This window comes from Undibacterium sp. WLHG33, assembly GCF_049544815.1.
Taxonomy (GTDB): domain Bacteria; phylum Pseudomonadota; class Gammaproteobacteria; order Burkholderiales; family Burkholderiaceae_D; genus Undibacterium.
Map to the genome: position 1 here is coordinate 2,417,697 of NZ_CP186697.1, position 115,343 is coordinate 2,533,039.

At 50.2% G+C, this 115,343-nt stretch carries 101 protein-coding genes, 1 tRNA gene and 1 pseudogene (2 of these 103 cut by a window edge); 53 read left to right on the forward strand and 50 right to left on the reverse strand.

The features are described from left to right. Together ACOTSW_RS11105 and ACOTSW_RS11110 are read right to left on the reverse strand one after the other, a co-directional pair. On the reverse strand, positions 1-91 hold the start of the coding sequence (locus ACOTSW_RS11105; RefSeq protein WP_423679155.1) for a YbdK family carboxylate-amine ligase. It extends 1,031 nt beyond the left edge of the window; 91 of the gene's 1,122 nt are visible here — the first part of the coding sequence; it begins with the start codon at positions 89-91; its stop codon lies beyond the left edge, outside the window. Position 92: 1 nt separating this feature from the next. Beyond that, positions 93-1,280: a cation:proton antiporter gene (locus ACOTSW_RS11110; RefSeq protein ID WP_423679156.1), complete on the reverse strand. Its 1,188-nt coding sequence runs from the start codon at positions 1,278-1,280 to the stop codon at positions 93-95. 557 nt (positions 1,281-1,837) lie between these two features. On the opposite strand from ACOTSW_RS11110, the gene ACOTSW_RS11115 reads away from it, so the two are divergent. The 3 genes from ACOTSW_RS11115 to ACOTSW_RS11125 all read left to right on the forward strand — a co-directional run bounded on the left by ACOTSW_RS11115 (position 1,838) and on the right by ACOTSW_RS11125 (position 4,008). Next, on the forward strand, positions 1,838-2,365 hold the full coding sequence (locus tag ACOTSW_RS11115; RefSeq protein ID WP_423679157.1) for a MarR family winged helix-turn-helix transcriptional regulator: 528 nt from the start codon (positions 1,838-1,840) through the stop codon (positions 2,363-2,365). Between the two features lie 177 nt (positions 2,366-2,542). Then, positions 2,543-3,064: a peptidoglycan-associated lipoprotein Pal gene (gene pal / locus ACOTSW_RS11120; protein WP_423679158.1), complete on the forward strand. Its 522-nt coding sequence runs from the start codon at positions 2,543-2,545 to the stop codon at positions 3,062-3,064. Between the two features lie 143 nt (positions 3,065-3,207). Continuing rightward, positions 3,208-4,008 (forward strand): serine hydrolase, encoded by an 801-nt coding sequence (locus ACOTSW_RS11125; RefSeq protein ID WP_423679159.1) that lies wholly within the window; start codon positions 3,208-3,210, stop codon positions 4,006-4,008. A gap of 260 nt (positions 4,009-4,268) precedes the next feature. On the opposite strand, the gene ACOTSW_RS11130 is transcribed toward ACOTSW_RS11125, so the two are convergent. From ACOTSW_RS11130 to ACOTSW_RS11145, 4 genes are all read right to left on the reverse strand, one after another. Next, a complete protein-coding gene (locus ACOTSW_RS11130) occupies positions 4,269-5,030 on the reverse strand; it encodes a substrate-binding periplasmic protein (protein WP_423679160.1) in 762 nt (253 codons plus the stop codon). A gap of 199 nt (positions 5,031-5,229) precedes the next feature. After that, positions 5,230-6,567 carry an aminotransferase class V-fold PLP-dependent enzyme gene (locus ACOTSW_RS11135; RefSeq protein ID WP_423679161.1) on the reverse strand — a complete coding sequence of 446 codons (1,338 nt, stop codon included), beginning with the start codon at positions 6,565-6,567 and terminating at the stop codon, positions 5,230-5,232. Next, a complete protein-coding gene (locus ACOTSW_RS11140) occupies positions 6,564-8,972 on the reverse strand; it encodes a TonB-dependent receptor plug domain-containing protein (RefSeq protein ID WP_423679162.1) in 2,409 nt (802 codons plus the stop codon). Before ACOTSW_RS11140 ends, ACOTSW_RS11135 begins: the two co-directional genes overlap by 4 nt. Positions 8,973-9,378: 406 nt before the next feature. Then, positions 9,379-9,455 (reverse strand) — tRNA-Arg (locus ACOTSW_RS11145). A 230-nt stretch (positions 9,456-9,685) separates the two neighbouring features. Between ACOTSW_RS11145 and ACOTSW_RS11150 the strand changes: the two genes are divergently transcribed. The 3 genes from ACOTSW_RS11150 to ACOTSW_RS11160 all read left to right on the forward strand — a co-directional run bounded on the left by ACOTSW_RS11150 (position 9,686) and on the right by ACOTSW_RS11160 (position 14,458). Further along, a complete protein-coding gene (locus ACOTSW_RS11150) occupies positions 9,686-10,225 on the forward strand; it encodes a c-type cytochrome (protein WP_423679163.1) in 540 nt (179 codons plus the stop codon). Between the two features lie 864 nt (positions 10,226-11,089). Beyond that, positions 11,090-14,164, forward strand: coding sequence for a TonB-dependent receptor (locus ACOTSW_RS11155; protein ID WP_423679164.1), 3,075 nt, complete (start codon positions 11,090-11,092; stop codon positions 14,162-14,164). Between the two features lie 105 nt (positions 14,165-14,269). Then, a complete protein-coding gene (locus tag ACOTSW_RS11160) occupies positions 14,270-14,458 on the forward strand; it encodes a hypothetical protein (protein WP_423679165.1) in 189 nt (62 codons plus the stop codon). A 3-nt stretch (positions 14,459-14,461) separates the two neighbouring features. Here ACOTSW_RS11160 and guaD read toward each other — a convergent pair whose 3' ends face one another. From guaD to xdhA, 3 genes are all read right to left on the reverse strand, one after another. After that, the gene (guaD, locus tag ACOTSW_RS11165; protein WP_423679166.1) at positions 14,462-15,766 is read right to left on the reverse strand and encodes a guanine deaminase; all 1,305 of its coding nucleotides are present in this window, start codon (positions 15,764-15,766) and stop codon (positions 14,462-14,464) included. 109 nt (positions 15,767-15,875) lie between these two features. Next, positions 15,876-18,191 (reverse strand): xanthine dehydrogenase molybdopterin binding subunit, encoded by a 2,316-nt coding sequence (gene xdhB, locus ACOTSW_RS11170; RefSeq protein WP_423679167.1) that lies wholly within the window; start codon positions 18,189-18,191, stop codon positions 15,876-15,878. After that, positions 18,188-19,681 (reverse strand): xanthine dehydrogenase small subunit, encoded by a 1,494-nt coding sequence (gene xdhA, locus ACOTSW_RS11175; RefSeq protein ID WP_423679168.1) that lies wholly within the window; start codon positions 19,679-19,681, stop codon positions 18,188-18,190. The genes xdhB and xdhA overlap by 4 nt, the downstream gene beginning before the upstream one ends. Before the next feature lie 475 nt (positions 19,682-20,156). On the opposite strand from xdhA, the gene ACOTSW_RS11180 reads away from it, so the two are divergent. Both ACOTSW_RS11180 and ACOTSW_RS11185 read left to right on the forward strand, forming a co-directional pair. Beyond that, a complete protein-coding gene (locus ACOTSW_RS11180; RefSeq protein WP_423679169.1) occupies positions 20,157-21,926 on the forward strand; it encodes a methyl-accepting chemotaxis protein in 1,770 nt (589 codons plus the stop codon). 101 nt (positions 21,927-22,027) lie between these two features. Further along, positions 22,028-22,372: an energy transducer TonB gene (locus ACOTSW_RS11185; RefSeq protein WP_423679170.1), complete on the forward strand. Its 345-nt coding sequence runs from the start codon at positions 22,028-22,030 to the stop codon at positions 22,370-22,372. A 90-nt stretch (positions 22,373-22,462) separates the two neighbouring features. On the opposite strand, the gene ACOTSW_RS11190 is transcribed toward ACOTSW_RS11185, so the two are convergent. From ACOTSW_RS11190 to ACOTSW_RS11200, 3 genes are all read right to left on the reverse strand, one after another. Next, a complete protein-coding gene (locus tag ACOTSW_RS11190; RefSeq protein WP_423679171.1) occupies positions 22,463-24,616 on the reverse strand; it encodes a M3 family metallopeptidase in 2,154 nt (717 codons plus the stop codon). A 138-nt stretch (positions 24,617-24,754) separates the two neighbouring features. Then, complete coding sequence (locus ACOTSW_RS11195) at positions 24,755-24,886, reverse strand: hypothetical protein (RefSeq protein ID WP_423679172.1); 132 nt, start codon at positions 24,884-24,886, stop codon at positions 24,755-24,757. A gap of 5 nt (positions 24,887-24,891) precedes the next feature. Continuing rightward, positions 24,892-26,103 carry an MFS transporter gene (locus ACOTSW_RS11200; RefSeq protein ID WP_423679173.1) on the reverse strand — a complete coding sequence of 404 codons (1,212 nt, stop codon included), beginning with the start codon at positions 26,101-26,103 and terminating at the stop codon, positions 24,892-24,894. 209 nt (positions 26,104-26,312) lie between these two features. Here ACOTSW_RS11200 and ACOTSW_RS11205 point away from each other — a divergent pair, with 209 nt between their 5' ends. The 4 genes from ACOTSW_RS11205 (at position 26,313) to ACOTSW_RS11220 (ending at position 30,556) form a co-directional block, all read left to right on the forward strand. Further along, positions 26,313-27,896, forward strand: coding sequence for an AlkA N-terminal domain-containing protein (locus ACOTSW_RS11205; RefSeq protein WP_423679174.1), 1,584 nt, complete (start codon positions 26,313-26,315; stop codon positions 27,894-27,896). Between the two features lie 9 nt (positions 27,897-27,905). Next, complete coding sequence (locus tag ACOTSW_RS11210; RefSeq protein WP_423679175.1) at positions 27,906-28,409, forward strand: methylated-DNA--[protein]-cysteine S-methyltransferase; 504 nt, start codon at positions 27,906-27,908, stop codon at positions 28,407-28,409. Positions 28,410-28,615: 206 nt separating this feature from the next. Then, positions 28,616-29,176, forward strand: a complete 561-nt coding sequence (locus ACOTSW_RS11215; RefSeq protein WP_423679176.1) for a phasin family protein — start codon at positions 28,616-28,618, stop codon at positions 29,174-29,176. A gap of 201 nt (positions 29,177-29,377) precedes the next feature. Continuing rightward, complete coding sequence (locus tag ACOTSW_RS11220; RefSeq protein WP_423679177.1) at positions 29,378-30,556, forward strand: acetyl-CoA C-acetyltransferase; 1,179 nt, start codon at positions 29,378-29,380, stop codon at positions 30,554-30,556. A gap of 94 nt (positions 30,557-30,650) precedes the next feature. Here the strand turns inward: ACOTSW_RS11220 and ACOTSW_RS11225 are convergent, their stop codons facing one another. Continuing rightward, on the reverse strand, positions 30,651-32,189 hold the full coding sequence (locus ACOTSW_RS11225) for a peptide MFS transporter (protein WP_423679178.1): 1,539 nt from the start codon (positions 32,187-32,189) through the stop codon (positions 30,651-30,653). A 337-nt stretch (positions 32,190-32,526) separates the two neighbouring features. Here ACOTSW_RS11225 and ACOTSW_RS11230 point away from each other — a divergent pair, with 337 nt between their 5' ends. From ACOTSW_RS11230 to ACOTSW_RS11250, 5 genes are all read left to right on the forward strand, one after another. After that, positions 32,527-35,016, forward strand: a complete 2,490-nt coding sequence (locus tag ACOTSW_RS11230; protein ID WP_423679179.1) for a prolyl oligopeptidase family serine peptidase — start codon at positions 32,527-32,529, stop codon at positions 35,014-35,016. 153 nt (positions 35,017-35,169) lie between these two features. Continuing rightward, positions 35,170-35,592: an ANTAR domain-containing response regulator gene (locus ACOTSW_RS11235; protein WP_423679180.1), complete on the forward strand. Its 423-nt coding sequence runs from the start codon at positions 35,170-35,172 to the stop codon at positions 35,590-35,592. Between the two features lie 123 nt (positions 35,593-35,715). Further along, on the forward strand, positions 35,716-37,092 hold the full coding sequence (locus tag ACOTSW_RS11240) for a sensor histidine kinase (RefSeq protein ID WP_423679181.1): 1,377 nt from the start codon (positions 35,716-35,718) through the stop codon (positions 37,090-37,092). Then, a complete protein-coding gene (locus ACOTSW_RS11245) occupies positions 37,089-37,844 on the forward strand; it encodes a LytR/AlgR family response regulator transcription factor (RefSeq protein ID WP_423679182.1) in 756 nt (251 codons plus the stop codon). Before ACOTSW_RS11240 ends, ACOTSW_RS11245 begins: the two co-directional genes overlap by 4 nt. An 89-nt stretch (positions 37,845-37,933) precedes the next feature. Further along, a complete protein-coding gene (locus ACOTSW_RS11250; RefSeq protein ID WP_423679183.1) occupies positions 37,934-38,800 on the forward strand; it encodes a DMT family transporter in 867 nt (288 codons plus the stop codon). Positions 38,801-38,989: 189 nt separating this feature from the next. On the opposite strand, the gene ACOTSW_RS11255 is transcribed toward ACOTSW_RS11250, so the two are convergent. After that, the gene (locus ACOTSW_RS11255; RefSeq protein ID WP_423679184.1) at positions 38,990-40,918 is read right to left on the reverse strand and encodes a CocE/NonD family hydrolase; all 1,929 of its coding nucleotides are present in this window, start codon (positions 40,916-40,918) and stop codon (positions 38,990-38,992) included. A 172-nt stretch (positions 40,919-41,090) separates the two neighbouring features. Next, positions 41,091-41,753: a GGDEF domain-containing protein gene (locus tag ACOTSW_RS11260; RefSeq protein ID WP_423679185.1), complete on the reverse strand. Its 663-nt coding sequence runs from the start codon at positions 41,751-41,753 to the stop codon at positions 41,091-41,093. A 304-nt stretch (positions 41,754-42,057) separates the two neighbouring features. On the opposite strand from ACOTSW_RS11260, the gene ACOTSW_RS11265 reads away from it, so the two are divergent. From ACOTSW_RS11265 to ACOTSW_RS11275, 3 genes are all read left to right on the forward strand, one after another. Further along, positions 42,058-42,894, forward strand: a complete 837-nt coding sequence (locus tag ACOTSW_RS11265; protein ID WP_423679186.1) for a 1-aminocyclopropane-1-carboxylate deaminase/D-cysteine desulfhydrase — start codon at positions 42,058-42,060, stop codon at positions 42,892-42,894. A 119-nt stretch (positions 42,895-43,013) separates the two neighbouring features. After that, positions 43,014-43,823 (forward strand): substrate-binding periplasmic protein, encoded by an 810-nt coding sequence (locus ACOTSW_RS11270; RefSeq protein ID WP_423679187.1) that lies wholly within the window; start codon positions 43,014-43,016, stop codon positions 43,821-43,823. Between the two features lie 257 nt (positions 43,824-44,080). After that, positions 44,081-46,378 (forward strand): DEAD/DEAH box helicase, encoded by a 2,298-nt coding sequence (locus ACOTSW_RS11275; protein WP_423679188.1) that lies wholly within the window; start codon positions 44,081-44,083, stop codon positions 46,376-46,378. 82 nt (positions 46,379-46,460) lie between these two features. Here ACOTSW_RS11275 and ACOTSW_RS11280 read toward each other — a convergent pair whose 3' ends face one another. Beyond that, complete coding sequence (locus ACOTSW_RS11280; RefSeq protein WP_423679189.1) at positions 46,461-47,402, reverse strand: peptidylprolyl isomerase; 942 nt, start codon at positions 47,400-47,402, stop codon at positions 46,461-46,463. A 309-nt stretch (positions 47,403-47,711) separates the two neighbouring features. Between ACOTSW_RS11280 and ACOTSW_RS11285 the strand changes: the two genes are divergently transcribed. Continuing rightward, a complete protein-coding gene (locus ACOTSW_RS11285; RefSeq protein WP_423679190.1) occupies positions 47,712-48,227 on the forward strand; it encodes a hypothetical protein in 516 nt (171 codons plus the stop codon). 120 nt (positions 48,228-48,347) lie between these two features. On the opposite strand, the gene ACOTSW_RS11290 is transcribed toward ACOTSW_RS11285, so the two are convergent. Both ACOTSW_RS11290 and ACOTSW_RS11295 read right to left on the reverse strand, forming a co-directional pair. Then, positions 48,348-49,253 (reverse strand): DNA ligase, encoded by a 906-nt coding sequence (locus ACOTSW_RS11290; RefSeq protein ID WP_423679191.1) that lies wholly within the window; start codon positions 49,251-49,253, stop codon positions 48,348-48,350. Between the two features lie 107 nt (positions 49,254-49,360). Next, positions 49,361-49,846, reverse strand: coding sequence for an arsinothricin resistance N-acetyltransferase ArsN1 family B (locus ACOTSW_RS11295; protein WP_423679192.1), 486 nt, complete (start codon positions 49,844-49,846; stop codon positions 49,361-49,363). Positions 49,847-50,228: 382 nt separating this feature from the next. Between ACOTSW_RS11295 and ACOTSW_RS11300 the strand changes: the two genes are divergently transcribed. Beyond that, positions 50,229-51,218 carry an LLM class flavin-dependent oxidoreductase gene (locus ACOTSW_RS11300; RefSeq protein ID WP_423679193.1) on the forward strand — a complete coding sequence of 330 codons (990 nt, stop codon included), beginning with the start codon at positions 50,229-50,231 and terminating at the stop codon, positions 51,216-51,218. Between the two features lie 96 nt (positions 51,219-51,314). On the opposite strand, the gene ACOTSW_RS11305 is transcribed toward ACOTSW_RS11300, so the two are convergent. The 6 genes from ACOTSW_RS11305 to ACOTSW_RS11330 all read right to left on the reverse strand — a co-directional run bounded on the left by ACOTSW_RS11305 (position 51,315) and on the right by ACOTSW_RS11330 (position 58,222). Then, entirely contained in the window at positions 51,315-54,563 is a 3,249-nt protein-coding gene (locus ACOTSW_RS11305; RefSeq protein ID WP_423679194.1) for an efflux RND transporter permease subunit, read from the reverse strand. A gap of 2 nt (positions 54,564-54,565) precedes the next feature. Further along, positions 54,566-55,768 (reverse strand): efflux RND transporter periplasmic adaptor subunit, encoded by a 1,203-nt coding sequence (locus tag ACOTSW_RS11310; protein WP_423679195.1) that lies wholly within the window; start codon positions 55,766-55,768, stop codon positions 54,566-54,568. Positions 55,769-56,048: 280 nt separating this feature from the next. Then, a complete protein-coding gene (locus ACOTSW_RS11315) occupies positions 56,049-56,528 on the reverse strand; it encodes a low molecular weight protein-tyrosine-phosphatase (protein WP_423679196.1) in 480 nt (159 codons plus the stop codon). Positions 56,529-56,765: 237 nt separating this feature from the next. Beyond that, on the reverse strand, positions 56,766-57,017 hold the full coding sequence (locus tag ACOTSW_RS11320) for a hypothetical protein (protein ID WP_423679197.1): 252 nt from the start codon (positions 57,015-57,017) through the stop codon (positions 56,766-56,768). Positions 57,018-57,044: 27 nt separating this feature from the next. Next, entirely contained in the window at positions 57,045-57,437 is a 393-nt protein-coding gene (locus ACOTSW_RS11325; RefSeq protein WP_423679198.1) for an MAPEG family protein, read from the reverse strand. A gap of 197 nt (positions 57,438-57,634) precedes the next feature. After that, positions 57,635-58,222, reverse strand: a complete 588-nt coding sequence (locus ACOTSW_RS11330) for a hypothetical protein (protein ID WP_423679199.1) — start codon at positions 58,220-58,222, stop codon at positions 57,635-57,637. Positions 58,223-58,322: 100 nt separating this feature from the next. On the opposite strand from ACOTSW_RS11330, the gene ACOTSW_RS11335 reads away from it, so the two are divergent. Further along, complete coding sequence (locus tag ACOTSW_RS11335) at positions 58,323-58,643, forward strand: hypothetical protein (protein WP_423679200.1); 321 nt, start codon at positions 58,323-58,325, stop codon at positions 58,641-58,643. Positions 58,644-58,814: 171 nt separating this feature from the next. Here ACOTSW_RS11335 and ACOTSW_RS11340 read toward each other — a convergent pair. After that, positions 58,815-58,907, reverse strand: a pseudogene (locus ACOTSW_RS11340) (IS5/IS1182 family transposase); the annotation flags it as partial. Positions 58,908-58,952: 45 nt separating this feature from the next. Between ACOTSW_RS11340 and ACOTSW_RS11345 the strand changes: the two are divergent. From ACOTSW_RS11345 to ACOTSW_RS11365, 5 genes are read left to right on the forward strand one after another with little or no spacing between them, the layout of a single operon-like run. Continuing rightward, positions 58,953-61,376: a hypothetical protein gene (locus ACOTSW_RS11345; RefSeq protein ID WP_423679201.1), complete on the forward strand. Its 2,424-nt coding sequence runs from the start codon at positions 58,953-58,955 to the stop codon at positions 61,374-61,376. 10 nt (positions 61,377-61,386) lie between these two features. Further along, positions 61,387-63,237, forward strand: coding sequence for a hypothetical protein (locus ACOTSW_RS11350; protein WP_423679202.1), 1,851 nt, complete (start codon positions 61,387-61,389; stop codon positions 63,235-63,237). 14 nt (positions 63,238-63,251) lie between these two features. Next, positions 63,252-65,186 (forward strand): ATP-binding protein, encoded by a 1,935-nt coding sequence (locus ACOTSW_RS11355; RefSeq protein ID WP_423679203.1) that lies wholly within the window; start codon positions 63,252-63,254, stop codon positions 65,184-65,186. Between the two features lie 53 nt (positions 65,187-65,239). Beyond that, entirely contained in the window at positions 65,240-65,854 is a 615-nt protein-coding gene (locus tag ACOTSW_RS11360; protein ID WP_423679204.1) for a DarT ssDNA thymidine ADP-ribosyltransferase family protein, read from the forward strand. A 10-nt stretch (positions 65,855-65,864) separates the two neighbouring features. Continuing rightward, positions 65,865-66,569: a DarT1-associated NADAR antitoxin family protein gene (locus ACOTSW_RS11365; protein WP_423679205.1), complete on the forward strand. Its 705-nt coding sequence runs from the start codon at positions 65,865-65,867 to the stop codon at positions 66,567-66,569. A gap of 100 nt (positions 66,570-66,669) precedes the next feature. Here ACOTSW_RS11365 and ACOTSW_RS11370 read toward each other — a convergent pair whose 3' ends face one another. The 4 genes from ACOTSW_RS11370 to ACOTSW_RS11385 all read right to left on the reverse strand — a co-directional run bounded on the left by ACOTSW_RS11370 (position 66,670) and on the right by ACOTSW_RS11385 (position 70,277). Next, a complete protein-coding gene (locus ACOTSW_RS11370) occupies positions 66,670-67,401 on the reverse strand; it encodes a hypothetical protein (RefSeq protein WP_423679206.1) in 732 nt (243 codons plus the stop codon). Between the two features lie 54 nt (positions 67,402-67,455). Continuing rightward, positions 67,456-68,361, reverse strand: coding sequence for a hypothetical protein (locus tag ACOTSW_RS11375; RefSeq protein ID WP_423679207.1), 906 nt, complete (start codon positions 68,359-68,361; stop codon positions 67,456-67,458). A 95-nt stretch (positions 68,362-68,456) separates the two neighbouring features. Further along, positions 68,457-68,984 (reverse strand): hypothetical protein, encoded by a 528-nt coding sequence (locus tag ACOTSW_RS11380; RefSeq protein ID WP_423679208.1) that lies wholly within the window; start codon positions 68,982-68,984, stop codon positions 68,457-68,459. Positions 68,985-69,278: 294 nt separating this feature from the next. Continuing rightward, positions 69,279-70,277 carry a helix-turn-helix transcriptional regulator gene (locus ACOTSW_RS11385; protein ID WP_423679209.1) on the reverse strand — a complete coding sequence of 333 codons (999 nt, stop codon included), beginning with the start codon at positions 70,275-70,277 and terminating at the stop codon, positions 69,279-69,281. Between the two features lie 302 nt (positions 70,278-70,579). Between ACOTSW_RS11385 and ACOTSW_RS11390 the strand changes: the two genes are divergently transcribed. Beyond that, a complete protein-coding gene (locus tag ACOTSW_RS11390) occupies positions 70,580-70,984 on the forward strand; it encodes a helix-turn-helix domain-containing protein (RefSeq protein WP_423679210.1) in 405 nt (134 codons plus the stop codon). A gap of 102 nt (positions 70,985-71,086) precedes the next feature. Here ACOTSW_RS11390 and ACOTSW_RS11395 read toward each other — a convergent pair whose 3' ends face one another. Next, positions 71,087-71,320, reverse strand: a complete 234-nt coding sequence (locus tag ACOTSW_RS11395; RefSeq protein WP_423679211.1) for a hypothetical protein — start codon at positions 71,318-71,320, stop codon at positions 71,087-71,089. 134 nt (positions 71,321-71,454) lie between these two features. Between ACOTSW_RS11395 and ACOTSW_RS11400 the strand changes: the two genes are divergently transcribed. After that, on the forward strand, positions 71,455-71,961 hold the full coding sequence (locus tag ACOTSW_RS11400) for an antirestriction protein ArdA (protein ID WP_423679212.1): 507 nt from the start codon (positions 71,455-71,457) through the stop codon (positions 71,959-71,961). A 43-nt stretch (positions 71,962-72,004) separates the two neighbouring features. On the opposite strand, the gene ACOTSW_RS11405 is transcribed toward ACOTSW_RS11400, so the two are convergent. Beyond that, complete coding sequence (locus ACOTSW_RS11405; protein ID WP_423679213.1) at positions 72,005-73,216, reverse strand: site-specific integrase; 1,212 nt, start codon at positions 73,214-73,216, stop codon at positions 72,005-72,007. 541 nt (positions 73,217-73,757) lie between these two features. On the opposite strand from ACOTSW_RS11405, the gene ACOTSW_RS11410 reads away from it, so the two are divergent. Continuing rightward, positions 73,758-75,452: a methyl-accepting chemotaxis protein gene (locus ACOTSW_RS11410; RefSeq protein ID WP_423679214.1), complete on the forward strand. Its 1,695-nt coding sequence runs from the start codon at positions 73,758-73,760 to the stop codon at positions 75,450-75,452. After that, on the forward strand, positions 75,449-76,843 hold the full coding sequence (locus tag ACOTSW_RS11415; protein ID WP_423679215.1) for a chemotaxis protein CheW: 1,395 nt from the start codon (positions 75,449-75,451) through the stop codon (positions 76,841-76,843). Before ACOTSW_RS11410 ends, ACOTSW_RS11415 begins: the two co-directional genes overlap by 4 nt. A gap of 277 nt (positions 76,844-77,120) precedes the next feature. On the opposite strand, the gene ACOTSW_RS11420 is transcribed toward ACOTSW_RS11415, so the two are convergent. The 6 genes from ACOTSW_RS11420 to kynB all read right to left on the reverse strand — a co-directional run bounded on the left by ACOTSW_RS11420 (position 77,121) and on the right by kynB (position 81,950). After that, complete coding sequence (locus tag ACOTSW_RS11420) at positions 77,121-77,729, reverse strand: fumarylacetoacetate hydrolase family protein (protein ID WP_423679216.1); 609 nt, start codon at positions 77,727-77,729, stop codon at positions 77,121-77,123. 118 nt (positions 77,730-77,847) lie between these two features. Next, complete coding sequence (locus ACOTSW_RS11425; protein ID WP_423679217.1) at positions 77,848-78,474, reverse strand: LysE family translocator; 627 nt, start codon at positions 78,472-78,474, stop codon at positions 77,848-77,850. 83 nt (positions 78,475-78,557) lie between these two features. Next, positions 78,558-78,794 carry a hypothetical protein gene (locus ACOTSW_RS11430; RefSeq protein ID WP_423679218.1) on the reverse strand — a complete coding sequence of 79 codons (237 nt, stop codon included), beginning with the start codon at positions 78,792-78,794 and terminating at the stop codon, positions 78,558-78,560. Between the two features lie 263 nt (positions 78,795-79,057). Continuing rightward, positions 79,058-79,912 carry a tryptophan 2,3-dioxygenase gene (gene kynA, locus ACOTSW_RS11435; RefSeq protein WP_423679219.1) on the reverse strand — a complete coding sequence of 285 codons (855 nt, stop codon included), beginning with the start codon at positions 79,910-79,912 and terminating at the stop codon, positions 79,058-79,060. An 88-nt stretch (positions 79,913-80,000) separates the two neighbouring features. Further along, complete coding sequence (gene kynU / locus ACOTSW_RS11440) at positions 80,001-81,251, reverse strand: kynureninase (protein ID WP_423679220.1); 1,251 nt, start codon at positions 81,249-81,251, stop codon at positions 80,001-80,003. Positions 81,252-81,323: 72 nt separating this feature from the next. Next, positions 81,324-81,950 (reverse strand): arylformamidase, encoded by a 627-nt coding sequence (kynB, locus tag ACOTSW_RS11445; protein ID WP_423682300.1) that lies wholly within the window; start codon positions 81,948-81,950, stop codon positions 81,324-81,326. Positions 81,951-82,156: 206 nt separating this feature from the next. Between kynB and ACOTSW_RS11450 the strand changes: the two genes are divergently transcribed. After that, on the forward strand, positions 82,157-82,630 hold the full coding sequence (locus tag ACOTSW_RS11450; protein WP_186896709.1) for an Lrp/AsnC family transcriptional regulator: 474 nt from the start codon (positions 82,157-82,159) through the stop codon (positions 82,628-82,630). Positions 82,631-82,741: 111 nt separating this feature from the next. Here ACOTSW_RS11450 and ACOTSW_RS11455 read toward each other — a convergent pair whose 3' ends face one another. Next, complete coding sequence (locus tag ACOTSW_RS11455; RefSeq protein ID WP_423679221.1) at positions 82,742-83,830, reverse strand: serine hydrolase domain-containing protein; 1,089 nt, start codon at positions 83,828-83,830, stop codon at positions 82,742-82,744. A gap of 102 nt (positions 83,831-83,932) precedes the next feature. On the opposite strand from ACOTSW_RS11455, the gene murJ reads away from it, so the two are divergent. Then, the gene (gene murJ / locus ACOTSW_RS11460; protein ID WP_423679222.1) at positions 83,933-85,486 is read left to right on the forward strand and encodes a murein biosynthesis integral membrane protein MurJ; all 1,554 of its coding nucleotides are present in this window, start codon (positions 83,933-83,935) and stop codon (positions 85,484-85,486) included. 64 nt (positions 85,487-85,550) lie between these two features. Here murJ and ACOTSW_RS11465 read toward each other — a convergent pair whose 3' ends face one another. The 3 genes from ACOTSW_RS11465 to argF all read right to left on the reverse strand — a co-directional run bounded on the left by ACOTSW_RS11465 (position 85,551) and on the right by argF (position 88,140). Further along, entirely contained in the window at positions 85,551-85,868 is a 318-nt protein-coding gene (locus tag ACOTSW_RS11465; protein ID WP_423679223.1) for a pyrimidine/purine nucleoside phosphorylase, read from the reverse strand. A 76-nt stretch (positions 85,869-85,944) separates the two neighbouring features. Continuing rightward, complete coding sequence (locus ACOTSW_RS11470) at positions 85,945-87,177, reverse strand: argininosuccinate synthase (RefSeq protein ID WP_423679224.1); 1,233 nt, start codon at positions 87,175-87,177, stop codon at positions 85,945-85,947. Between the two features lie 48 nt (positions 87,178-87,225). Further along, on the reverse strand, positions 87,226-88,140 hold the full coding sequence (argF, locus tag ACOTSW_RS11475; protein WP_423679225.1) for an ornithine carbamoyltransferase: 915 nt from the start codon (positions 88,138-88,140) through the stop codon (positions 87,226-87,228). A gap of 395 nt (positions 88,141-88,535) precedes the next feature. Between argF and ACOTSW_RS11480 the strand changes: the two genes are divergently transcribed. From ACOTSW_RS11480 to ACOTSW_RS11495, 4 genes are all read left to right on the forward strand, one after another. After that, complete coding sequence (locus ACOTSW_RS11480; protein ID WP_423679226.1) at positions 88,536-89,195, forward strand: SGNH/GDSL hydrolase family protein; 660 nt, start codon at positions 88,536-88,538, stop codon at positions 89,193-89,195. Positions 89,196-89,314: 119 nt separating this feature from the next. Next, on the forward strand, positions 89,315-89,971 hold the full coding sequence (locus ACOTSW_RS11485) for a hypothetical protein (protein ID WP_423679227.1): 657 nt from the start codon (positions 89,315-89,317) through the stop codon (positions 89,969-89,971). A gap of 20 nt (positions 89,972-89,991) precedes the next feature. Next, positions 89,992-91,389, forward strand: coding sequence for an MBOAT family O-acyltransferase (locus tag ACOTSW_RS11490; protein WP_423679228.1), 1,398 nt, complete (start codon positions 89,992-89,994; stop codon positions 91,387-91,389). A gap of 9 nt (positions 91,390-91,398) precedes the next feature. Beyond that, positions 91,399-92,544 carry an alginate O-acetyltransferase AlgX-related protein gene (locus tag ACOTSW_RS11495; RefSeq protein ID WP_423679229.1) on the forward strand — a complete coding sequence of 382 codons (1,146 nt, stop codon included), beginning with the start codon at positions 91,399-91,401 and terminating at the stop codon, positions 92,542-92,544. Between the two features lie 50 nt (positions 92,545-92,594). Here ACOTSW_RS11495 and rsgA read toward each other — a convergent pair whose 3' ends face one another. From rsgA to ACOTSW_RS11510, 3 genes are read right to left on the reverse strand one after another with little or no spacing between them, the layout of a single operon-like run. Continuing rightward, on the reverse strand, positions 92,595-93,500 hold the full coding sequence (rsgA, locus tag ACOTSW_RS11500; RefSeq protein WP_423679230.1) for a ribosome small subunit-dependent GTPase A: 906 nt from the start codon (positions 93,498-93,500) through the stop codon (positions 92,595-92,597). Further along, a complete protein-coding gene (locus ACOTSW_RS11505) occupies positions 93,500-93,850 on the reverse strand; it encodes a 4a-hydroxytetrahydrobiopterin dehydratase (RefSeq protein WP_423679231.1) in 351 nt (116 codons plus the stop codon). Before ACOTSW_RS11505 ends, rsgA begins: the two co-directional genes overlap by 1 nt. Positions 93,851-93,888: 38 nt before the next feature. After that, positions 93,889-95,157 carry a M48 family metallopeptidase gene (locus ACOTSW_RS11510; protein ID WP_423682301.1) on the reverse strand — a complete coding sequence of 423 codons (1,269 nt, stop codon included), beginning with the start codon at positions 95,155-95,157 and terminating at the stop codon, positions 93,889-93,891. Positions 95,158-95,197: 40 nt separating this feature from the next. Between ACOTSW_RS11510 and orn the strand changes: the two genes are divergently transcribed. Continuing rightward, entirely contained in the window at positions 95,198-95,782 is a 585-nt protein-coding gene (gene orn, locus ACOTSW_RS11515; protein ID WP_423679232.1) for an oligoribonuclease, read from the forward strand. A 251-nt stretch (positions 95,783-96,033) separates the two neighbouring features. On the opposite strand, the gene ACOTSW_RS11520 is transcribed toward orn, so the two are convergent. After that, complete coding sequence (locus tag ACOTSW_RS11520) at positions 96,034-96,390, reverse strand: FKBP-type peptidyl-prolyl cis-trans isomerase (RefSeq protein WP_423679233.1); 357 nt, start codon at positions 96,388-96,390, stop codon at positions 96,034-96,036. Positions 96,391-96,629: 239 nt separating this feature from the next. On the opposite strand from ACOTSW_RS11520, the gene ACOTSW_RS11525 reads away from it, so the two are divergent. Genes ACOTSW_RS11525 through ACOTSW_RS11550 form a run of 6 tightly spaced genes read left to right on the forward strand, consistent with a single transcriptional unit; the run spans position 96,630 to position 102,376 of the window. Continuing rightward, positions 96,630-97,604: a cytochrome D1 domain-containing protein gene (locus ACOTSW_RS11525; protein ID WP_212678795.1), complete on the forward strand. Its 975-nt coding sequence runs from the start codon at positions 96,630-96,632 to the stop codon at positions 97,602-97,604. Further along, positions 97,567-98,397, forward strand: coding sequence for a polysaccharide deacetylase family protein (locus ACOTSW_RS11530; RefSeq protein WP_423679234.1), 831 nt, complete (start codon positions 97,567-97,569; stop codon positions 98,395-98,397). The genes ACOTSW_RS11525 and ACOTSW_RS11530 overlap by 38 nt, the downstream gene beginning before the upstream one ends. Further along, complete coding sequence (locus ACOTSW_RS11535) at positions 98,397-99,389, forward strand: sterol desaturase family protein (protein WP_423679235.1); 993 nt, start codon at positions 98,397-98,399, stop codon at positions 99,387-99,389. The genes ACOTSW_RS11530 and ACOTSW_RS11535 overlap by 1 nt, the downstream gene beginning before the upstream one ends. Continuing rightward, positions 99,386-100,213 carry an EI24 domain-containing protein gene (locus ACOTSW_RS11540; protein WP_423679236.1) on the forward strand — a complete coding sequence of 276 codons (828 nt, stop codon included), beginning with the start codon at positions 99,386-99,388 and terminating at the stop codon, positions 100,211-100,213. The genes ACOTSW_RS11535 and ACOTSW_RS11540 overlap by 4 nt, the downstream gene beginning before the upstream one ends. A gap of 31 nt (positions 100,214-100,244) precedes the next feature. Next, entirely contained in the window at positions 100,245-101,048 is an 804-nt protein-coding gene (locus tag ACOTSW_RS11545) for a competence/damage-inducible protein A (protein ID WP_423679237.1), read from the forward strand. Beyond that, a complete protein-coding gene (locus tag ACOTSW_RS11550; protein ID WP_423679239.1) occupies positions 101,048-102,376 on the forward strand; it encodes a TAXI family TRAP transporter solute-binding subunit in 1,329 nt (442 codons plus the stop codon). The genes ACOTSW_RS11545 and ACOTSW_RS11550 overlap by 1 nt, the downstream gene beginning before the upstream one ends. A gap of 17 nt (positions 102,377-102,393) precedes the next feature. Here ACOTSW_RS11550 and ACOTSW_RS11555 read toward each other — a convergent pair whose 3' ends face one another. Then, the gene (locus ACOTSW_RS11555; RefSeq protein ID WP_423679240.1) at positions 102,394-103,503 is read right to left on the reverse strand and encodes a threonine aldolase family protein; all 1,110 of its coding nucleotides are present in this window, start codon (positions 103,501-103,503) and stop codon (positions 102,394-102,396) included. A 141-nt stretch (positions 103,504-103,644) separates the two neighbouring features. On the opposite strand from ACOTSW_RS11555, the gene ACOTSW_RS11560 reads away from it, so the two are divergent. The 4 genes from ACOTSW_RS11560 to ACOTSW_RS11575 all read left to right on the forward strand — a co-directional run bounded on the left by ACOTSW_RS11560 (position 103,645) and on the right by ACOTSW_RS11575 (position 108,252). Continuing rightward, positions 103,645-105,351, forward strand: a complete 1,707-nt coding sequence (locus tag ACOTSW_RS11560; RefSeq protein WP_423679241.1) for a M14 family zinc carboxypeptidase — start codon at positions 103,645-103,647, stop codon at positions 105,349-105,351. An 88-nt stretch (positions 105,352-105,439) separates the two neighbouring features. Next, the gene (locus ACOTSW_RS11565) at positions 105,440-105,655 is read left to right on the forward strand and encodes a hypothetical protein (RefSeq protein WP_423679242.1); all 216 of its coding nucleotides are present in this window, start codon (positions 105,440-105,442) and stop codon (positions 105,653-105,655) included. Between the two features lie 425 nt (positions 105,656-106,080). Next, the gene (locus ACOTSW_RS11570) at positions 106,081-107,433 is read left to right on the forward strand and encodes a GGDEF domain-containing protein (RefSeq protein ID WP_423679243.1); all 1,353 of its coding nucleotides are present in this window, start codon (positions 106,081-106,083) and stop codon (positions 107,431-107,433) included. 6 nt (positions 107,434-107,439) lie between these two features. Continuing rightward, the gene (locus tag ACOTSW_RS11575; protein ID WP_423679244.1) at positions 107,440-108,252 is read left to right on the forward strand and encodes an SAM-dependent methyltransferase; all 813 of its coding nucleotides are present in this window, start codon (positions 107,440-107,442) and stop codon (positions 108,250-108,252) included. 160 nt (positions 108,253-108,412) lie between these two features. Here the strand turns inward: ACOTSW_RS11575 and ACOTSW_RS11580 are convergent, their stop codons facing one another. From ACOTSW_RS11580 to hutC, 4 genes are all read right to left on the reverse strand, one after another. Beyond that, positions 108,413-108,631, reverse strand: a complete 219-nt coding sequence (locus ACOTSW_RS11580) for a DUF3820 family protein (RefSeq protein ID WP_423682302.1) — start codon at positions 108,629-108,631, stop codon at positions 108,413-108,415. Between the two features lie 19 nt (positions 108,632-108,650). Beyond that, the gene (locus ACOTSW_RS11585; protein ID WP_423679245.1) at positions 108,651-109,328 is read right to left on the reverse strand and encodes a DUF2242 domain-containing protein; all 678 of its coding nucleotides are present in this window, start codon (positions 109,326-109,328) and stop codon (positions 108,651-108,653) included. 33 nt (positions 109,329-109,361) lie between these two features. Next, positions 109,362-109,559: a hypothetical protein gene (locus ACOTSW_RS11590; RefSeq protein WP_186883234.1), complete on the reverse strand. Its 198-nt coding sequence runs from the start codon at positions 109,557-109,559 to the stop codon at positions 109,362-109,364. A 148-nt stretch (positions 109,560-109,707) separates the two neighbouring features. Then, positions 109,708-110,418 (reverse strand): histidine utilization repressor, encoded by a 711-nt coding sequence (gene hutC, locus ACOTSW_RS11595; protein WP_423679246.1) that lies wholly within the window; start codon positions 110,416-110,418, stop codon positions 109,708-109,710. A 172-nt stretch (positions 110,419-110,590) separates the two neighbouring features. On the opposite strand from hutC, the gene hutU reads away from it, so the two are divergent. The 4 genes from hutU to hutI form a co-directional block, all read left to right on the forward strand. Then, on the forward strand, positions 110,591-112,294 hold the full coding sequence (hutU, locus tag ACOTSW_RS11600; protein ID WP_423679247.1) for a urocanate hydratase: 1,704 nt from the start codon (positions 110,591-110,593) through the stop codon (positions 112,292-112,294). A gap of 126 nt (positions 112,295-112,420) precedes the next feature. Continuing rightward, a complete protein-coding gene (gene hutH, locus ACOTSW_RS11605; RefSeq protein WP_423679248.1) occupies positions 112,421-113,974 on the forward strand; it encodes a histidine ammonia-lyase in 1,554 nt (517 codons plus the stop codon). A gap of 3 nt (positions 113,975-113,977) precedes the next feature. Continuing rightward, positions 113,978-114,610 (forward strand): HutD family protein, encoded by a 633-nt coding sequence (locus tag ACOTSW_RS11610; RefSeq protein WP_423679249.1) that lies wholly within the window; start codon positions 113,978-113,980, stop codon positions 114,608-114,610. Then, a protein-coding gene (gene hutI / locus ACOTSW_RS11615) for an imidazolonepropionase (RefSeq protein WP_423679250.1) crosses the window boundary here: on the forward strand, positions 114,610-115,343 show its 5' portion. 481 nt of this gene lie beyond the right edge of the window; the window shows 734 of its 1,215 coding nt (coding positions 1-734); the start codon lies at positions 114,610-114,612; the stop codon falls past the right edge of the window. The genes ACOTSW_RS11610 and hutI overlap by 1 nt, the downstream gene beginning before the upstream one ends.

The window sequence follows — 115,343 nt, forward strand, 5'->3', positions numbered from 1 at the left end:
TTAAATCAAAACTCGATAAGCTGATTAATTGCAACTCGAGTTCCACACCGACCGACAAGGCTTCTGAATCGTTGAATATTTCTAATGGCATGTTATTTCTCCGAATGTTCAGGGGTTTCTTGCGCCCAGATCAGTGCGCGTTGTGTTAACAGCGGGCCGATAATTTCCAGCAGTAAGGTCATCGCGGCCAAAGCTGTCAATTCATCGACCAAAGCGATACCCAGATAGCGTGTTTGTTCCAGCATCAGAATGACAAAAACCGAAATGGGTGACAGCGCCAGACCCGTCAGTAGCCCTTTGCGACAGGTGATTCCGCTGACGCGGGCAAACGCCGTACTAATGACGGCTTTTGTCAGCAGACGGGCGCAAACCAGCAGAATACCCAGACCAGCACCAGCCCAGACGCGTGACCATTCCAGTGTTGATGCTGCATAAAAAAACAGCATGACTGTCAGCATATCTCCCAGTGCGCCGAAATTGCGCTGCGCCTGATTCAACGTCACGCGCCGGTGACGCGCCATTAAGCCAAAACTCAGCGTGGCCAGGATAGGTGAGAGTTTTGCGACATGGGTCAGTGCCACCAATGCGATGACGGCAAAGGCAAATGCGATCGTTGCGTCGCGTGCCAGACTGCCAAGCTCACGCAACACCAGCGGCAGTAAAATGCCAAACGCTGCGCCCAACAAAGCGGATAAAACTAATACCTGAAGGCTGCCGGTGATCGCTTGCAAGATACTGCCGGAACTCTGGAATATCCAGAAGGCCACAACTACCTTGAAAGTAAATACGGCGAGCACACAATTAATGGCGGTCAAATGCAATATCCTCTCTGTCACCTGACCCGCGCTGCGCTGTTCGTTGATGACGCGCAGAATCCCGGCGGGAGAGGTGGACATCGCCAGGGCAGCAAGCAATAGTGCGGTGAAGTTAGTGCTCCCGTACCATTGTGCGATGGCAAACACGACGATAAAGCTCAAGCCTGATTCGAGTAGGCCGGTGATGCCTATCCACGGATTGGTACGCATCCAGCGTAAATTAATCCGGTAGCCAAATTCAAACAGAATCAAGCCGAAGGCAACATTGGCCATCAGCAGCAGGGAGCTGTTATCCGGCAGCGTTAAGATGCCCCATTGCACATTCGCCAGAGCGAAACCGCACACACCGTAACTGCTGATGCGGGGTAAGCCAGTCCAGCGATACAGAAATTCCCCGGCCAGCCACGTCAGGGCAATTGCTAAAGGCCACATGAGTTCGGGGGGCATAAAATTGATGTCGGGCATGCTTCCGCCTTTCTTAGGTTTTATGTTGATCGCATCACATCGTTGAACAAATGTTCGGGTATGGATGCAGAGAAAGTTGCCGTGTTTCCAGCAACAAGATGTAGGCGGATCAGCTTGTCGCTGAAGCCGCAGATGTTCCGCGTCTGTTGACCCGAACCGAACCTGGTACGGTACAGATTTGTATCGGATTTCCAGCCAGTGTTACAGCTGCAGTTGCTGTGGTTTAATCCGTTAAACAGAGATGCTCAGACGGGTACTACTGAATTTAACCTTAATGGATAGCAACAGATTGCAATATGGTCTGATGCGCGTTGCACTGACTACCTCGTCGCCAGGGGGACAGCGACGCCGGAACAGACGTCATCTGTCTTTTCAAACGCCTGTGCGACATGATGGATTCGATACGCTCACTGCCAGACACATGTTGTGTGAGAACGAAAAAATACCCAAATACACACAAACGCAGACGAACAGACACAAAATCCTGAAATACATTCGTGCAAATTATATTTGCGTAAATGTATATATGATACACTTTAAATCGTTGGAGGTTCTTGATGACAAAAAAAGCCATGTCAAAAAAGGCAACAGTTTTAGTGGTAGAGGAGAGCGATAGCGATGCGCAGGCGCGTCTTGAAATATTAAAAAAAATGCGCATCGTGATTCGTGCTGCTCAACAGCATTCCTTATGGATAGAAAAGCAATGTGGTGTGAATGGCGCGCAGTTATGGCTGATGCAGGAGCTGCATGAAGCACCTGATTCGCGCGTAGGAGATCTGGCAAAAAAGCTGGCGATTCATCAAACCACGGCGAGCAATTTGCTCGACGGTCTGGAGAAGCGTGGCTATGTGAGCAAGATGCGCGATCCGAAAGATCAGCGGGTAGTCAGAGTCAGTCTGACGGAAGAAGGAATGAATGTATTTATACGTTCGCCCAGACCGGCACGCGGCTTATTGCCGGAAGCATTGCGGCAGCTGGATGCCGAAAAAATCCGGGAACTGAACAGCGGGCTGCAGGGTTTGCTCGACAGCATTGATGCCCTGGATGAAGGATTTGCATTATTGCCGCTGCCTTTTACGATGTAGCGGCGCAAAAAAGAACGCTGGAAAGCCGAATTTTGCTTTCTGTGATCGCCTCCCCTGTAGGGAGGATTTTTTTAGCTTTTTGAAAAATTTGTTAAGCATGGCGCCGGAAAATCAGGGGATGCCGGAGAACATGCTCATTACCCAAAAGCCCCGAATTTACTTCCGAAGGAGATTCAAATGCGCGTTCTTACCCTGGCAAGCAGTTTTACCATCGCGACTGCATTACTTGCCGGTTGCAGCACATCACCGAAAGTGGCAGAAAAACCGGCGGAAGCGCCGGCAACACCTGTGGTGCAAGACAATCGTGCGGTCGCGACAGTCACGGCACCTGTGATTGATCCCTTAGATGATCCAAAAAATATCTTGTCCAAGCGCAGCGTTTATTTTGATTTTGATGCGTATGTTGTGAAACCTGAGTATGCGAATATTGTCTCCGCGCATTCAACTTATATCCGCGACAGCAAAAGCCGCAAAGTCCTGATTCAAGGTAATACCGACGAGCGCGGTGGCAGCGAATACAATCTCGCACTGGGTCAGAAACGTGCGGAAGCCTTGCGTAAGGCGATGGTGATTTTGGGTACACCGGACAGCCAGATTGAAGCGGTGTCATACGGTAAAGAAAAACCTAAGGCCACTGGCCACGACGAAGCATCCTGGGCAGAAAATCGCCGTGATGACATCGTGTACACCAGCCGCTAATTCATCACCGTCCGTGTTTCTAACGGGTCCTCACTGCACTTGCGGCAGTGGGGACTTTGATCTTTAAGAAGGTGTGTTCATCGTGTGCGGTAAGAGTGAGCGTTAAGAGTTAGCTACACGTCGCACACAGCAGCAAATATAAAATGATGCGACTACGATATCTGGTGTGGATTTTCTTTTTTTGTGCAAGCAGCGCTCACGCGAAGTCATTTGATTCAGAACATATTCTGGTGGTCGATGATGCCAGTGGAAAAGTGATACTGGAAAAAAATGCGAATAACATCACACCCATCGCGTCACTTACCAAGTTGCTGACGGCGATGCTGGTGATAGACAGCCATGCCGCCATGGATGAAAAAATCACAGTGGAAGAAGCCGATGTTGATAAGCTCAAGCACAGCTCCTCACGCTTGCCTGTTGGCAGCACGTTAACCCGCGGTGAAATGCTGCAAATTGCATTGATGTCGTCAGAAAACCGGGCGGCTTCTGCGCTGGCTCGTCATTATCCGGGTGGCTACGCGGCGTTTATGGCCGCCGCTGCGGCCAAGGTGAAAGCGCTTGGTATGACGCAGACGGTGATCGTCGAGCCGACCGGTTTGTCGCCGCAAAACGTGTCCACCGCCGCAGATCTAATGAAACTGGCGAAGGCGGCATCTCAATACAAACTGATCCGCGAAGCGACCTCGGATGAGGCTGAGCAACTGCATGTCAGGCGCAGGGATATCGAATTTCATAATACCAACAGCCTGGTCGGCAAAAATGGCTGGAAGATTTTGCTGTCCAAAACCGGATTTACGAATGAGGCGGGCAATTGCCTGATCATGCAGATGCTCATCGCTAAAAAGAAGGCAACGATGGTCATACTGAAGGCCAGAGCCAGATCGACCAGGTTGAGAGATATCGTCAATATTCGTCGCCTGCTGGAAGCCCGCTTTGATGACTGAGCACCGTCTGAATGCAATCTTTGCCTGATTCTGGGCTGAGGGGGCAGGAGCAGCCAGCCCGTTACGATGGCATCGCCGGGTCGATTTACCGGTGATTTGGCCTGAAATATACTGGGGGGAGTATATGTGGAAGCCCTTTAAATATCAGGACATTCGGGATGCTTTAAGAAAAAATGGGGGGAGTATATAAAAATACGACCTGATACAACGCGCCCTCAGGTCGCTTATGTCGTCAGTCTGCTGCTTGGGCAGCGGTGATGTCAGCGCAGGTATTTGTGCCGCAGTTTTTCAAATAAACCTGACTGCTGTACTTTTTCAAAGGCTTTGCGGATTTTTTTGACCAGATCAGGATCGCTGTTTTTGCTCATCGCCAGATAATACTGATTATTGCCATCAATCAGCATCACTGGTTCAAGTTCGTCCATCGCACGATTCTGCGATTTCATTAAAAACGCGGCGCTCCAGTTCTGGAAGATCGCCAGATCAACCCGGCCCAGCAGGAATTTCTTCATATTGGATTCATCTGTCGGCGCGTAATCGACCACGTGCTCAGAAAGCTGACTTTTACGCAGGAACTCTTTTGTGGACGCCATTTCCCGCACCAGCCCGGTTTTATAGGCACCGGCATCACTCAGCGTCTTGATCCGTATGTCTGTGCGCGACTTGAGTTTGTACAGATAAATCTGACGGTTGCTGAGCGCTCCTATCCATTCAAACTGCGCATCACGTTCGGGCGTGCGGGTGATGGAAAAAATCAGGGTATTCGGTTGTTGCAGAGCACGCTGGTAAGCGCGTGCCCACGGTATCAACTCTATCGGTGCCGACAGTCCGGCCTCCTGTAACACTGCCTGCACAATTTCCGTGGAATAACCGGTGACGTTGCCACGCTCTTCATAATTCAGCGGCGGTAAATTTTCAGTGACGACTGACAGCTGACTCGCGCTGACGACTGCAGGTAGCAGACTGCATCCGCACAGCAGAAACAAACAAGCGTGTAAAAAAGAAAAAGTTAAACGAGGCATGTCCTGATTCTAACACCGGCTTATCGCCGAGATTTCGTATCACTGGCTTATTGACAATGTTTAACCTGCAGTACCGGGTCAGCGTCTGGCTGCTCTGATGTACAACGGCGGGCAGTGCGCCCGGACGCAGACCGGGTACAGTCGGGAATCATTGGTGCGTCATCGCATTTTGCCGGGGGGAAATACGATGACGCGTTCTTTATGCGGCGGTGATTTGCTGCATCGCCTTGAGCAAAGCGTCGATATGCGATTCGGGCGTCTGAATTCCGGGTGTGACTCTGAGGCAGCTGCCGGATGCAAGACCATCGCGCGGAACGACAAAAATGCCATGTTGTAAAGCCAGCGTCTTCGCCAGCGCCGCATTCTCTTTCGTGCTGCGTTTTCCTTTCAGACGGAATGAAGTGATGGCGCTGCTGAGTCGCGCATCGGACGATGCCAGCACATCAAGCCCACTGATCTGGCGCGCGCCCTCGACCCAGCGATTGCGCAAATACTGCAGCCGTGCCTGTTTGTTAGCCACGCCAATCGCCGCGTGCACATCGAGCGCTTTCGGCAGACTCAGATAAGCTGCGAAATTCAGTGTACCGGTGTGCACCCGTGTGCTGATGTCATCACCGTCGGGTTCACCCAGATAAGGGGCGATATCGCGCACACGGCCGCGCTTGATATACACCGCGCCGACTCCGACCGGCGCTCCTATCCATTTGTGCAGATTAATGCCGACAAAATCTGCCTGCAAATCAGGGATGCGCATGTCGAGCTGCCCGAAGCCGTGAGCGGTATCGACGATGACATCGATGCCGCGTTCACGCGCCAGCCTTGCGATATGGGCGACCGGTAAGACCATACCGTTGCGGTGATTGACGTGTGTGAGCAGCATCAGTTTAAGACGCGGATTCTGGTCCATCGCCGCCACAAAGGCTGCGATCACGGCGTCGTAACTGAATGGTTCGGGCATATTGATCGCCACAACATTGACGCCACGGCGTTGCTTTAGCCAGCGCATGGTGGTGATCATATTGTCGTAATCGATATCAGCGTACAGCACGCTGTCACCCGCATTCAGGCGCTGATAACCTGCGATCAATACCTGTAAGGCTTCTGTTGCGCCGCGCGTCAATACGATTTCATCGTGATGGACACCGAGCGCATCTGCAGTTCGTTTGCGCGCGCTCTCGAACTCCGCCGGAAATCGCACCCGGCCGTACCAGGCGTTGCCACGGTTAACCATCGCCAGTTGCTGCTGATAATCCGCCAGCACAGACTTCGACATCGAACCCCAGTAGGCGTTGTCGAGCAATACGACTTCATCCGTGATGTCGTATTGTGCTGCAATCGCGTTCCAGTAGGCGTTGTCGCGCGCCAGCGCCGCCGGTGTTATGCCGGCAGGGACGAGCGGCATGGCTGGCAACGCCGCTGACGTCTGGTTTGCGCCACTGACATTCGCTGAAGCCAGCGGCAAGGCGCCGAGCAGCGCCCCCGTGCGTAACAAGTGGCGGCGCCTGGCGTCTATGTTGTTGATGCGTTCACGGCTCAAAATTTCACCTTGTATTCAACGTAAAGGCTGCGGCCATCGGTGTCATAAGGCGCGTTGCGTGAGTAGATCAGGCCACGGCTGGCCTGGAAGGTAGCTTCGTCAGGGTATTTGTTGAGCAGATTATCGATACCGGCGCGTATCGATTGCTTTTGACTGAGCTTGTAACTGAGGGCGACATCGAGAAACTGAATGCCACCAAAACGCTGGAAAATATCGCCGGTTGCATTGCCGGAATTATCGGTCCATGCGCCGTAATAACGGACGCGTGCCAGTGCATCCCAGTTGCCGCTCTCATAGTTACCGCTGATCGTCGCTTTATGGCGTGGCAGACGTTCTTCGAATACCTTACGTTGTGCTGCATTAGTCGCAACGCTGGATTTCCCGCTGTCAACGGTGGTGGTATTGTAGTTATACGCCAGTGTCAGATTGAGTTTGCCGCTACCCAGCTTGCTCAGATGACTACCGACAATATCAATACCGCGTGTCGTGGTGTCGAAGTCATTCGTGAAATAACTGACTGAAGTGTAACGCAGCGGATTCGCGATACCCGCTGGTACGGCAAATGAAGCTGAGGTACTGAAGCGGTCCGTGACCTTAATGTTGTACACATCCACAGAGCCGGAAAAGCCCAGCGCATTTTTCCATGTCAGGCCGAGCGACAGGTTTTGTGATTTTTCGGGTTTCAATGGCTGCGCGCCGAGCAGAATCGCGAGCGGATCATTATTCGCCAGACGTCCGCTGGTGAACAGCAAGAGCGTCTTGGTATCCAGACCCTGGCTGGTACTGTTGGTATTCGATTGCCCCGGCGTCGGTGCGCGGAAACCGGTGGAATACGAACCACGCAAGGCCATATCCGGATTCAATGCATAGCGCGCCGACAACTTGCCGTTGACGGTATTGCCGAATTCTGAAAAATGCTCGTAACGCACTGCCGCACCCAGATTCAGCGCCTTGCTGACGGGCGCTTCGACGTCAAGGTAGGCGGCATAACTGTCCTGACCCCAGCTGCCTGCCTGCCTGTCGCTGAAACCCGGTGCGCCGTTAGAATTTGCATCCAGCCCTACCGCAGCGCCGGGGCCGACGGTATAAGAAGCGACCTCACCTGCTTTGACGCCGTAGGTTTCATTTCTGAGTTCCGCGCCAAACGCGATATTGACTGGTTGCGCCATGGATGCGACTGGTAACTCATAGTTGACGTTCGCATTCAGAATTTTTTCTTCCTGCGACAGACGTCCGAGGTAAAACGCCGTCGGGCTGGCCGGTCCCATCGACGCATTGATGGAATTCGCCAGCTTATAGTCGATGCGGTTGCGACCATAAGAGGCGCTGACATCCCAATTCATGCGTTCACTTGCCTGCCCGCGTATGCCAGCGACGAACTGCATATCATCCTGTTCATTGGAATAGCTGGGGCTGAAGCCAACCGGATACAAACGACGTAAATCCCAGCCGGGGAACACGCTGCTGGTTTTGTATGCACCAGTGCTGGTGTCCGGATTGCGCCAGTTAAAATCAGAAGTGCCGTCACCGCTGCTGTATAAGCCGTAGCTGTACAGCGCTATCGTGTCGCTGAGATTCATGCTGGCATTAAAGCCGACACGTTTGTTGTCGAGTTCCGGCTGGCCCCAGCGTTGTACCGGATTCGGTACATTCAGTTCCGGATGCGCTGCCTGAAACGCAATCGCATCTGCCCGCTGGCGGGTGCGTGAGGTTGGATCAGACTTCGCCAGCGCGCCGAAGATGGTCGCTTTTCCGGCGTCGCCAAAGGTAAAGCCCGTTTTCAGATTTACTTCATTGGTTTTCCCATCGCCTTCGGAATATTGCGAATGGCGAACCGAGATTTCTGTACCCGGCGTATCGTCAAGAATAATGTTGATCACACCGGCAATCGCGTCCGAGCCATATTGTGCAGAAGCACCATCGCGCAGAACTTCTATGCGTTTGATCGCGCTGACAGGAATTTGCGCCAGATCTGCGGCCTGCGCCCCGCGTGAACCGAGCAGTGCACTGCGATGGAAGCGTTTGCCGTTGATCAGTACCAGCGTCTGATCCGGCGACAAGCCTCGCAAAGTGGCTGGACGCACGAACACCTGCCCATCCGCCATCGGCAGACGCTGTACCACATACGATGGCACCAGTTGTGCCAGCACGTTATTCAGATCCGATGAATCGACGGAGCGGATATCTTCCCGGTTAAACACATCGACTGGTGCCATCGTATCAAACTGGGTGCGGTTGCTGCCGCGCGTGCCGGTGACGATCACTGCCTGCGCGGCTGCATCTTCATTACCGGCGGTGGATGGTGTGATCAGATTATTTTGCGCTTGTGTCTGCGGGATCAACAATGCGTTCAGGCTACACAGTAATGCCACGGCTTGCGCGATGCGGGTACGGGATAAAATCATTGGGTGCGTTCTCTGAGTTGAATAAGTCTGTCAGGCAACTCCGCGTGCTTCACAAAAGTCATGAGCCAGTTGCAGCATGTACCGCGAAGTTAATTTTACTCATATTAAAAGCATGTAACTCATGCGAATGATCTGAGGCAGTCAGATACTAAGAAGAGAATGTTTCTCTGGCGTGACACGAGTGACTTGTGTTTTCTGTGAATATGACTGATAGACAACTCTGCCACAGGATGTTCGGGCTTGAACATAAGACGTAGCTAAGCTTGTTGCACATTACCTGTATGGCAGCAGTCCCGCAGAAAGACGGGTACAGACAGTGAGGTGCAGTGACATGAGATGGTTTCCAGTTCTTTCCGGAACCACGGTGTTTGCTGATCAGCGCAGGAAATTAGAAAGAAAGGAAGTGTGGTGCGCCAGACACGAATCGAACGTGCGACCCCAGCCTTCGGAGGGCTGTACTCTATCCAACTGAGCTACTGGCGCGGTGAGAATATTGCAAGGCCCGCATTTTAACCTAATTTCCACCGTTTCTTGTAAATCACTTCGCGCTTTTTGTCGCAGATGATCTGCAGATTCGCTGATACTGATCATAGAAACATCGCTTTTCGTTCCAAACCCTTATCTTTCGCTCTATAATCAAAAACTTTGATACCAGCCACTTCCAGTCGCTGGCGGGCAACCGGAACCACCATTTCATTTGCAACGAGGAAACCATGAGTGACGCGCACGACGAACACGAATCAGCGATTAAGACACCAAAGCAACTTATCGTTGCAATTCTCGCTGGATTTCTGGTCCCTATTATCGCTATTGTTTTATTGGTTCAGTATGTCGCCAATGATAAAAAAGTAGGCGCAGGCTCATCAGCGCAGACCCCCGAAGCGATTGCTGCCCGGATTCAGCCAGTGGCTGATCAGGGTTTTACCTTCAAAGATAACAGCGGCCCTAAGCAATTGCAGTCGGGCGAAGCTGTCTACAAAATGGTCTGCTCAGCATGTCATGACTCTGGTGCAGCCGGCGCGCCAAAATTTGGTGATGCCGCCGCCTGGGCACCACGCATTGCCCAGGGTTACGATACTGTATTGACTCACGCCCTGGGCGGTTTGCGCGCAATGCCTGCGAAAGGCGGCAATCCGGATTTGGATGACGTTGAAGTTGCCCGCGCCGTCGTGCATCTGGCAAACGCTGGCGGTGCTAAATTTAAAGAGCCCGAAGTCAAAGCTGCAGCAGAGGCAGAGGCGTCTGCTAAATAAACTGATGCTTTATTCTTTCACAGCGGGGTGACGTTGCCCGATGTAAAAAAGCCCTCGTTTTTACGAGGGCTTTTTTATTGCGCCTTCTATGGCCGGAGATCAGAAAAAGATTGCTATTCCTATATGTCAGTACAGTTATGGTGTTCAGATATGAACTTCAACTTTGCTCTCGGCTGATTAAATAAATTTATCGCAACAGTCTGAAAATATTACTGTCCCGCTTGAAGTATCAATTTTCCTCAAAATGTGGCAAAAAAATTTTTTGCCACATTTTGGTGCAATTGGGTTGGAAAAATAAAGTTCCGAGGTTTTCTTTCATTTCAAAACAAACTTTTCCCAAAGTGAGTACAAATCAGACTATTTGCTAATTTTCATAACTAGACATGCATTATTCAGTCATCTGCGATTATTTGATAAATAAAATGCAGATTCAACAAAAAACGACAATCGATCAAATCATTTATATTGCTTTGCACAAAAAAGAAGCGTGCCTGTGACAGAGGTTTCTTTACTGAAAAATCGATGTTGTTTTTTTGCGAAGGCAAAGAAAGCATGATTGACACTAAGTATCACCAGATGTTTCTATGGCAGATAATATTTTTTTGACAGAATTATTTACATAAATTAGTTCAATCCAATGGACTAATTTACAAAGAAAAAAAGCACTGCAATGTGTAAAAAAATCTGCAAAAAATATTTATCGGGGTGTTGGTTATTGTGTATCAGAACAAGATAAAGCCATGTTTTATTCAGCATTGATGTGGCTGTTAATTGGAATTGATATACAAAAATGACAAGCGTCAGAAAATGGTTTTTTCAACGTTTGCTGATGCTTATTGTTGAATTGGATACTTAGGAACTCACATGTCTAAAAAAAATCTTGTATTTAAAAAGACACTGGTCGCACGCGCATTGACGCTGGCGTTCGGTGTCGGTGTTGCCTCCTTTGGCTTTACACCAGAAGTAATGGCGCAGTCTAATGCTGCCGGTACTGTCTACGGTACCGTTGCAACTGGCACTGCTACGAGTGTGGTATTGAAAAATACAGATACCAACTTAACCCGTACTGTGACTATTGATGCGAATGGTAAGTACCAGGCTACGGCTTTGCCAGCGGGTCATTACAAAGCAACTTTAATGAAAGACTCCACAGTTCTGTCTACTGCTGAGTTTGATGTGCTGGCAGGTCAGGGTGTGGAGCCAGCGTTTACTTCTGCATCAACTGCAGCAGCAGGTGTTCAATCTGTTGAAGTTTCTGCACGCCGCAGCCGTATCGACGTATCCAGTGCAACAAATGGCGCAACATTTACTGCGAAAGAATTGGCTAAATTGCCAGTCGCGCAAAGCGTTGACGGCATTATTCAATTGGCACCAAATACGACTCGCGCAGATAGCCGTTATGCTGGTGGCGCAAGTTTCGGTGGTGGTGGTGCATCTGAAAATGCTTACTACATCAACGGTTTCCCGGTAACAAACCCATTGACGCAGTTGGGTGCCTCTGAATTGCCATTCGGCGCGATTGGTCAGGCACAAATTCTGACCGGTGGCTTCGGTGCGGAGTTCGGCCGCTCTGTTGGTGGTGTAGTGAATATCACGACAAAAAGTGGTACGAATAACTGGGAAGCTGGCGCAAGTGTGAGCATCACACCTGACGCTTTGCGTTCAAACTATGTCGATATCTACTATCCAAAGACAGGTGCGTCATCTAATGCATCTACCGATGGAACTTTGTATCGCCGCAGACAAGACAATACTGCAGAGACTAAGCGTTATGGCGCGTATGTCGGTGGTCCGATCATTCAAGATAAATTGTTCATGTTTTTGGCTGCTGAGTCGACAAAAACAGACTACAACACAGTGGCTGCCACGACTGCCAGTACATCTGCTCTGAAGGATGGTTATCTGACTCAAAAAGATGTCACTACCCGTTATCTGGGTAAATTTGACTGGAACATTTCTGACGATCATCGTCTGGAACTGACTTTGATTGGCGACAAGCCTACCAGTGATCAGCAGTTGTCTGGATACAATTATGCTACCGGTCAGCGCGTTGGTCCTGTCGTCAGCTCAGCGCATTACACGAACGTTCCTACTTATGCCCCATCGACAGGTGCTGATACTCAAATCCTGAAATACACCGGTAATCTGACAGAAAATCTGACTCTGACAGCACTGTATGGTGAGAGTTTGACGAAGAACATCAATACCTATGACGGTTACGATGTGAATCAGAAGCTGTATCAGGTCGTTGCTGCCGTGTCTGCCCGTGCTCCTGGCATTACTTATAACAATCCTCAGCCGCTGACAGGCAACATTTTGCCACCAGGTGCGCAAGATAAAGTTAAGTCGACACGTCTGGATCTGGAGTACAAATTAGGTAGCCACACAATTCGTGCTGGTCTTGACGATAACAAATTGTCTTCTATCAATGCGGGTGATTTCCGAGCCGGTGGCGGTATTTATCAGTATCTGAAAACAGCAACTCCAAACTCAGCCATCAGTATGTCTGGCGTAAGAAGAAAAACCGCTGATTACGGTGGTTTAGGCGTCGGTGGTTACTATGGTCGTGAGCGTATTTTTACTGACGTAACGAATGCGTATTCCGACCAATCGGCACAATACATCGAAGATCGTTACCAAGTGACTAAAGACGTGTTGGTCACATTCGGTGTACGTAACGAGCAGTTTAAAAACAAAAACGGTGATCAGCAAACTTTCTTGGAAATGAAGAACCAGTTCGCTCCACGTCTGGCTGCAGCATGGGACGTTAATGGTGATTCATCGATGAAAGTATTCGGTAGTGCCGGTCGCTACATGTTGCAGATTCCAACACACTTAGCTGTGCGTGGCGCTAGCCGTTCAACATTTACTGATCAGTACTTCACTTACACCGGTGTTGATCCACAAGGTGTGCCGATCGGACGCGTCAATATGACAACTCCAGTATCGACTAATAATGAATACGGTCAGGCTAAGGACGTCAACACGGTATCCGCTTTGGATATGAAACCAACGTATCAAGATGAAATTACGCTCGGTTTCGAAAAAGCGTATTCTCCATCGATGAACTTCGGTGCTAAGTTCACGTATCGTCAGTTGAAATCTACAATTGATGACTTCTGTGATCAACGTCCGTTTGATAAATGGTTAGCGAAACACCCAGAAGTTAACGCTGATAACTGGGGTGGCTTCGGTTGTGCTTCGTTCAATCCAGGTATTGGTAATACTTTCTTAGTTGATTTTGCTGGTACTCAGAAAAACTACACCAAGGTATTTTTGAGTAAAGAAGATCTGGGCTTTGATTCTGCTGAACGTAAGTACACAGCAATTGACCTGTTTATCGAGCATCCATATCGCAATGGCTGGTACGGTAAAGTGAACTACACCTGGTCTCGCAGCAAAGGTAATACTGAAGGTCAAACTAAGTCTGATAATGCTCAAACAGACGTGGCAGCAACGTCTACATGGGATACAGCTGAGTTGATGCAGTATTCAAACGGCTTGTTACCAAATGATCGTACTCACCAAATCAAGGCTTATGGTTTCTATGATTTGACACCAGAATGGACTGTTGGTGGTAATTTCCTGGCAGCTTCCGGACGTCCGAAGAACTGCTTTGGTAATCATCCGAATCTGGGTGATTCCCCAGACTATGGTTCAGTCTATTTCTACTGTGATGGTAAACCAGCACCACGCGGTACAAATGGTAATCTGCCATGGGATGTTCGTTTCGACGTGAACCTCGCATACAAACCTGCAGCAGTCAAAGGTTTGGCGTTGAAAGTGGACGTATTCAACCTGTTTAACAAACAGACTATTCAGACTATCGATGAAACATACAACGTTGGTACACAAGTATCCGGAACGTATGGTCGCGTCATCAGCTACACAGCACCTCGTAGCGTAAGATTGACAGCTGAGTACAATCACAAATTCTGATTTTGATGATTGCAGTGATGGACTTTATGTATTTACAAAGAAGTCTTAGCTGAGAAATGAAATTGCCCCGGTCTATGCCGGGGCTTTTTTTTTGAAGGAACAGAAATGATTGTCGCGAATAATTCAGATCAGAACGATGGAAAAAAATTTTTGGTGAACGCAGAGAGAGGACGAGAAAGTATGCGGAAAGCTCAATCAATGCCGATTTATGCACATGAATTACAGTTGAATAAGGCTGCTTTCGGTCGTAACAGAAAATACGTGCCAGACTGCAGAAGCTTGGTTAAAGAGTAACGTTTATTGTGCTGGGCTGACGATTTTCCCATTTGCATAAGTCGCTGCAATACTGCGGTCGTCTCCCAATAACGCCAGTGCAAACAGCAATTCTTCCAAAGAATTGCAATTACTGGTACGGCGTTTCAGGAGTGGTGTGGCTTGCGGGTCGAGTACGTTAAAGTCTGCTTCGGCACCGGCCACGAAATTGCCGATACAAGTTTCGAGTTGCATGCTGCGTGCGCCGCCTAAGGTGGCGAGATAAAACATCCTTGTCGCTGACAGATAGGTGCCGCCCATACGTGCCACTTTGTATGCGGCATTCATTGTTTGCAGCATAGAAAACGAGGTGCCGCCGCCGACGTCGGTGGCTAGCGAGAGCGGCACGTTCTGGGCATCTGCCTGTTGGAAATCAAATATGCCACTGCCCAGAAACAGATTGGATGTCGGGCACAAGGCGACCGCGGATCGGGTGGCAGCCATACGCGCGCGGTCTTCATCGTTGAGCCAGATACAGTGGGCAAACATCGCACGTTCCCGCATCAGCCCGTAGCGATCATAAATATCGAGATAACTGCGTGCTTCTGGAAACAGTGAGCGCGCCCATGCACATTCATCCTGATTTTCTGCCACGTGTGTCTGAATAAAGGTATCTGGGTAGGCATGCGCTAACTCACCGGCGAGTTGCATTTGCACTGGGCTGGAAGTTGGTGCAAAACGTGGTGTGATTGCATACAGCTGGCGGCCATGCTTATGCCATTTTTTGATCAGGGTTTCGCTGTCGCGGATACCGCCTTCTGCGGTGTCGCGTAAAAACTCGGGGCAGTTTCTGTCCATTAACACTTTCCCCGCAACCATGCGCAAATTGCGTTTGGCGCTCGCTTCAAAAAAAGCATCGACTGATTCCGGATGTACGGTGCAATACACCATCGCGGTGGTAGTGCCGCAACGCACTAATTCATCCAGAAAAAAGTTGGCTACTTCTCTAGCGTGCAGAGGGTTTTCAAACTGCCTTTCCGCTGGAAACGTATATTGCTCCAGCCAGGGCAACAGCCCTGGTGCCGGTGATGCAATGATGTCGGTTTGCGGATAATGAATATGCGTATCGATGAACCCGGGAGTAATGATTTTGCCGGGAAAGTGTTCAATAACGACATCGGCAGGCAGCGTCGGTTTTAGTTGCTGATAGTCTCCCGCAGCCTGTACCCGGCCATCATTGACGATCAGCAGGCCATCTTGATGCCAATGTGTTCCGTCCGGATTATGCAGAGGGTCATCGGTAAAGTGCAGCAAGCTCGCACGGTAGGCTTGTATTTTATGAATAGTCATCTGTTTCTGTCGGACAGAGATTTGATGCGGCTCGCAGGGTTAATTTGCCCGAAATGCCGCATCAATATTGGGTGATTGTTTGAAAAAATGTACTCTAGATGCGCGTATCTTAATCGCGAATCACATTCACTGCGCGCAGAATTGCCTCACTGGTTGCAGGCGCAGTTAAGGGGGGATGACGCTGATGGTCCGCAACGCTGGCAATCGCATCGCGTATCGCAAAGAATACGGAAAACGGCAATAACAGCGGCGGTTCACCAACGGCTTTTGATCTGTGTATGCTGTCAGCGACGTTCTTATTCTTAAACAGGCTGATGCGGAAATCTTCCGGGCAATCTGATATTGCCGGTATCTTATACGTCGATGGTGCATGCGTGGTTAATTTGCCGCTGGCATTCCAAACCAGCTCTTCCGTTGTCAGCCAGCCCATGCCTTGTATGAATGCGCCTTCTACCTGACCTTTGTCGATCGCCGGATTGAGTGAATTACCCGCATCGTATAACACATCGGCACGTAGTAATTTCCATTCGCCCGTCAGGGTATCGACGACCACTTCAGACACCGCCGCACCGTAGGAGTAATATGAAAACGGATTACCCTTCATCGATTTGCCGTCCCAATGTAAATCCGGCGTCGCGTAAAAGCCGTCAGACCATAATTGCACCCGCGCCAGATAGGCTTTTTGTACCAGTTCAGAAAACAAAACCGTGTTGCCGCCTGAACTGATGTTGCCATCTGAGAAGCTCACTTCGCTGGCAACGCCGCCCAAGGTGGTTACCGCAAATGTGGCGAGCCGATCGCGTATCTGGCGTGCAGCAGCCTGCGCCGCCTTGCCGTTCAGATCGGTGCCGGTTGATGCTGCTGTGGCAGATGTATTGGCGACCTTCGTGGTGTCGGTTGCTGTGACTTTGACGGCGCTCAGCGGCACACCCATTTCGTGCGCCACCACCTGTGCGACTTTGGTATTGAGTCCCTGGCCCATTTCTGTGCCGCCATGATTGACCAGCACAGAACCATCCAGATACACATGTACTAGGGCACCAGCCTGATTCAGATGCGTCACGTTGAAGGCGATACCGAATTTGTGTGGCGTCAGTGCCAACCCTTTTTTCAGTACCGGGCTGGTCGCGTTGAATTTGGCGAGCTCAGCCCGGCGCGCCCGATAGCTGCTGCTTTGCTCTAATTCAGCAACCAGCTCGTGTATCACGTTATCGACGACTTTCTGACCATAGTGAGTAACGTTCCTGCCCTCGCCGTCGTTGCGTCCGTAAAAATTCAGTCGCCGTACATCCAGCGCATCTTTACCAAGACGGAGGGCGATATCGTCGATGATATGTTCTATCAGTATCGCCCCTTGCGGGCCGCCAAAGCCACGAAATGCGGTGTTTGATTGCGTATTTGTTTTGCAGCACATGGCGCGGATATCGACATCGGACAGAAAGTAAGCGTTATCCAGATGACAGACCGCACGGGTAGCGACAGGCCCGGACAGATCGGCGGAAAAGCCGGCGCGTGACAGCATTTGTACCTTGACGCCGAGAATCAGCCCTTCGTCGTTGTACCCGGCTTCATAGTCGTAATGAAATTCGTGGCGTTTTCCTGTGACCAGCATATCGTCGTCGCGATCCGCACGGAGCTTGACCGGTCGTTGCAGTCTGAACGCGCACAGAGCAGCAACACCAGCCCATAACGCTGATTGCGATTCTTTACCGCCGAAGCCACCGCCCATACGTCTGCATTCGACTTGCACACTGTGCGACGGAATGGCTAGCGCATGTGCGACGACGTGCTGCATTTCACTCGGATGCTGAGTCGAGCAGGCAACGTACATGCCATTCGCTTCTAAAGGAATCGCATAGGCGATCTGACCCTCAAGATAAAACTGTTCCTGGCCGCCGACTTGCCATTCGCCGCTAATGCGATTTGGCGCATTAGCGATGGCATGCTGTGCATCGCCACGCGTCAGAGACATCGGTGGCAGCACATATGATTGTTGATCGTGCGCGGCGCGTGGATGCAAGATAGCAGGTAGTGTTTCGTAATCGATTTTTGCTAGCCTAGCAGCGCGGCGCGCCAGTTCATGGCTGCGGGCGACCACGGCGAACAGCGGTTGGCCGACATACTCGACGACACCATCCGCCAGTATCGGGTCATCTTTGATGATGGGGCCGCATTGGTTACTGCCGGGGAAATCACGCGCCGTGAACACAGCTATTACGCCCTGCGCCTGACGCACGGCATCCAGATCCATATGGCGTACCAGTGCATGCGCTTGCGTTGATAAGCCGAGTGCTGCATGCAGTGTGCCTTGCGTTTCCGGAATGTCGTCGGTGTAATTTGCCCTGCCACTGACGTGCAATAATGCGGATTCATGCGGATGTGATTTGCCTACTTCTGCCCACTGTGTTTCGTTTTGCCTGATCATATGGACTCCTCTGCTGAGCTTGTGCCTTCTGCGGCAAACGGATTGAGCGAGGCTGCTGGCAGCGGGCTGTCTGCCCGGGTTTCCAGCCAGAAGCGGCGCAACAGATTTTGTGCGGTCTGCAGGCGATACTCTGACGATGCCCGCATGTCACTGAGCGGTGCGTAATCATCGGATAACGCTAGCATCGCCGCTTGCAATGTCGCTTCATTCCAGACTTGTTGTTCCAGCGCGGCTTCGGCATGCGTTGCCCGTTTCGGCGTTGCCGCCATTCCGCCGAAGGCGATTCTGACTTCTGACAAAATCCCGTTTTGCAACTGTGCTGAAAAGGCGGCACAAACGGCTGAAATATCCTGATCAAAACGTTTCGCCAGTTTATAAGTACGAAAAATTTTTCCGCTGCGTGGTAAAGGAATCCGTATCGCAGCGACAATCTCGTGTGGACCTAAATCTTTATGCTGATAACCGAGATAGAAATCTTCGAGAGCCAGCTCACGTTCGCCATCAGCGCTTTTCAGGACGATGCGACTACCAAGCGCAATCAGCCACGGCATAGAGTCGCCGATCGGTGAACCATTGGCGACATTGCCACCCAGTGTTCCCGCGTGGCGTATCGGTAACGACGCGAAACGCTGCCACAACTCGCTTAATTCCTGCGGATAATATTCACACAATGCGCGATAGGCCTCGTCCAGCGTGACTGCGGCACCGATCTCCAGAACATCATTTTTCTCAGTTACCGAGCGCAACTCTTCAACGTGTCCTAGATAAATAATATCGCCCAGTTCACGGAATTGTTTGGTGATCCACAAGCCAATATCTGTGCCGCCTGCGAGCAGACATGCTTGCGGATGGGCGGCCCGCAAGCGGACTAATTCCGATATTGTTCGCGGCGCAAAAAAGTGTTGACCCTGATAAATATATTCCAGTGTTTCACTGCGAACCAAGCTCGCCAGTATGGCTGCCAACCCGGCCTGATCGAAATCCTGACGCGGGAGTTCTTCCATGCGATGCGCGGCGTCAATGATGGGGCGGTAACCGGTACAACGGCACAGATTACCGGAAAGGGCGATATCGATCTGTTTGCGTTGCAGTGGAGCGGACTCCGGGCTTCTTTGCAAATACAGGTCCCACAGGGACATCACAAAGCCCGGCGTGCAAAAGCCGCATTGTGATGCGTGGCATTCGACCATCGCCTGTTGCACCGGATGTAAAGATTCTCCATCACCCAGGTCTTCCACCGTGAAAATAGCCTTGCCATCGAGCGTAGGCATGAGCTGCAGACAGGCATTCACGGATTTCATTTCGACTTTGCCATCCCGCAACTCGCCGGTGACAACGGTGCAGGCACCGCAATCACCTTCGGCACAGCCTTCTTTGGTGCCGGTGCAATGCAGGTCTTCGCGCAGATGCTGGAGCAGTGTACGGGTAGGTGGCACATGATCTGCCTCGCGAATTTGCCCCTGAAAAAAATAACGTATCAGCCCAGACATGAGAATCCTGTGTAGAAGTGTTGTGAAATTGCACGCAGCAGTCGAGAGTGCTGTGTACCGTGAAGGTTAGCATTCAGATAAATTAAATTTATATCGAAATGATGATGCTGACTATCAACAGCAGAATTTATGCCAGCGAATCGGGGAAAAACAGGGGAATAGCAAAGAAAGTTCAGGCCAGGGGGGATCTCACAAAAGCATAATTAGTTTGCACAAAAACAGGGCAGTCAGGATTAGTTGCCAAGTGATAAATGTCAATGATTTATTTCGCACTCGTTACCAGAAGTCAGTCTAAAAAAAGTGTAAAAAAATGTTTCCATCTGGAAAAATTGCAGTATATTTCCTACCTGATTGTTACAAAGTGCAAGTTGATTCTGAACAAAACCAGGACTTGCAATCAGGGGACAGGCACATAAGTTGCTGAAATTTTCGGCGCTTTTGAATGTTTTAATTCTTTTTCAAAGTAGTGGCGTAAATGAATCTATCAAAAATGACTGTTGGTAAACGCCTGGGGCTGGGATTTGCTCTGGTTTTAATATTTTTGATCGCACTGACGATCGTTGGTGTTTTCCGGATGTCGCAAATTCAGGGGCGTCTTGAAAAAATCGTCAACGTCAGTAACGTCGAAACCCGTCTGGCGCTCGATATGCGGGCAATTGTCTATGATCGTATGGTCGCCTTGCGTAACCTGACCTTGCTCAATGACGAAGCGGATATGGAAAAGGATCTGAAAAATATCGCTGAACAATCCAAAAAATATGCGGAGGCGAGTGACAAACTGATCAAGTTGGCACAATCGGCCGATACGGTTTCGGGCGAAAAGAAAGCCTTGTTCGACAAACTGAAAGAACGCGAAACAGCTGCTGCTTCCTTACCAGAAAAAGCCAAGGCGCTTGGTCTTGCGAATGATCAGGAAATGGCAACCATCACGCTGATTAAAAAACTGCGTCCGGTACAGCAAGCCTGGCTTGATACCCTCGATGAACTGGTTGTATTGGAAGATAAACTGAATTCTGAAGTCGCCAGTGAAGCGAATTCTGCTTTTAAATCAGCGACCAGCCTGATGTTGATTCTGGGTCTGATGGCGTTAGCGGGTGGCGTTGCCGCGGCATTTTTTATCAGCCGTAGTCTGACCAGACAACTCGGTGGCGAACCGGATTATGCGGCGCAGATTGCAGGTCAGATTGCTGCGGGTGAACTGAGTGCACCGATAGAGGTAAGAAAAGGTGATCAGTCCAGTCTGATATTTGAAATGAAAAACATGCGTGACAGTCTGGTCAATATCGTGGCGCAAGTGCGCTCCGGCACCGACACGATCGCCACGGCCTCCAGTGAGATCGCTACTGGTAACCTGGATCTGTCTTCCCGCACTGAGCAACAGGCGAGTTCACTGGAAAAAACGACGTCATCCATGCGTGAACTGACGACTACCGTGAAGCAGAACGCTGATAACGCCCGCGAAGCGAATCAGCTGGCAGCTTCTGCTTCGGAAGTGGCGCGTCAGGGTGGCGAGGTGGTCGCCCAAGTGGTCGAGACTATGGGGGATATTAACGCTTCCTCGAACAAGATTGTGGACATCATCAGCGTGATCGATGGCATTGCATTCCAGACGAATATTCTGGCGCTGAATGCTGCAGTCGAGGCTGCACGTGCTGGTGAGCAAGGACGTGGTTTTGCGGTTGTGGCCGCTGAAGTCCGCAATCTGGCGCAACGCAGTGCCGCTGCTGCAAAAGAAATCAAAACGCTGATTGATAATTCCGTTGAAAAAGTTGAAATCGGCGCGCGCTTGGTGGGGCAGGCCGGCGTGACAATCGATCAGGTTGTCACCAGCGTTAAACATGTGACAGAAATCATGACGGAAATTACCGCGGCAAGTCAGGAACAGAGTGCCGGTATTGAGCGTGTGAATCATGCGATTATCGAAATGGACAGCGTGACACAGCAAAATGCAGCCTTAGTCGAACAGGCAGCCGCTGCTGCACAAAGTCTGCAGGATCAGGCGGCAGAACTGGCGAATGTGGTGAGTGTATTCAAACTCGACAAAAATGAAGGCTTATTATCATTTCAGTCTGCACCACAGAAACCCGCAGCACCTGTTGTCAAGCGCATAGAACCGGCAATGAGAGCGGCGAAATCCAAAGCGAAAGTCAGCCCGGTGAAGTCATTACCGACGGCAAAACCTGCGCCGAAGAAGTCTGCAACCGCCGCGTCTGCTGCCAGCGATGATGGCTGGGAAGAATTCTGATAAGTCAGCAAACTCAGCAGCAAACTCAGCCGCAGAATCAGCAGTAATAAGACATAAGCACCCCATTTTTATATTGATCAGAAATGAAAAGAAATACCATGATGAAATCCTCACGTTCTTTCCTTATTTCAGCCATGTTGTGTGTGGCTGCGTCTTCGGCAATGGCTGCTGAAACAGCGCCTGTTATGGATAACAAGTCCTGCGATCCGCCAAAGTATCCGAAAGCTGCTTTGATGAATGAAGAGAGCGGCACGGTCACCATGGGGTTTCTGGTGTCTGTGGACGGCAAAGTTGTGGATTCGAAAGTTGAAAAATCCAGCGGCTCCCGCAGTCTGGATAAAGCCGCATTGGGTGCGTTAAGCCAGTGTAAATTCAAACCCGGCACTAAAGACGGTAAGCCTGAACAGGCATGGGTGAAAACAGATTTTGTCTGGAAGCTGGAATAAGTTCAGCGAGAAACTGAAAAAAGGGGAAGACATAAGTCTTCCTCTTTTTTATTGTCAGGCAAGACCCGCAGATCCCGCCACCGATCTCACTTATTTCAAGCCGCGACGTAACAGCAGCGGATCAATTTTAGGATCCCGTCCACGGAAGTTGCGGAACGACTCCATAGGATCGATACTCCCCCCGCGTGACAGCAATTGCTGACGGAACCAGTCGCCATTTTTCCGCGTCAGGCCGCCATTTTCCTTAAACCATTCAACGGTATCTGCATCTAGTACTTCACTCCACAGATAGGCGTAGTAGCCCGCCGAGTAACCGCCGCCGAATATGTGGGAAAAATATGTGGAACGATAACGTGGTGGCACCGGTGCAAAATCAACGCCGGCTTCTTGCAAAGCTGCTTTTTCAAATGCAATCGCGTCGCTTGGTATTTGTGCCGGTGTCAGCTGATGCCAGCGCTGATCAAGTAAAGATGCCGCCAGATATTCGGTGGTCGCAAAGCCTTGATTGAACTTGTTGCTGGCGCTGATTTTATCAATCAGTGCCTGTGGAATCACTTCTCCGGTTTTGTAATGCTTGGCGTAGTTTTTCAGGACTTCAGGCCAGGTTGCCCACATCTCATTGACTTGTGAAGGATACTCAACAAAATCACGTGGCACATTGGTGCCGGAGAAGCGTGGGTAGTGTACTTGTGAAAACAGTCCGTGCAGTGCATGTCCAAACTCATGGAACGCCGTTTTCACCTCATCCGCAGTCAGTAAGGTGGGTTCGCCTTGTGGTGGTTGCGGGATATTCAGGTGATTCGCAATCACAGGTTTTTTGTTGAACAGCCTTGACTGATCAACGTATGAATTCATCCATGCACCGCCACGTTTGCTGTCGCGGGCGTACATATCGGCAATAAACAAAGCCATCGATTTACCGTCGGCATCAAATACTTCGAAAACCCGTACGCTGGGGTGATAGACAGGCAAATCTTTACGTTCTTTAAAACTGATGCCGTACAACTGATGCGCGGCAAAGAACACGCCGTTTTGCAATACGCTGTCGAGTTCAAAATACGGGCGTAACTGGGTATCGTCAAACGCATATTTTGCGGTACGCAATTGCTCTGTGTAGTAAGCCCAGTCCCATGCCGCCAGCTTAAAGTTGCCGTGATTTGCATCGATGATTTTTTGCAATTCAGCCGCTTCATTTTTCGCATTGGCGACTGCTGCCGGTGCCAGCTCGCTCAGCATTTTATTAACGGCTGTGGTGGTCTTTGCGGTTTCATCTTCGAGGCCGTAGGCAGCGTAATTCGGATAGCCCAGCAATTGCGCTCGCTCTGCACGCAGACGGGCTAATTGCAGCGCTGTATCGCGGTTATCGAAATCACCACCGTGGCTGCCACGATTGACCGAGGCTTCATGTAAACGCTGACGCACAGCACGGTCTTCGAGGCTGGCCAGATAAGGTTGCCCGGAGGTATTCATTAATGGAATCAGATATTTCCCATCCAGGCCTTTGGCTTTTGCCGCTGCGGCTGCGGTGTTGATTTCACCTTCAGACAAGCCTTTTAACTGCTCTTTATGTTCGACGATGATTGCCGACGCATTGGTTTCTTTTAATACGTTCTGGCTGAATTTCGTGCCTAACGATGCCAGTTGGGCATTGATCGCTTTGAGTTTGGCTTTATCGCTGTCGGATAACTTAGCGCCAGCCCGCACGAAATCGGTGTAGTAGCGATCCAGCAGGCGATTGGATTCGGCGTCTAGTTTCAGTTTGTCGCGCTGACTGATGATGGCGTTGATGCGTTTAAACAGTTTCGCATTCATCAGAATCACGTCCTGATGAGCGGACAATTTCGGTGCCAGATCGGTGGACAGTGCTTCCAGTGTCGGGTTGGTGTTGGTGGCGATCTGATTGAAAAAGATCGTGCTGACGCGGTTCAGCGTCTGCCCGGCGCGTTCCAGTGCGACCACCGTATTCTCAAAAGTCGGTTTGGCAGCATTGTTGGCAATCGCATTGATTTCGGCCAGGTGCAAACGCATGCCTTCTGCAAATGCTGGCGCATAGTGTTCGTTTCTGATCTGATCGAAGGCAGGATATTCATAAGCCAGAGTGCTGGCTTTCAGCAGAGGATTGGCTGCAAGCGCTTTATTCATAAGGGGTTTGCTGGTCGGTGCTGAAGTGACGGAATTATCTGCGGCAACGCTGGATTGTATTGCCAGCGCAGAACACAGCAGCATGAGCATGGATTTGTTCATGGGAATCAGATCTGAAAAATAGGAGTTGAAAAGAATAGCATCAGACTCCGTACGCAGAAAATAATTCCTTAACATTATCTAAACCGATCAGCAGAAGCGATCAGCAGTGCCGATCAGCTCAAGCAAATAGTCAAGGAGTCAGCAAAGCACAAAACGATTGGCGAGATCAAGCACAAACCCCGGCTGCAGATAAGCCAGAAACGCCACTGCCAACACGAGTAGCAGCAACAGGAGCAGAGACAGTTTCAACAATGTCTGGCGCAGTTTCATTATCGTTATGCCGTTGCCGTCTGACGTTCAACCGGGCTTTCATTCACTGGCAGGTTGATCAGTGCCGCAAATATACCGAGTGCCAGCGTAATGCCCCAGACGAGGTTGTAATTGCCCATCATCGTATAGATGTAGCCACCGAGCCAGACTCCCATAAAACTGCCGACCTGATGCGAGAAAAAGACAAAGCCGGACAACATAGAAAGATATTTCAATCCGAAGATGCTGGCGATCACGCCATTGGTCAGCGGTACTGTCGATAACCATAGCAAGCCCATGCCGGCGGCGAATATGTATACCGAGTAGGACGACAGTGGCGCAAGCAGAAACAGGCTGATCACGATTGTGCGCGACAGATAGATCGATGACAGCAGGTAGCGTTTCTGGAACATGCCACCGAGCTTGCCGGCGTAATAGGAACCGAAAATATTGAACAAGCCTATGAGGGCAAGCGCCGACACAGCCACGTTAGGGTCGAGTATGCCTTTGTCCTTCAGATAGGCTGGCATATGCACGCCGATGAAAACCACCTGAAAACCGCAGACAAAATAACCTGCGACTAAAAACAAGAATGGCTTATGAGAGAACGCTTCGTGGATGGCCTCTTTGATACTTTGCTGCGGGCCATGACTGTGATCAATCGCTGGTTCGCGCAGTTTCCACGCCATCGGCAGCATGACGGCGATCAGTAAGCCAGCCAGCAGATAAAACGCAGTCTGCCAGCCGCTGTGAGTAATGAGTTGCTGCTCAACCGGCATCATCACAAACTGACCAAACGAACTCGCTGCGGATGAAATGCCGAATGCCCATGAACGCTTATGCGCGGGTGCCGTGCGCCCGATTATGCTGCTGACAGCACCAAAAGCGGTACAGGCGAGCGCCCCTCCTAATAAAACACCGGAACCGATGACAAACAGCAACGGATGACTCACCGTTGCCATCCACAACAAACCCGCCGCATACATCAGTGCGCCGAAGATCACGACGCGGGCTGTGCCAAATTTGTCGACTGCCATACCGGCGAATGGCCCGAATAAACCCCACAACAGATTCTGGATTGCCATCGCCATCGAATAGGTTTCGCGGGTCCAGCCGTGCGCTTGTGAAATGGGCTGTAACCAGAAACCAAAGCCATGACGCACGCCCATGGCTAGCGTCAGTACAAAGCCGCTGGCGATGAGGACGGTTTTCAGATCGGGAGATTGCTTGACAGTCATGGCTTATGCTTTCTGCACATATATTTATAAGGTGAACGCGCTAGTGTAGTGGAAACGCCGAAAGTATGTGGACTGCCGGTTTTACCATGACGCCTGCGCTGAGCATGGCGCGGGGTCAGCCGGTACTGTGATTATCCGGCTTCCCGGTCAATAATACACATGTCCGGAAATGGCCAGATCCGGTACTGATCAACGCGTATAAAGGGCACATGCGTACCGATAACGACATCACGATGAATACAACAGAGATCCCGCACGGCAGGCTGACGCACGAGGCACATCAGTACTATCGTGCGCTCGCCGCAAAAGACAGCCGCTTTGACGGCGTCTTTTTTACCGGCGTAAAAACAACAGGAATATATTGCCGCCCGGTTTGCGCGGTCAGAACACCGCGTGAAAGTTCCTGCGAGTTTTTTTCGACCGCGGCAGCAGCAGAAGCGGCGGGCTATCGACCGTGTCTGCGTTGTCGTCCCGAGCTGGCTCCGTATGCGATACAACAGAATCTCGCGCATGCGATCTGGAAAAAAATTGCTGACGGCGCTTTGAATGCAATGAGTGTCGAAGTTTTCTCGCAACAGATAGGTTTGTCGTCCCGCCAGCTCAGGCGCGTGTTATTGCAGGAATTCGGTGCCAGCCCGGTCGAACTCGCGCAAACCCAGCGGTTGTTATTTGCCAAAAAATTGCTGCAGGAAACCAGCCTGTCTATGACAGAAATCGCGTTTGCCGCTGGTTTTGGCAGCGTCCGTCGTTTCAATGCGCTGTTTTTGCAGCGTTATCAGATGGCACCCGGCTCGGTGCGACGTACGGCAGATGGGCGTGGCGAAACTATTTCTTTGCGCCTCGCGTATCGTCCGCCGTATGCGTGGGATGCAGTCATCAGCTATTTACGTGGACGTGCGATGCCAGGGCTGGAAGCCGTGATTCAGGAAGGTCAGGACGGTGATCAGGCCGCCTATGTGCGCAGCGTGCGCATACAGGGTATCTCAGGCTGGTTGAAAGTCAGTCATTTACCGCAGAAAAACCAGTTATTGCTGCAACTCGCGCCGCAACTGACGCCGGTATTGATGACGGTGCTGGCACGTGTACGGCAGCAATTCGATCTGGAAGCGAATCCCGCATTTATTCAAAGCCACTTGCAGCAAGATGCTTTGCTGGCTGCGCAGATTCAGGCAACACCGGGTTTGCGTGTGCCGGGTGCTTTTGACAGCTTTGAACTGGCGATCCGTGCGGTGCTGGGGCAACAGGTCAGCGTCGCTGGCGCAACCACCGTTGCTGGCCGTCTGGTGCAGCGCTTTGGTGATCCGGTGGAAACGCCGTTGGCGACGATTACGCGTCATTTTCCGACACCTGAAACGATTATCGGGCTGCCCGTCAATGAATTGGCAGGCATAGGAATTCCAGCAACGCGTGCCCAAACCTTGCAGAATGTCGCCCGCTTTGCACTGGAGGGCGGTTTTGAACGCTTGCCGGATAGCACTCAGGCGACGATGCTGGACAACATGAAAAGCGTACGCGGTATCGGTGAATGGACGGCACAATATATCGCAATGCGTGCGCTGCGTTTTCCCGATGCTTTTCCTGCCGGTGATCTCGGTTTGCAAAAGGCAGCGGCACAATTATCAGGACAGGTAGTGTCGGCTCCACAGACGCGCTGGACAGAGAAACAGTTGCTGTTGCAGGCACAAGCGTGGTCACCCTGGCGCGCCTATGCTGCGATGCTGCTGTGGCAGTCGCTTAACACGGCGGACAGCCTTAGTGAGCGCAATGCAGCAAGCAAAGCGACAGAAAAATAAGGTGTAGCGATGAAATATACAGAATTCAACAGCCCGCTCGGCGTGCTTTGTCTGGCCGCGAGTGACACGGGATTGAGCGGCGTTTACTTTGAACAGCACCGCCATTTCAAAGGCATACAGGGATGGCAAGCCGCACCGGAGCATCCGGCGTTACAACTGGCGACACAACAACTGCACGAATACTTTGCCGGTCAGCGTCAGCATTTCGACCTTCCGCTCGACATATCGTCGGGCACGCCGTTTCAGCAAAGCGTATGGCGGGCATTGCAGCAGATACCTTTCGGGCAGACGTGCAGTTATGGTGACCTTGCCGCCAGTATCGGCAAGTCTTCGGCGGTCAGGGCGGTTGGCGCAGCCAACGGACGCAATCCCTTGTCAATCATTGTTCCTTGTCACCGGGTGATCGCAACGAACGGTGCGCTGACTGGCTATGCCGGTGGCTTAAAAAATAAGCAGGCCTTGCTGCAATTTGAGGCAGGTCTGCCGCTGTATTCAAGTCCGCTATCTATATGAGCTTTAGCCGGAAAAAGTCTGGAAAGCCGCATGGATACTGGATATTCCATTTTTAGGATGATATGATTTACATCATTTTGTTGCATTGCACAAAAAAAGCTTGACGTAGGAATTCTGGGGTGTAGAATCGAACTTGTTGCGGTGCACCATTTAAAGAATTTGTGGAAGGCGCTGCCGATTATTAATCCCCTTTGACGGAGAATGCCATGTCTACATCACCAGAACAATTTATTGCTGCAACTAAAGCCAATCTCGAAGCACAGTTTGCTTCTCTGACTGCACTGAACAAAAAAGCGTTTGAAGGTCTGGAGCAATTGTTTGCCCTGAACGTCAATGCTGCAAAAGCCAGTATCGAAGAAGGTACTGCGACTGCCAAGCAATTGCTGAGCGCCAAAGATCCACAGGAATTTTTCACGCTGACTAGCGCACAGGCACAGCCAACCGCAGAAAAAGCACTGGCTTATGGTCGTCACCTGGCCAGCATTACTTCTGCGACTCAGCAAGAGTTCACGAAAGCAGTCGAAGCACATATTGCTGAAACAAACACTAAAGTCATTTCCCTGATCGACGAAGTGACTAAAAACGCACCAGCCGGTTCAGAACAAGCGGTGACTGCATTGAAATCGATGGTTGGTAACATCAACGCAGGTTACGAGCAATTGTCTAAAACAACAAAGCAGGCAGTCGAAACGCTGGAAGAAAATCTGGCAAAAGCGACACAACAGTTCACACAAGCTGCCGAAAAAGTAACGCCAAAGAAAAAATAAGTAACACGAGGATAAGTTCGGAATGAACTTCGCCTGAATCAAAAAGCTCCCTTTCAACGGGAGCTTTTTTTTGCACAAAATTTACGCAGAAAGCAGATCGCAAGATAAGCTGATGTGAGCCGGATGCTGCCGGATGCTGCCGGATCAGCCGGTATAGGCATTTTTGTCTGATATACCATTTTTAAAAACAGGAGATATAACATGCAAGACGTCGTCATTGTTGCTGCTGGCCGTACAGCAGTTGGTAAATTCGGTGGTTCCCTGGCTAAAATCCCGGCCGCCGAATTGGGTGCGATTGTGATTAAAGGCCTGCTCGCCAAAACGGGTCTGAGCGGCGACCAGATCAGCGAAGTTCTGCTAGGTCAGGTGCTGACCGCCGGTGTAGGGCAGAATGCAGCACGTCAGGCCGTCATCAAAGCGGGTTTGCCTGTGATGGTGCCGGCGATGACGATCAATAAAGTTTGCGGCAGCGGTTTGAAAGCAACGCATTTGGCGGCGCAGGCGATTAAAGTTGGTGATGCTGACATTATCATCGCTGGCGGTCAGGAAAATATGAGTGCTTCGCCACACGTGCTGAATGGCTCGCGTGATGGTTTCCGTATGGGCGATACGAAACTGGTTGACACCATGATCGTGGACGGTTTGTGGGATGTCTATAACCAATACCACATGGGTATTACCGCTGAAAACGTCGCGAAGAAATACACTATCAGTCGTGAAGAGCAGGACGTATTCGCGCTTGCCTCACAAAACAAAGCGGAAGCGGCACAAAAAGCCGGCAAGTTCAAAGATGAAATCATACCGGTCGAAATCGTGTCGAAAAAAGGCACGGTCGTCTTTGATACCGACGAATTCATCAAACATGGCGCAACCCTGGAATCCTTGTCAGCATTGCGCCCGGCCTTCGACAAAAACGGTACCGTCACCGCAGGTAATGCATCCGGCCTGAACGATGGTGCTGCCGCAGTGATCATGATGTCGGCAAAGAAAGCAGAAGAGCTGGGATTACCGGTGCTGGCGCGAATCAAAGCATATTCGTCGGCAGGTGTTGACCCGACTATCATGGGTATGGGCCCCGTGCCTGCAGCGCAACTGTGCCTGAAAAAAGCCGGCTGGACACATGCCGATCTTGATTTAATGGAGATCAACGAAGCATTTGCTGCGCAGGCCATAGGCGTGAATAAAGAAATGGGCTGGGACACCAGCAAGATCAACGTCAATGGCGGTGCGATTGCGATTGGCCATCCTATCGGGGCCTCTGGTTGCCGTATTCTGGTCAGCCTGATTCATGAAATGATACGCCGCGATGCTAAAAAAGGTCTGGCGAGTTTGTGTATCGGTGGCGGTATGGGCGTGGCTCTGGCGATCGAACGTTCTTAATAAATCTGAGGCAGAATCCCGCTAGGATTTGTCGGAAATAGTTAAAAAAATCCCCGCTTTTGGCGGGGATTTTTGTTGGGTCGGATATTCCTGATTAGTGGATACCGTGCATTTTCTTTGCCATCCATTTATTCATCAGCATCAGAACAACGCCGGCAGAAATCGGGATGATGGTGAAGATCAGGAAGAAAGTCGACATCGAATACGTGTTCGAAATTTCGTCAATATAACTACCCGTCAGACCAGCCAGTTTATTCGCAATGGCGGTATTCAGGAACCACAAACCGAACATCAGACCAAGCAAACGCGGAGGTGCGAGCTTACTGATGTAAGACAAGCCGACCGGAGACAGGCAAAGCTCACCCATGGTATGGAAGAAGTACGCCAGAATCAGATAAACCATGCTGATCGAGGCAGTCTTCGCACCGGCCGGAATAGTGGACGAGCCATAGGCCAGCGCCGCAAATCCGATACCAAGCAGAACCAGACCCGTACCGAATTTAACCGGGCCGCTAGGATCCCAGTATTTGTCCCACATTTTGGAAAACATCGGTGCCAGAATCACCAGGAAAAACGAGTTCAGCACACCAAACCAGGTCGCTGGAACGCTGGACTGATCCAGCGCAAATTCACGTTGCAGCATCCACAGGACTAATGCCCAGATCGTGCCCAGACAGACGACTAACAACAGATTAGATACCAAATAATTCTTAGCGGTACCGGCGAACAGCTTCACCAGCAACCAGCTGAGAATCATGGTCGGAATCACCGTCATCAGGCTGTTGATAATTTTAAAGGTAGTACCTGCGGTTCCCACCAGATTACGGTCGGTGTAATCGGCCGCGAAGATCGTCATTGAACCACCGGCCTGTTCAAATGCAAACCAGAAGAAAATCGTGAAGAAAGAGAAAACGGCAATTGCTTTAATGCGGTCAGCGACGATGTTAGCAGCTGGTTCTTCGACGACGACTTCAACAGTATTGGTCGCGGCTTTCTGATCTTTCGATAAACCGATGTTGCCGAAAATGCCTTGTCCCAGATAAAACTGGATCGCGCCTAACAGCATGAATATACCGGCGAGTCCAAAACCATAAGACCAGGAGATTTTTTCGCCAATATAACCGCACAGCAAAATACCGAAAAACGCCCCGGAATTGACGCCCATATAAAACAGGGTATAGCCGGAATCGCGCAAGTGTTCGTTATCTTTGGTGTACAACTGACCGACAATCGCAGAAATATTCGGCTTGAACATCCCGGTACCGGCAACGATCAGTGACAGACCAACGTAGAACATAGCTGGCGTATCAAACAGTAATGACGCATGACCGGCGGCGATGATGAATCCGCCGAGTACGACAGCACGACGGCTGCCGAGGAATTTATCGGCAATATAGCCACCGATGATTGGTGTCAGATAGACGAGACCGGTGTACCAGCCATACAGATTGGCGGCGTCTGCGCGGGTCCAGCCCCAACCGCCTTTGGCCGTTTCTGTGACCAGAAACAAGACCAGCAATGCGCGCATGCCATAATAAGAAAATCGTTCCCACATTTCTGTGAAAAACAAAACAAATAAGCTATCGGGGTGTCCCAAGATAGTGTTCGCCCCGGGATTTTGAATTTTGTCCAAATTGCTCTCCGTTGTTGGTTTTAATTGGATGCTGATTCACCAGCAAATATATTTTCAAAGCTTATGCCAGAATGATTTGAATTGAATCAATTCGGCGCGTAGCTTACCACGATGAAAAACTCATATAGAAAGACATATTGTGCGTCGCAGCAAATGTTGTGCCATCGCATGTAAATGAGGATGGACAAGGCTTTCGTCGCATCATGCAGGGACGTTCCGGGATCGCTTGTTTTCCGTATCACAGGTTTGCCTGGTAACGATTTTGTGCGATCCTGATGCGAACTTGGGTAAAACTGCTCGTTTTGGTGCAGTGTTTAATTGAATAATGAATATCATCATGCTTCTGTCTTCTCAACGCTTTATCCCTTCGCTGCTGGTCGCTGTCGCAGCACTGTTGTTCGCTCCCCATGTCAGCGCGGTCACAACGACGACCAACGGGCATGGTACCGAGGGGAGTTACCGTTTACCTCCGCCGGAATTACAGGCCATTGTTGACGCACCGCGCGGGCCGGTTTTTAAACTCGGACCACAGCGTAAAACTGCATTGCTGGTCAGTTTGCCAGGCTTACCTAGCATTGCCGAAGTCGCGCAGCCGGAACTCAGGCTGGCAGGCTTGCGTATTAATCCGCGCACCCGTGCTGCGAGTCATTTTGATTTCGGTAACAGCCTGAGTCTGCTCGATGTTGCGAGCGGCAAAATCCGTGAAGTCAGCGGCTTACCGGCAAAGCCACGGATCGCTGACACTCTCTGGTCACCGGATGAAAAATGGTTGGCGTTCAGTCGCTGGACCGATGACGGCGTGGAACTATGGCTGCTGGATGTGAAGAAAGCACATGCACAAAGACTGATTGATGAGAAGCTGAACGCCGTCGCCAGTGCCGGATTTGCGTGGAGTAATGGCTCTGAACAATTGCTGGTACGTTTGCTGCCACTTCGTCAGAAGCCGGCACCAAACCTCATGCAAAAACCATTGGGACCGAATACACTGGAGAGCAAAGGCGGTAAGCTGACGCAGAACCGTACTTATCCTGACATGCTGAAAACACCGGCAGACGCCGATATGCTGGACTGGCAACTGCAAACACAACTGGCATTTGTCAGTGTCAGTGGCGACGTGCGCCGCATAGGCCCGGTCATGACGCTGACCAAAGCGCAGGCGTCGCCCGACGGTAATCTGATTCTGACCACACAATTACGTCGCCCTTATTCAACGATGCTGCCAGTAGATCGTTTTCCGCAGCTGATCGAATTGTGGGATGAGAATGGCAGGAAAGTAAAAACCATCGCAGAACGTCCTATGCGGGAGCGCCTGCCGACCGGGAATGATGCGGTACAGGCCGGGCCGCGTGATTTTGCCTGGCGCAACGACAAACCCGCGACCTTATACTGGCTGGAAGCACAGGCTGGCGGTGATCCAGATGCGCCAGTTAAAGTGCATGATGTTCTGATGCAGCAGGCGGCACCGTTTGACGCGCCGCCACAAAAACTGATGGATCTGGCGTGGCGCTTTAATAATATTCAATGGGGTAATGACGGGCTGGCGCTGGTGACAGAAAGCTGGTGGAAAACCCGTGATACCCGCATCTGGCGCATACGTCCCGGCGTCGCCGACAGCAAACCGGAACTCTTGTTTGCCCGTAAATCAGAAGACCAGTACGCCCATCCGGGGCAGCCAGTGATGACGCAAAATCAGTACGGTCGCGCGGTGCTGAGGCTGGCACCGGACGGCAAGTCGATTTTCCTGATTGGCAATGGTGCCAGTTCTGAAGGTGACCGTCCGTTTCTGGACCGGTTTGATCTCAACAGCAAGCAAGCGGTGCGCATGTTCCGTTCGCATGCACCGTATTACGAAGAAGTGCTTGGCTTGTTGAATGACAAAGGCACCAGCATCGTCACCAGCCGCGAATCGAACGAGGAAAGGCCAAATTATTTCGTGCGTGATCTGGCACATAATGACGCAGCGCGGGCGCTGACGCAGTTCCCGCATCCATTGCCGCAACTCAAAGGCGTTAAAAAACAGCAGCTCCGTTATGAACGTGAAGATGGTGTCGATCTGACCGCGACCCTGTATCTGCCGCCGGGCTACGACCCGAAACGCGATGGTCCGCGCCCCATGATTATGTGGGCCTATCCGCGTGAATTTAAAACGGCCGAAGCAGCAGGACAGGTAAATGGTTCGCCGTATAAATTCAACCGGATTTCCTATAACGGTCCGCAAGTGATGCTGGCACGTGGTTATACCGTGCTGGATGGTCCGACCATGCCGATTATCGGTGAGGGTAAGAAAGAGCCAAACGACACTTACCTCGAACAACTCAAAATGAGTGCCGAAGCTGCGATCGACGAAGTTGTACGGCTTGGTGTCGCCGACCGCAACCGTATCGCGATCGGTGGTCACAGTTACGGCGCGTTCATGACCGCCAATCTGCTGACGCACACGCGCTTGTTCCGCGCCGGCATTGCACGTTCTGGCGCTTACAACCGTACACTGACGCCGTTTGGCTTTCAGTCAGAAGAGCGCAATTTCTGGCAGGCGCGCAAGACGTATCAGGAAATGTCACCGTTTAATTTTGCTAACCAGATCAAAGACCCGATACTCTTTATTCACGGTGAACAAGACAACAACCCCGGCACTTTCCCTATCCAAAGTGAGCGCATGTATCAGGCTCTGCAAGGTCTGGGCGCGGTCACGCGTCTGGTAATGCTGCCGAATGAAAGTCATAGTTATCGTGCGCGGGAATCCGTGCTGCACATGTTGTGGGAACAGGATCGCTGGCTGGAAACCTATGTTAAAAATGCGAAAGGCGAAGCTGGCGATAAAGACTGATGATCTGATGATCGCGATGTGCCGGGAGAGCAATCTCTATATGCTCTCCGGCGTAAGCGGATGTGGCTTTTTCCGCCTTTTTCCTCTTACTTAATGTTTTACATTAAAGTTTTGCATTAAGATGCAAATTGCTTTTATCTTGTCAGGTTTTCTATGCTTAAAGCCGTTATTCTGGACGCGAATGCGATTGCCCGCAATTTACTGACTTCCGTACTCAATAACGGCGGCCATGAAGTGATTGCTGACGCTAACCTCGCACCAGCCAGCCTGGCGCGCGTGATCCGGCTCAGGCCGCAGATTGTCTGCATTGATATCGGCGAGGCCAATGAAGCCGGCTGGGCCATCATCACCCAGCTACGCACCGAGCTGCCAAAGTCGCTGCTGTTTCTGGTGTCGTCCGGAATTAACGCGGGGTTGATTCAGGATGCGCAGCAGCGCGGTGTGCATGGTTTTATCGTGAAACCTTTCAACTCCGTCGCGGTTCTGACTTCTATCCGCAACACCATCGTCCGCATTGCCAAACAACAGCGTGCGAATGCAGAAGCCGCCAGCAACGGTGGCGCTGAATCGGCCTGAATCCGCGTGAATCGTTTCATCCGGTACGACACCTGTTTTATCCGCCCTGATCTGCATTCGTCGCATGCTCACGCAATGCGATGACGTCCGCGTAGACTGCCTTCGTCTGTGAAAGGGAAGATCATGTCAGCCACATCTGCAATCGATATGCCGCCATCGGTAAATGAAGAAATATTGCCACCGGAAGTTTCAGCCAGAAGCGAATCCTGGCTGACCCGTGCGCGCAATTATCCGGTGTTTTCACGCACCTGGTATCGCTATCGCGCACGCGCCTGGATGGGTACGCTGATTCCCGCGCTGCTGTTGATTTTTCTGATCGATGCGGCGCGCGGTGCCGACTGGCGTACCTTCTTTGTCGTCTGGATACCGCTGTCTCTTGCCGGTACCACGATGCATCTTGGTGGTGCTGCGCTGGCGGTCTGGGTGCGACAACGCGGCTACGCAGAAAAAAAAGAATGGCGTTGTCTGATCACGGTCTTATGTGCCGGATTATTGTGCAGTCTGTTGCTATTTTTTGCGGCGAGGCAGGCGACACAGCAATTATTGCATTACGAGGCACCGATGCTGACCGCGCTGAAATTGCATTATTCTGGTTCGCCGGATCCTGCAAAAACAACCGCGGCTACGCCTGCGGGAAACTGGTTATCGGAATTCAAAGCCGGATTTGAGCAGGGGTTGCAGGATGGCAGCCAGAACCGCGCGCCACGTCCACCGGATACTGCAGGCTCGGATTTCTGGAAAGGTTTTTATATTGGTTTGGTATTGTCTTCCGTCTGTATTTACCTCAGCGGCGGCTATGATCTCTGGCTGTTTTCTCGCCAGCGCAATATGTTGAAAGTCGCACAGAGCAAGCGCGCCTCAGAACAGGCGCAGGCGATGCAAAGAGAAACCGAATTACGCTTGTCGGTATTGGCCGCGCAGGTGGAACCGCACTTTCTGTTCAACACACTGGCCGGTGTACGTTCGGCGATCAGCACTGAGCCAGCGCGGGCGGTCGCGATTGTCGATCATCTGGTCGATTATCTGCGCGCAACCATACCGCAGATGCGCGATGACGGCGGCTCGGTGCAGTCGCGTTTGAGCAACCAACTTGATGCGGTGCATGCGTATCTGAGTCTGATGCAGGCCCGTATTCCGCGTCTGAGTTTCAGTGTCGAATCACAGATTGCGGACGCCGCGGTGCCGCCGTTGATGCTGATTTCTTTAGTCGAGAATGCGATCAAACACGGCATAGAACCCAAGGTCGGCGCGGCGCACATTGCCGTGAAGGTCAGCGTTATCGCCATCCAGGAACAGCCCATGCTGGAAATGCGCGTCGAAGATGATGGCGTCGGCTTTGGCGGTCACAACAGTGGCTCTGGCATTGGTCTGGCGAATATCCATCAGCGGCTGGCGGCGATGTACGGTGACCGCGCCAGCCTGTTGCTGAAAGCCCGCCCCGAGGGCGGGGTTGCTGCCATCATCACAATTCCTTTAGAAAAACAGACGGAGGCTGCATGATCACCGCCATCATCGCTGAAGATGAAGATTTACCACGTAAAGAATTACGCCGCATGCTCAATGATCTATGGCCGGAATTGCAGATCGTTGCTGAATGCGAGCATGGCGCTGATGCGCTCGATGCAATTTATACCCATCAGCCCGACATCGCATTTCTGGATATCCGCATGCCCGGCATGTCGGGACTGGATGTGGCAAATGCCGTCAAAGGGCGTTGCCATGCGGTGTTCACCACCGCTTACGATAACCATGCACTCGATGCGTTTGCCGCCGGTGCGATCGACTATCTGTTGAAGCCAGTGGCACAGGCGCGTTTGGCGGAAGCGATCGCGCGTCTGAAAGCACGTCTTGCCAGCAAACAAGCCGCACCCGATCTGAGCCAGCTGATGTCGGAACTCGACAAGCGCATCCGTGGTAATGCGGCCGAGCGCATACGCTGGATCAGTGCCAGCGTCGGCGATACGATCAAGATGTTCCCGATAGAAAAAATTCTGTTTTTCAGTTCCGATGAAAAATATACCCGCGTCGTGTGCGGGCATGATGAAGCGCATGTGCGCAAGCCGCTGAAAGAATTGATGGAAGGTCTCGATCCCGATATCTTCTGGCAGATCCATCGCGGCACCGTGGTGCGTGCCGATGCGATCGCGCGCGCACAGCGTGACGACATGGGGCGCTATCTGGTTGAACTGCATGGCAGTCCGGAAAAACTCAAAGTCAGTCAGGCCTATGCGTGGCGCTTCAAGCCCATGTAAATAGTCTTCGCACCTGATGACCGGAAATAGCCAGCGGCGCGCACGCTAATTTGTTAAGCTGAGCGTTTTTCATCGATACGGAAAACCGCATGCGCAGTGTTGATCTTCTTCGCCTTTTATCGCTGGCTGCGATCTGGGGTGCTTCGTTTCTGTTCATGCGGGTGCTGGCACCTGTTCTGGGCGCATTATGGACTGCAGAAATCCGTGTCGGATTGGCGGGGCTTGCCTTAACTTTATTGATGCTGGCAACGCAAAAGCCTGTCGATATCCGGCGCCACTGGCGGCAATATCTGGTGCTGGGTCTGGTGAATTCGGCACTGCCTTTTGCCTTGTATTCGTTTGCCGCGATGCGCATGCCCGCTGGTTATTCCGCGATTGTGAATGCCACGAGCCCCTTATGGGGCGCGGTGATGGGCGCGATTTTTCTGAGTGAACGTTTCACCGGCCGCAAAATGCTGGGCATGTTGTGCGGTGTGGTCGGCGTCGGCTTTCTGGTGCGTCTGGGGCCGGTCGCATTCACCGGTGATTTGCTGCTCGGTGTGCTGGCTTGCGTCGGTGCGACGATCTGTTATGCGCTGGCAGGCATTTATTCCAAAAAAGTATCCGGCGCGATGAATTCCATGCAGATGGCGACGGGCTCGCAAGTCGGTGCTGCGTTTGTGTTGCTGCCGTTTCTGCCGCTGGTACCAGTGCAGGGCGAAATCACCAGCCAGATTTTGCTGCTCGGCGCGGCGCTGGCGCTGTTATGCAGCGCTGTTGCCTATCTGATTTACTTCCGCCTGATGACGGATGTGGGGCCGACCAAAGCGCTGACGGTGACGTTTCTGATTCCCTTGTTTGCCTTGTTGTGGGGACATTTATTTTTGCATGAAGCGATCACCATGAGCACGCTGATCGGCTGCGCGGGCGTGGTGCTGGCGACCTGGCTGGTGGTGTTTGCACCTAAAAGCTCTTGAAAACGCCGCAAAAGCACGAAAATATACTGGGGGGAGTATGTTTTAAAGTCCTTTTTTTATAAGGACAATAAGCATTTTTTGCCACATACTCCCCCGAAAGTGTAAAAAAGCCCGGAAATTCCGGGCTTTTTTTATTGCTACTATCGCTACGTGTATTGCTGAAGATTTCGCTCAGTGTCGCTGCCGGTATCATTCGCCGAGTGCAGGCAACACCTTCACTTTTAACGCACTCGCCTGATTGCTGCTGTGATACACGCGATGCGTGGCCTTAACAAAATCGCTGTCTTTGGCCGCGTAAATATTCGGCACAAAGGTTTGCGGATTGCGGTCGATAAACGGGAACCAGCTCGACTGCACCTGCACCATGATGCGGTGACCGCGCTGAAAGGTATGGAACACATCGTTGATATTGAAGGCGACCCTGGTCACTTCACCCGGTGTCATCGCTTTCGGCGTTTCAAAGCCATCGCGGAAGCGCGCGCGGAAAGGTTCGCCGCGTACCAGGGTTTGCTGATTACCGCGATTGATTGGCCCGTCTTTCGCATCTGCTGGCGACACATCGATCAGCTTGACCACGAAATCGGCATCGGTGCCGGTGACGCTGACAAATAAATCCGCATTCAGCGGCCCCGCCAGTGTCACATCTTTATCCAGCACCTCGGTTTGCCAGGTCAGCACATCCGGGCGGCGGCTGGCAAAACGCTGATCGGCAGCGACATATTGTTTGCTCCAGCCGTTCAGAATCTCGGTTGTGTACGGTACTGGTTTGGCCGGATCGCTGATGTATTCATCAAAGCCGTTCTCGTTTGCCGCCGGCGCTGTGAAACTCAGTTTGCCGTTCGCATGGAAATACAAAGTCTGCTCTTTACTTTCTTTCGGCGGCCAGGCATCGAAGCTACGCCAGCGATTCGCGCCGGTTTCAAACATCCACGCTTCCGGCAACGCCGGTTTCTCGCCGCCTTTCAGATGATGTTTGAAGAACGCGAATTCGACCGGCTGATAATTGCGCACCGTCTTGAAACCGAAATTCGCATCGCCGACTTTATCGCCATCACTGCGCGTCCAGCCGCCGTGCGTCCACGGGCCGATCACCAGCGTATTTTGTATGCCCGGATTCTGCTTTTCTATCGCGCGATAGGTTTGCAGCGGGCCGTATAAATCTTCGGTGTCATACCAGCCACCAACCGTCAGCACGGCTGCTTTAATATTTTTCAGATGCGGCAGCAGATTGCGGCTTTGCCAGAACTGATCGTAATCCGGATGGGCGACGATCTCATTCCAGAACGGAATCCCGTTTTTAAAGTATTTGTCGTTTGCATTCGCAACCGAACCGAGTTCGAGAAAAAACTGATAGCCGTCAGGCGTGCCGTAATTAAATTCTTTCCAGCCGCGTTTGTCTGTCGGTTGCGGGCGCGGCTGACCAAAGCTGTTAAAGAAGCCGAATGCCATCTGCAGATTAAACGCGCCGTTTCTGTGCATATCGTCGCCACGGAACCAGTCCGCAATCGGTGCCTGCGGCGAAACCGCCTTCAGTGCCGGATGCGAATCAATTGCGCCAGCCGAAGTGTAAAAGCCCGGATACGAAATACCCCACTGACCGACCTTGCCGTTATTGTGCGGCAGGTGTTTGATCAGCCAGTCTATGCTGTCATAGGTGTCGCTGCTTTCATCAATATCCGCCGGTGTTTTTTTCACATCCAGATGCGGCCGCATATTGACGAATTCGCCTTCCGACATATTCGTGCCGCGCACATCCTGAAACACAAAAATGAAACCCTCTTTGTCATACTCGGCGGTTGGCCCCAGAGCAGTTTTGTAATTGTCTGCACCATACGGCGCGACCGAATACGGCGTGCGCACCAGCAGTATCGGATAGGTTTTTTTCGCACTCGCATCGTTCGGCACATACACCGACGTGAACAAGGACTTACCGTCGCGCATAGGAATCCGGTATTCGAATTTGCTGTAATGCTCGCGGATATAGTCGGCATGCTGCTTCATCGCATCGGCGCGGTTGTCCAGACTGACGCCGGATTGCTGCGCAGCGGATACCGGCAATGCCGCACCGTTCAATACAAAAGCGGCCAGCAGACTGACCAGCAGGGGGGAGAGTTTCATGGAGAATCCTGAATTAACTGAGGCATGAATAAGATAAGTGCTAAGCCTGAATGAGGTAAGCAGTGCAAGTTTAGTGCCTGATATTCATCATAAGTTCCGTAAGACGTGCAGCAAAATCCCCGCATCTTGTGAATGACAAGTCGCTGGCTTATTGATTGCTTTATCCGTCTTTTTACTCATCGTCTTCCGGATTGTATTCCGGTAGCGGTAATTCGGCTTCCGCGATGCTGTCGCTGCCTTTGGCTTTGGCAGTGTGTAAGGCCGAGGTGGCGCGCGCCAGCATGATGTCTGCGGTGTCTTTGATGGCGTTGGTTGTCAGACCGGTTGAAAACGTCACCTGCAAGCCGGGGGCGACGGCATTCCAGTCGCAGCCCGCGACGCGTTTTTTGAGGCGGGCGATGGCTTTCAGGCTTTGATCCAGCCAGGTGGTTGGCATCACGATCGCAAATTCATTGGCGGCAACGCGACCGAAAGAATCCAGCGTGCGCAGCATGTCCAGCGCTTCTTTGGCGACCATTTGCAATACCTGGCGGGCAACGGCCTGTCCGTGTTGCTCCAGAATTTTTTCGAGATGATCGACGCTGATGACAGCAAATGAAAATGTGTGGCCGGTACGGTAAGAGCGCGCCAGTTCAATGTCGAGGTTGCTCAGCAAGGCGCGCCGGTTCAGTGCGCCGGTCAGTTGGTCATGTTTGCTCAGACTTTCTAACTGGGTCAGCACGGTTTGCAGCGTCGGCAGCAGATTGTCCTGTTTGCCGTTTTCTTTAATTTGCTTGATAAGCTGCGTCAGCTGTTGTCTGGCACTCGCCAGGGGCTGATCGTGATCTGCAGGCATGTACTCTCCAACTTCATTGAATGTTCAGTGCGGCCAGTCCGGCTGGTATGGCCAGTGTGGCGAATGAGCGCCGTGACACCAGTCAGCCCGGATGCTGACACTGGGCGATACAATCCCAGCGAAGTTGAACGCTGCGATTGCCGTTTGCTTTACTATGTCATCGTCTTTGTCGTCACGCCTTGCCAGAGCAATTTTGCGTCAGCCCTGACAATATAATACTTTACCATCCGGCAATAAAAATAATATTGTGTTTTCCGCTCCTTTTTCACCCTGTCAACGCATACACAGCAGCTTGTTTCCGCAAATGAATCTGTGGATCAAGCGCGACGATCTTTTGCATCCGCAGGTCTCGGGTAATAAATTCCGTAAGCTGAAATATCCTTTGCAGGCACTGGCGGGTCAGCCTGCGCATCTGGTCAGCATGGGGGGCTTATGGTCGAATCATCTGCATGCACTGGCGCATGCAGCGGCGATCGCCGGGTTTCCGGCGACGGCGCTGGTGCGTGCTGCGGAAGGCATGAACAGCGCGATGCTGGACGATTGCCGCGCGCTGGGAATGCACATTCGCTTTGTTTCGCGCGAGGCGTATCGCGCTTTGCGGGACGATACTGAGGCGTGGCGTCAGCATCTGCCTGATAGCAGCGCGCAGCATGTCTGGCTGCCCGAAGGCGGCAGTGCGGCGACCGCATTACATGGTGTTGCCGAGCTGGTCGGGGAGCTGGAATTTACTCCTGATCTGATGGTGCTTGCCTGCGGCACCGGGGCGACGATGGCGGGCGTACTGGCTGGATTGCGCGGACAGGGCAACGTGATCGGCGTTGCTGCATTTAAAAATGCGGAGTATCTGCATGCCGAAGTCGCACGCTTATTGACTGCAGCGGGTTACCCTGCACATCAGAATTATCAATTGTTAACTACCTTCCACCATGGCGGATACGCTAAAGTAAGCGCTGAGCTCAGCGCGTTTTGCCAGAATTTTTTTGAAGATACCGGAATATTGCTGGAGCCGGTATATACCGGAAAAATGTTGTTTGCCCTTCGCCAGTTGTGGCTGAGCGGGCAGATCGCGCGGGAAGCGAAAGTGGTGGCGGTGCATACCGGTGGCTTGCAAGGCTTGCGTGGCTATACGCAAGTACCGTGAAGTAAATGGACAGTAATATTCAGAGAGCAGAAGTAGTGATGAAATCAGTGATGCACGCAACACAGCACGTCTTGAAGCCAGTCTTATATTCAGTTTTAAACTCAGTTTTCAATTCAGTTTTGACGCCACTGTTAACCCGGGTTCAGCAGCATACTGTAATCGCAGATGTCCGCTCTTTCTGCCTGCCGATGACACTGGGCGCTATTTTTTGTCTGCCTGTGCAAGCGCAGGCGCAGGACCTGCTCCGGGTTGCCGGCTTTGAGACGCTGAGTGATCCGCTGATTGTTTTTGATAAACGGCATCATGTGGTAGGCGGTCTGCTGAAAGACTATACCGATGCGATTGCCAGAGGGCTTGATGCCAAGCCGGTCTATATTCCGTATTCGCGCCGCCGGATTGAGCCTGCGATTAAAAGCGGTGAAGCTGATCTGGTCTGTTATCACAGCCCCAAATGGGTCGATCATCCCGCTGATTTCGCATGGACTATTCCGAATCTGCCGCAGACAGAGCGTGTGGTGGTGCGCAAGGACACACCGGTACCGCATGAGCTTCCTGAAGATTTGTCGGGTAAAAAAATCGCGACCCAGATCGGCTATCACTATGCACTGATTGAGCCGGATCTGGCTGCCGGACGAACGACCCGGATCGATATGACCGATGTACCCAGTATGTTTCGTCTGCTCGCGCTTGGTGGCGCTGATGCACTGATCACGTCAGAATCTGAAATTGTCGGTTATTTCAAAAAATTCCCTGATAAGCATGCTTCGTTCAGCGTGTCGAAAACCGCTTTTTCAGTGGTATATACGCAGTGCGCTTTATCGCTGAAATCACCGTGGAAGATAGAACAGATCAATCGTATCGTGTTGCGTCTGCAAGAGAACGGCACGCAGGACAAGCTGATGCGCAAATACGGTTTGTCTGAGAAATAAGTCAGCCCACAGACTGCTGACTGCATTTACAAACAGCGATCGAATCAGGCACCAGACCGGCTACAGGATGGCCTGGGGTTGCCGAAAAGAACAGAGTCATTGCACGCTTGTCGCCGGTACTTAGTCTTTTATTCCGTACTTGCCTAAAAAATGAGCAAAATCGTAGCCAGGTTTCTCCCTGAGTCCATGACAACAGGGTACACTACGCCCCAAATCTCGTCGCATCCTGCGATATGAATGAAATAAGCGAGCATCGCATGTCTGAATCTACTTCCCCCCTCACTTTTTCCGATCTGCAACTGAGTGCGCCTTTGCTGCGCGCCTTGCAAGATGTCGGTTACGAAACCCCGTCGCCAATCCAGGCGGCGACTATTCCATATCTGATGGATAACCGCGATGTGCTTGGTCAGGCGCAAACCGGTACCGGTAAAACGGCGTCGTTTGCGCTGCCGGTATTGTCGCGTATCGATATTCGTCAAACTTCGCCGCAAGCCTTGGTGCTGGCACCCACCCGCGAACTGGCGATACAGGTTGCCGAAGCATTCCAGACCTATGCGCGTCACATTCCCGGTTTTCATGTGCTGCCGATTTACGGTGGACAAAGCTATGGCCCGCAATTATCGGCATTGCGCCGTGGTGTGCATGTGGTGGTCGGTACGCCGGGTCGCGTGATCGATCACCTCGACAAAGGCTCACTCGATTTATCTGCCTTGAAAACACTGGTGCTGGATGAGGCCGATGAAATGCTGCGCATGGGCTTTATCGATGATGTCGAGCGCATCCTGCAGGAAACGCCGGAAACGCGTCAGACGGCTTTGTTTTCGGCAACGATGCCATCTGCTATCAAACGTATTGCACAGACTTATCTGAACAAGCCTGCCGAAGTCACGATTGCCGCTAAAACCGGAACCGCAGACAATATTCGTCAGCGTTACTGGCTGGTGTCGGGCATGCATAAACTCGATGCGCTGACCCGTATTCTGGAAGCAGAAACTTTTGACGGCATGATTATCTTTGCACGTACCAAACTGGGTACCGAAGAACTTGCCGCTAAACTCGATGCGCGCGGGTTCTCGGTTGCCGCGATCAATGGTGACATCAACCAGCAGCAACGTGAACGCACAATACAACAGCTGAAAGATGGCAAGATTGATATTCTCGTGGCGACCGATGTGGCAGCGCGTGGTCTGGACGTCGAACGTATCAGTCACGTCATTAACTACGATGTGCCGTATGATCCGGAAAGCTATACGCACCGTATAGGCCGTACTGGTCGTGCGGGGCGCAGCGGTGAAGCGATTCTGTTCATCACACCGCGCGAAAAAAATCTGCTGAAAGCGATAGAACGTGCTACCCGCCAGCCGGTGTCGCCATTGGAATTACCGACGATACAAACCGTCAATAATGTCCGTATTGCCCGTTTTAAAGACCAGATTTCAACTGCATTGGCCGAAGGTGGTCTGGATGAATACACTGCGCTGATTGAGGCCTACGAACAGGAGCACAATATTCCTGCCATCGAAATCGCGGCGGCATTGGCGAAAATGGCGCGCGGTGATGAACCTTTGCTGCTCGATAAAAATCGTCGTGAAGTCAAAAACGATGACAGCTGGCGTGATGAGCGGCCTTCACGCAGTGATCGCGGTGAGCGTCCTTCACGTGATCGTGGTGAGCGCGAAGAACGCGGCGCTCGTCGCGAACACAGCCCGCGCGTTGCTGAACCCGGCATGCAAACCTACCGTATTGCGGTTGGCCATGAGCATGGCGTGAAACCCGGCAATATCGTCGGCGCGATAGCAAACGAAGCGAATATCGAATCGAAATTTATCGGCCGCATCGATATTTACGACGATTACACGATTCTCGATCTGCCTGATGATTTGCCGGCGGAAACACTTGATCATCTGAAATCGGTACGGGTCGCCGGTCAGTCTTTGCGTATCAGTGCCGAAAAAGCCGGTGTCGCCGCTGCACCAGCTGCGCGCGCTGCCCGTAGTGAAACTCGTGCTGAGCGCGCACCGCGTATCGTTGACAGCGCACCCGGCAGTCGCCTGAATCAGGTGGTTGATCGTACTGTTACCAGCAAAGAAGACGACGAGCCACGCCCGGCGAAATCGAAAAAAGATAAGGAAAAAGTCAGCATTCCTATGCAGACGTATCGTATCGAAGTCGGCAAAGCGGATGCCGTCACGCCAGCGAATATCGTTGGTGCGATAGCCAACGAAGCGGGACTGGAAGCAAAGTACATCGGACGCATTGCCATTTTTGATGATCACAGCACGCTGGATCTGCCGGATGGGATGCCCAAGGAATTGTTGCAGCATCTGAAGGATGTCTGGGTTGCCGGTAAGCAGATCCGTATCAGCGCGGTCGGTCCATCCAGCGGCGGTATTGCGGCAGACTTTCCGTCAGGCCCTAAACGCAGTGGGGGGGATCGCCGTGTTGCGGAAAAAGCAGGTGGTAAACCGGGCTTCAAATCGGGCAAACCCGGCGAACGCCGTCCGTCTAAGTTTGATAAAGACAGCGGCACGACGCGCCGTAAGTCAGGAAAATAAGTCTGTCGTTATTGCGATATGAAGGAATAAAAAACCGCCGGTTAAGGCGGTTTTTTTATCGCTGAACAGAAGCGTGTTGCAATTATTTCTTTGCTGCTTCTGCTGGCGCTGCAACCGGTGCAGGTGTTGCAGCCGGGCTTGCTGCAGCAGCGGAAGCTGGCGCGGCTGGTACTACCGCAGTGATTTCAATTTTTGCTTTGGCTTTCAGATCATCAAAAGTCTTTTTCAGATTTTGCTGTTGCAATTGCTGAGTCAGCGGTCCTTTGACATCGTCCAGCGCAGGCACGGCCAATGGGCGGCTGTCATCGAGAATGATGACGTGGTAACCAAATTGCGATTTGACTGGTGTTTCAGTGAATTTGCCTTTTTCCAGTTTCGCGACGGCTTCGCCGAATTCCGGCACCATGCTACGCGGATTAAACCAGCCGAGATCGCCGCCTTTGCCTTTGGAACCAGGGTCTTGTGATTTTGCTTTTGCCAGACCGTCGAATGCTTTCACATCTTTCTTGATTTTAGCGATGATGTCTTTGGCCTCATCTTCGCTGGCGACCAGAATATGGCGCGCTTTAAATTCTGTGCCGCCGGCCGTCGTTTTGAATTTGTCGTATTCCGCTTTCAGCGCTTCATCGCTGACGGTCGCGTTTTTCATGTAGTCTTTAACGTAGGAATTGGCGAGGATAGACAAACGCGCCATGTCCAGTTGTTCTTTGACTTCAGGTACTTTATCCAGACCTTTGTTCGTTGCTTCCTGTGCGACCAGAATCTGCATTGCCAGTTGGTCGATCACCATTTTGCGTGTTTCAGGATTATCCGGCATGCCTTGGGCTGCCTGCTGCTGCATGATCTGATCCAATTGCTTTTTGCTGATCGGCGTGCCATTCACAGTCGCGGCGACTGCTTCTTTGCTCTCAGCGACAGCAGATGCAGAGGCCGATGCTGAAGCCGCTTTATCCTTATCATTACAAGCGCTGAGCGCGAACAGAGCGATAGCGCTACCCAAAACGACACGGGATTTGATCGACATGAAAATTTCCTTAAATGTGAGCTGTGGTTGAAATTCGTTGCGGCTGCAATGCAGCGTTGCCACGATTCTGCAGCAGACGACGATGTCCGCCGCTTCCAGAATAAAATTGCCGCTGAATTTTACCCGCAATGTGTGGTGAGTTGTTGGTTATTCATTTTTCATGACTTTCTCGGGATTTTCTTCTTTGAGCAATGTTCTGCCAACGTTACAGAAATGGGGATAAATCCTTCTATCCTGCAGTGTATTGCTTTCCGGGAGTGCGCCGGGCGGCATACAATGTCAGCTGATTTTATATAGTGAGTTTGTACTATGAGCGATATCAGTAAAGAGACGATTCCTGATAATCTTGCCGACATGCTGCCGGTCGGCATGATTAATGGCGGTGGTACTGCAGCGGCGGCGATGGCGCAAGTCGCCCAGCGCAAGCGTGGTGTACCGGGTTGGGAGGCATTTCATTACGAGCGGATATCACCGACAGAATTTGAAGTAACCGGAGGTGTTGCGGTCAACATAGGTGGGGTGAAAAAATTCCAGAGTATGGACGACGCACTCACTGTGACCGAAGCGGAAGTGCTGGCGGCGATGCGCGCGGCACAGGAAGCCTTGCCGCCCGCGCCGCAGGCTTTACTGGAACAGGATTTACTGGCGGCTGATATAGGTAAAACAGTCCGTAGCGGTGAACAACAGTTTTTGCGCGTGGTTTTCGCTTTGCCTGCCGATGCCGCAGGCCGGCAGAGAATTTTGCAGGCATTTCAGTTACAGGCGGATTTCTTTGGTGCGAAAGTGCAAGCCTGTTCTTTGCATGAAACGCATCCTCTGAACTGAGTTTCAGACTGATGGTCGCGGACAGAAGATCTGTACGAATGTCCGAATAAAATAAGGCTTACAGCCGTAAATAAGGCTGTAAGCCTTATTTATCAAGGGGATTGATTTTGCACAGACTGCTTACTCACTCTCCCTGACACGCAGGAAGCTGGCAAATTTCGGTATGCCATTCGCGTTCAGATCGCGATAGCGATAAGTAACCGTGCTGCCGATGGCGGGTGGTGATTGCCGTTGCGCGTCGCTCAGACCACTACCGAGCCGGAAGCGCTGACCTTCCGGTGTTTGAACCAGTAAGGCACCGAGTAAGCCCTGATATTTTCCACGCCCCGGTTCGTGACCGATCACCACCGCCTCTGCATCCTCATGCAGTTTTAGCTTCAGCAAGACATCTGAACGCCCGGTCTGCCACCGCGCATCCGCCTGATGCAGCATCAGGCCTTCGGCTCCCTCGCTGACGATTTTTTTCAACAGCGCCTGCAGTTCGGCATCATCGCTGACGCGCTGCTGCGGCAATACCTGCAACCAGGGTGCCTGACTAGCCGCAATGCTCTGCCTAAGCGAGACCAAACGTTCGCTGAAAGTGCCGCTGCCTTCGGGGAGTTCATAAATCTGATAACTGATTTGTCGCCATTCGGCATCGTCAGGAATCTGCCGCCGGACTGCCGCAGACAAGGCTTCAAAGCGGCGTCGCCCCATCCATAATTCACCATCCAGCCGATGTGCCGGCAGGGCGGCAATGAACCATGCGGGTGCCTGTATCAGGCGGCCACTACGAAAACGCAATTGCTTACCATCCCAGATTGCCCGCACGCCATCAAGCTTTTCACTGACCAGATACGCCGCCGGATTGATTTTCGCATGATAGTTACGCGCCAGCAGTATCGCCGGTGTCTCAATGTCGGTCGCCGCGACGGTGGTGTCTGGCAGCAACGCCAGTGGCGTGACAACACCGGCAAGACACAGGCTCAGGACGAGCACGCGTAACCGGGGCAGAGGCAAACGTGAAGGCAGATGAGTGCAATACATATTGAGCTTTCTGTCGGATGAATCATCAGTATGAAGTAAAAAAACTGAGAACTGATACAGGTGCCTGACAAGACCGCAACAAGACCGTCAGGCTGTACGGTCTTTTTTCATATTTGCTTTTCCCAGTAGCCGACATCGATCCAGCGACCAAATTTAAAGCCGACTTCCTTGAAGTGAGCGACTTGCGTCATGCCGAATTTTTCGTGTAACGCGACGCTGGCCGGATTCGGCAGGGAAATAGCCGCGATCACCGAATGCATACCGCGTCGTTGCAGATCGTCGATCAAATGATCATACAGTTGTGAGCCTATGCCGCTTTGCTTATGGTCGGGGCTGACATAGGCAGATATTTCAACAGAAAAGCGGTAAGCATGACGCGTGCGCCACGGACTGGCGTAGGCATAACCCAGAATTTTGTCATCTTGCTCATAGACATACCACGGCAAACCCGCCGCAAACACTGTGCTGATGCGCTCTGCCATCGCTGGCACCCGTACCGTCGTATCTTCAAAGCTGATAGTGGTATTGAGGACGTAGCGGTTATAAATCGCGCAGATGGCAGAGGCGTCGTCGGTACTGGCTAAACGAATCACAATTCATCCTTTGACAAAATCAATATATTGCAAAATTAATATTGAAAAAGTGGATGCGATATTTACTTATCAGGACGGATGTCTAATCGTTCCGGTCGCGCCATGGCTCCTCGTCGTGCAATACATAGTGTCGTTATTGCCACGTCTTGCCGGACACGTTGCGTCAGTCCTGTTATTTGTAAAACGCATCAAAAGTCGGTTTGATTATGATATTTATTTATTATTTTGTCTTGTAGCTTTTGCATCTTATTTGTTCTTTGTCATATCTGTTCCGGCCGTTCGCAGCAGGCTTATGTGACTTGGCTGATAATAGGCGTCCAACGCATTGCTTGTCTGAGTCCGGGAATCGCCCGCTGCAAGCTTTGCATGACAGGCAAACGATATGGCTCTTCTTTCTATTCTTGATCTTTCCCCGATTGCACAAGGGACGGAACCTGCGCAATCCTTTAAAAATTCGCTCGATCTGGCGCAGCATGCCGAACGCTGGGCTTATCACCGTTTCTGGCTGGCAGAGCATCACGGCATGCCTGGCATTGCCAGTGCCGCCACAGCTGTCCTCATTGCCCACGTAGCTGGCGGTACGCGGACTATCCGCGTCGGTGCTGGCGGCATCATGCTGCCGAATCACTCGCCGTTGGTGATCGCCGAACAGTTCGGTACGCTGGAATCGCTGTTTCCGGGTCGGATTGATCTTGGTCTGGGCCGGGCACCCGGTTCCGATCAGCGCACTGCCAGGGCATTGCGGCGGAACCTGAGTTCAGATGCCGATGAATTTCCGCAGGATGTCGCGGAATTACTCGATTATTTTTCTGATGAGCCGCATTCTGCCGTGAAAGCGGTACCGGGTGCGGGCCTGCATGTGCCGGTATGGATACTCGGCTCCAGCCTGTACGGCGCGCAACTGGCAGCGGCGATGGGCTTGCCGTATGCGTTTGCGTCGCATTTTGCTCCACAGCAGATGATGCAGGCAGTGGGCATTTATCGTGCCACGTTCCGGCCATCGGCGTATCTGGCGAAGCCGTATGTGATGCTGGGATTCAATGTGTTTGCCGCCGATACCGATGACCAGGCGCATCTGCTGGCGAGCTCGGCGCAGCAGGCTTTCGTCAATTTACGCAGCGGCAGACCGGCGAAAATTCCACCGCCGGTAGAAAATTTCATGCAACAACTGGGTGAAGGCGAGCGCGCATTGCTGAACCAGATTCTGGCCTGTTCAGCCATCGGTTCGCCAGCGACAGTAACCCAGCAGATGCGTGATTTCATTCGTCACACCGGTGCCGATGAACTGATGATCGCCTCGAATATTTTTGATCATCAGGCACGTCTGCATTCGTATGAAATCGTCGCAAAAATAAGTTCTGCTTTATCGTAAAAAAAGCCTGCCAACTTTCGGTTGGCAGGCTGTAAAAAATGCTGGAGGATACTTAGGAGAAAACCCCAGCATCGGGATAGACGTGACAGGCAGTCGTTATTTCATCTGATCTGCACCTGACAGGCTGGCAGTGGCGATGCCGGCACTACCTTTGCGTCCGCTGATGAGCCGCCACAATTTCAACAGGCTGCGATAGATCAGGCGGACAAAGGTCAGTGTGAAAAAAGCTTCCAGCATGGTGACGATAAATGCCAGCGACGGATGATAACGGGTGCCACGTGCATGCATTTTGTCCATCATGCGGTCTTTCGCAATTTCTATGCTGTCGTAGAAGGTAGGTACTACCAGCAAAGTCAGCAAGGTCGAGGTGATGGTGCCGCCGATAATGGCGATTGCCAGTGGACGGTAAAATTCACCACCTTCACCCAGCCCCAGAGCGACCGGCATCATGCCGGCGATCAGCGCAAATGTCGTCATCAGAATCGGGCGCAGACGCACACGGCCAGCCTGCATCAGGGCTTCTTCGCGGTTCATGCCTTCGGCTTCATTTTTACGTGCCGCATCGAGCAACAGAATCGCGTTTTTCGCCACCAGACCCATCAACATGATGACGCCGATCAGACTCATCAGATTGATGGTGCTGCCGGTAACCAGCAACGCGATGACGACGCCGATCAGCGATAAAGGCAGCGACAGCATCACGCCCAGCGGCGCGGTGAACGAGCCGAATTGTATGACCAGAATCAGATACATCAGGCCAATACCGGACAACAATGCAATCATCATTGCGCCGAACACTTCTTCCTGATCCTGACCCGAGCCGGTAATGTTCAGACCGTAGCCCGGTGGATAGTTAAACGACTCCGCCAGCTTCTTCGCATCGGCAATCACTTCACCGTTAGAGCGACCCTGTGCATTGGCAGAAACGGTGATCGTCCGTTTGCCGTTGCTGTGCTCAATGCCGGAAGGGCCTTTCCCCATGCTGATCGTGGCGATCTGATCCAGTGGCACCATCTGATTCGTTCCGGAGATAGCGATTGGCAAACGTTCGATATTTTCTTTGCTGACGCGGTCATCCGGATGCAAGCGGACAGCGACATCGCGGGTTTCACCGGTAGGATCAACCCAGTCGCCAACCTCGATACCGGCAAACGCGATGCGCAATGCCTGTGCTGCATCATTCGATGAGATACCCATAGAATTTGCCAGGCCGCGGTTCAGTTCTATCTTCAGCTCTTTTTTCGGATCTTGCTGCGACAGGCCGATATCGACCGCTCCGGGCACACTTTGCAGTTTCTCCATATAGGCGCTGGTAATTTCCAGCAGCTTACGGGAATCCGGACCGGTGAATTCGATTTGTACCGGCTTGCGGGCACCGTTATTCAGATCGTCCAGAACCGTGTATTCAGCACCGACCAGAGGTTTAATTTTGTTGCGCAATTCAACCGCTATTTCCTTCGCACTGCGTTTGCGTTCCGTACGTTTGCCGATATCGACATAGATACGGCCACCGGCTGGCGTGATATTACTGTTGGTTTCTTTGGTTTCAGAGATCGTGCGCGCAATGGCTGCTGCTCTTTCCATTTTCAGTCGCGCATATTCCAGAGATGACGACGCCGGTGTCCGGACTTCTATCATCAGATTGCCGGAGTCTGCGGCCGGTAAGAAACTGGTGCCCCCCCATTTTGCCTGCAGACCCAGAGCGGTAATCAGACTCACCAGTGCAATGGTTCCCATCCAGCGGCGATGATGCAAAGCCCAGGCGATGACATGGCCGTAGCGATCAGACTGATGGTCAAACCAGTCATTGAAGCGAGCCAGTATTTTTCCCAGACCTTTTTTGGGTGCGGTGTGATGATCTGGCGGATCGCCCCAGTATGCTGACAACATCGGATCCAGCGTGAATGAAATACCCAGACTGACTAATACCGAGCAGGTCACAGTCAGCGCAAACGGACGGAACCATTCACCAGGCATCCCCGGCATAAAAGCGACCGGAATAAAGACAGCAATAATCGAAAACGTGGTTGCTGCCACTGCCAGACCGATTTCCGCTGTACCTTCCAGCGCGGCAGTGCGGCGGTCTGACCCCATTTGCATGTGCCGCACAATGTTTTCACGGACCACGATCGCATCATCAATCAGCACACCAATTGCCAGTGACAAACCAAGCAGGGTCATGAAATTCAGGGTGAAGCCACACAGCCATACCGCGATAAAAGCTGCGACCACCGAGGTTGGTAAGCTGAGTGCAGTAATCAGTGTGGAGCGCCAGGAATTGAGGAACGCATACACCACGAAAATCGTCAGACCGGCACCGAGTACCAGCGATTCAATCACGTTATTCAGGCTGTTCTGTGCATCTTTACCGCCATCGCGCGTGATTTCAAGCTTGGTGCCGGGCTGATCTTTTTCAAAACCGGCATTGATTTCCTTCACCATTTCACGTACAGACGTGGCAACGCTGACAGTGCTTGCCTCACGCGATTTCGTGATTTGCATACCCACATTCGGTTTGCCGCTGCGTATGCTTAAACCATTGATGTCGGCAAAGCTGTCTTCAATAGTAGCGACCTGCGCAAGACGCACAATCTGATCGCCATTCCGTTTGACGACGATGCCCTGAAATTCCTCCGGAGATTCTATGCGTCCCACCAGACGTATGCTTTCTTCATCCAGCTTGCCGCGAATTTTTCCTACCGGTGCATTGGTATTCTGATTCCGCAGAGCATTCACGACCTCGCCGACGGACACGTTAAATTCGCGCAGTTTTTCAGCACGGAGTAAGACCGATAACTCGCGTTTCAGTGAGCCATTCACAACTACTGTGGCAACACCGGGAACCGCGCGGAATTTATCCGCCAGCAGATCCTCCGCGAGTCTTGAAATTTCGGCGTGGGTAAGTTTGCTCGATGACAGCGCCAGGTTGATGATAGGTTGTGCCGACGGATCCCAGCGTTTGATGACAGGCTCCCGCATTTCTGTCGGCATTTTGTAGCGAACCGAAGAAATCACGTTACGAACGTCGTCGCTGGCCTCGATCATGTTCTTCTTAAATACGAATTCAATGTCGAACTCAGCAAATCCTTCATTTGCCGACGAATACAGAGCTTTTACGCCCTGTACGCTTTGCAGCGATTTTTCAAGACGGTTGATAATCTCCCGTTCCGCCGTATCCGGTGAAGCACCGGGATAGGTGATGATCACTGATAAGCCGGGAACTTCGACATCCGGATTCTGATTGACCCGTAATTTGCTGAGTGCCAGCAAACCCAGTGCCATCAGGGCGATGATCATCACGATAGTGGCAATCGGTCGCTTGATACTGAAATCAGATAAAAACATAATCAGTTGCCTCCGCTGGCGGTGGTGGTTGAGGCCGGCAGCTTCGTACTGGCAATAATGTCGGCTCTGGGTGCTGCTGCCATTTCGATTGCCTGTCCGTCTTTGAAACTGGAATTCGGATTGCGCATGACAACATCACCTTCTGCCAGACCGCTGCGTATTTCGTAATTACCAGTGCGCTGATCGCGTTTTCCTACGTTCAGATCAACCCGTTTCAGGGATTTGCCCGCGACACGCCAGGCATAGGATTTATCGCCAGCTTTGACCAATGCACCTTCTGGCAGCGTTAAGGCATTAACTGTGGTGGATTCAATATTGCCTTCCGCATATAAGCCGGAAACACGCGGCTGATTACTGTCGGCAAATGCCACCAGCACTTCCACCTGACGTGTGACGTCGTTGGCCGCAGGATCAACCCGGGTTACTTTGCCGCGGAACTCCTGTCCGCCGTAGCCGTTGATGCGGAAGCTGACGGGCTGACCGATTCTGACCTGGGCAATTTTGTCGGCCGAGACACGTCCGGCAAAACGCATACTGGTCGGATCGATGACTTTGACAAGTTCCTTACCGATGGCGGCGGTATCTCCTGCAGAGACTTTGCGTTCGCTGACGACACCGTCAAACGGAGCCCGTACAACGGTGCGTTGCAATTGCTGACGGGCGGTACTTGCACGGGCGCGCGAAGCAGAGAGTTCACTGCGTGCCGCATTCACCTTGACCTCGGCTTCATCGAGTGCCTGCAATGAAGTCATTCCTGAGGCACGCAGGGTTTTCAGGCGCTGCAAGGCACGTTCAGACTGATCCAGAGCCAGTGCCGCACTGCGGGCGTTATCCTCAGCAGAATTCAGATTGTCACGAATCGCAGTTTCATCCAGTCGTACGAGAATATCGCCGCGTTTGACGACATCGCCGTTTTCTTTCAGCACCTGCAGCACGATCGTTGATACTTCCGCGCGCAGATCTGCTTTGCGTTCCGGTTGGATGGAACCCGTCACCACCGGGCCAGATGCGAGCGCATTGCTTTGCACGGTCATCATGTCTTCGGGAGCAATAATCAGCTTTGTTGCCGCCGATTTATCCTGTTTTTCTGCGCTGCTGGCGGCGACACTGGCAGATGCCGCATTTTTGGGTTTATCTGCTTCTTTATTACCGCAAGCGGTCAGTGCCGAGGCAATACTGAGGACAATAAGTGTTTTTCGTAACATGAGAGGTCTCTTGCACAAGTGAGAGGGACGGGATGATACTGTGCGGGCAGTATTCCGAAATCGCCCTGCTTGGACAAGTAGTAAGGATTTAAGTTGCCATTTTTGATGGATGAAATGCTAATTTCCGGGGATGAGCTGCAAACAGGCGTGAAATGACACTGGGCGCCAGCTGGGTTTTATGCCTGGTCAGGACTGGTCGAAGGGGGCAGCTGATCGCCGGTAAGAGCGTGCCGGATGCCTGTCTGTAGTGAGCGGTGGATGCAAAAACGACTTTTACGGTTTATTTCTGTAACCGCGCGACCAGCCCTTCGGATGCGTCTTCGATGTAATCCAGCACCAGATCAAAGCCGCTTGCGCCGCCATAATAAGGGTCGGGTACTTCTTCTGCCTGCGTATGTTGTGCGTAGTGCATCAGCAGATCGAGTTTGTGCTGATATGCTTCGGGACATGCTGCCTGAAGCAAAGCAAGATTGCTTTTATCCATCGCCAGCAGCAGATCGAAGTTAACGAAGTCTTCGGCTTTGATCTGGCGTGCCCGTTGTTGTGACAAATCAAAACCCCGTTTGACAGCAAAGCCGTGTGAGCGCGCATCAGGTGGTTCGCCGATGTGATAGGCGTGCGTGCCTGCCGAGTCGATAATCAGTTGTTCTGCTATCCCGGCTGCTTTCGCTTTAGCGCGAAATACGCCTTCCGCCGTTGGAGAGCGGCAGATATTCCCCATGCAAATGAAGAGAATCGAGGTGACTTTGGGAGAGTTCATCTTAGCGCAACGGCCAGTAGCTGCAATTTGTATCGAGCGGGGGACTGATGTTAACACGCTGGGAAAGGTAAAAAGCCGTTTGCCGGGCGAGCAAATGTCAACGATTTATAAATTTACCTGTTCCCGCGTTGGGGCGTCGTGATGTTCCGCGAGAGAAACTCCGGAGTATTGTCAGAATACACAGAATAAAATGCCGCAATCACTACGGCATATCGGAGCAAGTCAGTTCTGTACTGCCTATTCGTTACGGTAGATGTACAGGGCCGCGCACAGTATTGTCCCGATGGCATAGAGTAAACGCGTATTGCTGCCGGTCAGGTAAGGGTAGAGCATCAGTGCGATTCCCAGCCATTTACACTTCGTTTGTTCCATCTTTTTGCCGTAGCGATATGCAGCGAAACCGATGATCCCAAAAAGAACAGCGCCGAAAATATAAGCCGGTGTCGGCAACATGCTGAATAAAGTTATCTGTAATTCCCGCTCATCCATTATCTGATCCTGCGATTGAAAGTTGAATCAGGACATGAATAAGATAGCGACATTGACTGCGACACCGGCGGTCCAGACTAGGCTGCGCAGATTGCTCATATTTGCCAGATAGGTCGCAATGTAGATCAGCCGCAGACCAATAAATGTCATCGCCAGCATATCAATCCGACCCTGATCTGCATGCGCTTGCTGTGCGAGGACGACGGCCGCGATAAACAAAGGTAAGGCTTCCCATCCATTTTGTTGCGCGGCATTTGCACGTTGTCGCCAGCCTTCTAATTGCTGCGCCCACAAACGTGGTTCCCGGTTGTTATAACCGCCTTCTTCCGGTTTCAGTTTTGCCGAACCGGCCTTCGCCAATCCTACAGTGATGACAGGTAAAAGACATGCTGCCAGTACACACCAGTTTGCCAGAGTCATTAACTTTCCTTTTTCTGAATTTTCAAATTCGTCACGTACCGTATGTGGCAGATAGTAGCCAAGTTTACCTAAAGCTGCAGGGCGCGCTACAAAGATACGATCAGTAAATGCAGCATCGACGTAGAAAATAAATTCTCCTTATTTTAACGACGTAACAATTGGCTACAATTCTGTGGCAAATATCGTGTCAACAGAAATCAAGCGGACAGCGTTCTTGGCTTACGTAGATTGACTACGCAAACCAAACTCAACGAAAGAACAGGACCTATCATGAAACAAGTTATCGCCGCTATCATCGCAACTACTTTCGCAATGGGTACAGCGTTCGCCCAGACACCAGCAGCGCCAGCTGCTCCTGCCAAAGCAAGTGCGCCAGCCGCCGCTGTAAAAGCTGAAGCGAAAGCCGAAACAAAAGTAGCGCCACCAGCCGCGGTTGCAGAAGCAAAAGCAGCGAGCGCAGCAGCAGAAACAAAAGCATCTGTACCATCAGCAGAAAAAAAATCTAAGCATGTAAAACACATGAAAAAAGAAGCGAACGCAGAAGTCAAAGCAGACGCAAAAACAGAAGTAAAAGCGGATACAACAAAATCGACACCTGCAAAATAATGGTTTGATTTCGTGACCTCTGAACTGAGGTCAACAGCCGGCGTAACATCATAGATGTACGCCGGTTTTTTTATGTGAAAAAACAGAAAAACGAAATGCGGAAAACAAACATTGAGCAGATTTTCTTGATAAAAATAACTGCGACAGAAGATCGGAAAAATAAAAAATAAAAGACTCAATTTTTTTCAAAAACATGTCAACACAATGCAGCAAGGCGGCGTTATTAGCTTACGTAGACTGACTACGAAAACCAAATTCAACGAAAGAACAGGACCTATCATGAAACAAGTTATCGCCGCTATCATCGCAACTACTTTCGCAATGGGTACAGCGTTCGCCCAGACACCAGCAGCACCAGCTGCTTCTGCCAAAGCAAGTGCGCCAGCCGCTGCAGTTAAAGCCGAAGCGAAAGCGGAAACCAAAGTGGCACCGCCAGCACCAGTAGTGGAAGCGAAAGCAGCCAGTGCAACAGCAGAGAAAAAAGTAAAGCATGTAAAACATGCGAAAAAAGAAGCGAAGGCAGAGGCTAAAGCTGATGTAAAAGCAGAAGTCAAAACTGAAGGCAAAGCAGAAGCAGCGAAGACAGCTCCAGCTAAATAATTCAGATCAAAAAAAACGGCGCATATCAGGTGGTATGCGCCGTTTTTTTTTGAGCAAAGCATCTGTGACACGTAATCATCATCGTAATGAAAATACATAATTCAAAGCAGAGATTTTCTGATCTGTATTTTTAAAAATTTTTTCTTTAACAGATTACGGTCTGTTGACGTTTCACATAGGCAGCCATAAAAAAGCACAGGCCATGGCGACGACACTTTCATAATTTCGCTTCAATTTATCAAACCGGGTTGCCAGCGCCCGATACTGCCAATTGGCGTATGGCCTTAAATCGTTTTATGATTGAGTTTGGTGATCGCATTCAAAAATACGATCACTGACTTGTTCCGTGGCATTTACACAGAAATTCTTACAGGCTCTCTTCGAACTGTAAATGAAAATTTTAATTTTGACCCAGATAAACCTTGGGAGTCAAAATACTTTTCAATGGGTTTTCATGCTGTTCGCCTCGAGCCAAATACTTTCGTACCTATAATTTCGATGGCTATGCCTGACATACGTTCGGGGCGAGTCGAGCAGACTCGGTTTGATATCAGTAACGCAAATTTTTTCATATTGAACGATGGAATTGTTTCTGGTCCTTTTAATGCTCAAACTGAGGATGAAACGTGTCTAGTAATGCCAGCAATTACACCTGCTACGATAGTTAATATCTTGTCACTAAATGAAAATCATGTTGCTCAATTTAACTATAGTGACTTGGAAAGTGCGGGATTGATTCTTAAGTGTTCGGTCGATGGATTTGAAAAATTATTCTTTACTTCGCTAAAAAGAGCCAAAGACGAAGTTACCTTCAAGACGAAAGACTACATCTCGGATTCTGCATTAATACGCCAATTTGCGAAGATGGATTACGGTAAGAGTGCAGGCAATTTGTCTAAAGCTGAAGCACAAAAGCTCACGAGTAGTATTGACGAATACAGTAGAAAAAACAAGATAACTAGCCATAATGAACGAAATATTCGAATCAAAGAAGTTCTAAGTCAGTATCTTAATTTTAAAGGTATCGGGGTAGATATTGTCCAAGATTTTCTTGTGACTAAAGAAGGTAAGAAATTTCTTACTGACTATGTTGACTTAAATAAAGAAATATTACTCAAAGATAAGATATCGAGCATTGAAAGGGATTATTTAAAGCAGCAGGAAAAGTTTCAGAGAGAAATTTCAGAAATTCAAACCAAATTAGAAACAAAACGTTCTGAGTTGGAGCAATTTGAATTAGTTATGGAGCAGAAGAAGGAAAAAATCCATAAAGAGATTGACGACTTAAATGCTCAAAGTGAAGAGAAAAAACAAAATGACTTGCGAGATAAAAATAGTAAATTGATGCAGGAAATTGAAGCTAATGAAAAATTGCTTCGAGATTTAAAATTGACTGTTGGATCATATAGCGATCTCCACTCAATGCAAAAAGAGAAAGAAAAATTAGATTCTGTCAATGACCACCTTCGAAATGAGAAACATAAAATTCAAGGGTTAATTGATAGCCAGCTTGCGACGATTCAAAATCCTCACTTCAGCGATAAATTGGTTGAATTCAAAACGATTCAGATGCTTCTTAATGGCATTTCCCCTGAAAATAGCAGTTCCCCGATGACGCCAGTTTTGTTGCAAAAATATGGAGTTGAGGTAACGGGAGAAACAAGAAACAGCTATATCAAAAGCTTGATGCATGTTCTTGATAGCACCTCCGGTCGCCATTATTCCTACGATGAAACAGCAAATTTATTGCTCTGTACATTGCAGTCTTACGTCACTGTTCTTGCCGGTCCACCTGGTACAGGTAAGACTTCGACAGTCAATCGATTAGCTGATGCCCTTGGATTAGTATCAAAACATAAAAAAATGTCAGAAACGGATAGTTTTTTGAGTGTCGCTGTCGGACGTGGTTGGATGTCAAGTAGAGAAATGCTAGGCTTCTTCAATTCTTTCAAAAATACTTTCCAGCCTTCTCGTAGTGGCTTATATCAATTCTTGGAGGCATTTTCTAATTGTCACAATGATGCAGAAAATCCGGAGTACCTGAAAATGGTTCTTATGGATGAGGCTAATCTTTCTAGTATTGAGCATTATTGGTCAGATTTTTTACTTATGTGCGACTCGTTTGAGAATAATCACAAAATTGATTTGGGAATCTCAGGAAAGGGTGAGCGTTATTTGAAAATCCCAAGAAGCCTCCGATTCCTATGCACAATAAATAACGATGCGACTGTCGAAACTCTATCAAATCGTTTTATTGATCGCGCCGCTATTATTTCATTGGGATATGGAGAAAAATCCAGTACAGCTGAACTTCAATCTGGATTATTTAGCGGTGCCGTTCCATATGCCGAGTTAATGAAGGCTTTCAATCCTCAAAGCAATGAAGAGGAGCTTGAAGAAAGGGAATCTGCAAGGTTGAAGTTTGTATTAGATCATTTATCCACTGGCTCGCAGAAGGGAACTCAGATTAATTTTAGTCCTCGGAAGTTGAATGCAATAACTAAGTACTGCTATATCGCAAATCAACTAAATTATGAGAAAAACGAACCGATGGACTATGCAATTAGCCAGCATGTCTTGCCTTCATTAACTGGGCACGGACAAGGGTTCCGAGAGCGGTTGCAAAGATTGGAAGAAAAGTTGGATGAGTTTAAGTATTCAGTCTCTCGAAAAATTGTATCCAATATTATTGAAACGGGTGACGATTTTTCAGATTCGTATTCCTTCTTCTAAGTAGCGTCCAATGTTGCTATTACACATTTTAAATGGACCTCGAAAGGGTGTTGCTTTAAACCTACTTAGTGCCTCTGAAGTTCAGCGGGAGAGAATCGTTCTCTGTGAAGATGACGTGATACGTTTTGAAGTTTCTCTTAACGAGGATTTGAGTAATCTATCATTAGCTTTACACGACAATGAAATTCAATGTACCAACAGATATGAGAGGGACGGTAAGTGGGTATATGAATGGCGACCGAAAGAAACCTTTAATCGAAAAGAAAGTTTTTTCCTGAATTTTTACGGATTAGCAGAGTTGTCCCTAATCGCACGATCTCATAAAGATAATGAAGATTTTGCCTATTTTGTTGAACTCAATCCGATAGAAATTTTAGCAAAAAAAATAAATGCCGAACGTATATCTGCGATGTTACATTTCTTGGCGCGACAAGATGGTAAGGACTTAGCCGCCGCGATTCGAGTGACGCGAATTCGTGCTGGATATAAAGAGGGCGGGCGATCGGAAAATTTTTTGCTTGATCGCATTGAGCATAATTTGAATTTTCTAAAAAAAGTCTTACCAATAATCGCGACTAACGCCATTGCAACTTTCAATCAAAAGTCAAGAGTGGTTATACCCAATAGGGATACATTAATAGACGATAGGTCAATCGGGTGGGTAATCGAAAATCCTGACATTCTATATTCAGCATACTCTGATGAAGCTTTTTTGAATATAGATGGTGAAAATTTTAATGTGAGCAATATCCTCGAGAGTCATATTCAGGCGACTACCGATGTGTATGAAAACCAAGTGCTTCAAGGATTTGTGGCGACACTTATTTCTGCGACCAAGAGTATTCAAATAAAATTGCAGCAGGGTGCGAGGGGGGGAACACAAGTTGTAAATGTTGAAGGCTATGTGTCTTTTTTTAGCCAACTAAATAAATTTTCGGCCGCTATAAATAGAAACAGAATTGATAAATGCGCTCGCCTGATATCAGAGCTGGTCAAAATTTTGAATTGGTTGGAGCGTCGCATTCCAGTAAAAAAGAAATATCTTGGGATTCCTCAATTTACACAAAAAGCAAAAAGCAATCTGTTTTACCAACAGGTCTTTAATCGAGTGATTTCTTGGCATCGCTTTGGTTCTCCGGACTGGGGATTTCAAGAGGAATTGAACTCTATAAAAGATATACCAAAATTATTTGAATATTATTTGCTTTGCGTTGTTAAGAATCACTTGGAGACGATGGGAACTGAAGACAATCCAGTAATTTATGAATCTGAAAATGCTGACGGCGATCATTTCAAATATCGCTGGGGAACGTCAAGTATCACGTTAATGTACGAACCTCAAATTTGGACGGTAGATCATGCACAGAGCACCTCAATGAATATAGTCAATACTGAGGGATGGACGACAAAAAATAACCAATGGGGAAACACGAATATTGAGATAAATAAGCGAGGTAGCTTTGGAGGGCGATCAAATAGATGCCCTGATATTTTGATTGAATGTTCAGCGGAGAATGAGCAAACAAAACATATCATTATTGATGCAAAATATACAGATAGCAAGAGGGCATTTTTAACTTACCTACCTGAATTGACAATGAAGTATATTCACGGAATTCATCAAAAAACCAGCGGCGATACTTCATCGGTAGCACTTATGATAGTTAATCCAGATGAATTTCCGAATACCCGGCATTTTCACAATCAACGTTATTCGATATACGGAAAAATGCCTGTGACTCCAGCTCTCATGGTTACGTCTATTGATGTATCTAACGCTCATTCCATTAGTTCAAACCTTAGAAGTGATTTGTCTAGAATAGTGGAATTAATTTTTCGTGCACCGAATCTATCAAGATGATTTAGGAGAAGGAAGTGGAGCAAACAACACTGCTGTACGACGAACGTTTTCTAGAGAACCATGCGGGTGCGATTATTACCGACCCTGCTACAGCCATTGTTGAACTTGTTGCCAATTGCTGGGACGCCTACGCTACCGAAGTTCGTATTACCTGGCCTGATATTGAAACTGTACGGCAGTTTAAAATTACCGACAACGGTCATGGGATGACGAAGGATGAGTTCCAAAAAATTTGGAGAACTATGGATTACAACCGCCGGAAAAATCAAGGTAGTACGATTGAGCCACCTGGCGATGTAAATGGTCTATTTCGCACCGTTTTTGGTAAAAATGGTAAAGGTCGCTTTGCAAGCTTTTGCTTTGCTAGTGAATACCTCGTCACCTCTTGGAAGAATGGTCAAAAGTTTGTTTATAAGATTAGAACTACCGCAACTGATCCCTTATGTTTGGAGGAAATATCGTTTGAATCTGAGGGCGTCAAGGGACATGGGACCGAAATTATTGGCATAGGAAATATTCCTCGACGAATTTTTAGTGAGGTGCAAGCTAGAGAATTGATTGGAAGTCGCTTCCTTGCTAATCCTGCTTTCAAGGTCTCTTTAAATGGGAAGGAAATTTCATTTAACGATATTCCTGCTCTGCTTTCAACTGAAGAGATTTCAGTTGAAAACTATGGCGTTGTCCGTATTTTGCACATTGATACCAAGAAGGCCGACAAAACAACAAAGCAGCATGGGATAGCTTGGTGGGTTCAAAATCGTGCTGTTGGCGAATGTAAATGGAGTGGAAGTGATTACGAGCGGGTATTGGATGGAAGGACATCAGAAGCGAAGCGATTCACATTCATTGTTCAAGCGGACTACCTAAATCAGAGTGATGCGGTCTATGAAGATTGGAGCGGCTTTAAAGAAGATAACCCCTCATGGATTAAAACCCGTGAAGCTGTCCAAGACAGAATTCGTCAAATTATTTTTGAAAGCGGCGAAACTGAGAGGGATAGTCGCCGGAGTGGCGTAATCAGCAGAGTTGGAAACACACTTAATATGCTATCCCCTGTAAGTAAAGAAAGGGTGAACGATTTTGTCAACGAAGTCGTAGATACCTGTCCAAATTTTGGGGAAAACGAGATAGTTCAACTTACTACTATTCTCGCAAAGTTAGAGCAATCAAAGTCCCGCTATGGACTTCTAGACTTACTGCATAAATGTGAGCCAGACGATTATGACAACCTGCATTCCATATTGAATGAGTGGACGATAGGTATGGCAAAAATGGTTTTGGATGAAATTCAAAATCGTTTGAAGCTCATAGGAGAGCTTCGTACTAAACTGCTGGTTGCTGGAATCGATGAGGTTCATGAACTACAACCTTTGTTTGAGCGCGGACTTTGGATGTTTGGCGCTCAGTTTGAGTCTATTGAATTCACCTCAAACAAAGGCATGACTAACGTTATTCGCAATATCTTCAAAGATGCGAAAGGTAAGGGAACACGAAATCGTCCCGATTTTGTCGCTCTGCCAGATAGCAGTGTTGGGCTCTATGCAAGGTCTTCTTTTGACGAAAATTATGACGAAGACGGAGTTGAGCACCTTGTGATAGTGGACCTAAAGACGACAGGTCTTCCGCTAGGGACAAAGGAAAAAGATCAAGTCTGGAAATATGTGAAGGAGCTAAAAGCTCAAGGCTATATTCGTAAATCTACGCGGGTAGATGGCTTTGTTTTAGGTAGTGAAATTGAGCAAGGTGAGGATGAGCCAACCATGCACGGAGATGAAGTAAAGATTGTTCCAATGCTTTATGAAACTATCCTCATTCGTGCAGAGAAACGGCTTCTCAATCTTCACACGAAAGTAAAAGCTGCACCGTTTTTACTGGAACAGCAGGAAGAGCTTAAAAAATTTACTGAACCCGTGGAGATCTGCCAAATGGAACTGGTTCCAGTTATTTGAGTTTGACTCGTAGATTGAGCTAGCCCCTAAAACTTGAAATAGAAAGCGACTAGATGGCGAATACAATACAAGAATATGCGGTCGAGCGTGGCATTAATTATTTGGTTCACTTCACTCGAGCTAGCAACTTGGATTCCATTCTCAAATACGGACTTGTGCCGCGAGATGCTTTGACTCTTAGTGGGTATACAGGCTTCAACGATCAGTATCGGTATGATGGCACTAATGCTGTTTGTCTTTCAATTGCGTTCCCTAACTACAAAATGTTCTGGGGTGTCCGTCAAGACTATAAGGTCGACTGGGTCATTCTAGTTATTTTTAAAGAAGCGCTGTGGAAGCTGCCTTGCGCATTCTGCGCGACAAATGCGGCTTCAGCTTGTGTTACAGCTGTTCCATTGGATCAACGTAGAGATTTAGCGGCGCTAAAGGCTATGTATGCAGATTGGGGTGACAAAACACGTGTCATGCTGGGCATCCCTGACAATTACCCGACGAATCCACAAGCGGAAGTCCTTATGCTTAACGGTGTCCCGCGAGAATATATTCGTGGCGCGTTTGTGCTGAATGAAGCGACGAAAGTAGCATTGCAAGTTAAATATCCTGAATTAGATGTTAGAGTAAATGCGAGTTACTTTCGCTATCGGCGCGACTACGCACAATGGAAGTAAGGACATTGATATGGCTTCTCGACCAATTTTTACTCCTTTATTTAGTGGCAAGCTGCTTGTCGACACTCATTATGTGGACTTTCAATGGTTTCCTGGAATGGCAAGGAGCCAATCTCAGAAATCCATTGAGTCACTACATATGGAAGCTAAAAAACAGATTGGTGTAAGCACGATTCTTGAAATTTCGAGCAAATCGCCTGAAGAACTCGGCGTGAACCTGAGTGCTTTCAATCTAATGATCAAGACCGTAAAGCGCGCAAGAGAGTTCAGTCTTGAGTGTGCATATCAGGCAAGCAAAGTATTTGAGCGTGGTGGTCCGTTTCTCGATTTACTTGATGCACGGTCAATTGATGCGAAGCGAGATCCAAGGCTGACTCAGCATGGTCGCTTAGTCAAATTTTGCTTCTATGGGGTAGATTGGGAATTAGAGCCCAGAACAGCGTTTTATGACTGGTTATATATAAATGCTCTTCACAAGCGTCCTGAGCTTGCGGCACAAGTTCTGACGTATCGTGCATTTTCGGATATCGCATTCAATCCTGAGCGATCAATCAACTGTCAGGCGTATGCAGCTGCACTTTATGTCTCACTTCATGAGCGAGGATTATTGACGGACGAAGTATTGAAGAGTCAGTCTGCGTATCTAACTGTCATTGACACTGGCGAAGTCAGCAATGCCCACGAAAATACAAATGCGCAAGAACGGTTAATATAAAATTGTTGTACCTCGCATATTCACTCGGACAGGTTGGACATACGGACTCCCAATTTTTGAGTTGTGCTCGTATGCCTTGGCAATCCAAATCATCAATCAGTTAATTAGCTGCCCGACGAACAATAAGATTCTGTGCAGTCGTCGATTGAGCATTGCCGTACAAGGTCGCGAGTACGTCCCAGAATGCAGGGGAGATTGCATCACCAGTTCCAAACCCTTTGAAGTGATTAGCTAGCCCCAATGCGTGTCCAAACTCATGCGTCACCATGTCCTGTGTCACGTCGCAGTGACCATTTCCAAGATTGACGAAGACAGGATTTGATGCAATTCCGTACTCGCTGTTGGGCAGGATCATATTTCCAATACTGGGACCTTCTGAAACATTCGCGCAGTAGCCTTGATAATTTGTAGAACCCTGTGGCACATACGAAGTACCATAGCTGATCTGGATGAAATTCTCATTAGCTGGCTTCACTGAAACTGGTTCTAAAACCAAGACGTTTCTCAACTTCGTGTTAATTTGTACTATGGCATTGTTCACCTTGTTCGCATAGTCCTGTTCTGTCGCATTCCCGATCGTCGGTGCTGGAATATAGACAAGAACATGGCGGCTTGGTGTTGATAGCCACCTCCAAGTTCCTGGGGGTTTTTGCAGCCAAACAAGGATCGAGAAAAAATCAATATTGCTGGATTTGAGATTGGCAATAATCTCGGTATCGCTTGCAGTGGTGGCGGGAGGTTGATTATTACCATTGCCGCTGCCTGAATTGCCGCCGCCACATGCTGACAATGCGGCTGCAAATAGAGTCGCTGTCATGAAGCTGAATCTCATATTGTTATCCTTAAGTTTAAACTAATCTTTGAAAATCGGAGTTGCGATCTGGTGTTAGCTCTTTGATCGCTTCAACTGATCCGAGTCGAGGAAGAAAAATGTTTTGAATTCGCCATCCTTGCGAATACCAAATTCCAGTGCTTCTACCTCGACATTCAGAGCAGCTTCAGAACCATCTTTGCGAAGGAGCGGTGCTTGGTCAGCATTCTTGCCAATAACGCGCCCATAAACACGAATCATTGTTGAGTTACCTGCTCTCAGCGACTCAATCTCCTTGGCTTTTTCAATAGGTAGTTTCACTGTGAGTTGCATATCCCCACGATTGTCGCCTTTCATACCTACCTCGTTAAATACTGGGCGGTAGTACAAGCTGTATCGGTAATTTTTTTGATTTCGATAAGAGACAATGTTGAATTGATTGTTGGGACGAATGAGAAGATAGTATTCGCCAGTGGTGACATCGGGTCCTGCAATGAACAACATCCCCCCCTGCCAGCCATAGACAACATTGAGTTGGTTCTTATCGGCGGGAATTTCAGTTTTTACTTTGTCACCAGCTTCCTGTTTCTTAAACTCATTGGTTTCTTCAGCGATTTCAGGATGGGTAACACCTGCAATCATTTGCCAATCTGGTTTTTCAACAGAAGCTGCCTGCTTGAGCCACGTATTCACATAGCCTTCAAAGGCGGAGTCAGGGAGTTTTTTATATTCATCCTTGGTGAATTCGGATACTTCTTGTCGAACATAATTACTGTATTTGGCTGGAGCTTGAAACAGCGGAGTAAGAACAATACTGCTGACCGTTCCAAACTTTTCGGTTTGCTTGTAGTGCGATGTATTTTCTTCCGCTACTGTAGCACCAGCTACAGTCGGGCTAACGACATCAGCCTTTTTTCCACAAGCGGCCAGCGCTGCAACGGCGCACACTGTGGCAAAAAGTAATTTCGTTTTCTCTTTCATCTTGCTTGCTTTCTTGGATTAAATGGATTGCTCAATAATGGTTACTGGGATAACGGGCGCATGCCGTAACAGGAACTGCTCAACTTTTTTCGAATTTATTTGCGATCGTAATAACCGATGATTTCATCCCTGACAGCTTCTGCCAGCTCTTGTGTCATGTGCCCCGTCAATTTGATTCTTTGCCCCAGTGCGTCCACATAGACATAAGAGGATTGAGCATGCCCTCCATTACCACTGACCGACTGCGTCATAACGCCAAAGTTTTTGATGTCAACCAAGGCGATTTGCTTCTTGCCGCTATCAAATTCAACCCCTTTCGGTTGAATATGAATGCTATTCTTGCGAGCGCCAAAATAAAATCTGAGCAAAGTAAATGGGCCAAGCAGAGCGATAAGGGCAACTTTTCCGATATGCATATCCATAAACCGGTTACCCGACATCTTGATACCTAGGAACGAAATTCCAATGAAGCAGCCTGCATAGACCATGATCAGCAGAAAGGCAACAGGAGCAGGATTACTTGCCATCCCAAACGCACCGGAACGACTACCTTTGACGACCAGCTCCACTGAACCGTCAGGTTTTTGATTCATCTCGTACATCTTCTTAAAAGAACTTTTCATACTTTCCTTTCACTTGATTTGACAGCAAAGTGCCACCGTTAAGTAGTTTACCTACAAAACCAATGCAATATAACTTTATAAGTTATATTTAAATAACGTATTGAGTTATTCAAAGGTTGACGATCATTGTTCGTTTCCGTTGCTGTCCGACATGGAGCGGATTTTATGAGTGTGAAAACATGCAATCCATAGAACACATGTTCTATGGACAAATTGAATTCGAAGGAATGCTTGTTCGCTTGTAGTATGTGGACGTGATGAAGTAGAGATAAAAATGCTTGCATTCACGTCTTGTTATCGTGAAAGGCTCTTCATTATTCTAGCTAGCTCTGCTTTGCCTGAGATTCCGAATTTTACATAGATGTTGTGAGCCTGATTTCTGACCGTCGCTGGCTGATTGCCTAATCGTTGTGCTATGGCTTTATAAGTTTCGTTTTGAGCCAGCATTTCTGCAATCACAAGCTCCGTCAAAGACAATTTTTCAATTGATGTAGTTCGTCTAAAATTCAAAAACAATAAGTCACCTTTCAACTGGGCCGTGACGGTGAATTGCTTGCCAATATAAATTTTTTCCGATGTCGTACCTAACTTCTCTAAAACTTTGGAAGGGAGGAAAGGTGAACTCCAGTCGAGAAATTCGCTATGTAAAAGGTCAGCCGCTGTTTCGTCAATAAAGTGAATTCCTCCCGATAATGAGCAAATCACAGTACCTGAACTAACAGAGTCTTCCATATTTTTCGCATGTATTTGCCGATGAATTGAAAACGCTTGAAAGACGTGAGGCAGGACAATGTTTGCTATTGCTTCATCGGTCGGCGTGTACTCAAAATTTGCTTTACTCCGCCAAAGTGATATGGTTTGAAAGGACTTCCGGTCAGTAGTATTGCCCACCATTGTCAAAGTTTGCAAACTACTGGTTTTGATTCCGTAAGCTGCCACATTAGGCTTAAGCCTATCATTGCCGAGCACACCGAGAGAAACAGACCTGCCTTTTTGTCGAAAGGCTTGTGCAAGTGCAGGATCGTCGGTCGCTAGAGAATTCCGGTTATCGAATTTTTCATAAGTTAAGTATTCTATTCTTGCGCGGAGTTTGTCTTCTACAGAAACATTGTGTGCAACAGCTGACACTAGCTTTAAGCCTGATTGCGGATATTGATTAAAATCGCAAAAACCACCCGAATCAAATTTCACTCGATCTTTGATTAATGGGAAAATTATTTCTGGAAACTCAGAAATAGAGGCTGACTGAGCCGTCTCATAGAGTTGCAACAAGATTTGATTTATTTCATCCAAGAGTCCTCCTCCCTAATTGTAAGGCTGATGATACGGAAATTGCCGTTAAGATAACCAATATTTAAGCATTGAATTAAACGTCATACAAGATGAATATCTAACTTGAATAAATGCCGACATCCTGCTCTAATTTTCATACTACCTATCGGAAATTTACCTGAGTTTTATGTAACCATTAATTGAATTTAACCTATAAGATCAATAACAAATGATTTAATATGTCATTTTATGATGATTAACTTAATCATTCCAAGGTTAATGTAAAAAGATCACACTTCATGCTCCGCTATGGGAGACGTGTCATGCCACAAGAAAAAATTAGCCCAAAAAAGCAATTGGCTCGTGAAGTCGGTGGAATTATTGCGATTCGCAGAAAAGCCAAGGGATGGACTCAGGCACAACTTGCCGAGTACATGGACATAGAAAAAGAAACTCTCAGCAGGATAGAGACAGGTCATATCGCGCCGACATTGGCACGCCTGGCTCAGATAGCCAAATTGCTGGACTGTGAAATCAGCGATTTATTGAAAATCAGCACATCTGATGTGAGTGACCAGGCATTGGCACTGATGAACCGCATGGAAAATTTAAACGAGGGGCTGCAAACTATCTTGCTGGATTTATTCGGTAAGGTTGCTCTGGCGATGGGTAAGCTGAATGCGAAAGATAGGAAAGTGCTGGAGAAATTTCTTGGTGATATTTTGTAAAACTTCTTTGAAAATCGTGTGGACAGCACGAACAGCTTGCGCAAGAATCTCTTGCATCTTGACTAGCAGTGTTCGACCTGTCCAGGTCGTCCAAGTCAATTCTTAAATCTCTTCAATAAAATCCACGACAACACGATCCAAAGTCGATTCCACCGCCCCTCTGTTTTTACCCGTCAATCTATCTGCACCACCTTTCCCCGTCTCGCTAAAAACGCCAAGATTTGCACGTCTGCGAATCAAAACAAGCATTCCCCTTCGGGATTTTCTGCAATCGGTTCTCACTTCGTTGCGACTGCGATTTTGACAAATTGCTTGCATTGCTTCTTGTCCAGCCATGCCATTCGTGGCTTAGGCGAAACGACTCAAAAATGATGCAGATAAACGAGTTGTGAAGTCTGCAAAAACAGAGCAAGTCTTCAATCAACTTCAGGCTCAACCAGCCTAAAAACGATACGAAAGCAGAGAACACCATGAGCACATTTTTCGCACAGCCTTATAACCTGGATGCAGTCGGTTTTTACTTTGACACACTGGAGGCATACATCGAGCAATCGGAAAACCTGCTGGACGCTTTTGGCAACCCTGTGGAAGAGTTTGAAATCCAGTTTATTGATGGTGACGACTGCGAGTTATTTTCAGCTTGTGGGATTAACCAAGGTAATTTGCATACATGGTTTGAAGATGTTGCAGACTTGAGCGATCAAGAAAAAACAGCCTTGTTTTATCTGTGCAGTATTTTGGGCTACAGCTTGGAAAATGCTTTGCACAAGCTGGACGACGTGAATTTGTCCGAAGGTAATTTGAAAGGCGTAGCCGAGACCCTGTTTGACGAATTCTACTTAAACGACGTGCCAGAATCAGTGCGTGCTTACATTGATTACGAAAAGTATGCTCGTGACTGTGAGCTTGGCAGCGACTTATGCGAATTTGATTTTAACGGCACTACCTGGACATGCACGAATGCTTCAAGTGTGTGATTAAAAATGGTCTGATCGGGGAGGGCGCATTGGTGCGCCTCCTTTAAATTGCAGAGCTATTTTCGAGCGACGCCCACAATTTCGCACCGACCTTATGCGGACGAAGGTTTGCATATCGCTTCAGCGTATCCAGTTCAATATGCCCCGTTATTTTTGAGATTTCAATATCTGATAAGGTGCTATTTTCAAAGAACCACGAACAGCCTTCATGCCTTAAATCATGCAAGGTTAAATTCTTTGATTTCGCATTTTTGCAGATGATGCGGAAGCGTGTATAAAAATAGTGTGGTCCTGCCCAGAATGGAAAAATAAGATCATCGTCTGATTTTTTCCATTTCATCATTTGATTCTTGATGAGATGAAATAGCTCTGGGCGCATCGAGGCATAACGATCTTCCGCCCCTTTTTTGTTGGCAGTTTTTTGATGTGCCTTCGGAATGAAAATATATGACTCTTCGGGTTTCTTCTCGTTCAGCTTGATATCCTTCCAGCGGATAAGCATTGTTTCGCCAATCCTGAATGCGGAAAACGTTAGGAATTGGATCAGGCATTTTGATGCTTCTGCATTCACATAGAGTTGTTCGCACGCTTGAACCAATCTGTCTAGCTCACCATCTTCAAGTCGCCTTGTTCGTGGGTTTTCCCAACTTGGTGGTGGGTCTACGTCATCAAATGGCTTAGAGTCAAAATGGTAGTCATTGATTTTGCTATGCCATTTGAGTGCGGTTCTAATGTCGTAGTAGAACTTACGAATGGTGGATGACTTGTAAGTCTTCCTCACTACTTCACCGTTTGCGTTTGTCGTGCGATTTCCGTCGAAACCTTTGTCGTCTTTTTTCTTGGTTTTCTGGTCGGGGATTTCTTGAGCTAGTTTGAAATTGATGTAGTCCTGAAAACCTTTTGTTTTGAAATTGGCTAATGGGACATTGCCAATTTCTTGAGTGATTTTTGCCAGCCGCTGTTTCTTGATTAAAGGCATTGATGGTTCGCCTTCAATGTAGTCCTGAAAAATTTCACCCAAGGTGATTTTCTTCGCCTTCAATGCAGAAACACTTTCACCTTTCAGAATTTTGGAGTCTGTGAGGGTGATGAACTCTTTTGCTTCTTTCAGGGATGCAAAGGTTTGCGAGACATTGACACCATTTTTACGGACTTTGGCTTGAAAGGAGAAGCTACCATTTTTCTTGGCTCGTTTAACGATGGTGCCTGAGCCGACCTTCATGCTTGCTTCTAATGGTTTTGTTTGCAGTCCCATGCTGTCCCTTGCTGTCACTAAATTTCGATTTGTCCCAAATTTGTCCCATTCTAGCATTTGTCTGATTTTTGTGTCTATAACTAATTGATAAATAACGGTAAAATTTTAAAGTAATCTTTCCCTCCTAAGCGTAAGATACAGGTTCGATTCCTGTCGGCGGGACCAGTCTGAGTCCATCTCTGTGTGAAGTCCTCCTCCCTATGTGATTCATGTCGTTGCCGCTCAGCATCGGCGGTGTCATCACAGCAGATTTGACGCCTGCAATATGATTTCTTCAAAGTAAGTTATCATTGCGGACGTTCATTGTTTCTTGTAATCAAGAAATTTGCATTCAGATAAATATAAAAGCGCAACTCTGATGTATCAGCATCAGTCAGTCTTAGCGATGTCATCGCGGTGACTTGTTATATTTGATTTCCTTTCACGCATCGCCATTTTCAGCTGCGTACGCGTCACCCCGCTTGTGTCTGCCCGCGGTTCTGTCCGCGGAGATTGCGCCATCACCTCAGAATCAAAGATATCAAACCGAAAGAGCACTGTCATGAATCAGTCAAGTAACTCCCGTCAGAATGCATTAATTGAAGCGCTCAATCGCGTGCAGGCGATTATTGAATTTGATCTGCAGGGCAATATCCTGCATGCGAATGAATTGTTTCTTGCAACGATGGGCTACACGCTCGACGAAGTGGTCGGCCAGCATCACAAAATTTTTTGCGAGCCTTCTTATGTCAGCGGCATAGGATACAGCCAGTTCTGGAGTAAGTTAGCCAAGGGCGAAACCTACACAGGAGAGTTTCATCGTTACGGTAAAGACGGCAAAACGGTCTGGTTACATGCGTCTTACAACCCCATTATGGGCGATGATGGCAAGCCAGCACGCATCGTCAAATTTGCGAGCGACATCACCGCAGAAAAATTACGACGTGCGAACGATGAGGGAAAAATCAATGCAATCGACCGGGCGCAGGCGGTGATCGAATTTTCGCTCGATGGCAGAGTATTGGCCGCAAACCAGAATTTTTTGCAGATTTTTGGTTACGACATCGAACAAATAAGGGGTCAGCATCACCGCCTCTTTTGCACGCAGGACGAAGCGCGTTCTGTCGAATATCTGAATTTCTGGGAACGTCTCGGGCGCGGAGAATTTGATACCGGTGTGTATCGCCGGCTCGATGCGCATGGCAAGGATGTCTGGATACAGGCGTCATATAACCCTGTATTTGATCCTGACGGCAAGCCTTATAAGATCGTGAAGTTTGCGACTGACATTACAGACTTACGCACCAGACAGGCGGAATCTGAGGGTAAGCAGAATGCAATCTCGCGTTCCCAGGCGGTGATTGAATTTGATTTACAGGGAAATATTCTGTCAGCGAATGCAAATTTTTTACGTACTTTTGGTTTTACCGAACAGGAAATCATCGGCCAGCACCACAAAATTTTTTGCGAAGCCGCGCTGGTCAAATCGCTCGAATATCGCCATTTCTGGGCGGATCTGGCAGATGGCCGGTTTAAAAGCGGTCGCTATAAACGGATAGGAAAACACGACGCTGAAGTCTGGATACAGGCGACCTACAATCCTATCCTCGATCTTGATGGCAAGCCATATAAAGTCGTCAAGTATGCGGTGGATATCACGGAACAAGTGGACAGAGAAAACCTGATTTCAGAGAAGGTCGAATCGATCACGCACATACTCGATGAATTGTCGGCGTCGATAGACAGCATTTCCAGAAGTTCCGCGCATTCGAATGAGTTAGCACAACGCACCCAGCAACATGCCGCTGATGGCAGCGGCGTGCTGAAACGTTCGCAAGAAGCGATACAGGCGATACAGACTTCATCGAATGATATTAACGAAATTATCAATACGATTGCTGATATCGCCAGTCAGACAAATTTGCTGGCGTTTAATGTGGCGATAGAAGCGGCGCGTGCCGGTGAACAGGGACTGGGCTTTTCCGTGGTGGCGGAAGAAGTCCGTAAGCTGGCAGAAAAATCGACGCTGGCGGCACGTGAAATCGCCAAGCTGATCACGCAGACGGTCATACGGGTCGATGAAGGCGGGCGTTTGTCAGAACAGGTTGGTGATTCGTTTGCGCGGATTCTCGATTCTATGAATAACACCACGCAATCGATCGCTGCGATTCACGGTGCAACCAGCGAGCAGGCCGATGCGACCCGCAACGTGGTCAGGCTGCTCAATGAATTGAATCAGTCGACGGAGCGTCTGTGAATTCGACGCCGGCCTTCGCCTCGGCATCGCTGAACCGCGCGGCGATCAGCCAGAACAGCCAGAACATTGCATTCTGCCGGCTCGGCGATCTGCGTTTCGGTGTGCCGCTGACAGATGTGGTACAGGCGATCCGGCAGCCGCCGCAACTGACGCTACTGCCACGTCGCGATCACGCGATCGCCGGAATGTTTGTGTATCGACAGCAGACCATACCTTTAATCGATTTACGGCGCTGGCTGCCGTGGCCGGATGAACGTAGCGAGCTGCCTGGACAGATATTGCTAGTGCGACGCAATGCGCATCTGACCGGTATTGCGATTGATCAGGTAGATGGTTTGCAGCGCGTCCCTGTCAGTCAGATTCAGCGCGTGGTTCAGCGTGAGGATGACGAAGAATTGTTTCACTCGACCGTCAGTATTGCCGCTGCCTCAACCAATACAGTGCCGCATGCATTGTTTGAGCTTGCCGGGCAGGTGCTGGCGATTCCCGCCAGCGATGTTGCCGCTGTGATTCCTATGCCTGTCGTTACAAGGATATTGGGACGTCATCCGGCGTGGCTGGGCATGACCATCTGGCGTGAACGTGATGTGCCGGTCTTGCGTACGATGGCGGCTTTAGGTTTGCCGCCGCAAGCGGAAAGCGGATCAGCACAAGAAAACTTACTGGTGATACTGGGCAGCGAAGGCCGTTATGCCGGTGTGCCGGTGCAGGCCGCGCGCGCGGTGATGCCACTCGATACCAGCGCAGCGCAAACGGCTGCCAGCGCCGGTTTACCTGTCAACACCGTATTAAGCGGCGTGTTCCATACGTCTGCGTCGGAGCGTCTGTTGCTGATAGATGGCGCGGAACTGGTGAACACCTGTTCCCTGAGTGCGCTGAGCCAGAAAGCCGGGACTGACGAACAAGACCAGCAAAACCAGCATTCAGATCAGCGGAGTCAGGCAGATCAGGATGCCGCGTTACAGGCGCATGTTGTGGTGCAGGGGGGACAGGCCTGGGCGCTGGGTATGCGTTGGCTGGAAGCCATCGTTTATTTTCCGGTGCAGTTCGATACGAATACCGCGGGACACCCGGCACAGTTAGGTAACTTTATCTGGAATCAGCAGAGCATACCCTTGTGGGATTTGCGCATGCTGACCAATCAGACACCAACGCCGGACAGCCCGGAACGCCGAGTGCTGATCATGCGTATCGATGGTGTGCTGATCGGGCTGCTGGTTGAGCAGTTGCTGATCCTGCTACCCGCCAGAAGCGGCAAAGTTGCGGCATTCGGGCGACGTCAGACAGGTGTTACTCAGATCATCACCATTCGCGATGACGATCAGGAAAAAACTTACAGCATCCTCAATCCGGCAGAATATGTACCTTTGCGACAAGCATTGGCGTGCTGAGAGCTCACGCACAAGGGCTTTAGACGTGTCCGCCACTGCCTGTTATGAAGCGTTGTTTTCGCTGTGAGCACGACGGCAATATGGATCGTTATGTTCACCAGCTATTTGCAAAAACAGGGGAGTATCTGCCAATTTATACTGATAGTCAGCATGAAATAAGGGCTTTAAAAAATACTCCCCCCAGTATATTTTCAATAAAAAAGCTTGATTCAGCGATCGCCAGAGCCTTGCCGGCACGATGTTAATCCGGTGATCTGGCATCGATGTTTGAGTCAGATCACAACGCTGTCCATTGCTGCTCGACCAGCAGGCTGTCACCGGAATAAATCCTGCCGGTGAACGTTGCGCCGCGTTGCACTGGTCCCACGCCTTTCGGTGTGCCTGTCATCAGGATGTCGCCATCATTGAGGCTCATAAAACTTTGTATCGATGCCAGTAATTGTGCAGGTTTAAACAGCATCAGCGGTGTGCCGCCATGCTGTACGAGCTGCCCGTTGATCAGCAGTTCCAGTCGCAGTGCTTCCAGATTGCCGTCAAAGCGCACGAAGCGGCTGAACACTGCCGAGCCATCAAAGGCTTTGGCTCGTTCCCACGGTAAGCCTTGTTTTTTCAGGCTGGTCTGCACCGCACGACGGGTCAGATCGAGACCGAAGCCGACCGCATCGATTTTTCCATTGTGCAGCAGGAAGCTGATTTCACCTTCGTAATGAATATCGTCGCCATCCGAGTGCAGGTCGTCAGACAGAGCTGAATTTGGTTTGACAAAAATCACAGGTTCGGTCGGGACTTCATTATCGAGCTCGGCGATGTGTTCGACATAATTGCGGCCGGCGCAGACGATTTTGGATGGAACGACGGCCTGATTTTCGCGTATTACGGTATGCATGTTGACTCCTGAATGTCTGCCGTCAGAGCGGGCAGTGTAGATGATGCAAGTGATTTGTTTAGCGCCTTGTACGGCGCTGAATTGTGATGATTTGGCGTGTATCTGAACGATCGCGGTATCAGCGTTGTGCCAGCGCGAGTTTGGCGGCGAGTAAGGCAAACACCGCCGCGGCGCTGCGATTGAGCCAGCGCTGTGCTTGTGCTGAGCGGCGCAAACGCTGACCGACACTGGCGGCGAACCAGGCGATGGTACCGAAGGTGATCAGCGTCGCGACGATGAAAATAGCACCAAGCTGAAAAAACTGCGGCGCTATCGCTCCCCGTTCCGCAGACACAAACTGCGGCAGCAAAGCGAGGAAAAATAACACGACTTTAGGGTTCGTCAGATTCATGATAATGCCGCGTAAATACAGTTGCGCGGGGCGCATAGCCGGTGCGCTGCTGTCTGCCGTATCGCCGACCGGAGCGTGATAAGCGCCCCACGCAAGATAGGTCAGATACGCCGCACCGATGAATTTCAGGACCAGAAAGGCGGTGGCTGAAGCGGCAAACAGCGCGGCCAGCCCCATTGCGATAGCGCAGGTGTGAACAACGATGCCGGTACTGAGACCAAACACCACCAGCATACCGGCTTTGCGTCCCTGCGTTGCCGATTGCATCAGCACGAACAGGTTATCGGGGCCGGGTGTCAGCCCCAGTAACAGCGAAATACCAAAAAAAGTCAGTGCGGTTTGTAAAGTCAGCATGGCATCATCCGGAAAAATGCACAAAGGCAAACAGACATTATCTGCGATTTGCCCTGAACCGGCTATCTGCCGCGATACTGAAATTACACAGAGTGACGGCGTCTTTCGGGATGGGTCAGAACCCGTCCGCTGGTGAGCGGATCCACATCATGTGCCTGCAGGTATTCCAGAGCGCAACTGGTACCATGAGTCTGTTGCAGACGCAGGGCTGTTTCCACATAATCCGCTGTGCGCAGATCGCGACGCTGGGTGGTGATTGTGCTGGCATCATTCAATGGTGAGACAGGCGCAGGAAATGCTGTAATAACATGGTGTTGCATGACAGACTCCATAATCAGACCAGCCGCGATATCTTCCTCATGCCTTGCTGCCGGCATTCATCCTACATACAACTGGCGATAGTAATGAGATTACTGTGAAGGGGCGGATCATTCTTCAGTGGTATCAGTGCCGCCATCGCTATTATAAATCCATCAGTCGCAGTAAGATTGCGCGATATCAACAGTGCAGGCAGCCCCCGGTCTCAGCGCGGTGCTGCTATGCGGCGACGTGGTCGCCGCGGCAGGCGGAACCGGCGCGGCTGTTACAGCGCGGTGCGCAGCGCAAATAATTCCGGAAACAGCACCACATCCAGCATTTTGCGCAGATAACTGACGCCAGCCGTGCCACCGGTGCCGGTTTTAAAGCCGATAATGCGTTCCACCGTTGTCACATGACGGAAGCGCCAGATGCGAAATGCGGTCTCCATATCCACCAGTTTTTCTGCCAGCTCATATAAAGACCAGTGCAGTTCCGGCGCACGATAGACTTGCAGCCATGCCTCTTTGACGGATTCGTTGGATGTCGTCGATTGTGTCCAGTCGGCTTGCAAGCGCTCAGCATCAATCGCCAGCCCTTGCCGCGCCATCAGCATGATGGCTTCATCGTAAATTGATGGCGTGTGCAGTGCATCGCTCAGCGTGGCATGGACCTCCGGTTTGCTTTCATGCACGCCCAGTAAAGCCGCATTCTTATTGCCGAGCAGGTATTCCAGTTCGCGGTACTGATGCGATTGAAAGCCGGATGATGCGCCGAGGTAAGGGCGGATTGCGGTGTATTCACTCGGCGTCATGGTGGCCAGCACATCCCAGGCATGCACCAGCTGATCCATGATGCGGGCGACGCGTGACAGCATTTTGAACGCAGGCGGTAAATCATTATTGCGTATCTGTACCCGCACGGCATGCAACTCGTGCAACATCAGCTTGATCCAGAGTTCGCTGGTCTGGTGCTGGACGATAAACAGCATTTCATTATGATTCGGCGAGCGCGGATGTTGCGCCGTCAGTATCTGATCCAGCCCCAGATAATCGCCGTAACTCATATCATTCGAAAAATCCATTTGCGCGCCATGCCATGACATCGGGCATTTGCCTGCGCTGGTATTGTCGTTACTCATCGTATTCCTCATTTTTTATCGTTGCTGTTGCGTGGTCTGCTGACTTGTCTGCCCAATTGTCTGCTCGGTGTCTTTATCGCCGCTGTGATCAGGTCACGGCATGGCGTTTGGCATGCAGATCGTAATCTTCGCGATCAAGGATATCGCGCAAGCTGGCAACGGCGTCCCAGACATCGACATAACGCACGTACAGCGGTGTGAAACCAAAACGCATGATGCCCGGCTCGCGGTAATCGCCGATTACGCCGCGTTCTATCAAGGCCTGGATAATCGCGTAAGCATGCGGATGATGGAAGCTGGCCTGGCTGCCGCGTTGCTGGTGTTGACGTGGCGTGACCAGTTCCAGCGGATGTGCGGCGCACTGACTTTCAACCAGCGCGATAAATAGGTCGGTCAGTGCCAGCGATTTTTTGCGTATCGCCTGCATCGTGGTTTGTCCGAAAATATCAAGTCCACAGCCGACCAGCGCCAGCGACACCATCGGTTGCGTGCCGCACAGCGCGCGGCGAATATTGGCCGTCGGCTCAAAATGTGGCTGCATCGCGAACGGGCTTGCATGCCCCCACCAGCCAGACAGCGGGTGCTGAAATGCAGCCTGATGGCGTTGCGGTACCCAGATGAATGCGGGCGCGCCGGGGCCACCATTCAGATATTTATACGTGCAGCCAACCGCGAAATCAGCCTGCGCTGCGTTCAGTTCCACAGGCACCGCACCGGCAGAATGCGCGAGATCCCATAAGGCCAGCGCGCCATGCTGATGTATCAGGGCCGTCACCGCTGTCATATCGTGCAGATAACCAGTGCGGTAATTCACATGCGTCAGCATCACCAGTGCCGTTTTTTCATTGATGACCTGCGGCAGCTCGTCAGGAGTATCGATCAGTTGTATCTGATAGCCGCGATCCAGCCAGCGGGTAAGACCTTCGGCCATGTAAATGTCGGTAGGGAAATTGCTGCGCTCGGTGATGATGACTTTGCGTTGCGCATCGCCAGACTGCATCTGCAACGCCGCGCTGATGGCTTTGAACAGATTAATGGAGGTCGAATCGGTGACGACCACTTCATCTGCCTGCGCGCCGATCAGCGGTGCGAGCTGATTTCCCAGTGTGGACGGCAGATCGAACCAGCCCGCTTTATTCCAGCTTTTGATCAGATCGGTGCCCCATTCCTGCGCGATCACTTCCTGCGCCCTTTGCAGCGAGGCTTTCGGGCGGGCGCCGAGTGAATTACCGTCGAGGTAAATAACACCATCCGGCAAAAGAAATTCATCGCGTAACGCGGCCAGCGGGTCTTGCTGATCAAGTTGCTCGCAGGCTGCGCGGCTGTGGGCTAGAGTCATATTCATCTCCTGAAAATAATAGTGAGCGCGTTGATGCGCTCGTGTTTTTTTTGCATCGATTAGCGTGTGGATTTATCGCAGCGCTCTGAGCACCGCCCGCACCGGGCTGGCATCGAGTCCGGCGAGTTTTAAGGGCAGGCAGATCAGTTCGTAATCGCCCTCCGGCACTTCATCAAGAACGATGCCTTCCAGAATCGCCATCTGATGCTGCTTCATGCGCAGATGTGCATCCAGCGTTTTGGATTCCTGCGGATCGAAAGAAGGGCTGTCGATGCCGATCAGCCTGACACCATGCTGCGCCAGCAGATCGATGGTTGCCGGGGCAATACTCGGGAAATCCGCATCCCATTGCATCAGCGGCGCCTGCAGATAGGTGCGGAATAACACGCGCGGCGGCAGATTGTGCAGATAGTTGCTGACGTGCTCGGGCAATACCTGCGCCACGCCCAGACTGTGAATCACGCGGCAGGCACCGATATAAGTCTCCAGCGCGACCTGATCAATGGATTTGCCATCGACATCGTAATGCGAAGGCGCATCGCAGTGCGCACCGGTGTGGGTGGACATCGTGATCTTGCTGACTTTGACCGGACAGCCATCGGCAATTTGCCAGGTGGTTTCAGCGCTGTAAGCACTGTCGCCCGGCCAGACCGGAATGCCCGGTTGTATCGCCGGTGTGATGTCCCACAAGCGGGACATTTCAGGCATTTCAGACAGATCAGACATGGCAAACTCCTTAACAGAACAGGCAGAGATTTTATGCCGGATTGCTTGAATAATTGTTGCAAATCACAATATCAAAAACGGTGTCGGTAGAATATACTGCGAATAAATGAAGTTTATTTGACGGAAATTGCGAATGTGCGTTTGTGCATCGCGCAAATGCACCAGAAAACAGGAAACCCATGCAACTCGACGCGACCGATCTGAAAATTCTCGATTACCTGCAAACCGATGGTCGTATCAGCAATCAGGAATTGGCTGACAAAGTCTTTCTGTCGCCCTCATCCTGCCTGCGGCGTGTGCGTATGCTGGAAGAGGCTGGCGTGATTCATCATTATTGCGCCGTGATCGACACCGAAAAAGTCGGGCTGGAGGTGGATGCGTTTGTGCAGGTGACGATGCGGCGCGATGTCGAACAATGGCATGAGAGTTTTTCGCAGGCCTTGCAGCAGTGGCCGGAAGTAACCGGTTCCTACATCATCACCGGTGACGCCAATTACCTGCTGCGTGTGCGCGCCCGCAATCTCAAGCATTACTCCAGCTTCGTCCTTGAACGCCTCTATAAAACCACAGGCGTGCTGGATATCCGCTCGAACATCGTTTTACAGACGCTGAAAGATACCCAGCAGATTGATACCGCTCTGCTCGCAGAATAAGGCAATTTCAGGGGGGTATCTTTGATTTTCGCCTTATTCTCAGCATAAACAAAGGGCTTTTAAATATACTCCCGGGAGTATATTTTCGCCTCCGGAAGCTGTTTTACAGGTTTATTTACTCTGTAACAGCGCTTTCAGGATTCCTGCTGCCGGGCCCTGATTGTTCCAGGTCTGGGTCAGATCAAGATCACCGTTGGTGCTGACCAGGATCAGGATGTGACCGTTTTGGATATCGAGCAGATTCAGGATGCGCACCCCGGCAATCCAACCCTGGCGTTCGACGATAGTGGTCGGTTTGCGTTCATCGGCACCTTTGAACGGATAGACCCAGACGCCGAGCGCGCCGCCGGTGGCATTCGGTTTCAGCATCTCAGCGCGGGCGGCGGGCGTCAGCAGCTTGCCTGCAATGAAGGCGCGGTCAAAGGCGAGCAAGTCTTGTAACGTGCCATACGACGAACCTGCTGCGCCGTAACTGGCGAAATTCACTTCCGGTTCAGCTTTCCCACCCAGTGTGCCGTGCACATGCGCCGGATTGTCCGGCATCGCAGCGTTGTACATGCCGGCATTTTTCATGCCTGATGGTTGGAATAAACGCTGTTGCAGCAATTGGGCAAATGCTTGCCCGCTGATTTTTTCCAGTAGCGCACCGAGCACAAGATAATCGCAGTTGTTGTAATCAAACGTGCTGCCGGGCGCACTATTCATTGGCCCTGCGCAGATGCCGCTTGCGAAGGCCTGCATATTGTCGCCCTGATTAGCATTGCGCATGTGAAACGTCGGCTCGGCGTTTTCATTGTAAAGGCCGGAATAATGCGTCAACAGCTGCCGCAGCGTGATCTGGCGCGCCTGCGGATTTGGATAATCTGGCCAATACTTTCCCAGCGGCTGATCGAGTTGCAAACGCCCGGCATCGACTTCCTGCAGTATCAGTATCGCTGTCATTTGCTTGGTGATCGAGGCGAAACGGAAGGGGCGTTGCAGATCGCCAAAGTCGGCGCTACTTTTTTGCACCAAGATTTTATCGCCGCGTGCTGCCAGTATCGCACCGCGGAAACCGCTGGCAAACAATTGGCTGGCGGCGGCATCCAGTGCATCAGGCTGTTTCGCTGCGACATTCTGGACGGATAGCGCACTCAACAGACTCAGAACGATGAGGACGCTGCTGCGCAGGAAGTGACTCAGGTGACAGAGGCGGGGCATAGCTCAACTCCGGGAACAGATCAGAATCCGCAGTGTAACAAATCACGATTAAAACGGAAGATTGTGCAGTGCATGAAGGCGCTCGCGATATAATGCCGCACCATGAATTTACTGAAAACTCTTGCTTCTATCAGCGGCATGACGATGTTGTCGCGTATTACTGGCCTGGCGCGCGACATTCTGATTAACAGCCAGTTCGGCGCGAATGCACTGTCCGATGCATTCAATATCGCGTTCCGTATCCCGAATCTTTTACGTCGTTTATTTGCCGAAGGCGCGTTCGCGCAGGCCTTTGTGCCGATTCTGGCTGAATATAAAGTCAGGCAGGGCGAAGAAGCCACCAAGGCACTGGTCGATCATGTTGCGACACTGCTGACCTGGGCTTTGCTGCTGACCTGTGCTGTCGGCATCGTTGGTGCGCCAGTGATTTTGTATTTTGCTGCGAATGGTTTGTTAGACCGTCCAGACGTCTTTAACGCCAGCGTGGTGATGACGCGCATCATGTTTCCTTACATCGGTTTCATGTCGATGGTGGCGCTGGCTGGCGGCATTCTGAATACCTGGCGCGAATTCAAAATACCGGCTTTTACGCCAGTGATTTATAACCTGACCTCGATAGCCGGATCTTTGTGGCTGTCACGATTTCTTGAGCAACCGATCTATGCGCTGGCGATTGCGGTGTTCGTTGGCGGCGTGCTGCAAATGGCGATCCAGATTCCGGCCTTGGTCAACATCGGCATGTTGCCACGCATAGGCTGGCGGCCGCATACCGCATGGCAGGACGAAGGCGTGCGTCGCATTGTGCGCAATATGCTGCCAGCGATACTCGCCGTGTCGGCGTCGCAGATCAGTATTCTGATCAACACCAGTCTGGCTTCCAAAATGGTGGCGGGCAGCACCAGCTGGCTGGCCAGCGCAGATCGTTTAATGGAATTTCCAACCGCGCTGCTGGGCGTTGCTTTAGGGACGATCTTGCTACCGGGTTTGTCCAAAGCGAATGCTGATGGCGACACAACGGAGTATTCGGCGTTGCTCGACTGGGGCCTGCGACTCACTTTTCTGTTGGCGATGCCCGCTGCAGTGGCGCTGGCTACCATTCCCGAAGCGCTGACCGCTACCTTGTTCCATCATGGCAAATTCGATGATCATGCGGTGCAGATGACTTCGCATGCCCTGATTTCTTATGGCATCGGTCTGATTGGTCTGATCGTGGTGAAAATTCTGGCACCGGGTTTTTACGCGCGGCAGGATATACGCACGCCGGTCAAAATCGCGCTGACCGTAATGATCGCAACGCAATTGCTGAATCTGGTCTTTGTGCCTTTGTTTGCACATGCCGGACTGGCTTTATCTGTCGGGCTGGGCGCTTGTGTTAATGCGCTTTTGCTGTTTGTCGGCTTGCGTCGCCGCGGTATATTCCATCCCCAAAAAGGCTGGCTGATGTTCCTGATTAAACTCGCTGCGGCATTAATGCTGATGGCCGCGGTATCGTCTTGGATATCAGATCAGATACCCTGGCTGGCGATGAAACATACGCCGTTGCTGCGCGCCGGTGCTTTGTTCGTGCTGATACTGATATCGGCGGCGGCGTATTTCGGTGCGCTGGCGGTGATGGGATTCCGCCCGAAAGATTTCAGGAAAACAGCGAAGGTTTGAGTGTTTCTCCGATAATAAAAAAGGGATGCCGCGGCATCCCTTTTTTATTACCTCTGAATACAACTTACACGACGAAATGGCAAACGTAATCAAGAGTTTCCAGCGTTTCGATTTCGAAGCTGGAATTGGCAGGTACCTGGAATTGCTGGCCGCCTTCGTAGGTTGACCATTCACTGTCGCCTTTGACGCGGATACGGCATTTACCTGCGTTCAGCTCCATGATTTCAGCCGCACCGGTATTGAATACCAGGCTCGACGGGAAAATCACACCTATGGTTTTTTTTGTGCCGTCCGCCATTAATACTGTGTGGGAAACACATTTGCCGTCGAAGTAAATATTCGCTTTTTTGACGACGCTGACCTGGTCGAATTGAGTTGTCATGTTGTTCTGTTCCAAAAAAACAGCCCGCGTAAAAAGCGGGCTGAGTTGTATTGATAAAAGCAGGTGTATTTCCTGATTACTGACCGCGTTTTGCGCGGGCATTTGCTGCAATACGCATACGCAATGCGTTGAGCTTGATGAAGCCACCGGCATCCGCCTGGTTGTAAGCGCCGCCGTCTTCATCAAAAGTAGCAATGTTCATGTCGAACAGAGAATCTGTTTTGGAATCACGCGATACAGTGATCACATTGCCTTTGTACAGCTTCACGCGTACCCAGCCATTGACCGTTTGTTGTGTGTGATCGATCAGGGTTTGCAGAGCGATACGCTCTGGTGCCCACCAGTAGCCGTTGTAAATCATGCTGGCGTAACGTGGCATCAGATCATCTTTCAGATGCGCGACTTCGCGATCCAGCGTGATCGATTCAATTGCACGGTGTGCACGCAGCATGATGGTGCCGCCTGGCGTTTCATAGCAACCACGGGATTTCATACCGACATAACGGTTTTCCACCAGATCGAGGCGGCCGATACCGTGTTTGCCGCCCAGACGGTTGAGTTCTGTCAGCACTGCGGCTGGCGACATGCGTTTGCCATTCAGAGCGACGATATCACCGCGTTCAAATTCGATGTCCAGATATTCTGGTGCATCCGGTGCTGCTTCCGGGCTGACTGTCCAGCGCCACATCGATTCTTCGGCTTCCGCACTTGGGTTTTCAAGGTGACGACCTTCAAAGCTGATGTGCAGCAGATTCGCATCCATGGAATACGGCGCGCCACCGTTTTTATGTTTCTGGTCGATTTCTATGCCAGCGTCTTCTGCGTATTTCATCAGTTTTTCGCGTGACAATAAATCCCATTCACGCCAAGGTGCAATGATTTTCACGCCTGGCATCAGTGCATAAGCACCGAGTTCAAAACGTACCTGGTCGTTACCTTTACCAGTCGCACCGTGCGAGATCGCATCGGCACCGGTTTCTTTGGCGATTTCGATCAGACGTTTGGCGATCAGCGGACGGGCAATCGATGTGCCGAGCAGGTATTCACCTTCGTAAATCGTGTTGGCACGGAACATAGGGAAAACGAAATCGCGCACGAATTCTTCACGCACGTCATCGATATAAATGTTTTCCGGCTTGATGCCGAATTTGAGCGCTTTGGCACGTGCCGGTTCCAGCTCTTCACCCTGACCCAGATCGGCTGTGAAGGTCACGATTTCGCATTGATAATTGTCTTGCAGCCATTTCAGAATGACAGAGGTATCCAGACCGCCAGAGTAGGCAAGGACGACTTTTTTAATATCGCTCATAGTGTGCTTTCAAAATGTACTATTTAAAACGTGAGTGCTTGATCCGGTTCAGCTGATTTCGCCGACAACCAGATATTCTAATAAAGCTTTTTGTACGTGCAGGCGGTTTTCTGCCTCATCCCAGACCACAGATTGCGGGCCGTCAATAACACCGGCTGAGACTTCTTCGCCACGGTGAGCCGGCAGACAATGCATGAACAGCGCATCCGGATTAGCGCGCGCCATTTTTGCTTCATCCACAATCCAGCCGTCAAATGCTTGCAGACGCGCCTGATTTTCGGCTTCGTAACCCATGCTGGTCCAGACATCGGTATTCACCAGATCAACACCGGCACAGGCATCGGACGGATTGTCGAACAAGGTGTACTGCGATGGATCTGCGCTGACCAGCGACATATCCATGTCATAACCTTTCGGTGTCGAAATATGCAGATGGAAATTGAAGATCTGGGCTGCCTGCAACCACGAATACAGCATATTGTTCGCGTCGCCTATCCACGCCACTTTTTTACCGGTAATCGAGCCGCGATGTTCGATGTAGGTGAACACGTCGGCCAGTACCTGACACGGATGATGCTGGTTAGTTAAACCATTGATGACAGGGACGCGCGAATTGGCGGCGAATTTTTCTATCATCTCTTGCTCGAATGTGCGGATCATGATGATGTCGCACATGCGGGACATGACCTGACCTGCGTCTTCGACAGGTTCACCGCGACCGAGCTGACTGTCGCGCGTGTTCAGATAAATTGCCGCGCCACCGAGCTGATGCATGCCAGCTTCAAATGACAGACGGGTACGGGTGGAATTTTTCTCGAAAACCATTACCAGCGTTCTGTCTAGCAGAGGATGATAGGTCTGATAAGCCTTGAACTTCTGTTTGATGATGCGCGCTCGTTGCATCACATACTCAAACTCGTTAAGTGTGAAATCGGAAAATTGCAGGAAGTGTTTGATAGCCATAAATAAAACCGGCAGCAAGTGAAGCTTGCCGCCGCCTGTTATAACTGCTTCATTATAAAGGATTAAAACGGCTTTCCCATATTAAATTCAGAAGATGAGGGATTTGAAAATAATTTTGTGGGTGCTTTTGCCAATTATTTGCGAAAAATCCGCTTTGTCCTCGTCTTGTGGAAATGTTGTTTCGCTGTGCCTTTGAATGTTAATTTTTGTGAATTAGTAAAAAAAAGTAACTCCACTTGATAATCTTATCGTTCTGACATCATTGGTTCACGGTAAGCTATTTATAATGCTTTTGTTTGCGAAATTGATTTCTTCTGAGAATTTGTCGTTAATCTGCCCAGCGACAATGCTGGCGGATTGTTTGAATTGAGTAACATTTACCCGGATTAACTATTATGAGTGCACTTTTAGCCGGACTGACCGTCCTGATTATTGGCGATAGCCATATGTCCACGCCTGATTATCTGATCACTACTCTGCATGATGATCTGATGAATAAAGGTGCAGTCGTTTATTCATTCGGTGCTTGTGGTGTGGCAGCCGGTGACTGGATGGTGAAGAGTCAGTCTTCCTGCGGCGGCGCAGTCCGTATGAAAGATGGACCGGTTGAAGTGAAAACCGGGCAGGATGCGATGACGCGTCCGTTTAACGAACTGGTGAAAACCTACAAACCAAATCTGGTGGTTGTTGTGAATGGCGATACGATGGCGTCTTATTCTCAGCCTGAACTGCCGAAGAACTGGATCTGGCAACAGGTTTCTCGCCTGACCAAAGGCGTCAAAAATAACAATGTGAGTTGTGTCTGGGTTGGCCCGGCATGGGGTACTGAGGGCGGTAAATTCAATAAGACCTATGCCCGTGCTAAAGAAATGTCCGGTTACCTGTCTGAAATCGTGGCTCCTTGTACTTATATCGATTCGCTGAGCCTGTCTAAACCAGGTGAGTGGGGCACGATTGATGGTCAGCACTTTGACGGTGCCGGCTATAAATCCTGGGGCAGTGCGATTGGTAATGCGATTGCCACACCAGCAATTTTGAATTCAATCAAACGTTAATTCAGCTTGTCCGACAGCGCGCTATCAGATGCTGATCTGTGGCGCGCTGATGTTTTCGGCTGGCATGATGCGCTTTGCATTGTTTGCCCCGCCTCTGATTACATACACAGACTCAAAAAATGAAAAAAATTATCCTTACCTCCCTGGCTTCTGTATTGTCTCTGACCGCGTATGCAGATAATCCTTTGTATGAAACCGGACCCGGTCAGGATTCTTCTTTCGTGCGTTTTCTGAATGCCAGCAGTGACAAGGCGCTGATCGTTAACGGTGCCGCAAAAGTCAGTCTGGATATTAAAAATGAGAGCCGTGTTTCACGTTTTTATCCTGTCAAAGCAGGTGAGAAACTGAAGGCCAGTGTGCAAGTCGGTGCGGCTAAAACCAATGTGGAAGTTGTGGCTAAGCCGGGGGAATTTATTACTGTCACCATCCTGAATAAAGGGACGGCGCTTGAAAGCGTGCTGGTGCGTGAAGCACCAACCGATTTCAACGCCATGCGTTCTTCTATTTCTCTGATGAATGTCGACAGCAGTTGCGCTGCCGCCTCGCTGACGGGTGGCGCTAAATCAGCGACGATTTTTGAAGGTGTCAAACCGGCGACAACACAGCGCCGTCTGGTCAATCCGGTGGCACTGACAGTACAGGCGAATTGTGGCACTGACGCTGCCGGTGCAGCGGTAGATATGTCGCAATTGCAAGCTGGTGAACGTTACAGCATTATCGTGATCCCGGCGAAAAAAGGTCATCAGACTTTTTTTGTACGTGATTCAACCTCCTGATCTGGATCAGGACTGTTCTCATGGTATTCGCTTCTCTTGAGTTTCTGACGCTGTTTCTGCCTCTGTTTTTTGCGTTGTATCTGGTTACACCGCAGCAGTATCGTAATCACACTTTGCTGTTCGGCAGCTGGCTGTTTTATGCATGGTGGACGCCGAAATTCCTGCTGCTGATTATTGCGCTGACCATCCTCGCATGGGGCGCTGCCATTCTGATTGACAGAACCAATGATGAACGCCTGAAAACGCGGGTCATGGTGGCAACTATCGTCCTGAATCTGGCTTCGCTGGTCTGGTACAAATACACCAATATGGTGGTGTCTTCGCTCAACACCATACTCACGGGGCGGCAGATGCCTGTCATACCGTGGGAAAACCTGATGCTGCCGATAGGCTTGTCTTTCACCGTGCTGCACGCGATTTCGTATATCGTGGATGTGCGCCGCAAGACAGTTCCTGCGCAATACAGCTTCATTTCTTTCAGTGCGTATATGGCGATGTTCCCGCATCTGATCGCTGGCCCTATCGTTCGTTATAAAGTGATCGACAAAGAACTACGCGAGCGTGTTTTTTCATTTGAAAAATTCACACTTGGTGCGCGCCGCTTCATGATCGGTTTTTCGATGAAGGTTCTGATAGCCGATACGCTGGCACCGGTAGTGGCACTGGCTTTCGGTTTGAAAAATCCCGGCTTTGGCGATGCCTGGGTTGGTTGTATCGCGTACACGCTGCAGCTGTATTTTGATTTCGCCGGTTACAGTGCAATGGCGATTGGCCTTGGGCTGATGTTGGGTTTTCATTTTGAGGAAAACTTCAATAATCCTTATCTGGCGGTGTCGATACAGGATTTCTGGCGTCGCTGGCACATGACCCTGTCGTCATGGTTACGGGATTATCTCTACATCAGTCTTGGCGGTAACCGTCAGGGACAAATCCGCACCTATATCAATCTGATGCTGACAATGGCAATCGGCGGCTTATGGCATGGTGGTGATAACTGGAATTATCTGATCTGGGGCATCATTCATGGCGGTGCATTGTGCTGTGACCGTGCCTTTACTCAGCGCGGCTGGTCGATGCCAAACTTCGCTTCACGCAGCCTGACTTTGCTGGCCGTGATGTTCGCCTGGACCATCTTCCGTGCCGCAGGTTTCGATAATGCGCTCGACATGTGGGCGGGACAACTTGGTCTTAACGGTATGAGTATCGGTGATGAAATCATTCTTGCTTTGCGCCCTGGTATTTTGCTGACGTTTGCGATCGGCGTGATCTGCGTGATCTATCCCGCAACCCGGATAGCAAAGCAGGGCGGTCTTGGTGTGATGAGCTGGAGTATGGTCTGGCCTGTGCTTACATTTGCTTATGCAGTGATTGTGCTGGCCGGTCAAAAGGCAATTCCATTTTTGTACTTCCAGTTTTAAGAGGAAAACATGAGCGAATCTTTTTCCTTTGATGCAAAAAAAGCCGGGGTTTGGCGCTATGTGCCGGCCTTGTCATTTGCCGCGATACTGACTGCTGGCCTGGTTGCGATGGTTTCGTCTCTGCAAGAGGTGCCTCAGCAGAAGTGGCAAGAGATGGGTGACGTGCAGAAAATTGTTCAGGGAGAGGCGACGCGGATGTTGACGACGCAGCTCAATGAACATTTTTCATGGAGTAAAACCTTTGCTAAATTTGAGCGGGCGGTTCGATGGAATCTTGCGCGCGATGCAGGCCCGAATGTCCGTGTTGGTTGTGATGGCTGGTTCTTTTTGCAGGAAGAGCTGACGACATTTGATGGCGGTGCACAAAACGCCAATGCCCGCGCATACATGGTCGGACAGATTGCGCAAACCCTGAAAAAGCAAGGCATACAACTGGTGGTGGCGGTCGTCCCCGATAAATCCCGTGTGGAACAGCAGCATCTTTGTGGTCTGCACCGGCCAGCGGGCTTTGCCCAGCGTGGCGATGACTGGATTAAGGCTTTGCGCGCAAAACAGGTCGATGTGATCGATCTGTATCCAGCGTTGAACAGTTTCAGTGGCGAGCGTTATTACCGGACCGATTCGCACTGGAGTGAGGCGGGGGCGAATGTGGCTGCGGCAGCGATTGCGAGGCATTTGCAGAGTGCAGGTCTGGTTGATAAGTTCACTGCAGAGCTTCCTGCTGGCGCGGTGAAGACAGTGATCGCAGAGCGTATGGGGGATTTATTCCGTGTCGCTAATCTGGATGGATTGCCGGCTGCGTTACGTCCTGCGATTGAAAAAACGGCGACCAGTACCGTGGCACCGGTTGCGAATAACAGCGACGATTTGTTTGGTGATGCCGGATTGCCCGCGGTGGCTTTAATCGGCACTTCATTCAGTCTGCGCGGTAATTTTGTGCCGTTTCTGAGTCAGCACCTGGTGGCACCGGTGGCGAATCTGGCCAAAGATGGTGGCGATTTTGACGGTTCCGCCACTGCCTATCTTCACAGTAAAGCTTTTCAGCAGGAACCACCCAAAGTCGTAGTGTGGGAGATTCCGGAACGTATGCTGCAAAAGCCGTTCAAGCCCTCCGAGCGCGCCTGGCTGGAAAGCCTGAAGCAGGGCAAGCTGTAATTGCAGCGCTGATTTTTTAGCGCAAAAAATCAGCGCTGAAAAGTCTGCAATCAGTAACCCGCTGTTTGCGCAGACTCATGCACAAGTTGCTCAAACAGCTCATAGCGCATGGGAGCGATACTGCCATCTTTGACTGCCGCCAGTATCGCGCAGCCGGGCTCGGCGTGATGGTGGCAATTGTAGAATTTGCAGTGTCCGAGATGCGGTAAAAATTCCGGAAACGCCCGTTCCAGCATGCCTTCGCTCAGATGATGCAAACCAAATTCCTGAAAACCCGGTGAATCAATCACATACGAATTTTCATCCATCTGATACAGACGGGTGAACGTTGTTGTGTGCTTGCCTGTATCCAGTGCAGCCGAGATTTCACGCGTGGCAATTTCCGCATCGGGAATCAACAGATTGATCAGCGAGGATTTCCCCATTCCTGATTGGCCTATCAGTATCGTGCTTTGGCCGCGCATCAGGTTTTCCATCGTTATCCGTGTGCCTTCAGGATCGGCCTTGGCCGAAACCTCATGTACCGGGTAGCCTAGCTTCGCATACAAGCCGACACGTTCACGCGCTTTCGGCAGTGATTCGGTAACATCCACTTTATTCAGAATCAGATGCGGCTTGATGCCGGAAGATTCTGCTGCAACCAGTGCACGCGAGACCAGATCGTCAGTAAAGCTGGGTTCAGTCGCCACCACAATCAGCAGTTGCGTGAGATTCGCTGCCAGCATTTTTGACTTGTACTGATCTGAGCGGTACAGCAAGGTTTTACGCGGGGTAATGGCTTCTATCACGCCCTGATTTTTCGATGTCAGCGCGAATTCAACCACGTCACCGACAGAGACATCGCTTTTCTTGCCGCGCGTGACGCAATGCAGTTTTAGCAGTTCGCCGTTGATCGTCGCCTGTATCAGGTAATGACGGCCATGTGCAGCGATAACCAGACCTTGTAGATGCGCCATCAGGAAAAACTTTGCTCAAAAATGGCGTCGATTTTGGCGGCGCAGATGAAGTCGTTTTCTGAAATGCCGCCTTTTCCGCCGTTCACCGTATGCGTGTCAAAGCGGATCACACAGCGGTTGTAAGTGACGACCAGTTCCGGATGATGGTCTTCGGCGTGAATCACATACGCAATTGCATTGATGAATGACAGCGTTTCATAATAATTTTTGAACTGATAGGTTTTAACGATGCGCGCACCATCGACTACCCAGCCTGGCGTGGCGGCCAGATAAGCAGGTAATTCCGATTCCGGTAATCCGGTGAAGGTTTCGTGTGATTTTTTTGCGAGCAGGTCGGCAGTTTTAATCATGGTCATTCCTGAGATTATTTTTCACGTTATTCATGAAATTACGCGGCTGAAGATGCTGCCAGCAATTTGTTAATCCGTACAGTCGCTGGTGGATGCGAATCATAAAAAGCAGAATGCAATGGATCTGGCGTCAGGGTAGATGCATTGTCTTCATACAGTTTCACCAGCGCTGCCACCAGATCATTGGCATCGGTATGTTTGGCGGCGAAGGCATCGGCCTCAAATTCATGTTTGCGCGAGCTGATCGAGGTCAGTGGCGAGAACAGGAAGGTGAATACCGGCACGCTCAGCATAAATAAAATCAAGGCCATCGCGTCATTTTTTGCCAGCAGCATAGGTTCAACACCAAGCCCTGTATAAAACCAGATCTGCTCTTTCAGATAGCCCAGCAAGCCCAGGAAAACCAGTGACATGCCAAAGATCACGACCATGCGTTTCACGATATGTTTTAGTTTGAAGTGACCGAGTTCATGCGCCAGTACCGCTTCAATTTCAGCCGGAGCCAGACGCGACAACAAAGTATCAAAAAAGACGATGCGTTTTGATGCGCCAAACCCTGAGAAATACGCATTGCCGTGGGCGCTGCGTTTAGAACCGTCCATCACGAACAGGCCTTTCGATGCAAAACCGACGCGCTGCATCAGACCTTCGATACGCGCACGCAGACCATCATCTTCCAGAGGGGTGAATTTATTAAACAGCGGCGCGATCACGCCGGGGTAAATCAGCATCATCAATAACTGAAAGCCGCTCCAGAATAACCACGCATACAACCACCACAAGGCACCGGATTTATCCATCAGCGTCAGCACCACCCAGATCAGCGGCAGGCCAATCACCGCGCCCAGCAGCGTACTTTTTACTAGGTCGCCGAAAAACAGACCCGGCGTCATTTTGTTAAAGCCGAATCGCTGTTCAAGCACGAATTGCGAGTAATACGAAAATGGCAGTTCCAGCAAACTGCTGATGACGGCAAATGCGGCGATCAGAGCGATCTGATACACCATACCCGGGCCGGTGATCTTGACCAGGGTGACAGACAGCCACTGCAAGCCGCCAAATAAGGTGAAACCCATCAGCACCAGCGCGTTGAATATCAGTAGCACCAGCCCGAGCTTGGTCTTGGCAATGGTGTAGTCAGCGGCTTTCTGATGCGCTGCCAGCGGGATTTTTTCGGCGAATTGCGCAGGCACCTGAGAACGGTGTTGCAGTATGTGGCGAATGTGGCGCGAGCTCAGCCAGAACTGCACCAGCAGTGTGAGCAGCAGAAAGGAAACGAAGAAAACCGAAAAGGCGACTGAAATCATGGGAAAATGTGACATTCGTAAAAAACGCTAAGGAAGAATTATGTCACAAGCGACCGACATTCAAGCAAACACACCGCCTGCACGCCCAAATGAAATGAATCTGATCTGGGTGGATATGGAAATGACCGGCCTGGACCCTGATAATGACCGCATTATCGAAGTAGCCGTGGTGGTCACGGATTCGCAATTGAATGTGCTGGCAGAAGGCCCGGTATTTGCCATTCATCAGTCGGATGAAACGCTGAACAAAATGGATGCCTGGAACAAAGGCACGCATGGCCGTTCTGGCCTGATCGATAAAGTCAAAGCATCGACGATCAGCGAAGCCGACGCAGAGGAGGCCTTGATCGCGTTCCTGAAACCGTATGTGCCAGCCGGTAAATCGCCGATGTGCGGTAACTCGATTTGTCAGGACCGCCGTTTCATGGCGCGCGGCATGCCTAAGCTGGAAGCCTTCTTCCACTACCGCAATCTGGATGTTTCGACGCTGAAAGAACTCTGCCGCCGCTGGAAACCGGAATTATCGACAGGCTTCAAGAAACACCAGAAACACACCGCGCTGGCCGACATCATTGAATCGATTGAGGAACTCAAATATTACCGCCAGCATTTCATCAAGGAATAAGCTGAGTGCGATGCTGCTTCTGCGTAGTTGTGGAGTTGCGGACGTGAGCAGATAGTAGCAGACATAAAAAAGCGACGGTCATTTCACCGTCGCTTTTTTATCGCCTGATTTTTTATATACTCCCAGGGAGTATATGTTTTGGCATAGACGACCTCCTTTGTTTATAAGGAGATGTTCGCTGTTAAATAGGATACTCCCTGAAAAATGGTCAAAAAGGCTGTTTTCAGGCCATTTTCTGCGCAACCAGAAGCTTACACGCCCAGCAGTTCCACTTCAAAAATCAACGTTGCATTCGGTGGAATCACGCCACCGGCGCCGCGTGGGCCGTAGCCGAGGCTGGATGGAATCGTCAGGATACGTGTGCCGCCGATTTTCATGCCTTGTACGCCTTCATCCCAGCCTTTGATTACGTGGCCAGCGCCGAGTGGGAAAGAGAAAGGATCATTGCGGTCTTTGCTGGAATCGAATTTCGCGCCGGCGCTGCCATCGGCATTTTGCAGCCAGCCTGTGTAGTGGACGACAACGTGATTGCCTGCTTTTGCTTCGGCGCCTTCACCGACGATTTTATCTTCGTATTGCAGACCGCTGACGGTAGTAATTGTGCTCATGGTTTCCCCTTCATTTGTCAAAAAGTGGCGCAATTGTAGAGCAAAAACAGAGTCCGGCGCTGTAATCTGCCTAGCGCGCGTTTTTTTCCTGGTTGTACGGAGTTCCCCGTATGAAAGTTGTTGCCTTGATTTTGCTCAATATCGGCTGAAAAGTAAAAAAACAGCAAGCCTGATCTGAGCCGTTGATGACTATGCACGGTAAAATGCAGACTTGATTCATTTATTGGCGGTCTTCTTTCATGCGTAGTCGTTCTTTGTTGGCATCTTTGTTGTTTGGTTTATTGGTTCCTGCGGTTGTACCGGCAGCACAGTCAAATGTGGTGGTCGTGCTGAATTCGCGTGATGCTACGGTCAGTTTGCTGGATCAGCAGACCTACAAAGAAATCAGTACCTTTCCTATCGGTAAAGAGCCGCACCACCTGATGGCGACGCCGGATAATAAATCTCTGATTGTGGCGAATGCGATTGGTGACGAGCTGGTGTTTCTGGATCCTAAGAGTGGTCAGATTCAACGTCGTATCAAAGATATTGCAGATCCGTATCAGATCGGTTTTTCACCGGATCAGAAATGGTTTGTCTCAAATTCACTGCGCCTCGATCGCGTTGATTTTTATAAATTCGATGGTCAGGATCTGAAGCTGGTGAACCGTGTTCCGCTGGCGAAGTTACCTAGCCACATGGCATTTGATGCCGCCAGCACGACCGTGTTCATTACTCAGCAGGGTAGTGATCAGGTGTCGGCAATTGATCTGGCGACGCAGAAAGTGAAATGGACGATTCCTGTCGGGAAGCTGCCAGCGGGTATCGTGATGACGCCGGATGATAAATATCTGCTGGTCGGCATCATGGGTAAAGATTACGTTGAAGTGATTGACTGGCGTACGCAAAAAACCGTCAAGCGTATCAAGGCCGGTGTTGGCACGCATAATTTCCGTGCGCTGGGCGATAAGCGCCATGTGTTTGTGTCTAACCGTACCTCGAATGAAATTAATATCCTCGATCAGCAAACACTGGAAATGGTCGGTAGTATTCCTGTTCCCGGTGGCCCTGATTGTATGGAAGTCAGCGAAGACGGTAAGACCTTATGGGCAACGTTGCGCTGGATTAAAAAAGTAGCGGTCGTCGATATTCCATCCAGAAAAGTCATCAAGCTGATTCCGGTTGGCCGCTCCCCGCATGGCGTTTTCTTTGCCAATCGTGCAGGCAACATCTAAGCACTGCCCTTACATTACAGCCGCACTGGCAGCCCTGATTCTGCCGGTGCAGAGCAGCGCCGCCGCTGCGACCGCGGCTGCTCATTCCGCCGCATGTAAGGGAACGATTTATCTGACCTTTGATACCGGCAGTCAGTCGCAGGCGGAATTGATTGCAGCAACCCTGCGTCGCCATCAGATCAAGGCCACCTTTTTTCTGGCGAACGAAAAAACGGTGCGTGACGATTATTCTCTCGATCCATCGTGGGCATCCTATTGGAAGACGCTGGCCAATGAAGGCCATGCGTTTGGTTCGCACACTTTCGATCACGTCTATGTGATCGGTGATTTGCCCGATGGCAGGATTGAAGTACGCCCGCAGTTCGGCGCTGATGCAGGAAAAAAACTGACGTGGACACCACAACAATACTGCAGTGAATTGCGCCGTGTGAACCAGCGCTTTCTGCAGCTGACCGGTCAGCAACTTGATCCCTACTGGCGCGCGCCTGGCGGTAAGCTGACGCCGAATTTATTGAAAGCGGGTGAAGCTTGCGGCTATCGCCATGTTGCGTGGGCGCCTGCCGGTTTTTCCGGCGATGAATTATCCAGCGAAAAATTCAGTAATGCGTTGCTGTTAAAACGCGCACTGGATCATTTGCGGGATGGTGATATTTTCATGGCGCACCTTGGCATCTGGTCGCGCAAGCAGGCCTGGGCACCGGAAAATCTGGAACCCTTGATTACCGGGCTTGAGCAAAAATCCTTTTGTTTTGCTACGCTACGCGAGCATCCTTCCTATACCACTGGCAAATAATGAATTTCATTGCTTACTTCTCAGATTTACTGACCAACTTGCAATCTTGGATTTTTCAAGCCATCGTGCAGCCGACGATGTTTTATCTCGGGTTGGGCGAATATGTAGAGGATTCGTTCGAGGGCGTTGAGTGGTTTATCTTTGGTGCTTTACAACTGATCATTCTGTTCCTGATTTTACGTCCCCTGGAATCGTGGATACCGGTACATAAAATCACTGATCGTTACGCCCGCTGGAACGATTTTATTTATACCGCCTTGCATCGCCTGGGCGCGTTTTCGATGGTGGTGTTTTTTCTGCTGACACCGGTATTTGATCATCTGACAGCGGTCTTGCATTTGCAGGGCGTCAATCCTTTTAACCTGGAAAATCTGTGGTCAGGTTTCTTGCAATATCCGGCCTTGCTGTTTATCGCATACCTGTTTGTACTGGATTTTTTTGATTACTGGTATCACCGTGCCAGTCATCAGTTCAACTGGTGGTGGGGGTTGCACATTCTGCATCACAGCCAGCGCAATATGAATCTGTGGAGCGATAACCGTAATCATCTGCTCGACGATTTTTTGCGTGATATTTACATGGGCATGATCGCGATAGTGATAGGCGTGGAACCGGGTCAGTATGTAATGCTGGTGATGGCATCGCAGATGTTGCAGAGCCTGCAGCATGCGAATGTGCGTATTCATTTCGGCCGGTTCGGTGATTATTTACTGGTATCGCCACGCTATCACCGTGTGCATCACGCGATTGGACTCGGGCATGAAACGCAGGGCAAAGGCACCTTGGGTGGGCACAATTTTGCCGTGCTGTTTCCGGTATGGGATGTGCTGTTTGGTACAGCCTTATTCAGTAAAGAATACGCCGAGACTGGCATCCGTGATCAACTGCCTGCACCGGATGGCTGCTCCCGCGATTATGGTCGTGGATTCTGGGCACAGCAATGGCTGGGTCTCAAACGCATGACTGGTATGGAAAAGGAAACGCACTCATGAATATTGCTGCGGTGGGTATCGCATGGGGGAGAGCGGTTGCGGCCCAATTACATGTTCACATGCTGCTGCTGACGTTTGCACCGTTTCTGGCTGCGCTGTTGATCTGGAGCATCGCCATGTGGTTTGGTCTGCAGGCGCTGATCGATTATCTGCAACTATGGTTTGCCGATCACAACAGTTTTCAGACTGCCGGCGACGTTCTGGGCATGATAGGCTTGTTTACATTGAAAGCGATGGTGGTGCCACTGGTCGCGATGTGGCTGCTGTTACCGCTGATGGTGTTTACTGCGTTGTTATGCATAGGTTTGTTTGCGATGCCTGCGATCAGCAAACATGTGGGGTCCCGCCATTATCCGCAACTGGAACAACGGCATGGTGGTTCTTTGCTCGGCAGCATAGGGTATTCCCTCAGTTCGTTTGTGATTTTTGCTTTCGTCTGGCTGCTGACATTGCCGCTGACTTTATTTCCCCCTGTGAGCCTGGTTTTGCAACCGTTGCTATGGGGTTGGCTGACTTATCGCGTGATCGTCTATGACGCGTTGGCTGAATTTGCCGATGCGGATGAACGTCGCGCGTTGATGAAGCAGCACCGCTGGTCTTTATTATTCATGGGAACGATTGCGGGTATATTCGGTGCCGCGCCGGGTTTGTTATGGCTGGGTGGTGTGATGGCGGTCATGTTCTTACCCGTGATTGCCGGGTTTGCGATCTGGCTGTATGTGCTGGTATTTGTTTTTTCCGGTCTGTGGTTTCAGCACTATTGTCTGGCGGCGCTGGCGCAACAGCGTGCGGCAGCAGCGTCATCGCCTGCTCTTGTACAATAAGCACATCGCGAATTTCAACTAAGGAACGCACATGGCTATCGGTCTTATTATCATCGGTGACGAAATTCTTTCAGGAAAACGGCAGGATAAGCACTTACCGCAAGTGATCGCCGCGCTGAATGCACGCGGTCTGCAACTGGATTGGGCAGAATACATCGGTGATAACCGCGAACGGATTACCGCGACCTTACAGCGTAGTTTTGCCAGCGGTGATATCGTTTTTTCGACTGGTGGCATCGGTGCCACTCCGGATGATCATACCCGTCAATGCGCTGCCGCAGCGCTGAATCTGCCGCTGGAGTTGCATACTGAAGCCAAAGCACTGATACAGCAACGGATACTGGATATGGCGGCGGAGGCAGGTAAGACCGTGGATCTGAACAGCCCCGATCATTTGCAGCGCCTGAAAATGGGCGAGTTTCCGCAAGGCGCGACGCTGATTCCGAATCCTTACAATAAAATTCCCGGTTTTGCGATACACCAGCATTATTTTGTTCCGGGTTTTCCGGTGATGGCCTGGCCGATGATAGAGTGGGTACTGGATACGTATTATTCCCATCTGTTCCATCAACAGGCAAGAGCAGAAAAAGCGGTGTTGGTGTACGAGGCAATCGAGTCGGTACTGACACCGTTAATGGAAGCATTGGAAGCGGAATTTCCGCTGATTAAAGTCTTCAGCCTGCCTAGTGTTGGTACTGCGACACAGCGCCGTCATATCGAGCTGGGCGTCAAAGGTGATCCGGAACAGGTCGAGGCTGCATTTATAAAAATGCTTGCAGGCCTTGATCATTTTCACTCTGAATACGTGCCGGTACCGCTGAGTTCTGACGCCTGATGCAAAAGATCAAGTTCACCCTGTTTTCGTTGCGCGACCTGATCATCGCGTTTGGCCCGGTGACACTGATGGTGCTGATCGTCTGCGGCCTCGGGTTCTGGCTGGTCGATCCGGCACCTCCGCGCATTATCGACATTTCCACCGGTCCGGAAAACAGTGCTTACGAACGTTTTGCCAAGTTATACGCGGCGGAGCTGGCGAAAAACCAGATTCAGCTGCGCTTTCAGACCTCGCAAGGTTCACAGGAAAACCTACAGCGCATCAGCGACCCAGATTCTGAAATCGAAGTGGGCTTCGTGCGTAGCGGCTCGACTGACCGCACGGATGCGGCGGAAAAAGGATTGATATCGCTCGGCAGTTTGTTTTATGAGCCGATCTGGATTTTTTACCGCGATAAAAAAGAATTCACGACCATCAGCCAGTTCAGAGGGCGACGCATTAATGTCGGCCCCGACGGCACCGGTGTTGGCCGTATTTTTGAGCAGATTTTATCGGTGAATAACATGAGTGCCGGCGATGTCAGTTTCCGGCATCTTGATGATACGCCTGCGACAGTGGCTTTTCTGGCGGGGCAATTGGATGTGCTGGTATTCAGCACCGCCAGCGATGCGCCGCTGGTGCAGATGTTGTTGCAGACACCCGGTGTGCGTTTGTTTGACTTTGTACAGGCCGAAGCCTATACCCGCCGTTTTCCTTATCTTTCGCAAGTGACGCTACCACGCGGCATCGTCGATATTGGTTTGGATTTACCTGCCCGCGATTATCACCTGATCTCACCGACGGCAACATTGGTTGCTCACGAAAGTCTGCACCCTGCATTGACTGGTCTGTTGTTGCAGGCAGCGGCTAAAATTCACAGTCGCGCGGACTGGCTGAGTAAGCAGGGGGAATTTCCTTCCGATCGTTACACCGAAATTCCGGTGTCCGGCGAGGCTGAAAAATTCTATAAGAACGGTGCACCGGTGCTGCAACGTTATCTGACGTTCTGGGTCGCGAATTTTATCGAGCGCATGTGGGTAGTGATCGTTGCGCTGGGTGCTTTGTTTTTGCCCTTATCAAAAATTATTCCCCCTTTATACGTCTGGCGTATCCGCTCCAGAATTTATCGCTGGTATGGTCAGTTACGTACGGTCGAGCAGATCATCGATAACCTGAGCAACTCGGATAAAAGAGCGACGCTGGAAAAACAGTTGAATTATCTTGATGAAATTGAAGACAAGGTGAACCGCATCAGCGTTCCCTTGTCTTATGCGGAGGAATTATATGGTCTGCGCAGTCATATCCAGTTTGTACGAACCCGGGTGCAGTCTTTGCTGAAAAGCAGATAATCCCTGCGTACCATCCATCACAGTGGAGCAACGGGTGACTGTATGCTCGCTGCCAGCAAATCCATAGCCTGGCGCAGAGTGTTGTCATCAATGTTCAGCATTTGATCACCGACATACCATTCAAACATGCAATAGCCCGGCAGCGCTGTATGCACTGCGTTGTTAAATAGCCAGATGCCATGTTCGCTGGCGATGCGGTTACGCAACTGTATCGCTGTGTCTTTGTCTGCCGGCAAATGCAGATGCAGCATATTGCAGTGAGGCGCGGCCGGATTCGTGATGAATGCCGGATAGTTTTTTAATACTTCATAGATTTCTCTGGTACGCTGAAAATACGCCGGCATTGCCGCAATGCGCTGATCGAACTGCATCGCAGCGGCAACGACATACGGTGTGCGCCGGAAAACGTTACCGCCTTGCCTGTGCATCCAGACTCTGGCTTTCGCGATGAAATCAGTGCGACCAGCAAGCATGGCACCGGCAAATCCGCCTATACCTTTGTAAAACGAAACATAGACACTATCGAAGCCTGCTGCGATGTTGTTCAAGGGCTTGTTGAAACCGCTGGCCGCTTCCCATAACCTTGCGCCATCCATGTGCAGGTGAATGTCTTGCTGACGGCAATAGGTTTTTATCGCATTGAGTTCTTCCCAGCCCGGTAATTGCCCGCCGATCTCGCGCAGCGGTAACTCATATTGTGCGGCGGCGATGTGTTCGGGCTGGGCTTGCAGGTCTTGCAGTGTCCACGGACGGTGAGGATTACCGATGTTCAATGCGGTGAAATAATGCATAGCCTGAAAGTTACTGCGTTCGTGCAAAAGCAGGTGTGAGGTCGGGTGCAGCGCAACCAGCGAACTGCCGCGTTCTTCGCAGGCCAGTTTTAATGCAATCACTTGAGCCATGGTGCCGCTGATGCAAAACATCGCGGATTCCGTTCCCAGCAGCCCGGCAATTTTTTTCTCAAAAGACTGTAAAAAATCGCCCTCACCATACACGTCATGCTCAATATTATTCGCTTCGCACCAGCTCGCAATCTGTGCAAAACTCTGCGCCGGGGTCAAGGCTTTATGACCGGGTAGGATGGTATGACAAGTGTTTTTCAGGGCGAGAGTATCGGCGTTATTCACATTTTTCTCCGGTCGGTTTTTTGCTTAATTTTTTGCTGAGATATCGTTCAGTACGCCGCTGACGAAGTATGCCGCGGGTTTTTGTAAAACTGAATGTAAGCTAAAATCGTTGTCTCACTCCACTTTGCAGAAGCCCTGAACATGAGCACGACGCCTACGCTTGCACCGCAGTTCTTAACGCCCTATGAAACCGGTAATCAGAATCAGACAGCCAGTTGGGACGAGTGCATACAATTCTATCAGCGACTTGCTGTTGAATTTCCCCGTACCTTACAGTTTTTTGAGATCGGTAAATCCGATGCAGGAAGACCTATTCATGCGGGTATTGTGACTGCAGATGGTGTGTTTGATCGTAAACAATTACAAAGTGAAGGCCGCCCCGTCTTTTTTAATAACAATGGTATTCATCCGGGGGAACCGGAAGGAATTGACGGCTGTATGGCGCTGGTGCGTGACTTTTGTCTGCAGCCAGAACGTCTGGCGGCATTAGGGCGAACCGTGTTTTTGTTTATCCCGGTATATAACGTTGATGGCTGCGTCAATCGTCAGAATACGTCGCGGGTGAATCAGGATGGCCCGGAAATGTTCGGCTTTCGCGGTAACAGTCTGCATCTCGATCTCAACCGTGATTTCATTAAATGCGATAGTCTGAATGCGCAGGTCTTTAACCGTTTCTTCAGTGCCTGGAGCCCGGATGTGATGGTCGATACGCATACGTCGAACGGCGCAGATTACCAGTACACCATGACGCTGATACAAACCCAGGCCGATAAGCTGGGAAATGGGCTCGGTGATTTTTTGCGCGAGACGATGTTACCTGCAATTTATACACAGATGAACGAACGCGGCTGGCCAACATGCCCATATGTGAATCCTGTGCAGGATATTCCGGATCACGGCATCGAAGATTTTCTGGAAACGCCGCGCTTTTCCACAGGTTACGCCGCGCTGCATCACACGATAGGTTTTATGCCTGAGACGCACATGCTGAAACCGTTCGCTGACCGCTACGCATCGATGCGGGCACTGGTCGAAACCGTGCTGGACTTCACCATTGCCAATGCAGCACAGATACAAACGCTGAGAGCGCAGGCCAGACAGGCTGCAGCAAGCAGCACTCATACTGCAGTCAGCTGGAAGGTAGATCGTAACCATGCTTCCAGTTTTCTCTTTAAAGGTTATCAGGCGGTATATCGTCCCAGTGTGATCGGTCATTACACGCGTTTAGCCTATGACCGCAGTCAGCCGTGGGAAAAGCCGATTCCTTACTTTAATCACTTTGTCAGTGATGTGACTGTTACTCGTCCCAAAGCCTATCTGGTGCCACAAGCATGGCGCGCGGTGATCGAGCGACTGCAATGGAATGGTGTGCAGATGCAGCGCGTCGAAAAAGTACAGATGCTTGAAGCACAGACTTACCGGATTGAATCTGTGCAGTCGCGTCCGAACGCGTATGAGGGGCATCTGTTTCACGACCAGCTGACGCTCGTCAGCCATCAGCAGACAGTGCAGGCTGTACCCGGTGACTACCTGATTGATCTTAATCAGCCACAGGCACGGTATGTGATGGAAACACTGGAGCCACAAGCGCATGACAGCTTTTTCCGCTGGGGATTCTTCAACAGTGTGTTGGAAAAAAAGGAGGCGTATTCCGATTACGTCTTTGAAGATACCGCGGCAGAAATCCTGCGCGACGAACCGGCTACTCTGGCTTTGTTTGATGCCTGGAAGCAGGGCCATCCCGAGTTGCTGAATAATCAGGAAGCAGTACTCGATTTTATTTTCACGCATTGCGAGCGCTACAGAGAACCAGAATGGCGTTGTTATCCGGTGTTGCGGATAATCTAATGTCGGTAACTTTTGCTTACATTTCAGATGAAACCGAATAGAATGTTTTCTTCGAAGTAATGTTGTTAATTTTCATCTGAGAATCTCTATGTCAAAACTGCTGGACTATCTGAATTATCTGGATCAAAACGCTGAAGCACGTGAAGCATTTGCTGCCAACCCTGTCGCTGCAATGGATAGTTTTGGCTTAAATGAAGAGGAAAAGAATGCGCTGCTTTCAGGTGATAAATCCAGAGTGGCCAAGGTGATCGGGATTGATGTGGCGAACCTGCCCACGCTCCAGACAGTTGAAACTACCCACTGATGTGTTTAGCGGCGTGCGCAATAATGAAGGCATTTACGAGGTTTTTATTATTCGGCGTAACGCTGCTCATCTCATTATGTTCGCAATCCAGTCTGGCTGGCACCGAAGAAAAAAACGATACGTTGTTAAAAATTGTCTCCCGGAGCTTACTCAATTCCCCGGGTGAGTCGCTCAGGAAATTAGACGAGCTGACGTCGCAGCAGAAGACTTTTTCTACTGAACAAAGAAATAGATTTTATCTTTTACGCGCGTCGGCGCTCGGTTTTCTCGGAAAACATCGCGAGCGTGTTGAATTTGTTCAGTCCGTTATCCCAGGTATTTCTGATATCGATTATCGTGCCCGATTCTTATACCAGCTATCGGATGGTTACATCAATTTGGGTGAGTACGAAAATGCGCTGAATTATATGAATCAGAGCATAGTAATGCTGCCTAAGCTGAAAAATAAAAATGCCAAGATTGATGTCTTGCAATCAGCGATTACTATCCTGAATTCATTGCGTGCATATGAGGAGTCGATGGAATATGCGCTGCGTCTGCCTGAGCTGGATCTGAATGAAATTCCAAGTTCCGCAAGCTGTCTGGGGATCGGTGATCAGGTTGAAATCAGTTTTTTAATGGGGCATCGTGAAAAAGCTAACGCACTGTTGAACAGTGCCATCGCGACTTGTGACCAGCAAAAGCTATTTTTCATTTCGCTTTTGATTAAAACAATTGCCAATATTGATGTGATTGAATCTGGTAATTATGCTCTGGGTATCAAATCCGGAATACCTTTGCTTGAAGAGTTAAAAAAAAATAGTCAGAGTTCTGATTACTTGATACAGCTGGAAACGGCACTTGCAAAAGCTTATCTAAAAACGGGAAAAACACAGCAGGCTGAGTTATACGGTTTAAACGCATATGCCCGGGCAAAAAAAGAAAATGTCGTTCTTTTACTGGAAAAAGCCAGTGAAATTATGGCGGATATCAAACGATCGCAGGGGCAGTATTTCGCCGCGCTGGAGTATGCTGACACCGCGCTGACTTTAAAAAATAAACTGCTTGATCAACAGTTGCAGAAAAATCTTGCTTACCAGCGTGTTAAGTTCGAGATTCAGGACAAAGCAAATCAAATGCTGGTACTCGAACAGAAAAACAAAATTCTCGATGTTGAAAAAAAATTAGAGAAAAAGAGCAATCAGAATCTGTTGCTGATTATCGCCTTGGTACTGTGTTTTATTTGTGTGCTGGGCGTCTGGTTGTGGAAAGTTATCAGACAGAAAAATATTTTCAAACGTCATGCAGAGCTGGATGGGTTGACGCAGATCAGCAATCGTTCTCACTTTATGAGTGTGGCTGAGGCAGGTGTTCAGCATCGTACCGCCGCAGTCACTCTGATATTGTTCGATATGGATTTTTTTAAAAATGTGAATGACACTTGCGGTCATGCTGCCGGTGACTGGGTGTTAAAAAGTGTGAGTCAGGCTGTTGCAAGCGTATTGCGAAAAAATGATGTTTTCGGGCGTATCGGAGGCGAGGAATTTGCTATTTTTTTACCCGCGACTGAGCAGGAAGCCGGCGTACAACTTGCAGAGCGCTGCCGACACGTGATCAATATGATAGACACCGAATCCCGTGGTATCCATTTTCCTTTAAGTGCAAGCTTTGGCGTGGCAACAATGACGGTTAACGCTGCTGCTGGTATTGATGGTTTCCTAGAACTGATGCAAGCAGCCGATAAAGCGTTGTATCAATCCAAAGCAGATGGGCGTAATCGCGTTTCCGTATTTTCATAAAATTCAATGTCACATAAAAAAGCAGGAAAATTAGTGTGTGTTGGCACTGGTATGCGCATGGCGGGACAATTGACGCCGTTGGCAAAAAGCTATATCGAATCATTTGACGTAGTGATCGCTGCCGTTCCTAACATGTTCACCCGCAAATGGTTGCAAGGTGTGGCGAAAGAGTATGTCTGTTTATTAGATCACTACGACGATACGAAAGTCGATGGCAAGACCCGGCGGGATACTTATCGTCGTATGGCTGATACGATTTTGCATGAAGTCCGGCGGGGGAAAAAAGTCTGCGCGGCATTTTATGGGCATCCCGGTATTTTCGCCTGCATCTCACACATGGCAATTGCTGACGCGCGGCAGGAGGGTTTTGAAGCGCATATGGAGCCGGGTATCTCTGCGCTGGATTGTCTGGTTGCCGATCTAGGAATCGACCCGGGAACCGTCGGCATGCAGTCGATGGAAGCCACGCAATTTATGATTTATCAGCGTCAGATTGATCCGACGGCTTTGCTGATTTTGTGGCAGATTGGTATTGCTGGCGATCTGACACTCAAACGTTTTGAAACAGAACCTGCGCATTTACAGATTATCGTGAATAAACTCATGAAAACATATTCGCCTGATCATGAGGTGATTTTTTATGAGGCTGCTACCCACCCGCTGGAGCAGACCAGAGCGGATAAAATTCGTCTCTGTGAATTGCCACAGGCGGCACTCAAGCAGATCACCACGCTGGTGATTCCGGCTGCAAAAAAGATGCAGATTGATCACGATGTCGTCGATCAGTTGCGAGCCTTGTCAGGTACCATACTTGCCTGAGCTTTAGCTGTACTGTTTTTACTGAAATAAAAAAGCAGCACAAATCAATTGCGCCGCTTTTTTTGTTCGCCAGTTTTAATTTGTCTGTGCATGCTGGCATGATATGAATAGAACGACGGTGTTGACGAATATTGCTGCAACGTAGTCTGGGTCGCGTTGTTTATTTTGTTGCTTGCCGCAGAGGATTCAGCAGTTCCCTGAGATTATTATGGTCAATCTCGTACATCAGTTCCAATAATCTGCCTATCTCTCCTTTTGGAAAACCTTCACGCGCAAACCAGCCCAGATAATGCCCCGGTAAATCGGCAATATACCGGCCTTCATATTTACCGTAAGGCATTTTCAGCGTCAGCAATCGTTGTAGGTCATCTGCCTGCATGGGTTTTTCAAAAGGCAGCTTAATTCCCGGCATTCTTATCGGCGTCTGATTTATTCATTTCTTTGCCCGCCTGATCCGGAGCGGAAGACTGTTCAGGCAGTATCGCTTTAACGGCTACGCTTTCCTTTTTTTCTGTCTCAGCTTCAGCCGGTGTTTGCACGCTATCGAGATAACGTTCGACCAGATCAAAAAACTGGTTATAAAACTGACCGGTCGGTATCGTCTCACTGGCGACTTTAACCATCGCATCATCTGTCGTACCGAACGGTAGGGATACGGAACCTATCGCGCTGACGCCGATACTGGCCGAGGTGTTACTCTTTTTCAGCGAATATCGATCACGTACGGCGTTGGCGAAGATGGTCGTGCTGTTGCTGCCCAGGCTGTTGGCGACGCAAACGACATTGAATTCGATTTCAGCATGGACCTCGGCATCGTGCTGGTATTTACGACGACCTTTGAGGATCGAAGGCTTCCAGTCACTGATCACGTATCCCTGACTCAGCAACGCTCGCCGGGCGGCTTCACACGCAGACTGTTCAGTACCTGGAAAGCTGCGCGTAAATACTCCACTGGCACCGAACTCTTCATGTTGCTGTGCCGGAGATTTAGTGGCAGAGCAGGCACTGACCAGATTCAGTGACAGTGCGACTGACAAGTATAAAAATAAACGACGCATTTTTAATCTAAACTTCATGTGAGCAGAGGCTGGTTTTACTATGATTTATCCTCAAGCGAGCGCCTCTTTTGCTGCTTCTTCCGGACTTAAACCATCAAAAAACAAATCGGTGAACCACTCAATTTGCTCTTCTATATGATCCTGTGCCTGTGCGATGGTCGCACCGCCAGCGACTAAAAAACCTTCGACTTCTGTGCACCATGCAATCAGTGCTTCGGTTTCCGGATCAAGTTCATTCTTTTTTGCCATGGTGTTTTCCTTCATTCAGCCTGCATTTTAACTGCTTGGCAGTACAAGCGTTGTTACAAGACTGTTACCAGATCATGTCGTAACGTATCAGTCCGGTTTTGCATCGTGTCAGCGCGGTTTTTCGATGACGTGTTCGGTCATTTTGTCATTAGAAACTGCCTGTAAACTGGTAGCGTTTTCCTGGGTGCCACATTGTGACAACAGTTGCAATCTTTCCCTTGGAACGGGTTTTTCTGTGCAAAACCAGACAAGTATCCTTGACTTCAATCTTTAACATGGCTGCAATTTGTTTTGACGGCATCATTGCTTCTATACGGTAATCGACGCCCTGCAGCGGTGCTACTGCAACCAGATATTCATTCGGCGTCATACTGGTGAAGTCCTGTTGCTGATAGTCGGGTGCAACACTGGAATTGACCCAGCGGTCTTCGACCTGAATCGCAACGTTGTCTTCAAAGTGGACGATGACTGAATGAAACAGGCGATGCCCGGGTTTGACCTGGAATTCATGCGCAAGTTGCTCGTTCGCCGGAACTTCTTTTAACAGATGTAACTCGCTGCGGTGCGCGTGTCCACGAGAACGGATCTCTTCGGCGATGCTTTTGATTTCCACCAGCGTCGCCTGGTATTTCTGCTGCGCGACATAGGTGCCCGAGCCCTGAATTCTGTGCAGGATCTGTTCGCTGGTCAGTTCGCGTACCGCGCGGTTGACGGTCATACGCGAAACGCCAAATTGCTCTGCCAGCGTAGCTTCGGATGGGATTACATCGCCTTCTTTCCAGGTGCCTGACTGAATTTCTTTCAATAAGTAATTTTTTATCGTCTGGAAAGCGGGGACATTGACTTGTACTTTTGGCACGGGATTCCTGCTGAAATGATGACGCTATTGTCTCACTAAAAATCCGCTTGCAAAAGTTGTATATACAACTTAAACTCAAAAAAACAAATGGGGCGACGCGGGTATGCGTCGCACCCTGCACACAATGTCCGGCGATATTTTCCGCACATCATCTGAGATCAGGAGACACCGTATGTCCGATATTCTTCAAAACGATCCGCGCTGGGATGCCAGCCGTGTTATTCACGCACCGCATGGTGCAGAGAAGGTTTGTAAAACCTGGGTGGCTGAGGCGGCTTATCGCATGATACAAAATAACCTGGACCCGGCCGTTGCTGAAAACCCTAAGCATCTGGTGGTGTATGGCGGCATCGGTCGCGCTGCGCGTAACTGGGAATGCTATGACCAGATTCTGGCTTCGCTCAAAGCGCTGGAAGCCAATGAAACCCTGTTGATACAGTCAGGCAAACCGGTCGGTGTATTTCAGACCCATGAAGATGCGCCACGCGTACTGATCGCGAATTCCAATCTGGTACCGAAATGGGCCAACTGGGAACACTTCAATGAACTCGACCGCAAAGGTCTGTTTATGTATGGCCAGATGACCGCAGGCAGCTGGATTTACATTGGCACTCAGGGCATCGTGCAGGGAACGTATGAAACCTTCGCCGAAGCCGGACGTCAGCATTACAACGGCGACTGGGGCGGGCGCTGGATACTGACCGCTGGCCTCGGCGGCATGGGTGGCGCTCAGCCATTAGCGGCCAGCTTCGCCGGAGCAGTTTCGCTGAATATCGAATGCCAGCAAAGTAGTATCGACTTCCGTCTGCGTACCCGTTATGTCGATAAACAAGCGAAGGACCTGGACGATGCGCTGGCATTGATACAGCATCACTGCGAACGTAAAGAAGCGGTTTCTATCGCCTTGCTCGGCAATGCTGCTGAAATTCTGCCTGAACTGGTTAAGCGCGCTAAAGCGGGCGGCATGAAGCCGGATCTGGTGACTGACCAGACTTCGGCCCATGATCTGATCAATGGTTACCTGCCGATAGGCTGGAGCGTGGAGCAGTGGAAAACTGCTCAGCACGATTCATCGCAACACGCGAAGCTGACTGCAGATGCGGCTCAGGCTTGTGCGGTGCATGTACAGGCTATGCTGGATTTCCATGCGATGGGCATCCCTACTGTTGACTATGGCAATAATATCCGTCAGGTTGCATTCGATACCGGCGTAAAAAATGCCTTCGATTTCCCCGGCTTTGTACCGGCCTATATCCGTCCGCTGTTCTGCGACGGCAAAGGCCCATTCCGCTGGGTGGCTTTGTCGGGTGATCCGGAAGATATCCGTAAAACCGACGCCAAAATCAAGGAATTATTCCCACACAATAAAGGCGTGCATAAATGGCTGGACATGGCGGGTGAACGTATCGCGTTTCAGGGCCTGCCGGCACGTATCTGCTGGCTAGGTCTGGGCGAACGTCATATCGCCGGGCTGGCCTTTAATGAAATGGTCAAAAACGGCGAGCTCAAAGCGCCGGTCGTGATCGGTCGTGATCATCTCGATACCGGTTCGGTCGCCAGCCCGAATCGCGAAACCGAAGGGATGCGGGATGGCACCGATGCCGTCTCTGACTGGCCTTTGTTGAATGCCTTACTGAATACCGCCGGTGGCGCCAGCTGGGTTTCTTTGCATCATGGTGGCGGCGTAGGCATGGGTTATTCGCAGCATTCCGGTATGGTGATTGTGGCTGACGGGTCGGATGCCGCCGCGAAACGTCTGGCGCGCGTACTGGTCAACGATTGCGGTTCCGGTGTGATGCGTCATGCCGATGCGGGTTACGAAGAAGCCGTAGCCTGTGCTAAGCGCGAAGGTCTGAACTTACCGATGCTTAAATAAGCAGATCGTCTGAATTGACAAGAAAATGCCCTCGTATTACGGGCTTCCTGGCGCAAAAATGCCTGAAGAGGCGCACAGGCATTGAGACAATCCATTGCGACATCCTATTAAGAAAGCAAAAAAGAAATGAGCAAGCATCTTGAGATATATCCTGGCGAATTCACCTTGTCGGATTTGCGTCGCATCTGGATCAGTCCGACGCCGCTAAAGCTGGTTGCGTCTGCGTATCCGGCGATACACGCATCGTCAGAAATGATACAAAAAATCGTTGCCAAAGGTGATGCCGCATACGGCATCAATACCGGCTTTGGCAAACTCGCGAAAACCCGGATACCAGACGATCAGCTTGAACTTTTACAACGCAATCTGATTTTGTCGCACTCGGTGGGTTCGGGCGAATTGATTGCCGATGAGGTCGTGCGCTTGATCCTGGCAATGAAAATCGCCAGCCTGGCACGCGGTGTCTCTGGCATCCGCGCAGTGGTGATCGATACCATGATCGCCATGCTCAACGCTGGCATTATGCCGACCATCCCCGTCAAAGGCTCGGTCGGTGCTTCGGGTGATCTGGCACCGTTATCGCACATGACGCTGGCGCTGCTGGGCGAAGGCGATGTGCGCGTCAACGGCAGACTGCTACCGGCTAAACAGGCGCTGGCGGATGCCGGCATCACGCCGGTGGTGCTGGCCGCAAAAGAAGGACTGGCGCTGATTAACGGTACGCAGGTATCAACGGCGCTCGCCCTGCATGGCTTATTCATGGCGGAACGTTTGCTGGAAGCTGCGACCATTACCGGCGCTTTGTCGGTCGATGCGGCCAAAGGCAGCGATGCACCGTTTGATCCTCGCATACACAGCAGTCGTGGTCAGCCGGGGCAGATGGCAACGGCAGAAATTTATCGTAAGCTTCTGGTCGGTAGCGAAATCCGTCAATCCCATCTGGTCAACGATGAGCGCGTACAAGACCCATATTGCCTGCGCTGTCAGCCTCAGGTCATGGGTGCCTGCCTCGATATCATCAATAACGCAGCGCGCACTTTGCTGATCGAAGCGAATGCCGTGACCGATAATCCGCTGGTATTTGTCGACACCGGCGAAGTCATCTCCGGTGGAAATTTTCATGCTGAGCCGGTTGCATTTGCAGCCGATACGCTGGCGCTCGCCATTGCTGAAATCGGTGCTATTTCCGAACGTCGGATTGCCTTGCTGATCGATGCCTCCTTATCTGGTTTGCCACCATTTCTGGTGCCATCATCAGGTCTGAATTCTGGTTTCATGATCGCGCATGTGACAGCAGCTGCGCTGGCTTCCGAAAACAAATCGCACGCGCATCCGTCCAGCGTCGATTCGATTCCGACCTCGGCTAATCAGGAAGATCACGTCAGTATGGCGACCTATGGCGCACGTCGCCTGCATGAAATGGCACAAAATACAGCGACCATTGTCGGGATTGAATTGCTGGCGGCGGCGCAAGGCGTGGATTTCCACGCGCCACTGAAGACCTCGTCTTTGCTGGCTCAGGTGCATCAGACCTTGCGGGATCAAGTTGCGTTCTATGACAAGGACCGTTTTTTCGCACCCGACATTGAGGCCGCTAAAGAACTGGTGGTCTCTGGCCGCATCAGCGCTGAATGCCAGCATTTGTATCAGCATTTGTATCAGCATTTATATCTGGCATGACGTATGTTGATGCAGCGTTGGTCGGAGAGCGATTACCAGACGATGCCCTGGAAAAATGGCGGCGGCAGCACGACGGAGCTGGCGATTTTTCCGGCTGGTGCCGATCTGGATAATTTCATCTGGCGTCTGAGTGCGGCGCAGGTAGCGGTTGATGGGCCGTTTTCCAGCTTCCCCGGCATAGACAGAACGCTAGCCGTGTTGTCTGGCGCAGCTTTGATTTTGCATACGAAGGCTGAGCAGGGAACTACACCATCGGGTGCGGTGCATCTGACGCAAAACAGCGCACCGTATTGCTTTACAGGCGAGCTCGAGGTAGCGGCTGAATTGGCAGAGAGCAGCGTGTCGGATCTGAACATGATGACGCGCCGCGATGTTTGTACTCATACGATGCGTAAGCTATTAAGCGGCCATTATCATATTGATGCGCAGGGTGCCCGGCAAATCTTGCTGTACTGCGTTGCTGGCAATGCCCGCCTGACAACGCCAGAAACAGCGGAGGAAGTATTTTGCAGCGGCGATCTTATGCTGTTGAACGAAACCCATCCTGCATCAGGCATAGCACTGGAGCTGACTGCCGATGAGGGCGCCATCCTGTTTCTGATCACGCTTGAATTTCTCGATAAAGGGGCGGACTGATGTCGCACTGGGACAGTTTGTGGATCAACATCCACCTCGCGACCATGACAAATGGCTATGGCGAGATCAATGATGCAGCGCTTGCTGTTCGTGACGGCAAGATCGTCTGGCTGGGTGAGCGCAATACCTTGCCTGCAAATTATTCGGTCACAACTCAGCATGATGGCGCTGGCTGCTGGGTCACGCCGGGGCTGACCGATTGCCATACGCATCTGGTATACGCCGGTAACCGCAGCGATGAGTTTGAAGCGCGCCTGAATGGCGTCTGTTATGAAACCATTGCAAGGCAGGGGGGCGGCATTCTCTCCACCGTCAGGGCGACCAGAGCTGCGACCGAAGATGAATTATTGCAAGCGACCCTGCCACGTCTGCGCGCATTGCTCAGTGAAGGTGTGACCACGCTGGAGATCAAGTCCGGCTATGGTCTGGATTTACCTAGTGAAGCGCGGCTGCTGCGTGTCGCGCGGCGCATAGGACGTGAGTTTCCGGTTCGCGTCAAGACCACTTTTCTGGGAGCGCACGCCTTACCACCGGAATATGCCGGTCGGCCAGACGATTACATCACGCTGGTGTGCGAGCAAATGTTACCGGCGCTGGTGGCTGAAGGTTTGGTGGATGCTGCTGATGTGTTTTGTGAAAAAATCGGTTTCTCTCCGGCGCAGACTGAGCGGGTATTTATGGCTGCGCAAGCACTCGGTTTGCCGGTGAAACTCCATGCAGAGCAATTATGCGA

Excerpts from the sequence above, each read along its gene's own strand:
- ACOTSW_RS11240 (WP_423679181.1), top strand. The coding sequence starts at position 35,716 with ATGTCAGCCACATCTGCAATCGATATGCCGCCATCGGTAAATGAAGAA.
- ACOTSW_RS11125 (WP_423679159.1), top strand. The coding sequence starts at position 3,208 with ATGATGCGACTACGATATCTGGTGTGGATTTTCTTTTTTTGTGCAAGC.
- rsgA (WP_423679230.1), bottom strand. The coding sequence starts at position 93,500 with ATGGCGCATCTACAAGGTCTGGTTATCGCTGCACATGGCCGTCATTAC.
- ACOTSW_RS11260 (WP_423679185.1), bottom strand. The coding sequence starts at position 41,753 with ATGCCTGCAGATCACGATCAGCCCCTGGCGAGTGCCAGACAACAGCTG.
- ACOTSW_RS11510 (WP_423682301.1), bottom strand. The coding sequence starts at position 95,157 with ATGATTTCAGTCGCCTTTTCGGTTTTCTTCGTTTCCTTTCTGCTGCTC.
- ACOTSW_RS11585 (WP_423679245.1), bottom strand. The coding sequence starts at position 109,328 with ATGAAGTTTAGATTAAAAATGCGTCGTTTATTTTTATACTTGTCAGTC.
- ACOTSW_RS11285 (WP_423679190.1), top strand. The coding sequence starts at position 47,712 with ATGAGCGATATCAGTAAAGAGACGATTCCTGATAATCTTGCCGACATG.
- xdhA (WP_423679168.1), bottom strand. The coding sequence starts at position 19,681 with ATGTCTGGGCTGATACGTTATTTTTTTCAGGGGCAAATTCGCGAGGCA.
- ACOTSW_RS11150 (WP_423679163.1), top strand. The coding sequence starts at position 9,686 with ATGAGTGACGCGCACGACGAACACGAATCAGCGATTAAGACACCAAAG.
- ACOTSW_RS11470 (WP_423679224.1), bottom strand. The coding sequence starts at position 87,177 with ATGAGCGATATTAAAAAAGTCGTCCTTGCCTACTCTGGCGGTCTGGAT.
- ACOTSW_RS11255 (WP_423679184.1), bottom strand. The coding sequence starts at position 40,918 with ATGAAACTCTCCCCCCTGCTGGTCAGTCTGCTGGCCGCTTTTGTATTG.
- ACOTSW_RS11130 (WP_423679160.1), bottom strand. The coding sequence starts at position 5,030 with ATGCCTCGTTTAACTTTTTCTTTTTTACACGCTTGTTTGTTTCTGCTG.
- ACOTSW_RS11305 (WP_423679194.1), bottom strand. The coding sequence starts at position 54,563 with ATGTTTTTATCTGATTTCAGTATCAAGCGACCGATTGCCACTATCGTG.
- ACOTSW_RS11155 (WP_423679164.1), top strand. The coding sequence starts at position 11,090 with ATGTCTAAAAAAAATCTTGTATTTAAAAAGACACTGGTCGCACGCGCA.
- ACOTSW_RS11610 (WP_423679249.1), top strand. The coding sequence starts at position 113,978 with ATGTTGATGCAGCGTTGGTCGGAGAGCGATTACCAGACGATGCCCTGG.
- ACOTSW_RS11575 (WP_423679244.1), top strand. The coding sequence starts at position 107,440 with ATGTCACATAAAAAAGCAGGAAAATTAGTGTGTGTTGGCACTGGTATG.
- ACOTSW_RS11540 (WP_423679236.1), top strand. The coding sequence starts at position 99,386 with ATGAATATTGCTGCGGTGGGTATCGCATGGGGGAGAGCGGTTGCGGCC.
- ACOTSW_RS11180 (WP_423679169.1), top strand. The coding sequence starts at position 20,157 with ATGAATCTATCAAAAATGACTGTTGGTAAACGCCTGGGGCTGGGATTT.
- ACOTSW_RS11220 (WP_423679177.1), top strand. The coding sequence starts at position 29,378 with ATGCAAGACGTCGTCATTGTTGCTGCTGGCCGTACAGCAGTTGGTAAA.
- ACOTSW_RS11485 (WP_423679227.1), top strand. The coding sequence starts at position 89,315 with ATGAAAAAAATTATCCTTACCTCCCTGGCTTCTGTATTGTCTCTGACC.
- ACOTSW_RS11350 (WP_423679202.1), top strand. The coding sequence starts at position 61,387 with ATGTTGCTATTACACATTTTAAATGGACCTCGAAAGGGTGTTGCTTTA.
- ACOTSW_RS11590 (WP_186883234.1), bottom strand. The coding sequence starts at position 109,559 with ATGGCAAAAAAGAATGAACTTGATCCGGAAACCGAAGCACTGATTGCA.
- ACOTSW_RS11490 (WP_423679228.1), top strand. The coding sequence starts at position 89,992 with ATGGTATTCGCTTCTCTTGAGTTTCTGACGCTGTTTCTGCCTCTGTTT.
- ACOTSW_RS11410 (WP_423679214.1), top strand. The coding sequence starts at position 73,758 with ATGAATCAGTCAAGTAACTCCCGTCAGAATGCATTAATTGAAGCGCTC.
- ACOTSW_RS11215 (WP_423679176.1), top strand. The coding sequence starts at position 28,616 with ATGTCTACATCACCAGAACAATTTATTGCTGCAACTAAAGCCAATCTC.
- ACOTSW_RS11365 (WP_423679205.1), top strand. The coding sequence starts at position 65,865 with ATGGCTTCTCGACCAATTTTTACTCCTTTATTTAGTGGCAAGCTGCTT.
- ACOTSW_RS11505 (WP_423679231.1), bottom strand. The coding sequence starts at position 93,850 with ATGATTAAAACTGCCGACCTGCTCGCAAAAAAATCACACGAAACCTTC.
- guaD (WP_423679166.1), bottom strand. The coding sequence starts at position 15,766 with ATGACTATTCATAAAATACAAGCCTACCGTGCGAGCTTGCTGCACTTT.
- ACOTSW_RS11335 (WP_423679200.1), top strand. The coding sequence starts at position 58,323 with ATGAAACAAGTTATCGCCGCTATCATCGCAACTACTTTCGCAATGGGT.
- ACOTSW_RS11405 (WP_423679213.1), bottom strand. The coding sequence starts at position 73,216 with ATGGGACTGCAAACAAAACCATTAGAAGCAAGCATGAAGGTCGGCTCA.
- ACOTSW_RS11205 (WP_423679174.1), top strand. The coding sequence starts at position 26,313 with ATGCGTACCGATAACGACATCACGATGAATACAACAGAGATCCCGCAC.
- ACOTSW_RS11380 (WP_423679208.1), bottom strand. The coding sequence starts at position 68,984 with ATGAAAAGTTCTTTTAAGAAGATGTACGAGATGAATCAAAAACCTGAC.
- kynA (WP_423679219.1), bottom strand. The coding sequence starts at position 79,912 with ATGAGTAACGACAATACCAGCGCAGGCAAATGCCCGATGTCATGGCAT.
- ACOTSW_RS11310 (WP_423679195.1), bottom strand. The coding sequence starts at position 55,768 with ATGTTACGAAAAACACTTATTGTCCTCAGTATTGCCTCGGCACTGACC.
- ACOTSW_RS11110 (WP_423679156.1), bottom strand. The coding sequence starts at position 1,280 with ATGCCCGACATCAATTTTATGCCCCCCGAACTCATGTGGCCTTTAGCA.
- ACOTSW_RS11520 (WP_423679233.1), bottom strand. The coding sequence starts at position 96,390 with ATGAGCACAATTACTACCGTCAGCGGTCTGCAATACGAAGATAAAATC.
- orn (WP_423679232.1), top strand. The coding sequence starts at position 95,198 with ATGTCACAAGCGACCGACATTCAAGCAAACACACCGCCTGCACGCCCA.
- kynU (WP_423679220.1), bottom strand. The coding sequence starts at position 81,251 with ATGACTCTAGCCCACAGCCGCGCAGCCTGCGAGCAACTTGATCAGCAA.
- ACOTSW_RS11390 (WP_423679210.1), top strand. The coding sequence starts at position 70,580 with ATGCCACAAGAAAAAATTAGCCCAAAAAAGCAATTGGCTCGTGAAGTC.
- ACOTSW_RS11525 (WP_212678795.1), top strand. The coding sequence starts at position 96,630 with ATGCGTAGTCGTTCTTTGTTGGCATCTTTGTTGTTTGGTTTATTGGTT.
- ACOTSW_RS11430 (WP_423679218.1), bottom strand. The coding sequence starts at position 78,794 with ATGCAACACCATGTTATTACAGCATTTCCTGCGCCTGTCTCACCATTG.
- ACOTSW_RS11535 (WP_423679235.1), top strand. The coding sequence starts at position 98,397 with ATGAATTTCATTGCTTACTTCTCAGATTTACTGACCAACTTGCAATCT.
- ACOTSW_RS11245 (WP_423679182.1), top strand. The coding sequence starts at position 37,089 with ATGATCACCGCCATCATCGCTGAAGATGAAGATTTACCACGTAAAGAA.
- argF (WP_423679225.1), bottom strand. The coding sequence starts at position 88,140 with ATGGCTATCAAACACTTCCTGCAATTTTCCGATTTCACACTTAACGAG.
- kynB (WP_423682300.1), bottom strand. The coding sequence starts at position 81,950 with ATGTCCCGCTTGTGGGACATCACACCGGCGATACAACCGGGCATTCCG.
- ACOTSW_RS11400 (WP_423679212.1), top strand. The coding sequence starts at position 71,455 with ATGAGCACATTTTTCGCACAGCCTTATAACCTGGATGCAGTCGGTTTT.
- ACOTSW_RS11185 (WP_423679170.1), top strand. The coding sequence starts at position 22,028 with ATGAAATCCTCACGTTCTTTCCTTATTTCAGCCATGTTGTGTGTGGCT.
- ACOTSW_RS11565 (WP_423679242.1), top strand. The coding sequence starts at position 105,440 with ATGTCAAAACTGCTGGACTATCTGAATTATCTGGATCAAAACGCTGAA.
- ACOTSW_RS11580 (WP_423682302.1), bottom strand. The coding sequence starts at position 108,631 with ATGCAGGCAGATGACCTACAACGATTGCTGACGCTGAAAATGCCTTAC.
- ACOTSW_RS11395 (WP_423679211.1), bottom strand. The coding sequence starts at position 71,320 with ATGGCTGGACAAGAAGCAATGCAAGCAATTTGTCAAAATCGCAGTCGC.
- ACOTSW_RS11315 (WP_423679196.1), bottom strand. The coding sequence starts at position 56,528 with ATGAACTCTCCCAAAGTCACCTCGATTCTCTTCATTTGCATGGGGAAT.
- ACOTSW_RS11560 (WP_423679241.1), top strand. The coding sequence starts at position 103,645 with ATGAGCACGACGCCTACGCTTGCACCGCAGTTCTTAACGCCCTATGAA.
- murJ (WP_423679222.1), top strand. The coding sequence starts at position 83,933 with ATGAATTTACTGAAAACTCTTGCTTCTATCAGCGGCATGACGATGTTG.
- ACOTSW_RS11480 (WP_423679226.1), top strand. The coding sequence starts at position 88,536 with ATGAGTGCACTTTTAGCCGGACTGACCGTCCTGATTATTGGCGATAGC.
- ACOTSW_RS11370 (WP_423679206.1), bottom strand. The coding sequence starts at position 67,401 with ATGAGATTCAGCTTCATGACAGCGACTCTATTTGCAGCCGCATTGTCA.
- ACOTSW_RS11545 (WP_423679237.1), top strand. The coding sequence starts at position 100,245 with ATGGCTATCGGTCTTATTATCATCGGTGACGAAATTCTTTCAGGAAAA.
- ACOTSW_RS11275 (WP_423679188.1), top strand. The coding sequence starts at position 44,081 with ATGTCTGAATCTACTTCCCCCCTCACTTTTTCCGATCTGCAACTGAGT.
- ACOTSW_RS11250 (WP_423679183.1), top strand. The coding sequence starts at position 37,934 with ATGCGCAGTGTTGATCTTCTTCGCCTTTTATCGCTGGCTGCGATCTGG.
- hutU (WP_423679247.1), top strand. The coding sequence starts at position 110,591 with ATGTCCGATATTCTTCAAAACGATCCGCGCTGGGATGCCAGCCGTGTT.
- ACOTSW_RS11465 (WP_423679223.1), bottom strand. The coding sequence starts at position 85,868 with ATGACAACTCAATTCGACCAGGTCAGCGTCGTCAAAAAAGCGAATATT.
- ACOTSW_RS11325 (WP_423679198.1), bottom strand. The coding sequence starts at position 57,437 with ATGACTCTGGCAAACTGGTGTGTACTGGCAGCATGTCTTTTACCTGTC.
- ACOTSW_RS11455 (WP_423679221.1), bottom strand. The coding sequence starts at position 83,830 with ATGCCCCGCCTCTGTCACCTGAGTCACTTCCTGCGCAGCAGCGTCCTC.
- ACOTSW_RS11195 (WP_423679172.1), bottom strand. The coding sequence starts at position 24,886 with ATGAAACTGCGCCAGACATTGTTGAAACTGTCTCTGCTCCTGTTGCTG.
- ACOTSW_RS11230 (WP_423679179.1), top strand. The coding sequence starts at position 32,527 with ATGCTTCTGTCTTCTCAACGCTTTATCCCTTCGCTGCTGGTCGCTGTC.
- ACOTSW_RS11550 (WP_423679239.1), top strand. The coding sequence starts at position 101,048 with ATGCAAAAGATCAAGTTCACCCTGTTTTCGTTGCGCGACCTGATCATC.
- ACOTSW_RS11420 (WP_423679216.1), bottom strand. The coding sequence starts at position 77,729 with ATGCATACCGTAATACGCGAAAATCAGGCCGTCGTTCCATCCAAAATC.
- ACOTSW_RS11265 (WP_423679186.1), top strand. The coding sequence starts at position 42,058 with ATGAATCTGTGGATCAAGCGCGACGATCTTTTGCATCCGCAGGTCTCG.
- ACOTSW_RS11570 (WP_423679243.1), top strand. The coding sequence starts at position 106,081 with ATGCTGCCTAAGCTGAAAAATAAAAATGCCAAGATTGATGTCTTGCAA.
- ACOTSW_RS11160 (WP_423679165.1), top strand. The coding sequence starts at position 14,270 with ATGATTGTCGCGAATAATTCAGATCAGAACGATGGAAAAAAATTTTTG.
- ACOTSW_RS11280 (WP_423679189.1), bottom strand. The coding sequence starts at position 47,402 with ATGTCGATCAAATCCCGTGTCGTTTTGGGTAGCGCTATCGCTCTGTTC.
- ACOTSW_RS11450 (WP_186896709.1), top strand. The coding sequence starts at position 82,157 with ATGCAACTCGACGCGACCGATCTGAAAATTCTCGATTACCTGCAAACC.
- ACOTSW_RS11290 (WP_423679191.1), bottom strand. The coding sequence starts at position 49,253 with ATGTATTGCACTCATCTGCCTTCACGTTTGCCTCTGCCCCGGTTACGC.
- ACOTSW_RS11530 (WP_423679234.1), top strand. The coding sequence starts at position 97,567 with ATGGCGTTTTCTTTGCCAATCGTGCAGGCAACATCTAAGCACTGCCCT.
- hutH (WP_423679248.1), top strand. The coding sequence starts at position 112,421 with ATGAGCAAGCATCTTGAGATATATCCTGGCGAATTCACCTTGTCGGAT.
- ACOTSW_RS11115 (WP_423679157.1), top strand. The coding sequence starts at position 1,838 with ATGACAAAAAAAGCCATGTCAAAAAAGGCAACAGTTTTAGTGGTAGAG.
- ACOTSW_RS11495 (WP_423679229.1), top strand. The coding sequence starts at position 91,399 with ATGAGCGAATCTTTTTCCTTTGATGCAAAAAAAGCCGGGGTTTGGCGC.
- pal (WP_423679158.1), top strand. The coding sequence starts at position 2,543 with ATGCGCGTTCTTACCCTGGCAAGCAGTTTTACCATCGCGACTGCATTA.
- ACOTSW_RS11300 (WP_423679193.1), top strand. The coding sequence starts at position 50,229 with ATGGCTCTTCTTTCTATTCTTGATCTTTCCCCGATTGCACAAGGGACG.
- ACOTSW_RS11140 (WP_423679162.1), bottom strand. The coding sequence starts at position 8,972 with ATGATTTTATCCCGTACCCGCATCGCGCAAGCCGTGGCATTACTGTGT.
- ACOTSW_RS11360 (WP_423679204.1), top strand. The coding sequence starts at position 65,240 with ATGGCGAATACAATACAAGAATATGCGGTCGAGCGTGGCATTAATTAT.
- ACOTSW_RS11425 (WP_423679217.1), bottom strand. The coding sequence starts at position 78,474 with ATGCTGACTTTACAAACCGCACTGACTTTTTTTGGTATTTCGCTGTTA.
- xdhB (WP_423679167.1), bottom strand. The coding sequence starts at position 18,191 with ATGATCAGGCAAAACGAAACACAGTGGGCAGAAGTAGGCAAATCACAT.
- ACOTSW_RS11235 (WP_423679180.1), top strand. The coding sequence starts at position 35,170 with ATGCTTAAAGCCGTTATTCTGGACGCGAATGCGATTGCCCGCAATTTA.
- ACOTSW_RS11200 (WP_423679173.1), bottom strand. The coding sequence starts at position 26,103 with ATGACTGTCAAGCAATCTCCCGATCTGAAAACCGTCCTCATCGCCAGC.
- ACOTSW_RS11320 (WP_423679197.1), bottom strand. The coding sequence starts at position 57,017 with ATGGATGAGCGGGAATTACAGATAACTTTATTCAGCATGTTGCCGACA.
- ACOTSW_RS11190 (WP_423679171.1), bottom strand. The coding sequence starts at position 24,616 with ATGAACAAATCCATGCTCATGCTGCTGTGTTCTGCGCTGGCAATACAA.
- ACOTSW_RS11210 (WP_423679175.1), top strand. The coding sequence starts at position 27,906 with ATGAAATATACAGAATTCAACAGCCCGCTCGGCGTGCTTTGTCTGGCC.
- ACOTSW_RS11375 (WP_423679207.1), bottom strand. The coding sequence starts at position 68,361 with ATGAAAGAGAAAACGAAATTACTTTTTGCCACAGTGTGCGCCGTTGCA.